This window comes from Haloarcula amylolytica JCM 13557, from assembly GCF_000336615.1.
Classification (GTDB): domain Archaea; phylum Halobacteriota; class Halobacteria; order Halobacteriales; family Haloarculaceae; genus Haloarcula; species Haloarcula amylolytica.
Map to the genome: position 1 here is coordinate 557,539 of NZ_AOLW01000015.1, position 88,006 is coordinate 645,544.

The following is an 88,006-nucleotide window of genomic DNA, read 5'->3' on the forward strand; positions in this document are numbered from 1 at the left end:
ACGCCAGAGAGATAAACCAGGACGTACGGGAGTTGGGTGCGCTCCTGGGCGAAGTGCTGGAAGCACAAACCTCGACCGAGGCGTTCGAAACGGTGGAAACCATTCGAACGTCGTGTATCGACTACCGGCGCGGTGACGCCGAGACGCGGGACGAAGTCCACCGGGCACTGAACCGACTGAACCCGGAGACCCAGGATATCGTCGCACGCGCGTTTACGACCTATTTCGAACTTATCAATCTCGCCGAGGAGCGCGAACGGGTCCGCGAAATCCGAGAGGGGAGCCAGGAGGGTGTACTGGCCGACAGCGTCGAGGAAGCCGTCCGGGACCTGGCCGAACGCGGCGCGGACCCGGAGGAGTTCGAGCAGGTGCTCGAAGACGTTCTCATCCAGCCGACGTTCACGGCCCACCCCACCGAAGCCCGCCGGAAGACGGTGAAGGCGAAGCTCCGGTCGGTTGCCCGTGACATCGAACGACTCGACGAGCGGCGACTCACCGAACGCGAACAGAAGCGTATCGAGCGGAACCTCGACGCCGAAGTGACGAGTCTCTGGCAGACCCCGCAGGTCCGGGACCGCCGCCCGGAGGTTACCGACGAGGCGCTGAACGTCCAGTGGTACCTCGAAAACGTCCTGTTCGACGTTATCGACGAGGTGTACGACGAACTCGAACACACCCTCGAAGACGTGTACGACGAGGACATCGACATCGACACCCTCTACGAGTTCCGCTCGTGGGCCGGGTCCGACCGCGACGGCAATCCGTTCGTCACCACCGAGGTGACCGAGGAGACGCTGGAGCGCCAGCGCGACACCGTGCTGCCGCTGTACCGCAACAAGCTCAAGGAACTCTCCGGCGTGCTGAGCCAGGACGCCTCGAACATCGCGACCGACGCGCTGTTCAACGAGCGACTGGACCGTCACAAGTCCAGGCTCCCCGGCATCGCCACGGAGGCCGAGGAACGGTATCCGGACGAGCCCTACCGCCAGAAGCTCCGGCTGATGCGCGAATCCGTCATCCGGGTCAGCGACGTTCGCCAGGGCGGCTACGAGAACGACGAGGAACTGCTGACCGACCTCCGCGTCATCGCCGACAGCCTCCGTGAAAACGACGCCGAGGTCATCGCCGAGGCCCACGTCGACCCGCTGATCCGCAAGGTCGAGACGTTCGGTTTCAACCTCGCCAGCCTCGACCTGCGCGACCACCGGAAGATGCACACCGATGCCATCGCCGAATCCGTCGAGCGCGAGGGCATCGACTACGCCGGCATGGACGAGGACGAGCGTGTCGAGTTCCTGACCGAGGCTATCCTCCAGGACAACCCCGTCATCGACATGGAAGACACCGAGGGGCTCTCGGAGGACGCCACCCGCGTCCTCGACCGCTTCCGCGCGGCCGCCGACTGGCAAAACGAGTTCGGTATCGACGCCATCGACACCTACGCTATTTCGTGGTGTGAAGAACCAAGTCACGCGCTAGAAGTGCTGTTCCTCGCCGACCAGGTCGACATCGTCGACCTGCCCGGCTACTGCGGGTTCGACGTGGTTCCGCTGCTGGAATCGGAGTACGCCCTTTCCGGAGCCCGCCGCATCATGGGCACGCTGTTCGAGAACGAGGCCTACTCTCAGGCCCTTGAGGCCCGGGACAACATCCAGGAGATCATGCTGGGGTACTCCGACTCGAACAAGGAGAACGGCTTCCTCGCCGCCAACTGGTCGCTGTACAACAACCAGAAGCGGCTGGCGGACATCACCGACGACTACGACGTGGAGATGCGCCTGTTCCACGGCCGCGGCGGCTCCATCTCCCGCGGCGGCGGCCCGATGAACGACGCCATGTTGGCCCTGCCAAACGAGACGGTGACCGGCCAGATAAAGTTCACCGAGCAGGGCGAGGCCATCGCCGAGAAGTACGCCAACCACGACATCGCCGAGCGCAATCTCGAACAGATGCTCAACGCCCAGATCCGGGCGCGGAAAAACGCAATCGAGGAACCCGTCGAGGAGATCCCCGACGAGTGGGAGGAGGCGATGGAGACGGCGTCCGACGCCGCCCGCAACGAGTATCAGGACCTGCTCGAAACGGACGGATTCGTCGAGTTCTTCGAGCAGGCGACGCCGATCACTGTTATCGAGAACCTCAACATGGGCTCGCGACCGGCCTCCCGAAGCGAGGACCGCAGCGTCGAGGACCTCCGGGCCATCCCGTGGGTGTTCTCCTGGACGCAGGCCCGCTGTATCATCCCCGGCTGGTACTCCATCTCGACCGGGCTGGACGCCTACCTCGAAAACGGCGGCGACATGGAAACGCTACAGGAGATGTACGAGAACTGGCCGTTCTTCCGGACGAAGCTCGACAATGCGTCGCTGGCGCTCGCCCGTACTGACCTCGAAATCGCCGAGGAGTACGCCGACCTGGCCGACCCCGAACTCCGCGAGCGCATCTACCCGCGTATCGTCGAGGAGTACGAAGACACCGTGGAGAAGGTGCTCGAAATCACCGGGCAGGACGGCCTGCTCTCGCGTGAGTGGCTGCAGGAGAACCTCGAGCGCCGGAACCCGTACGTCGACCCGCTGAACCTGTTGCAGGTCCGCCTGCTCAAGCAGTCCCACCGGACCGACACCGAGCGCCGGACCCTGCGGCTGACCGTCCAAGGTATCGCGGCCGGGATGAAAAACACCGGGTGAGGCACTGAGCGACACCGGGTGCGGCATCGTGCGAACGACTTACTACAAAAGTAGTACCCATCGAAGGATTTAGGCGTCTTCCCCCGGAGTAGCCGGTATGGCACTCGAAACTGTTCTTCTTGCAGTTGGACCAAACGACGCCGACCGAATCGACGAACTCGCCGACGCCGTGCTCGATATCGCGAGCCCGGCCGGCGCGACGGTCATCGTCGCACACGTATTCACTGACGACCAGTACGACGGTGTTGTCGACAGACTCGAATTCGAGTCGACCGGCGAAGCCGACCCCGACGAGGTCGCCGACCGCCACACAACCGTCCGGGAACTCGTCTCGCGGTTCGACGACGCCGGGCTGTCGACACAGGTACGCGGTGCCGTGGGCAACCACGGCGAGCAGATCGTCAGCCTCGCCGAGGCCACGCAGTCGGACCTCGTCGTCGTCGGCGGCCGCAAGCGCTCGCCGACCGGGAAGGCCGTCTTCGGCTCCACCGCACAGGAAGTCATGCTGAACGCGCCGTGTCCGGTCACGTTCGTCCGCGGCGAGGACTAAGACCGCAGAAAACGAGTTTTTTCAGTTACTCCACCAGCGCGGCTTCGAGGAGTTCGAGCGGATGTCGGATCTCGTAGCCGCTGCCGTGTTCCATCTGCATCGCGCAGGTCGGACACTCGGTCATGCCGGTTTCGCCCTCAGCGTGGTCCATGTGCTCGAACATCTCCTCGCCGATCTCCATGGACTTCTCGTACTTCTCTTCCTTCCAGCCGTAGGTCCCCGAAATGCCGGAACAGGAGTCGCCCACGTCTTCGACTTCGACGCCGTCGAGGTCGCGGAACAGTTCGACGGCCTGGCGGTCGAGTCCCTGGTTGCGTGAGTGACACGGGGCGTGGTAGGCGAACTCCTCGGCGAGGTCGCCGTCAACGTCTGCCGCCTGCACTTCGCCCTTGAGGTCCTCGTGGATGCGGAGGTACTCGACGGCTTCGAAGGTGTTCTCCGCCACTTTGTCGATACCGTCGATGTCGAACAGCTCGGGGTACTCCTGTCGGAGCGCCATCGAACAGGAGGTACAGGAGGCGATTGCGTGGTACCCTTCGTCGACGAGTTCGGACATCGACGAGACGTTCGTCTCGGCGTGGCGGCGGGCGTCGTCGAGCATCCCGTTTGCGAACATCGGCGTCCCGGAACACTTCTGCTCGGGTGCGACGACCTCGTAGCCGAACTCCTCGAACACCCGGACCGTCGCCTTGCCGACTTCCGGCGTGTTGTAGTTGGAGTAACAGCCGTGGAAGTACGCAACTTTCTTATCGGCGTCCTCGGGGAGTCCGCGGCGCTTGCGGGCGGCTCTCGCGTTCTCCCGCGACTGGACCTGACCGCCGCGGTCGGCCCACCAGTCGCGGAAGGTCTGTTTTGCGAAGGCGGGGAAGTCACGCTCGCTGGTGATACCCATCGTCTTCTCCATGACCCAGCGGGCCGGCCCGAAGTTCATGGCGAAGTTCGCGAGTCGGGGGACCTTGCTCGCCAGGAACGCGGAGGTGCGGTAGTTCGCGAGGATGCGGTTGCGGATGTACTCGACGGAGAGCTTGTCCATCTGCTCGCTGACGTACTCCCCGCGGGCGGTGTTGTGCATCTGGCTGAGCGGGACGCCCGACGGGCAGGCGTTGTCACAGCGCATGCAGTTCGAGCAGTCCATCACCGAGTCGTCGATCTCGTGGTCGTCGTCGGACTGCTTGAGCCGCCACTGTTCGGGGCCCTGGAACTTCGGGCCGGGGAAGTCGTCGTCGACCTCGGCGACGGGGCAGTTCGTGTCACACGTCGAGCATTTGTAACAGGAGTCCGCGCCGGGTCGGAGGTCGAAGTCGTCGCTGTCGGGGAAGACGTCGACTGGTTCGAACTCCTCGCCTGTGTTCGGTGCTACCGGGTCAAACTCTGTCTCTGGTGGGGTTTCAGCGTCACTCATCGTGCCTCCTGTGCGGCGCGCTGGCCCGCCGCGTAGCCTGTGGCAATCGAGACGCCGCTGCCGGATTTCTCGGCGGCGAAGTCGTAGCCGCCCAGCACGGAGCCGGCAGCGCGCAGATTCTCGAACTCGCTGTCGTCGCTCGCATCGAGGGGTCGCAGGTCGTCGTCAGTCGCCACGCCGTAGCGGGCGAACTCGTGGTCGCCGAACAGTTCGCCGTCGAACCAGTCGTAGCGGTCCGCGGCGTGGGGGACGTGGCAGTCGAACACCGGCTCGTACACGCCCTCGCGGTCGGACTCGACGCCCTTGCCGACGAAGCCACCGGTCGCGAGAACGTACTGGTCGGCGCTGTTGGGTATCTTCGCGCCGTTCTTCTCGATGAATACCTTCTCGATGCGGTCTTCGCCCTCGAAGTCGACGACCGGATTCCCGGTTTCGATGCTCGCGCCGGCTTCGTCCAGCGCCGAGAACAGCGCGTCCTCCAGTCGGAGGCCGGGCAGCGACGGCGGCCCCATCGGCACCTCGAACACGTCGACGCCGAGGTGGTCGCTCAGCGAGTCACGGATAGCGCCGGGATTGTCGTCGCCGAGAATCGCCGGGAAGCCGACCCGCTGTTCGTCCTCCAGTAGCGGGTTCACGCGCTGGGCAAGCGCCTCGCGGGCTGGGACCATTCGCCCGCGGACTGCCACCTCGCTGTTGGTATCGAGCAGTTTGGCATAGCGCGTGACCTTCGCGTCCGCGCGCAGGTCGCCCGGGAACCGGATCGTCTCGCCGCGCACGTCAAACGGGACGCCCGTCGCGTCGAGATGGGCAGCGACGTGCGGGGCGTCGAAGTCGACCATCTCCTCGATGCCGACCAGCAGCGTGTCCCGGGTGTCACTGGCGAGGCCGGCGCTGGCCCCAGCCGGGTAGCGTGCGGTCGGTTTGATGCTGCCGCCGTGGGTCGGCAGGAGCGCGTTTGTGTCCGTGTGTTCGCCCTCGTAGGTCGGGACGGCGTCGTCGAACAGCGCCATCGCGTCCCGGACCGTCCCGACGCCTACTTTCCGGTACGGATGCTCCGCTGGCAACGACGGAATCGCCTCGTAGGGGTCGGTCAACGGGCCGTCGCCGTCGGGCGTGTAGCCGAGCACGTCGACAAGGCCCGACGCCTGCCGGAGCGTGCTCTGTTTGTAGGAGACCAGTCGCACGTCAGCTCCCTCGCGGGCGGCCGCCAGCGCGCTGGTCAGCCCGCCGAGGCCGCCGCCGATGACGAGTACCTCCGACTCAATAGCCATTTGTCCCTCCGTCGGCAGCGACATCAGCGCTGTCGACGCTGCCGCCTGTCTGTCCGCGGCCCGAATCGAACGCCGAGAAATCCACCGGGTCGCCGTCAGCCGGGTCCTGGTCGCGGTTCTGCGTGGTGGCGTGCAGCGCGTAGTTCAGTGCCGCCTGGGAGAGCTGTTCGCCCCAGAGGGCGTGTCGTTGTCCCTTCCAGCGCTCCTGTAGCAGCTCGTCCCAGGCCTCGCGGACGACCGGCTCATCGTACTCCGAGTGGAGTTCGCTCGCCATCCGGTGCGAGCAGAAGCCACCCTGACAGTTCCCCATCGACGCGCGGGTGCGGATGCGGACGGCGTTGAGGTCCGAGCCGGACCCCTCGATAGCGTCCTGAATCTCGGCGCGGGTGACGCCCTCGCACTCACAGACCGTCGGGTTCGGCCCGTCGGTTTTGAGTACCTCGTCGGCGCGGGAGCCGAGCCGTTCGACGCTCCGGCGGCCGATCGGCGAGCGAAGCCCGAACTCGTCCATGTAGTCCCGGAGCACCGAGAAGTCCTCGCTGCCGGGGAGCGGTTCGTCGGCGGTCCGGCAGTCGGCGTCGATGCCGAACTTCCCGCAGACGTGGTCGGCGATCTGCTCGCCCATCATCCGGTAGGTGGTGAACTTCCCGCCGACGATGCTGGTCATGCCGGGCAGGTCGTCGCGCTCGTCGTGGTCGAGCAGGAAGAAGTCCCGCGTGATGTCTGTCGGGTCGTCGCTGCCGACGTCCGGCGGTTCGTACAGCGGGCGAACGCCCCAGAACGAGCGGATGGTTCGCGCCTCGTCGAGCATCGGAATCAGCTCCGAGAGGGTGTCGATCATCATGTCGACTTCCCACTGCTCCTCGGGGTAGTCCTCGGGGTCCTCGACTTCCTCGTCGGTCGTCCCCAGAATCGCGGTCGTCTCGTGGGGCACGACGATGTCGGCGTCGCCCTTGGGCCGACAGCGGTTGATGACGGTGTCGACCTGGCGGATGTTCATGATGGTCATGACGCCCTTGGAGGGGCGGACTTCGATGTCGAGTCCGGCCATGTCGCCGATGCGACCGGCCCAGGCTCCGGTTGCGTTCACGACGTAATCGGCGCGGATCTGTTCGGTTCCGCCCTCCGTGCCGTGGACGCGTTTCCCGGGGCCGGAGTCGTGTTCGACTTCGATACCGACGACCTCCCCGCTCTCGACGAGGAGGTCAGTCACTTTGGAGTGTGTCTCGATGCGTGCGCCGTGTTCCTGTGCGCTCGCGGCGTTCGCGACGACGAGTCGGAACGGGTCGATGGCCCCGTCGGGGACGCTGATTGCCTTGTCGATGTCTTTCGCCAGGTGGGGTTCCATCGCCCGAGCCTCCTCGCCGGAGACGACTTCCGCGGGAATCCCGCACTCCTCACAGCCGCTCAGTTTCTTCTGGAAGTACTCTTCGGAGTCCTCCGGCCGCTTGACGAAGAGGCCGCCAGTCATTTCGACGCAGTGACTGGCGATATCCCGGAGAACGCGGTTCTCCTCGATACACTCGGTCGCACTGGCCTGGTCCGAAACGGCGTATCGCCCGCCGCTGTGGAGCAGCCCGTGCATCCGACCGGTGGTCCCGTGGGTCAGATTTCCCTGTTCTACCAGGGTCACGTCGAGCCCGCGCATCGCGAGGTCCCGCGCGATGCCCGCCCCAGTCGAGCCGCCACCGATGACGGCGATGTGTGGTGTCGGTCCCATCTATCTTTCCGTGGGTTTGGAGCGCATACACTTCACTTTACCGTTGCTGGTGCTTGGGCAGTAAATTTTCTATGTAATCATGAGGAATCCCGGTGACACCCACTGTTAATCGGAAACGCACACCACATTATTTTTCACTGATTGGTCAGGGCAGTGGTTGAACATATTCTCTCAAATTCGAGAGATAACTCCACATTTTCAATTACTGACGTACTACAGACGACGTTGCAGGATAGAAACCGCGCTCACGGATTAATTATCACTCCTACCGTTTCGACAGTAACTATTATATATTTTGATAGTGGACTATTCCCGAGAACGTGTTGGCCGTTCGGCCAACGGGATCGACAATGAGTAAATGGAACCCACTTGATTCAGAAGACGGCCCGCCTGACGGGGAACGCACCGACGGCGGCGTCACAGAGGGGCGGGATGGAAACGAGTCGGAGACTGAACCGCCGTCAGCAGAAGCCCTCCAGAAGGACACAGAGACCGAAAACGACCCTGAACGGGCGGAGCTGGAAGCACGATGTGAGCAACTGGCGGCGGAACTCGAACAGGAGCGGGCGGAACGTGAAGCGCTCGAAACCGCTGTCGCCCGTCTCACTTCTGTTGCCAGGGCGAACGCCGACGGCGACCTCACTGCGAAACCGGGGCAGCCACCAGCTGAGGCAGCTGAGCCGCTGTACGACGCATACAGTGAACTGCTCCGGGAATGGACCGACACTGTCGACCGGATGGCGTCGTTCAGCGAGCAGGTGACTGCCGCAACGGAACAGGTCGACACCCGTCTCGGGTCGGTCAAGTCCGCCAGCCGGGACGTGAGTGGCGCTGTCGGAGAGATTTCGACCGGGTCGGACGAGCAACGCGACGAGATACAGTCGATCTCCGACGAGATGCGGAACCTCTCGGCGACGATCGAGGAGATAGCGAGCGCCGCAAACGAGGTCGCGGACACGTCCAGCGAAGCCAGCGTTCGAGGCGAATCCGCACTGGAGTCGGCGTCCTCGGCGATGACGACGCTCGACCGGTTGACCGACAACGCCGAAGCGACCGTCGACAAGGTCGAGCGACTGAACGACCTGCTGTCGGACATCGAGGAGATTGTGGGTTTCATCACGGACGTCGCGGACCAGACCAACATGCTGGCGCTGAACGCCAACATCGAAGCGGCCCGAGCAGGCGAATCCGGCGACGGGTTCGCCGTCGTCGCAGAGGAGGTCAAATCGCTCGCGACCGAGACGAAGGAGGCGACCGACGAGATCGCAGCCTCCATTCAGGAGGTCCACGAACAGGCCGACACGACGGTTTCGGAGATGTACGATACGCGGGAGAGTGTCGAAGACACCCGCTCGTCAGTCGCCAGCGCGCTCGACGAACTGGATTCCGTCGTCTCGATGGTCGAAGAGGTCGATTCGAGCGTCCAGGAGATCGACGATGCGACGGATACGCAGGCTGATTCCACGCAGGAAGTGGTGTCGATGGTCGACGACGTCGAGGACATCAGCGCCCGGACAGCCGAAGAGGCGGCTATCGCCGCCGACGCCGCAGCGGACCAGACGACGGAACTCGCGGAGGTCTCGACGCGGGTGTCGACGCTCACCGAGCGGGCCGAATCACTGGACGCGTCGCTGGATTCCTTCGAACTTGCGACCGGTTCGGCGGCAGCGAACACGGACGGAACCGTCGTCGAGTTCTGGCACGCGATGGGCGGCGAGAAAGCGCTACTGCTTGAAGAGCTCGTCCGCGAGTTCGAATCACAGACCGAGGGTATTAGTCTCACACTGCGGTCGAAAGGGAGCTACCGCGGGACCCTCGACGCAACGCTGAACGCCGCCGAAAACGGCGATCCGCCCGCGATCGCACAGATCTTCGAGATCGGCACTACGCGTGCGCGCGACAGTGGACACTTTACGCCAGTCGAGGATCTCCTCCCCGCAACCCACATCGACTCGCTGCTCGACCCGGTGACGAACTACTACCGCTTCGACGGGACGCTCCACTCGCTCCCGTTCAACGCGTCGAACCCGGTGATGGCGTACAACCGCGACGCGTTCAGGGCGGCGGGGCTCGATCCCGATTCGCCGCCGGAAACCCTCGCTGACGTGCGAAGCGCGGCCGAGCAGCTCGTCGACGGGAAAGGCGTGGATACAGGTATCACGTTCGCGAACTACTCGTGGTTCGTCGAACAGTGGTTTGCCGAGGCTGACCAGCTCCTCGTGGACCAGAACAACGGTCGGTCCGGGTCGCCAACGGAGAGCCATCTCGACGGGGAGTTCGCCCACGACTTATTCGAGTGGTGGAAAGGCCTCGAAGCGGACGGACTGTACCACGACCCCGGCATCGAAGCCAGAGGAGCCGCTCGGACCCACTTCGCCGAGGGGAACGCTGCGATGCTGATCGGCTCGACATCGTCGCTGAACAGCATCGAAAGCAGCGCTGACTTCGACGTCGGAACCGGCCGGTTCCCCGTCCTCGACGACCGGACCGGCGTACTCGTCGGCGGCGCGTCCCTCTGGGTCGGTGATGCGGTTTCCGAGGCCGTGCACGACGCTGTCGGCGAGTTCCTCACATGGCTCACCGAACCGGCCCAGCAGCGACGGTGGCACCAGGAAACCGGGTACTTCCCAGTGCACGCCGATGCGATCCCACAGCTCCGGTCGGCGGACTGGTTCGAACAGAACCCACACTACAGAACGGCGTTCGACCAGCTCGTCGACACACGCGACACCACGGCGACACGGGGCGCACAGATCGGTCCGTTCGATACGGTACGAACGATCATCGAAGACGCGGTCGACAGTATGGACGGGCCCGACTCGGTCCCGTCCGCGCTCGACCGACTCGACACACAGGTCACGAAACAGCTTGAGCGGTACGATTCCGACCGGTAGCGCCGTCCCGTCCTTTCTTTACTAGCCAAACATCACCATTAGTAATCTTTATAATGGTTCACTATGTTGTTTACTGGCAAGGTGGTAGCTTTCATAAATAAGCTACCTCCACCACGGAGAACACAACAATGGCAGACACATACGTTGGCGCGATCGACCAGGGAACGACTGGCACTCGCTTCATGGTGTTCGACCATAGCGGCCAGGTCGTTGCGAACGCCTACGAGAAGCACGAACAGATCTATCCGGAGCCCGGCTGGGTCGAACACGACCCCGTCGAAATCTGGGAAAACACGCAGGAAGTCGTGACCAAGGGGCTTGCGGATGCAGGTGTCGGTGCCGAACAGCTGGAGGCACTCGGCATCACGAACCAGCGTGAGACGACGATCGTCTGGGACAAAGAGACCGGCAAGCCGGTCCACAACGCGCTGGTCTGGCAGGACCGCCGAACCACCGACCGCGTCGAGGAGATCCAAGAGGAAGACAAGGTCGAGTGGATCCGGGGTAAGACCGGGCTGGAATGTGACGCCTACTTCTCGGCAACCAAGACCGAGTGGATCCTCGACAACGCGGAGCCGCTCAAGATGCAGAGCTCGCGCGGCGCTGACCTCCGCGAGCGAGCCGAAGACGGTGAACTCCTGATGGGGACCATCGACGCGTGGCTCATCTACAAGCTCACCGGCAACCACATCACGGACGTCTCGAACGCATCGCGGACGATGCTGTACAACATCCACGACATGGAGTGGGACGAGGAACTCCTCGAAGAGTTCGGCGTTCCGAAGTCCATGGTTCCGGAAGTCCGCCCGTCCTCCGACGAGAGCCTGTACGGACACACCGACGCGGACGGCTTCCTCGGAGAGGAAGTCCCCGTCGCGGGTGCGCTGGGCGACCAGCAGGCCGCGCTGTTCGGCCAGACCTGCTTCGACAAGGGTGATGCGAAGAACACCTACGGTACCGGCGCGTTCTATCTGATGAACACTGGTTCCGAGGCAGTCGCCTCGGACAACGGCCTGCTGACGACGATTGGCTTCCAGATGTCCGGTGAGCCCGTCCAGTACGCGCTGGAGGGCTCCATCTTCATCGCCGGCGCAGCTATCGAATGGCTCGAAGACGTCGACCTCATCAACAACGCCGCCCAGACGGCGGAACTGGCCCGCTCGGTCGAATCGACCGACGGTGTCTACATGGTGCCGGCCTTCACGGGGCTCGGCGCTCCGCACTGGGACGGCCGCGCCCGCGGGACGATTGTCGGTATGACTCGCGGAACGCGAAAGGAACACATCGTGCGTGCGACTCTGGAATCCATCGCGTACCAGACCCGCGACCTCGCGGAAGCGATGGAGGAAGACTCCGGTGTCGAGATGACGACGCTGCGAGTCGACGGCGGCGCAGTCAAGAACAACTTCCTCTGTCAGCTCCAGTCGGACATCATCCAGACGGATATCGCCCGCCCGCAGGTCGACGAGACCACCGCGCTGGGGTCGGCCTATGCGGCCGGCCTCGCCGTCGGGTACTGGGACACCGTCGACGAACTCCGCGACAACTGGCAGGTCGACAAGGAGTTCTCGCCGGAGATGGACGCCGAGAAGGCAGACAAAATGTACGATCGCTGGGACGACGCCGTCGACCGTGCCCGCGACTGGGCTCAGGAGGAATAACAGATGGCAATCGCATTCGGACTCACGGCGGTCGATATGCTCGTCCTCGCCATCGCGGCGTTCGCAGGCGGGGCATTCGGGGCCTCAATCGGTGCACTCCCGGCGTTCTGTTTCACCGGCTTCATGGTGCTTATCGGAGAAGCCGGCAACGTTGTCTCCGAGTCGTTCATCGGCGGTTCGCCTGACGTCATCGCGGGTGGCGCCGGTGGGTACGGAGCCGGCATCGTCGGCCCACTGGCCTTCGGTCCCGTGTTCGGGCCACACGTCGCCTTCGCCGGCGGTGTGGCAGCAGCCGCTTACGCCGCGAAGTACGACGGAATGTACGAGCCGGACGACGGTGACTACCACCCGGCGAAGGACATCGCCTACGCCCTCGGTACCCGACCGGACGTCCTCGCCGTCGGTGGTGTGTTCGGTATTCTGGGGATGGCAATCCGGCAGACGTCCGGTGGACTCGGGATTCCGATCGACCCGCCTGCAGCAGGCGTCATCCTGACCGCTGTGATCGCCCGTCTGGTCTTTGGCTACCCGGTTATCGGCCGTGCCCGCGGAAGTGGCCTGCTCGATATGTCGCCGTTCGAGAGCGGAAAGATGCGGTCGAGCAACGGTGAAGAAGTCGCAACGGACGGCGGAACCATGGCTGCCGAGCGACCGGCTGTCGAGCCGTGGCTGCCACACCAGTACAAGTGGACACACGTCGCAATGCTCGGGCTCATCACCGGCATCCTCGGTGCGTACATCTTCGCGAAGACCGGGAGTCTCTTCCTCCCGTTCGGTATCTCAGCAGCGAGTCTGCTGTTCCTGAACCTCGGCGTGGAGAAATTCCCGGTCACACACCACATGACGCTCCCAGCAACGTTCGTCGCTAGTATGGCGATGACGGATGGAGCGAGCGTCCTAGTCGCGCTCGGGCTGGGCGCATTCTTCGGTATCCTGGGTGCGCTGTTCGGTGAAGTCTACCAGCGCATCTTCTACGCGCACTCAGATACGCACTTTGACCCGCCAGCCGCCTCGATCATCACGACGACCCTCATCCTGGGCATTCTGGCACTGGCTGGAGTGTTCACGACGTCCGCAGCGATCCCCCTGCCGTAAGAACTCATACGGCTTTTTATTTACAGGTCCAATCGAATATACACACGATCTAATTTCCAAGCATGGACATCGAAGCGAGAATCAAGCGTCGACAACGCCGGAACGGTGAGCCACGGCTCATTCAGGATTACGAGTCGATCTCACCGGTCGTCCACATAGAGGAGCCGGCTGACCGCGGTCCGGTTCTCGAGCGCCTACTCGACCATCTCGATCCGGTGTTCGATGGGCAGCTTCCGCCGAACGCGTACGTGTACGGCCCCCGTGGTTCAGGGAAGTCCGCAGTTATCACGGCGCTTTTCGCCAATTTAGAACAGCTCCCGACGGAACAACAGGCGATCATTCACACGACGACCCGCGCACAGCCACCGACCTCGCCGTCGTTCGTCTACGTGAACGCCCGAGAGACCGCAAGCGAGTTCGCGTTCTACCATGCAGTGCTGGACTCGCTCGTGGACGAATCGGTGCCGGAACACGGGATCGGAACGGAGACGCTCAAATCCCGACTCCACGAACTGGTACGAGAGCAACGCACGGGCATCGTCATTGCAGTCGACCACATCAGCGAGCCGGAAAGCATCCAGGCACCGGCCCTCGTTGACCTGTTTGCTGGCTTACCGAGCAACGTCAGTTGGCTCGCTATCGGTCGCGACGACCCGTCGACAACGGAACTGACGCGGTACACCGCTGAGTCGATCAGTATCGACCGCTATCAGCGGCAGATGCTCGTCGACGTGTTGATGACCAGAACCTCGAACGGGCTGGCTCAGCAGGGACTCGATCACGGTCTGGCGAGGCATATCGCCGATTGGGCGGACGGAAACGCCCACGATGCCCTTGCCGCACTGTTTATCGCTGCGGAGTTGGCCGAGGAACGGGGCCAGGACCGCATCACACAGGCCAACGTCGACGCGGCCATCGCGGAGGTGCCCGATCCCTGTGTTTCGTTGGGGGTCGTCCTCTCCCTGCCGACGAATCGGCAGGCCGTCCTCAGAGAACTCATCGACCTGGAGGAGAGCGAACGCTCCTCGGTAACGGCGACGACGGAGGCGATTGCGTCGGCACAATCAGTCGATCTCTCGGCCGGGACCGTCAAGCGGTTTCTCTACGAGATGGCCGAGTCCGGTGTCGTCGACCGGGTCGAGGCGACAACCACCAACGGCCAGGGCCGCCCGCCGAGCCGTGTCGAACCGCGGTTCCCGCCGACGGCCTTCCGGCGACTGTACGATTTACAGCAGTAGGCCAGCGGTCCGCGGTCAGGTCGACGTTTTTCAAACGCGCTGTGACGGGTCACCTGTGCCGCCAGTCAGCGCGGACGCCAGTGCGCCACGGACTACGACGTCGTCACCGAACTGCGTCAACTGGATATCCGGAATGTTCGACATCACCATGTCGTCGAGCCGGTCCCGGATCGGGTCTAGCACCTGTTCGGGGTTGTTGAGCGCAACGGCCCCGCCGACGTAGACGACGAGGGGCGCGTACGCGTGGACGATGTTCGCGACGCCGATCGCGTTCCAGTGACAGATCTGGTCGAGAACGTGGGACGCGAACTCGTCTTCGCCGGCATATTCGAAGATATCCGCCGCGGAAAACTCCTCAGTCTCGATCGGGAGCGCCGTCTCGACGGGGTCCTCTCGGTGCAGTTGCGTGGCATACCGCGGGATGTTCTCGCCCGAGCAGTACGCTTCCCAGTGGCCGTCGTGCCCACAGCCACATGTCATGAATCCGTGCGGGTCGATGGTCAGATGGCCGACTTCCCCGGCGTTGCCGTCCCAGCCTGAGAGGATGTTCCCGTCGACAGCGACCCCGGCACCGACCCCGGAGGAGATAGTGAGGTACACCATGTCGTCGGGGCTCCGGTCCGAGTAGAACCGCTCGCCGATGACGCCGGCGTTGGCGTCGTTGTGCAGCGACACCCGCTCGCTGCCGATGAGATTCTCGACCGGCCCGGTCAGCGGAATCCGGTCGATGGTGTCGGGGAGATTCGCGGGGTTTTCGACGACGCCTTCGGCCAGGTCCATCGGACCGAAGGACCCGATACCGGCGGCAACCACGTCTGTGGGGGCGATATCGGCGGCGTCACAGGCCTGCCGGATCGCGTCGAGGACCGCCTCCGTGACCGCGATACCTGCCGGTCCACGCGGTGTCTCAGTTTTGTGTGACGAGACTATCGAACCCGTCTCGTCACCGATAACAGCCCGAATATGTGTCGCTCCGAGGTCGACCCCTGCGTAAGCGCCCATGCTGGTCGAAGGGTTGCCCCACCGATACTTAACTACACAGATTCTACTGCGGTCAGTAGTCTCGCTCCCTGCCCGAGATGTCCTCTCGGCCAACGGCCTCCTCGTAGACGACGCCGCGCTCGGAGTCTAGCGTGACGGTCGATCCGTCGGAGACAGCATCGGGCAAGTCCGCGTTCGAGATCATCGGAATCGAAAGCTCGCGGGCGACGATGGCCGCGTAGCTCGTGACGCCCTCGTGGGCGTCGATGATGCCCCCGATGCGGCTGGTGTCACCAATGAACTCGCCGTCGAACCCTTCGGGCACTGCCAGAATAGCCCCGTCGGGGACGTTCGAGAGGTCGCCCGGCGACTCTTGGGGCGGTGCTGTCGAAATCCGGTGGACGGGGCCGGTCACCAGGCCGTCGACGATGGACCGACCGCTGGCGACCGTTTCGGCCGCGACGTGGACTTTCAGCATATTCGCCGTGTTCATCCCCTCCAGTTCGGTCATCATCCCGGACAGGACGACGACCGTGTCACCGCTGTCCGCGGCTTCGGTGTCGAGGGCTGCCTGAACTGCCGTCTGGATGACGGCGTCGGCCCCTTCGGTGGTGTACTCGGTCGTTACGGGTGTGATACCCCACGAGAGCGCGAGCTTCCGGCGGACGCGCTCGCTCGGCGTCGACGCGACGATGGGGATCGAGGGCCGGTACTTCGCCGATTTCAGGGCGGTGTAGCCGGACTCGGACGCGGCGACAATCGCCGACGCCCCGATGTCGCGAGCGAGGAACCGACCGGAGCGCGCGAGCGCGTCTGTCCGGGTGTCACCGGCGTTTGGCACGCGCTGTTCCCGGGACTCGGCGTACTCCTCGCTGCTCTCGACATCGCGGATGATCCGGTCCATCGTCTCGACGACGCGGGCCGGGTGGTCACCGATTGCCGTCTCGCCCGAGAGCATCACTGCATCGGTGCCGTCAAGCACTGCGTTTGCCACGTCTGAGGCCTCCGCGCGGGTCGGCCGCCGGGAGTGGACCATCGAGTCGAGCATCTCGGTGGCCGTGATGACCGGGACCCCGGCCTCGTGACACCGACGGATGATGCGCTTTTGAATGATCGGCACGTCTTCGAGCGGGCACTCGACGCCGAGGTCGCCGCGGGCGACCATCACACCGTAGGCCTCGTCGATGATCGAATCGAGATTCTCGACGGCCCCGGCCCGTTCGATCTTGGCGATGATCGGGATGTCGACGCCGCGCTCTTCGAGCGCCTGGCTGATCTCGTAGATGTCCTCGCCGTCACGGACGAACGACGCGGCCACGAAATCCGGCTCCTTCTCGGCAGCCACGTCGAGTTCTCGCTCGTCGTTTGCCGTAATCGTCGGCAGGTCGAGTTCGACGCCGGGAACGTTGACACCCTTGCGGGCGGCCAGTTCACCGCCGTTCTCGACGGTCGCAAACACCGTGTCGTCCTCGACACGTTCGACAGTCGTCTCGATGCGTCCGTCGTCAAGCAACACCCGGTCTCCCGGCTCGACTGCGGTAATCGACTGCGAGAGGCCGACCTCCTCGGGCGTCGCGTCGTCGCCGACGACGTACCGGATGGTGGACCCCTCAGTGAGCTGAATCGGCGCGTCGATCTCCGCAGTCCGGACCTCCGGCCCCGGCATATCGAGCATGGCCGCGACCGGCTCCTCGACCGCCTCGTCTACCTCGCGGATGCGATCGATCATTTCCCGGCGGTGTTCCGGCGAGCCGTGGCTCGCGTTCAGTCTGGCAACAGACATCCCGGCCTTCGCAAGTGACGCGATGTCGTCGACCGAGTCCGACGCGGGACCGAGGGTACAGACGATCTTTGCGCTACGCATTGTGACCTCCGTCTCCGGGGAGCCACAGTTTACAGCGTTCATAGTTAATCATACCCTGCCGTTCCCCGCGAAGGGATAAGAACCTTGCTGGACGGCGTAACTACCGCGAAATCGCTTCCGTGTCGCCGCTGAGAACCGAACGGATTTCCTCGGGCGACACGACGGCAATATCACCTGGAATCGTCCGTTTGAGTGCGGCTGTCGCGGCACCCCAGGCGAGCCCGTCTGCAACGGTGCCATCGGAGAGATACTGCGAGAGGAAACCGCCGACGAAGGAGTCGCCGGTCCCGACCGGATGTGCGTCGGTCGACTCGAACGTCGGTTGCTCCGTTACAGTCCCGTCGGCAAGCGCGAGCGCCCCGTCGCTGCCACGGGTGATTACTGTTGCTTCGAACCCGTATTCGGCGGCGAGGTCCCGGGCAATCGTTTCCGCGTCACCGCTCCGGTCTAACACGACGTTCGCGTCGCGTTCGGCGACCACAAGCACGTCGACAGACGGGAATAGCTCGGTCAGGACTGCGCGGGCTTCCGCCGGCGTCCAGAGCTTCGAGCGGTAGTTCAGGTCGAGGCTCGTGGTCGTGCCCGCGTCCTGTGCGAGCGAGAGGAGGTCAGCAGTGGTCGATTCGAGCGTCTCCGAGAGCGCCGGTGTGATACCCGAAGTGTGGAATCCCGCGGCGTCCGCGATGGTCTCCGTCGGAAGCTCCCCCGGTGTGGCGGTCGTGACACTGGCGCTCTGGCGATCGTAGATAACATCGTTGCCCCGCGGTGGACTACCCTGCTCCAGATAGTAGGTTCCCTGTCGGGCGCTGTCCGAGTCGTCCCAGGCGACATCGACCGATACGCCATGGTGTTTGAGTTCTCCCGTGACTCGGCGACCGACCGGTGAGTCGGGGAGCTTTGAGGCCCACAATACATCGAGCCCAAGCCGTTGAGCAGCGACCGCGACGTTTGACTCCGCACCAGCCGCCCTGACGGTGTACTGGTCTGCGGTCTCCAGTCGCTCGTCGTCAGGTGGCGACAACCGCAACATCGTCTCACCGAACGTAACTAACTCCGTCATATCCGACGTTGCTCACTGGCTGGGTATAAATCCCGGAGAACCCGTCGTCTAACGGACCTGTTAATTACACCTTACTGGGGTGGAGGGCGTTAGCTCGTATTTTTCGTCATGGGTTATGGACAGTATAAGTTTTCTCCAAAAGTTTATGTGCTATACTAATTTAGACACGCCAGTATGGATTCAGGGAGAGATGGTGGTGGGCCGTCCGTCTTTAGGCGGAACCTACTCCGTTCGATTGGTGCGGCCGGACTGGCCGGACTTGCAGGCTGTGGTGGCAGCGAGGGAGTGACAGATGGGGACGGGACGCCGACCCCAACGCCAGTTGGAAACTTTCCGGTGTCCGGGGATTCGGTGACGTTCGGTTTCAACGTCGCTTCCTCCGGGGCGTACTCAACGGCCGGCAAGCAGGAGCTCCGAGGTTTCAAACTCGCGGTCAAGCACATTAACAACGGTGGTGGGTGGGTAACGAGCGAGCAGTACGAGTCACCGCTGGACGGTGACGGACTTCTCGATAAGGATGTCGAATTCGCTGTCGAAGACACGGGTGGCAGTTCAGATACCGCCCGGAGCAACGCACAGCGGCTTGTTGATAGTGAGGAGGTGATTATGCTTGCTGGCGGAACGTCCAGCAATTCCGGCCTGGCCAATCAGGAGGTTGCCGCGCAGAACCAGGTCGTGTATATGGCGACGATGGCCAACGCGAACTCGCTGACGGGTATCGACTGCAACCGGTACTCCTTCCGCGAGATGTACAACAACCACATGGCGGCCAAAGCGCTGGCTCCGGCCCTCAGTAACGAGTTCGGAGACGACGTCAATTACGTCAAGATCTCCCAGGACAATGAGTGGGGACAGACGCTCCGGGATGAGATGGATACAGCCCTCGGAAATCTCGGCTGGGCACCTGTTTGGGACACAACTGCACAGGTCGGGACGACCGACTACTCTCAGTACGCAGAAGACATCGAGTCGGTCGATTTCGACGTGATCGTGCTCGGACTGGGGGGCCTCGACGCAGTAAACGCACTCAGAGCGTTCCGGGAGGAGTTCCCGGAGTCGAATATCGTCCTTCCGATAGCCTCGAAAGATATTGCCCGGACCGCAGGCGATGCGATAGAGGGTGTTATCGGGACGGTCGCCTGGAGCCCGGCAATCAACTCGCCGCTGTCTGATACCTTCCGAGAATCGTTCCGTGAGGAGTACGGCAGTTCGACGGGGACCTCGAAATCAGCGTCCCCATCAGGAGCAGCCCACATCGCGTATACGCAAACGCTGCAATACGCCAGTGCAGCCGAGCGGGCGGGAACGTTCAATCCGATCGATGTCATCGGAGCGCTCGAAGGACACGAGTACGACGCCGGTCTCGGACCGCAGACGCTCCGAGCCTGTGATCACCAGGCGATGCGCCGGGTGCCAGTCGTGAAAGGAAAGCCAGAGGTTCAGCAGTCCTACGGCACCTACTACGGCCTGATTGGGGAACCAGCGGATGTACAGTACGCATGCGACAGCGGTCCAGCGGCTAACTGCTCGCTTGGAGGGAACTAGCTATGAGTTCAGGAGACACACAGATACCAGACAGTTCAGAAAACGATTCGAACGCCTCCGGTGGGATTCTTGCAACAGTCGTCCCGGATTTCATCCGGCGAAACTTCGCACTCAAATTCGGTATCGTCCTCTTCGTTATGGCGCTGTCGGTTGGGCTCATCGGCCTTGCCGCGACAGAGCAAGTCAAGGACTACACGGAACAACAGGTTCTGAGCGACTACGAAAACGCCGCCGCACAGGAAGCTGACATCCTGTCACAGTGGGTTGACCGGAATAGGTTGTCAACACAGTTTGTCTCCTCTGACGACGTTTGGGCCAGTAGTGAGACAGACGATATCAATATCGAACTCAACAATCGGAAAGCCGCCTTGTCCGCAGATGCTGCCGACATCCATCTGGTCGAACGGAATGCCGGCCAATCCCAGGTTGTCGCCAGCACATCTAACTCACAGGTGCTAACTAACTCGGCGCTCGAATCGACGAGCAGGGCCTGGCTTACCGGTGCGAACTTCGAAACGGCAAGCGATGTCACCGTCTCCGACGTGTACCAGACGAACTCCGGCCCGGTCGTCGGCTTCGCCAGTCCTGTCGATGCCTCACAGAACCGGTATATCCTCATCGAGTACTCGCTCGACGAGATCGCGAACTCGCTTCAGGGGAACAACAGGGCCGAAGGCGGGTTCACGCAGGTCGTCAACGGATCGGCGGTCGTCATGATCGACGAACCCAGAGACGGGAGCCGCGGCCTCGGCGAAAACATGCTGCAGTCGTATAGCTCGAACAGCCCTGCCACGGAACCGATCGACGCGGCAGATGACCTCCGCTCGTCGGAGCAACAGTCCGGTGTCACCGCCGACATGCCGGCGACTGACGTACTCAACGAGCGCTACACTGTCGGCTATGCACCGATTCAGGGCACTGACTGGGTCGTTCTCGTACACGCACCCAACTCCGCGGTCTTTGGCTTCGTCCAGAACGTCCAGCAGTACGGGCTCATCGGCACGGCACTGATGGTGTTGCTCATCGCGGGTGTCGGTGCGATACTCGGGTACAACACGGCAACGTCCATCGACCGCCTGACCCGAAAGACGGATCAGATGCGACAGGGGAACCTCGACGTCGAGATCGCCACCAGTCGTATCGACAATATCGGCCGCCTGTACAGCGGGTTCGCTGATATGCGCGACGCGCTCAAACAACAGATCAACGAGGCCGAGCGCGCACAGAAAGAGGCGGAGGTATCCCGCGCCGAAGCCCTTGAAGTCAACAAATACCTCCAGAAGAAGGCCGAAGAATTCTCCGACGTGATGGAGGAAACGGCCGCTGGAAACCTCACCGAGCGGATGGCGACCGACGGCGAGAACGAGTCGATGGACCGGATCGCCAGCGAGTTCAACGGCATGGTCGACGAACTCGAAAAGACGATCGGTCAGCTCAACAGCTTCGCCGACGAAGTCGCGGAATCCGGAGATGTCGTTCTGTCGAGTGCCGAGTCCGTCCGTGACGCGTCCGAGCAGGTGGCCGAATCCACACAGAAAATCTCCGACGACGCCTACGACCAGAAGGACCGCCTCGCGACCATCTCAGAGGACCTCGATACCCTCGTGGACACGCTCGAAGAACTGGAAGCGGACAATCCGGACATCGACCTTGGTGACTCGCTCGAGCGGTTCCGGACGGTGGCGACGACGCTACAGTCGGCAGCCGAGACAAGTGACCAGATGATGGCCGAAACCCAGACCGTGGCCGGCGCAGCCGAAGAGCAGGCTGCAGAACTCAACGAAGTGTCCTCGCGTGCCGAGCAGCTCAAACGCTATGCGAAGCCACTCGGTGACATCCTGAACCGCTTCGAGACCGAAGCCGAACACGAGTTCGTCTTCTCTGGCGGTCCGTCACAGAGTCTGGGCGAAGAGGAAGAAGAGTAATCCGGTTCACCGAAACCGATTTTCGCGCTGGCGGCGTACTCTTTTCAATGAGCGACGACGCAGGAGAAATCTCTCAAGCGGAACTCGCCGAGTACTGTCGGACCCAGGCTGCGATTCTTGCCGGCCATCTGGACCAGCGCAGTTCGGAGCTCACCGACTTACTCGAAGAAATCGAACAGGACACCGCCGACGCTCGTGCGACATTGTCTGAGAGCCCCGAACGTCCGGACACCGATGCGGAAGCCGCTGTCGAAAACATCGAGGCCAAGCAGGAGCGAGCGCAGGCGAAACAGGAAGAAATCGACGAATACCGGACGCTCGCAGAAGGCTATACGGATCTTGCCGAACAACTCGCCGAAGGCTCCGGTGACCTTGAGACCGTGCTGGAGTTCGAAATCGATACCGACGCCCCGACATATTTCGACGCCGAGACAACGATTCTGGGAGTGGCGACTGGAGAAGACAAGCAGTAGTCTATTTTACAGGACGCTCTGCACCACAGACAGGCTGCTCTACAGCGCCGGGGCTGGTGGCAACTGCGGTTCGGCAACGGCCCAGCGCTGGTACAACATTCGACATCACTGAGGTGGGGCAACAACTACCCCCACCGCGTTCACCGTGCTAAACCGTTTTAGCGCCAGCGGTCAATCAGTCGACACTGCTGACTCCATCTTAGCGGATTTAGCTGTCGCAGCCTCGGGGCTTCCTTGTCCGAGTTCCACAGCAGCCAGTACAAGAAAGCCACCGATGAATATCGTGTTTTTCAGAATGTACGCCGCGAACGCGTCAAACAGCCACGGAACTGTCCCTAGTAGAAACGGTTCCTGGAAGTACGCGGATCGGGCAATCACGAGCGTCGCGAGGGTGACAAACTGGTGGCCAAGGAACAGGAAAAATATGGCCCGAATTTTCCGGAGGAGGAACAACAGCCCGATCGTCAGCTCATACACTCCAATGAACACCATCACTGCGGTCAGAGAGATCCCCAGTTCCGGAAGACCAAGGATAGTGACCACCGCATGGACCTCACCACGGACTGGTGTCGATAGCCCGCTAAACAGTGCCTGGACCTTCAGAAACCCATAATATGAAAAAACGAAGGCATACGTGAGGAGTGCTATGCGTGTCCCGTACGGCACTAGTATGCCCTCGACGACGCGGTCAATCACTTCATTATACTTCTGTACCATGAACCGAAGTGGTGACAGTCCACTACCGGTTTGACTTTGTACCTCACCCATACTCCGTTTCCCATCCAAGTCCCCACCATATATAATTCTATGCTGACATTTGGAGGGAAAGTGCCACAGAACGAACCAAATTCATCAGTAGCTTCTGAAATGCGGTGGCCGAGAGATAAAGAGAGTTCCCGCTATTCAGAAGTAGTAGTTGTTGGATCGGCTGATTCCATGCGAGACTGAGTAGGTTGAACCACCTCTACGTCCGACGAGACGAACCAAATTGACGACCGTCGCTCCGGCGCTTCGAACACGGACGACGAGCAATAGGATTACCCTTGACTGTGGAACCAGTGGCGAGCTGCCGCTGTCTCCTCAAAGAGATCGCGGTTGATCGAGTCGTCAGCCATATCGACGACTTCTCAACGGATATCTGTGAGACGACGCTCTCGGCCATAACCAGCGAGGTGTTCGAGACCACACGGTACATGCCCGCTAAATTCACGTCGTTTCGACCACCAACTCCCATTCGATATAGCAGTATATAGTTTATGCGTCCGTAACAGACCGTGTGATGGTGGGTCCGAGGACAGTAGATGGACTACAGACAGTAATCTCAGCCACTTAGCTCCACAGACTTCCGACGCGCACTGGTGAGGAAACGAGATCACGAATTGAACGTGCGCTCGACGAGGTACTTGACCAGATAGAACCCGCCAATCAGCGTGACAGCCATGACCACTAACACAATCGCAATCATGAACAGGAGAACGAGTGCGTCGTTAGCCATTGAACCCACCCGCCTGAGTGGCTGGATATCGTCGAGAACGCATATCGCTAACTTCAGCCTGGACACGCTAATGTAGGAGGCTTTCGGTTCAGCATTCCCTGCTGCTCGTGGTCTACGGTGGGAGTTGATGGATAGAGAAGCGCTCGGTGTGAGGCGTGTAAGGGGAAGGACGGATTAGGTGAGTATCCGGTTGGCAGCATCCGACGTGTAGGACTGCGCCACACATCGGCACGGTGCCGGGAGTCGAGTATGGTATTCGCGGTTGGGAGCGCTACCCCCAAACACGACCAGCCACCGGGAGCAATCGTCGGAACGACACGGTTTTATTCTGAGTGCTTACTTGAAACGCGAAGAATCACTCGATAGGTTCGCAAACGCCCTCTATGAGCTAGTGTCGGTCAAAACGGGGCTAAACCATCGTCGTCATCTCAAAGCTGGAGAGACAGAGCTCTTCGTCCGTAGTACCCGACGACAGTGGCCTCGGCGTTGTATATCGAGGATCAGACAGCAAGGACCACGAGAGCGGGTACTGTATCAAGCAATGCAGGTCTTGGCGTGTGGCGTATACGCAGCCTGGGTCAGAATTCAGGATAGCGCTGTTGCCAGTACACAATCTGATGGCTGCGACGGCTCCGCGGCGAGAATCTGACTGAAAATGACGATTACGTCGAGGCGTGGGCGAGTGGTCCGTTCGGTAGCGTTCTACTGCGCGTGTATCAAAGCGACACGCCCCATTCGATGGAGGGCCGCGGTATGCAGCGTCGGTATGTCGAGGGGCCGAGTATGCAGGAGGGTCTGTACCACCAGGAGTTCCGACAGGCTGTCAGTTACATCCATTGGGCCCTGACGAGTAACCCGGCCCGACCTGAGTAGTCCCGGACCCATCTACCGTGACCGTTTACCGGACCGAACCACGGGTCATATTGATTAGCAACAGGAGATGCGTCCGCACGTCTGTATCCCGTTGGGACGGTAGACGAATCAAATGGAAGCGGCCAATCTGGGCCTGTTTTATATTTGTGAGTTTAAGCTTACCTTCTGCCAAAGTGTGGGATAGTTGTTAATTATGCCCCATATTCCGGCGAAATAGGGTGTCATGTACCCAAATAAAGGCTTTTATCCCGAAGTATGGGACTACATTGAAGTCCCCGGCGTCCGAGGGTGAAATATGTCCAGTGGCAGTGAGCGAACGACGGTTCGGACGTATATTCCGGCCTACCAGAAAGAACAGTGGCAGGCCCACGCCGAGGAACTGGATATGAGTCAAAGCGAGTTCGTCCGGACGATGGTACAGGCAGGCCGAAGTGGCTTTGAGCCAGCAGCATCCGAAACAACCGAGTCGGACGCCGCTGAGAGCGAGAGCGAGGAGCCCCGTTCTCCGGACGCTACCCCCGGGGGTAACGGGCTGAAAGACCGGGTCCAGAATATTCTTGCTGACGGGGACTACTACGAGTGGGACGACCTCGTCGCCGAACTGACAGACGGTATTGAGGAGCGTCTCGAAGAGGCACTGCAGGAACTGCAGTCCAACAACAAAGTGCAGTACAGTGGGCGACACGGGGGGTACGTTCGAGACGAATGAGCACGGAGACAACCACGCCGGACGCCGAGTCGGACCCGGTCGGGTATTTCCTCGATGACATCACGTACCACGGAAAGAGCGACCGGACCCGTGCCTCCTACGAGCGCGTCCTTCGAGACTTCGAGTCCTATCTGGCGGACGGCCACCAGTCCATTCCCGTCCAGGAGGCCTCCCACAGGGACTGCATGGCATATGTCCACAGCCTCCGTGGTACCGTCGAGGAAAGCACAGTCGCGACGTATGCCTCCTATCTACACCGGTTTTTCGCGTACATGACGCAGGTGGGCGTCTTCGAATCGAACCCGATGACGCTGGTCATGGAAGAGATGGACGAGTCCATCAACACCGATCCGACCCGCCGGGAGATAGACCTCCAGTCGATGCGGACGTTCGTCGATAGCGTCTCGCATCCGCTGGAGCGGGCTGTCGTGGTGACGTTGCTGAAGACCGGGATGCGGGCCGGCGAGTTGTGTAACCTCGATATTCGTGATCTCAACCTCGAAACCCCTGGCCCCAGACCGGAGATTCCGGTCCGAGCGGGGCTTGACGGGCGTCCGGACTCGTTGTTCGTCGCGGCAGACCCGACTCTTGGCGAGGCCAGCAACGGGGAAGAGCGGACAGCGTCCAACAAGCGGAAACGGGAGACGACGATCCCTGTCGACGCCGAGCTGGCATCAGTGCTGCGACACTGGCTCGCGATTCGGCCGGACACGCAGTCCCCAGCAGCGCCGCTGTTTGTGTCTACGAGCGACAGCTGGGGGGAGCGGCTCACGCCGAATATGGTACACCACATCGTCGAATCCCACGCCCGCGAGTTCGGTTGGTACTCGGACGGTGGGGGAGCCGAAGAGAACGTTACGCCGCACTACTTCCGGCACTTCTTCACGACGCATCTCCGGGACCGGACCGGTGATCGCGGCGTCGTCAAATATCTCAGAGGCGACGTGGCACAGGACGTCATCGATACCTACACCCACGAATGGGGAACTCGGGTCAGGGATGTGTACGAGGCCGAAATTTACTCGCTACTGTGAGTTTATTGTTGGATATTCAATACTGTTGCCGCACTCCGGGTGGTGGCTGCTGAACTAATAAATCATATGGCGCTATATAGAACTGGGCGAATTCTGCTTCTCAGCTGTATTGTCTCAATGGACGATTTCGATAGCCGCATACGAGACAGGAGGTACGGCCGGATTACACTGCGGGGCCTCCCAGCAGGTAGCTCGACCGAGCAGCGCTCTGGCACGCGCTTGTCGGGGACTCCCGACCGGACTACAAGAGATCACACCGGCTCGAAATGGAACGTCCTACCGGAGCGCAGACGCCGGGGTCACGCACGTCTCAGACGGAGACTCTACCGGATGCAGGGCCACTGATAGAGCTACTCGGGGTCCAGAAGTTTCGACTCGGCAGTTCGGAGATGTTCGAGGAGCGTGGTCTTCGAGATGTCCATCTGGGCGGCGAGCTCGCGGACCGAGATTCCACGCGGCCACTGATAGTAGCCGGCCTCGCGGGCCGCTTCGAACGCGCGCCGCTGGGCCGGCGTTAGCGAATCAGTTCGCAGCCCGCCGACTGAGCGTTCGGAGTCGCTGTCCGGCGTGACGATGGACTCGACCGACACGTCAGCGTCGGCGTCGGCTTCAACGGCATCGAGTGCGGACTGGATCTCGGGCCGCTCTCCGGTGAAACTCACTTGCCACCGTTCGCGCCCGTCTTCGATACGAACGGGCGCGCTGTGGACGAACCCGTGTTCGAGCAGCGTTGGGCAGACTAACTCGTCCGGATCGTACTCCAGCAGGAACTGTCTGACGACGGTCCCCGGCGCGTCGCGCTTGTGGCCGATGCGCGCCTGAAGCTCTTGTATCTCTCCGGCGTAGGGCGACGCACGGACCGCATCGAGGCAGTTTTCGACGTCTGACTTCGTGGCCCCATACGCCGTAAACACGCCGTTGACCGATGCTGTCGGCGACTGTACGGTCTGTTGCACCGTGTGTGCCAGAATGCCGCCATCGGTGCGGTCGGTCGCTTCGATAGCCCAGCAGTTCGGATGCCACAGGTCGAGTGTTAGCCGTGCTCCGGCGCTATCGGTTTGGCTCATGGGATGTGCTGAAATATTTGGTTGGTGGCCCTAAGAGAGTAATCATTGTCTGGTGTGTCCGACACCGGCGGTTGCAGTGTGCGATTCGACGCGGTCCATCAGTGCTGATGCCGACACGACCAGGGCCAGGTACAGTATCGCCACCAGCACGAAGAGTTCCGTGTACTGGTACGTTTCGTTAGCGATTGTACTCGTCCTGCCGTACAGTTCCTGCACAGTGATGAAACTCGCCAGCGAGGAGTACTTGATGAGGTACACGAGTTCGTTCGTCCAGCTGGGAAGCGCGAGTCGGAGGCCCTGTGGAACGACGACGTACCGTATCCCTTCGAGCTTCGAGAGCCCGATGGCGCGTGCGGCAGTCAGCTGTCCGCCGTCGACGGACTCCAGTGACGCGCGCAGATACTCGGACTGGTAGGCGGCGCTGTTCAGCGTGAAACTGATGACGGCCACCCAGAACGCCTGTGCCGGGACGAACCCGACACCGACTCCCGGCACGCCTCTGAGAACCTGCGTCAGTGAGGTCGCGAAGTAGAGGACGAACAACTGGGCGAGCAGCGGCGTCCCGCGGATGAGTTCCGTGTACGACAGGGCGAGCCAGCGGGCCCACCGCCCCCCGTACACGCGGACGACGCTGAGCGGGAGCGCTAGCGTGAACCCGAGACAGACACTGAAGACCGTCAGGAGAACGGTCGTCCAGATGCCGTGTGCCAGCGCCGGCAGGTACGCCGTCGCGTCGGCGGCAAACCGGAGCGTGTCAGCGAGCCATACGAGCGGTGCTCCAGCGACACCGAGTGGCGCGGCGAGCGAGGCGACAGTGTCCGCTGTCGTCAGAAACGGGGCCGCCGGAACGAACGGCGTGCCGCGGTCAAGCCCGAGTACCCCTGCGAGCACGAAATCGGTCGTCCAGCGAGCCAGAACCCAGACCCAGAACAGTGCCAGGCCCACTGTGAGCGGGCGGACGGTGAAGACCGTCCCGACACGGTCACGGAGCCCCGGATTCGGCGACGTTGTCGATTCGGCCGTGCTCATGCCGTCTCCTCGTGTGCGTGCAATCTGCTCAGGAACTGTTCGGTTCGCTCCGCTGTGGGGTTCTGGAACAGTTGCTCCGGCGGGCCGTGTTCGACGATTTCACCGTCGTCGAGGAACACGATGTCCGACGCGGCCGACCGGGCGAAATCCATCTCGTGACTGACCACGAGCATCGTGATGCCCTCCGCTGCGAGGTCGCGCATCACCTCGACGACCTCACCGACGAGTTCGGGATCGAGCGCACTGGTCGGCTCGTCGAACAGCAACAGTTCCGGGTCCATCGCGAGTGCGCGCGCGATACCGACGCGCTGTTTCTGGCCGCCGGAGAGTTCAGCGGGGTAGGAGTCGGCCTGCTCTAGCAATCCGACCTGTTCGAGATGGGTCCGGCCGGCTTCCTCGGCGTCAGCAGCGTCCATGCCGAGTACTTTCTTCGGGCCGAGCGTGACGTTTTCGAGCGCCGTCAGATGCGCAAAGAGGTTGAAGTCCTGGAACACCATGCCGACCTGCTTTCGCAGCTCGTTGACGTCAGTGTCGGTCCCGGTCACGTCCTGTCCATCGAGGGCGATTCGGCCGCTGTTGATCTCCGTCAGTCGGTTCACACACCGGAGCAGCGTGGACTTGCCCGAGCCACTGGGGCCGATGAGGACCGTCACGTCGCCCTGCTCCATCTCGAGGCCAACGCCTTCCAGTACTTCTTCGCTCCCGTAGGACTTGTGCAGGTCGTCGATTGAGAGTAGTGGCTGTGTCATGTCGTTCCCTCCGGTACCGCGTAGTAGTCGCTGAGTCTGTCGAGTGACCGATTCGTCGCGAACGTCAGCACGAAGTAGACGAGGCTGACGGCGAGGAATATTTCGAGTGCTGCCGTCGATTGTCCGCCTTCGTAGAGGTTCTGTCCCGTCGTCAGCAGTTCACCGATTCCGATGACGATGGCGATGCTTGTGTCCTTGAGGACGATAGTGAACTCGTTCTGGAATCCAGGCACGCTCCGGCGGAGTGCTTGCGGGACGACGACGTGCCGAATCGCTTCGAACCGGGACATCGCGACGGCGCGTGCCGCTTCAAGCTGTCCGTCGTCGACGCTCTGGAGCGCACCGCGGAAGATCTGTGACTGGTAGGCGGCGCTCCGGAGACCGAGCGCGATGGTCGCCGTGACGAACGCGCTACTGGAGATAGAGAGGCCGAAGTACAGGATCATAATGATGACCAGCAGCGGGGTGCCACGGAGGACGACCCCGACCTGTTCGACCAACCGCCGGGCCCTGTCCGAGCCGTACACCTCTATCGCACCGGCCGGGAACCCGACGACGAATCCCAGGAGAATACTGGAGACGGTGAGCGCGATGGTGACAGCTGTCCCGCCGAGCAACAGGCCCCAGTTGTTGGCGACGAACAGCCAGTCAGCGGTCTGGAGTAGGATTGCTGCCATGGCCTCACTTCTGTCCGAACCACTTCTCGGTCAGGTCCCGGTACGTCCCGTCGTCCTCGACAGTGGTCAGCCCGCTGTTGAGCGCACCCGCGAGTTCGTCGTTGCCGGACTGAATCCCGAAGCCGAACTGCTCGCCGGTCTCGTGGACGAACGCGGATTCGATGGGGCGGTCTGCGATGAAGGAGTTCGCGACGGGGACGTCGATGATGATGACGTCGACGTTTTCGTTCAGCAGGTCCTCGACGGCGAGCACGTAGTTCCCGTACGCGTTGTAGCTCGACTCTTGAATCGTCCCCGCTTCGATGAGCTGGTCCTTGATGACGGATTCACCCGTTGTCCCCTTCTGTGCCCCGACTGACGCCCCGGAAAGGTCGTCCAGTGACGACGGCGAAAACGACCCGCTCTCCCGGACGACGATGGCCTGATTCGAACTGTAGTACGGGTCGGAGAAGTCGATCGCTTCGTCGCGGTCGTCGTTGATCGTCATGCCCGCCGCGACGACGTCGACGTTCCCGTTGTTCAGCGCCGGAATGAGTGACTTGAACTCCAGTTCCTCCCACCCGCTCAGTTCGTACTCCGACGCCGCGATAACGGCTTCCAGCAACTCGACGTCGAAGCCGACGAGTTCGCCGTCCTGTTTCATCTCAAACGGCGGGAAGCCCGGCGCTGTTCCCGCGGTAAGCGTCTGTGAGTCCCCGCTGCCCGATTGACAGCCAGCGACCGACAGGGTCGCGACAGTGCCACCGATTGCCTGCAGATACCTCCGTCTGTCTACGCGTGCCTCTCGTGGCATAGTCCCACAGTCGAATCAATCATATTTTAACATTTCGGTTACCGCAGAAGTCGCGAGGGTCAGGCCGACGCGACAGGGTCTGCAACCTCGGTAAACACCGAATCGAGGATGTCGAGACAGAGTTCCAGTTCGCGCTCGGTGACGTCGAGTGGCGGGAGGAGTCGGAGGGATTTCTGGCCACAGCCGAGCGTGAGAAGGCCGTGCTGGAGCGCGGTTTCCATCACGGCGTCGCGGCGGTCGGCCGTATCGAACTCCAGAGCGATCATCAGGCCGAGACCGCGAACGTCCTCGACCAGCTGATGGTCCGCCGAAACCTCGCGGAGCCGATCCATGAAGTACGTCCCCTTCTCGGCGGCGTTGTCCAGCAGGTCGTGATCCTCGATAGCGGCGAGTGTCAGTGCGCCGCGCATCGAGCCGAGGATGTCGCCGGCCCCCCACGTCGAGGAGAGCCGCGACGTTTCGGACGGGAAGATGTCCGAGCGGGAGATGGTCGCGCCGACCCGGAGCGCTTTCGCGCTCGTGATGACGTCCGGCTCGATGTCGTAGTGGTCGACAGCCCACATCTCGCCCGTGCGGCCGGCTCCCGACTGGATTTCGTCGGCGATGATCGGGATGTCGTGTTCCCGGCAGAGGTCGTCGACGGCCGAGAGGAACTCGGGGCTCGGGACGCGATAGCCGCCTTCGCCCTGTATCGGCTCCAAGATGAGGAATGCGACTTCCTCGGGCGGGATGTGGCCGGTGTCTGCGTCGAGTTTCGAACGGAGGCGCTCGACTCCGGCCTCGGAGTACTCCACGTCGTGAATCCCGCTGAGTTCGGGGAACTTCCGGCGGTAGACGGACTTCGAACGGTTCAGCGAGAGCGCTCCCAGGGTCCGACCGTGGAACGCGCCGTCGAAGGTAATGCCGTACTTCGGCGTCTCGCAGTTGTCGTAGCAGATCTTCATCGCGTTCTCGACGGCCTCTGCGCCGGAGTTCGAGAGGAAGACGGTGTCGAAGTCGTAGTGGCTGGTAATGTCGGTCAGCCTATCCATCAGGTGGGCGGGACCCGGCAGCGACGTTTCGTCGGGCGAGCCGCCGGTGCTGACGTAGAAGTCCTGGCCGGCTATTTTCAGCGGGTCGACCATGTCGAACTCGTCGGCCCGGTCGAGCACTTTCGGGTTGTTGTAGCCGAGCGGTGACGCGGCGACGTGGCAGGTGAAATCGAGCAGGACGTTGCCGTCCGCATCGGTACAGAACGGACCGATTGCGTCTTCAGTGATGTCCCAGACGAAATCGTACACGTACGTGCTCGGCGCGGCGGTTTCGTGGTGGTACTCGACCCACTCGCTGCTCTGTGGGCCGGGAAGGCTATCGACACGCGGCTCCGCAGTATTGCGGTCCATGTTATCACAATCGCCATCATTGGTAATAAATCACTGTGTTCCGGCCCCGCGTGCCGGCCACACAACTGGGTGCGTGCCGCGGTTCGAAGCTATAGTAACAATTGAAACGATGTACACACTGATCGCACTGCCGTCATGCGATCAGGTGTGCCTTGATTTTCAATGGCTACGATACGCTACAGGATCCGCTTGCCGAACGCGCTGGCGGCGAGTTCGGCCGCTCGTTCGCCCGTCGTGTTGCGCTGGTCGAGGATAGGGTTGACCTCGACGACGTCGAGCGAGCGCAGCACCGATTCGGCGGCGTCGCGGTCGGCGACCCGTTCCATCGCCGTATGTGCCTCCCGGTAGGTGACGCCGCCCGGGACTGGCGTCCCGACCCCCGGCGCGTCGTCCGGGTCGAGCCAGTCGAGGTCGAGGCTGACGTGGATGTCGTCGACGCCGTCGGTCGCGATGTCGAGCGCCTCGTCGGTGACCGGTCCGATACCGCGCCTGTCGATATCTTCCATGGTAAAGACGGAGATGTCGCTCTCACGGAGGACCGCTCGTTCGTCAGCGTCGAGGCTCCGCGCTCCGACGATGGCGGTGTTCTCCTCGGCGACGTTCGGGGCGGTCGCCCACGGCATCTCTGCGAAGTCGCCGTAGCCATGGGCGGCCGCAAGCGGCATACCGTGGACGTTCCCGCTAGGCGACGTAGTCGGGGTGTTGTAATCGCCGTGGGCGTCGAACCAGATGACGCCAAGTTCGTCCGTCTGGGCCGCGCCACGCATCGTGCCCATCGCGATAGAGTGGTCGCCGCCTAACACCAGCGGCACGCTCCCGTCGGCTATTTCCGTCGCCACCCGGTCGGCGAGGGTGTCGGTCATTTCGGCGATCGCATCGAGGTACTTCGCGCCGTCGTCGGTGGTCGCCGACTGCGACTGTAGCGTCGGCAGTGCGAGGTCCCCAGCGTCAGTGTATTCGACGCCGGCCGTATCGAGGGCGGTACTGAGGCCGCCGTAGCGAATCGCCGACGGCCCCATGTCGACGCCACGCCGGTCGGCGCCGAGCGCGAAGGGGACACCGAGCACCGCGACAGGTGACACGGAACGACTGTGGTCTCGCGAGTGGGTAGACTGAAGCGACATCCGTTGCTACGGCCATAGCCCGCGGGCGTTCATAGCCTCACCGATTCGTGAGAGCGCGACGATGTAGGCAGCCGTTCGCCATGTGACGTCACGGTCCTCGACTTCGGTCCGGAGAGCCTCCCAGGCATCGAGCATCTCGGCTTCGAGTTCTTCGTTGACCTCCTCGCGGGACCAGCTCCGGCGATTGATGTGCTGGAGCCATTCGAAATAGCTCACAGTGACGCCACCGGCGTTGGCGAGGATGTCCGGGATGACTGGGATGTCGCGCTCTTTGAACACAGCGTCGGCTGCTGTCGTTGTCGGGCCGTTCGCCCCTTCGACGACGATGCTCGCCTGCACGTCTGCAGCGTTTTCCTTGGTCAGGACGTTCCCGACCGCCGCGGGAATGAGGACGTCAACGTCGAGTTCCAGCAGCTCGGCGTTAGATATCTGCCGTGGTGCGTCAACATCACCTAACTGACCGTGTTCGTCGCCGTCAGCCGAAATCGATTCGATATCGAGACCGGATTCGTCGTAGATGCCGCCGTCGACGTCGCTGACAGCGACGACGGATGCGCCCCAGGAGTCGAGGAGGCGTGCGGCGTTCGCGCCGACAGCACCGAAGCCCTGTACGGCGACAGTGGCACCCTCGACGGTTCCGTCGTAGTAGTCGAGCGCTTCGCGGGCGACGATGGCGACGCTCCGGCCGGGTGCTTCCTCGCGGCCGTGTGTCCCGCCGACCGCTGTCGGTTTGCCGGTCACGATGCCGGGGACCGTCTCGCCCTCCTGCATCGAGTACGCGTCCATGAACCAGGCGACGGTCTGTTCGTCGGTCCCCATATCGGGTGCGGGGATGTCTTTCGTCGGCCCGACAACTTCGCGGAGCTCCTCGGCGAACCGACGGGTCAGCTGCTCGGTCTCCTGTGCGTCGAGCGTCGACGGGTCGACGACGATGCCGCCCTTCGCGCCGCCGAAGGGGAGGTCCATCACCGCACACTTCCACGTCATCAACATCGCCAGCGCCGTACACTCCTCGGCGGAGACGCTCGGATGGTATCGCATGCCGCCTTTGTACGGCCCTCTGACCTCGAAGTGCTGGACGCGATAGCCGTTGAACACCTCGACGCTCCCGTCGGTTCGGCGGATCGGGACAGACACCTCGACGGTTTTCGATGGGTGACGGAGCTGCTCAAGCAGCCCCTCGGAGAGATCGAGGTGTTCGGCCGCCCGCTCCAGTTGGCGGCGGGCTGTCGCGATCGGCGATTCATCGTCGTCTGGCGCTTGTTCTGATGGCTCCTTCTGTGTGCTCATGATTGGTTGGTGGATTCGGCTCTTGGTTCCGGTGCGTACGCCCGTTCGCTTACGGGACCAATGGGGCGAGTACGCTGCGTCGTTCAGGACGCTGCTTCCGTCCTGACTGTCAACATCCGACGGCTGGAGTGAGACAGTGTATCGGCACCAATACCGGTATTGTTAATAAATATTTGGGACTGTCTGCGGGACAAATAGTTTGAACATAGCAAAACCAAGTAGACATCTTGGTTCGTCGCTTATAGAGTATTATGGGCCAGATTAGTGGCGTATTTGCGGAATATTCCATAAATATGGATTTGATATGCCCAATATGAGCAAGACCACATTGGTCAGATGAAGCTGCGCCAGATAGCATAAATATCGATGCAGACGTGCTGTACCATGGCCTGGTACTGAACAGAGAATTATCGCGTATTTGACTATTTCAAAAATAGACTTGGCACGGCAGTGTCGGAGCACTGTACTGGGAGAGACCACCCACGACAGGTATAACTCTCGCGGCGACCCGCCGGAAACAGCCTGTAGGCATGGCTATCGGGCCTGATACGCTACCTCGACCTCTTACTAACGATGGTACGACTGTTATTGTGACACATTTGCCGGGTGAGTCGCTCCGTTCGACGGTCACAGTAGCACAGCCGAGATTTGAGCTATCCAAATGTCGAAGTCCGGACGCCGTCGTCGTTTCGTGGTCGTCGCCGACACATGGAGACGAGTGTACGACGCCGTTGTTACGTGCCCCGGTCAAACGAGGTCATTTCGAGATTGACTTCGATGAGGTTCGCGGCCTCCATCACCATCTCTGGGATTTCGGTGTCGAAACGGGTCCCTTTCAGACGGCTGGTCGGTGCAGTCACACTGACCGCGCCGACGACGGTCCCGTCGTTGTCCAGAATCGGCGCACCGACCGCCCGAAGGCCCCGAATCTCTTCCTCGTCGTTCGTCGCGTACCCTCGCTCCCGGATGGTCTCTAGCTCGTCGCAGAGCGTCTCTCGGTCCGTAATCGTGTGCTGTGTCTGTCGGGAGAGCCCTTCACGGTCGATTATTTCCTCGACGCGTTCGGACGGGAGACACGAGAGGATCGCCTTCCCCGAAGCACTGTCGTGGAGGTGCTGTGGGGCCTCCCGCAACTGGAGGTGATAGTCCATCCCGACGGCGTGTTCCCCTCGCCGCTCGTAGATGGCGACTTCGCGCCCGTCGTTTTCGACGACCAGATGGACGTACTCGCCGGACCTGTCCGCCAGTTTGTCCACTTCCTCCTGTCCAGCGGTGTAGAGTTCCGTCTCGTTGCGGACGTGTTCGCCCATCGTGACGAACCGAAAACCGAGCTGGTACGTGTCGTTGTCCTTCGTGAGGAAGCCACAGTCGGTCAGCGTCGCGAGATACGTGTGGAGCGTTCCCTGGGAGAGCTCGATTCGCTCGTTCAGTTCCTGCAACGTCGCGCTGTTTGACTCCTGAACAGCTTCGATGATCTCGCAGGCGTTCTCCACGGACTGTATCCGCCGGCCCGTGTTTTGTGTGTCGGCGTCGTCGGTCATTACCCCAGTAGAGTTGCCGTCATTATTTAAAAACCCGGATGTGAGCGATGAGCGACCGGAACACCCGCTTGGACGCTACCGACCGACAGGAAGTAATGCCACGCACAGTATGACCGTCCGACTCATTGCGGACAGAATCGGTAACAGCCGAGCTGTGAGTGTGTCTGTGCTGTGAGCCGTAGGGCGCTGTCTTATCGAGGCGTTCAGATTGACGGCCGATCTGCACCTACTATTGGTTTATAAATTCTTAAGCTATCAATTCCAATATCGTATATTGCACTTCTAGATTGAAAGTCCTGAATTCTCTCTAATATAGTCCGTTTTGCAATCCAGAAATGGCGAATATAGATATATAGTCACCTCTGATAGAATCTGCTGCTATTTTACAGTACCGTAACGCTGCTAGATCGAAACCGCACGATGGGTCCCGAAGACGGTGGTGCTAGCCGACAAGGCTATATAAATAGTCGTCCAGAACACGGGGGTGTTGTCCGGTAACTAAAACACTTATTGTTGTTACCGGCCGAGACACTAGTATGTCAACGACGCCTGCGCAGGACGGCACGCAGTGGTTCCTGCATACATGGCGAGACCACATTCTCGAGCCGATAGAGACGGCTCTCTCCGTGCTTGACGTGGAGCATACGGAACTCGCGGCCGAGCAAGGTGGTCTCGAAGACTTCCTCCAGCGCCTGCGTGCCGTCGACCCCGCCGACCAGCCCTCCTCCCCCGTCGGTGCGCGAGGTCGACAGTCCGCATCAGACCCCGTCGAAGCGCTACGGGACGCCTACGCCGACACGGTGCTGGCTGTCGACCACTACGAATCAGTGTACGACGAATCGCTGGTCGAGAACGTCGCTATCGAGTTCGGGCCGGACTACGCAGCGCTGTTTCACCCCGAGACGAACGTCGGGTTCTCGCCGCCGCTCAAACGCTCGCTGGTGGCAGCGACCGAGCAAGCAATCGACGAACGGACCTCGCTGGACCGCGCTGTCAAAATCGAACAGGAGTCGATGCGGAAGTATCGCGGCAGTCTGCAGGAGATCATCGAGACGCTCGACAGCACAGTCGTGCCCGAGTGGTATCGCGAGACGTTCCAGAGTGACGTTACTGCGCTTCTACAGGAACGCCAGGACCAGCTCCACTCAAGCGTCTACCGGTTCGAGACACACGAGTTCTGCACGTACATGTACGAAGAGCAACTCTGGACGTATCCGGTGTTGACCAGTCTCGCGCGGTTACAGGAATCTGTGGACAGCTGAACGGGCGGCTCTCTGGCAGACAGGTGTAGGCGTCACTGAAGCGCGGTGAACTGGACGCCAGCACACCCTCCCAACTTGGGGAGTACTGAGACGAGTACACAGTCGTTGTATTCTGCGGCAACCGTCACAAGAGGACACCATTCACTATCTCCGGGCGAACATATTCGCCCCGCTTCCTGCGAGATGAGAGTGCGGTTCCCTATATATACAGGTTGGTCTTCGAGTTGCAGCCGTGAGCTACCATGGAAACGCGTAGAACATTCGTGCGCGGTCTGGGTCTCGCGGCTGGAGTTGCGCTAGCTGGCTGTTCATCGGGCGGCGGCTCCGACAGTAGCGGGGACGGCGACTCAGGAAGCGGCGGTGACGGAGCAGACGGCGGCGAGACCGAGTCCAGCGACGGCGGGAGCGGGTCCGAATGGACCGAGACGAGCACCGTCGAAATGACGGACGAACTGGCATACGAGCCGAAGAAAATCCAGGTCGAGGCAGGCACGACGGTCACGTTCGAGAACGTCGGCAGCATCGGCCACACGGTGACGGCCTACGAGGACGAGATCCCCGACGGCGCGGACTACTTCGCGTCCGGCGGGTTCGACTCCCTGCAGGCCGCGAAAGACGGCTACAGCAACGGGCAGGAAGGCAACATCCCGAAAGGCGAGAGCTACGAGGTCACGCTGGAGACGACGGGGACCTACGAGTACTACTGCATCCCCCACGAGATGAACGGGATGGTCGGCACAATCAAGGTGGTCTGATATGAGCAAAAACGAAACCCCACGCGATCCGAACGAAGTCCTCGAAGAGTACGAAGAAACCCTCGACTCGGTACTGGCGGAGGTCGAGTCACCGGACGAAACGACTGAGGACAACGACCTCTCGCTGGGGCTGCCCGGCCTCTCGCTCGGTCGCCGAGACTTCATGAAGGCCGGCGTCGCCGCCGGTGCGATGGGCTCTGTCGCCGGCTGTTCGGCGCTGACCGGCGGTGGCGATGGCAGTGCCGGCAGCCAGTCGACACCCTCGGGCAGCGGCGCGAGCCACACGGTCGAACCCGGCGAACACGACGAGTACTACGGGTTCTGGTCCGGTGGCCACTCCGGCGAACTACGGGTCATCGGCATCCCGTCGATGCGCGAACTCACCCGCATTCCGGTGTTCAACACCGACTGTGCGTCGGGCTATGGTTTCACCGATGATACCAAGGAACTGCTCGAAGAGAGCGGCGGCTACTCCTGGGGTGACAACCACCACCCGAACCTCTCGGAGACAGACGGGGACTACGACGGCGAGTACCTGTACGTCAACGACAAGGCCAACGGCCGCATCGCTCGCGTGAACCTCACGTACTTCGAGACGGACGCCATCACGGACGTCCCGAACATGCAGGCCATCCACGGCTGTTGTGTCCTCTCGCCGGACACGAAGTACGTGCTGGGCAACGGCGAGTTCCGCGTGCCGCTGCCCAACGACGGGACCGACGCGAAGAACCCGGACAACTACACGTCGCTGTTCGTCGCCGTCGACCCCGAGTCGATGGAGACCCAGTGGCAGGTCAAGGTCGACGGCAACCTCGACATCGTCGACACCGGCAAAGAGGGTCGGTGGGCCATCTCCTCGGCGTACAACAGCGAGGAGGCCACCGACATTCAGGGCATGACGAAGGACGACCGGGACAACGTCAAGGCCTTCGACATCCCGGCCATCGAGCAGGCCGTCGAGAACGGCAACTACGAGGAGGTCAACGGCATCCCCGTCGTCGACGGGACGCAGGAGAGTTCGCTCAACCAGGGCGACCGCCCCATCGTGAAATACATCCCGACGCCGAAAAGCCCCCACTGTGTCGAGGTCGGGCCGAACGGCGACTACGCCTTCGTCGCGGGGAAGCTCTCGCCGACGGTGACGATGATCGACCTGAACGCGCTGGCCGATTCCTCCGACCCGGAGGATGTCGTCGCCGGGCGACCGCGCGTCGGGCTCGGCCCGCTGCACACGACCTTCGACGGCAACGGCCACGCCTACACGTCGCTGTTCATCGACTCACAGGCCGTCAAGTGGGACATCGAGGCGGCCGTCGAGGCCGAAGAAGGGTCCGAGGACCCCATCATCGAGAAGCAGGACGTCCACTACAACCCGGGCCACATCCAGGCGCTCGAGGCGATGACGACCGACCCCGACGGGGAGTGGCTGGTTAGCCTCAACAAACTCTCGAAGGACCGGTTCCTCCCGGTCGGCCCCATCATGCCCGACAACGACCAGCTCATCCACATCGGGCAGGGCGAGGAGGAGATGGAACTGGTCGCGGACCACCCGGCCTACCCCGAGCCACACGACTGCGTGTTCGCCCACAAGGACAAGATCGACGCCAAGAAGGTCTACGACAAGGACGACTACGAGGAGACCTACATCACGGAGGAGGACTCCGGCGTCGAGCGCACGGGCGACAACAGCGTCCACGTCAAGATGACGACCAAGCGCTCGGAGTTCGGCCTGCCGGACTTCACGGTCCAGGAGGGCGACGAGGTGAAACTCTCCACGACCAACATCGAGGGCGTGCAGGACATCATCCACGGCGTTGCCATCCCCGAGCACGACATCAACTACGCCGTGGCCCCACAGGACACCCGCGAGGTCACGTTCACAGCTGACGACCCCGGTGTGTACTGGATCTACTGCACGTACTTCTGTAGCGCCCTGCACCTGGAGATGCGCAGCCGGATGATCGTCGAACCGGCGGAGGGGTAGCGCCACAACCCATTTCGGAGGTGTTCAGCCATGCAACGACCCACCATCGACGACTTCCGTGAGATACGGCGGGGCCTCCCCGTGGGAGCGGCGCTGCTGTTCGTCGCGGCGCTCGCGTTCCCGATGTGGCAAATTAGCGTCGACGCGGTCCAGTACCCCAGCACGACGCTCCACGTCTCGCTGTACGCCTACCCCAGACTCGCCGGGGACTTTACCGAGATGGCAAGGTTAAACCACTACGTCGGGTTCTACTTCCCCGACCCGGTGCTGATCGAGCCGAACTTCCCCGTCGAGGAGAACGCCATCGACGTGCCCGAGTGGTCGCTGGGTCCGGTGGCGTTCATCGGCGTCTCGCTGCTGTCGGTGTTCGTCGCTATCGCCCCGACCACCGAGAAGCTCAAACGCGGTCTGAAGTACCAGTTCGCCGGCACGGTGTTCGTGTTTACCGCGATGCTGGTGCTCATCCAAGCCCGACTCTGGCAGGCCGGCCACACGCTCGATCCCGGTGCGCCGGTGATGGGCGTCGACGGCTTCACGCCGCCGCTGTGGGGCCAGTATCAGGTCGCCAACATCACGAGCGTCTCCCGGTTCGGCCTCGGCGCGTACATGGCCGCGGCTGCCGTTGGACTGCTCGCGGTTTCGTACTACTACCGCGACCAGGCGGCGACGTTCGGTGAGCTCCCGGTCCGAGTTCGCGACGGACTCACCGGGCTTCCCGACGCCGTCCGGGACCGCCTCGGCCGTGACGGCGACACCGACGACGAGGAGGACGCCCCGCACCGCCCGACGACCACCGCGGTCAAATCTGACCAATCAGAAACTCACTCATGAGCCCACTGTCCCACGATTTCGAGCGTGTGTTCGCCGTCGGTACCGCGGTCCTGCTCGTGCTGTCGGTCGTCGCTGTCGGGATGGCCAGCGCCGGCCCAACTGACAGCGCAGGCAGCGACGACCTCGCCTTCGACCCCGACGTGCCCGACACTGACTCGTTCACCGCCCCGTCGGCCGACGGCACCGCGACGGTCGACGGCGAGACCTACGACAGCGCGCAGGGGGCGGTTGACGCCGCAGACCCCGGCGACACCGTCACGCTCGACGGTCGCTTCGACGAGACTCTCGTCGTGACGACGCCGAACGTCACGCTCTCCGGGAGCGGTCCCGGGTCAGCGCTGCTGCACGGCGACGGCGAGGGCGACGTGCTCGCCGTCGAAGCACAGGGCGTCACCGTGACGGACCTCTGGGTCCGCAACAGCGGCTACAGCACCGCGACGAACGACGCCGCGATATTCGTCAACGGAAGCGACGTCACCGTCCGCGACAGCCGCGTCACCGACATGACCTTCGGTATCTGGCTCGACGGCGTCGACGACGCCGAGATCCGCAACAACACCATCGTCGGCCGCGAGGAGATTACGCAGCTGACCAAGCGCGGCAACGGCGTCCAGATCTGGAAGACCGAGGACAGCGTCATCCGGAACAACGACATCACCACCGTCCGGGACGGACTCTACTTCAACTGGGCGAAAGACGTCAACGCCAGCGGGAACACGATGTGGGACCTCCGCTATGGAGTCCACTACATGTACTCGGACGACTCGCACCTGCGGGACAACACCGCCTTCGACAACGACGTCGGGTACGCGCTGATGGTGTCGAAACACCTCGTCATCGCGGACAACGTGGCGGTGAACAACAGCGGGCAGTCCGGCCACGGCATCCTTGTCAAGAGCATCGACGACACGGACATCCGCGGCAACCACCTCGTCGACAACGAGAACGGGCTGTTCGTCTACAACTCCGTCAGCAATCGCATCGTCGGCAACCTCGTCGTCGGCAACGACATCGGTGTCCACATCGCCGCGGGGAGTACCGACGGCACCGTGACCGAGAACAGTTTCATCCGCAACAACAGACCGGTGCTGGCGGTCATGAGCGACCAGGTCCACTGGAACGAGAGCGTCGGGAACTACTGGTCCCGGGCGAACCCGACGGACGTTGACGACGACGGCGTCGGCGACACCCGCTACCAGCCGGCCGGGACCGTCCAGCAGGTCACCGCGAAAAAGCCCGCCGCGCGAGTGTTCGCCAGCAGCCCGGCCTTCGACGCCGTTCGGCTGGCCGAGTCGTCCGTCCCGGTCGTCCAGTCGCCCGGCGTCGTCGATGCCCGCCCGCTGACCGAACCACCCCACGAGAACTGGAGGAGCTACTATGAACGTGATTGATGTCGACGACGTATCGAAATCCTACGGCGACGTGCAGGCGCTTGACGGACTGAGTCTGTCTGTCGAACAGGGGGCCACCCTCGGCGTGTTCGGCACGAACGGGGCCGGCAAAACGACGCTGTTCAAACTGCTCGTCGGGTTGAACAAGCCCGACGCGGGCAGCGTCTCCGTCGCCGGCGCGGACCCGACCGACGGGACCACCGTTCGTGAACGAGTACGCTACCTGCCGGAGCACGCCGGTTTCCCGCCGAGCCTGACCGGCCGCGAGATACTCAGCTTCCACGCCCGGATGCGCTCGGTGCCCCGGGAAGACCGGGCCCACCACGTCGAGCGCATCCTGCACACAGTCGGACTCGCAGACGCCGCGGACCGCCGCGTCGGCGGCTACTCCAACGGGATGAACCGTCGGCTCGGCCTCGGCACCGCGCTCATCGGCGAGCCGGCCGTGCTGATACTCGACGAACCGACCGCGGGGCTCGACCCCGACGGCATCCGGGCGTTCCACGAGGTCGTGGAGTCCCTGGCGGCCGAGACGGACGTGACTATCGTCTTCTCCTCGCACGCGCTCGGGGAGATTCAGCGACTCTGCTCGGAGGCGGTCATCATCGCCGATGGACAGGTGGCGACTGCGGGACCGGTCGAGGAGCTTCGCCGCGCCGCCGCCGACGAGGTGACGGTGTCGCTGTCGCTCGCGTCCGAGGCGGTTGCGAGCGACGTGGCAGGCATGCTTCGCGACCACGAGGGCGCGTCGAGTGTCAGCCGCGCCGGCGTCGACCTGACTGTCACCGCCACCCCGACCGACGCGTACGACCTGCTAACCGCCGTCGGTGAGGGATACGACATCGACCGCTTCGAGGTCCGGGAACCCGGCCTCGAGGCTGCATTCCACGAGGCCGTCGGGGCGGAGGGCGGCGGGGACCCCGGCTCCGACAGGACAGCGGCGGCAGCGGCTGTCGACACAGCGACCGAGGACTCCGGAGGTGAGCCGGCATGAGCGAGGGCGACTCCTCGACAGATCCGACCCCGGACGGCGGCGTCGTTTCGGTCGACGCTCCGGCCACCCGGTTGCACGACGGCGGAACCGAGGGGAATACGGCCACGGACGCGACCGACGGATCGGCGCTTGCCCGACTCGCCGACAGCAGTCTGCTCACCATCGCGCGCCGGGAATACCGGCTGGCCGTCCGGAGCCGATGGGCGCTCGGCGTGGCGCTGCTGTTCGGCCTCTTTACCACCGCCGTCGTTCAGTTCGGCGCGAGTTCGGTCGGCCCGGGTCGCTTCGACGCGGTCATCGCGACCATCGCCGAACTCGGCGTCTACCTCGTCCCCCTGACGGCGCTGGCGGTCGGCTACGACGCCATCGTCGGGGCCGACGAGCGCGGGTCGCTCGAACTCATGCTCGCGCTCCCGGTGACGAAAGGCCGTGTCGTCGTCGGGACCGCCGTCGGCCGGGCGGCGGTGCTGTCCGGCGCGATGTTGCTCGGCTTCGTCCCCGGCGCGCTGCTGACCGTCCGCTACATCGGTCTCGCCAGCGTCGGCCAGTACGCGGCTGTCGCCCTCGCTGCGGTGCTGACCGCCTGTGCGATGCTGGGCGTGGCAGTGCTGGTCTCGACGGTCGCCCGGACGAAGACCCACGCGCTCGGTGCCGCACTCGCCATCTGGCTGTGGGTCGCGCTGTTGCACGACCTGGTCGCACTGGGGGCCGTCGCGGGATTCGACCTCGGGTCCGGCGCTATCGCCGCGGCAATACTCCTCAATCCCGTGGACTGCTTCCGCGTGCTCGCGCTCTCACAGGTGGACGTGGTCGCCGGCGGCTTCGGCAGCGTGCTGGCACAGGCCGGGCTGACCACGCCGATGGTCGCCGCGGCGCTCGCGGCGTGGATCGTCGTGCCCGTCAGTGTCGCTGCGAAACTCATCCAGCGACGCCGTCTCTGAAAACGGTTTTAGACCGACTGCAGCGCTGTTTCTTCCGGTTCCTCGAACAGACTGGCGACCTGTTTCGTCGTCTCGGTGCGCTCGTGGGCGTTTTCCAGAAGCACGGTCTCGCTGGGGAACAACTGCTCGCCGAGTTCGAGGCCGTGGTCGCGCGCGGTCGACCCCGTGACGGTGAGGTAGACGCCGAGGCCGGTCGCCGCGATGTCTTCCTCTTCTTCGCCGCCCTCCGTCGGATAGGTAAAGGAGACGCCGTCGAGCGCGCTCGTCCCGAGAACGGCTTCGACGAGGCGCTCGTAGCGCGGTGAGATGCAGAGTTCGCCCTCGTAGTTGGTGACGAAGGCCCGGTCGAGAGGGCCGTCCTGTGAGTCAATGACATCCGGCGTCGCCAGCAGGGTGTGATACACCGTATCGCCCAGCCCGGTCACGACCCGTACGTCCGTGTCCAGCGGGTCGATGCGGTCGTTGATCTCGTGGATGGCGGTCAGCGGTTCGTCCCGAAGCTGGACGACTTCTTCGAGAACGAGGTCGGCGCTGTCGAACCCGAGCGCGAACTCGTGGGTCCGGAGCGCCCGGAACGGCTCCTCGCGGCCGACCAGCTGGACGTCACCGTGTTCGGTCGGAACCGTGACGCTGTCGAAGACGATCCGTCGGGGCATCCCGTCGCGGTCGTCACGGAGCAGCGTGTATTCCGGCTCGTATGGCTCATCGAGCGAGGAGTAGTCGCTGATGCGATGGTACACGTCGGCGACCGCGTCCTGGTTACCCTTGGTGACGGCTTTCTCGTAGCGAAGCGTCGAGATGATATCGTCGGCCAGGTCGGTCGTCCCCGTTCGTCCGGCGAGTCGCTCCAGCACTGCTTCGAGGGGCCGGCCCTTGCGCGGAACGGCCACTCTCGTCGTCGTCATTATGCAGGCACAGACGGGGGATCGGTAAAACGAGTTCGGTTATTCGCCGCCGCCGATAACCGACGACAGCTGTTCGCGCCACTGTTTGAGCTCTTCGATCTCCGATTCGGTTTCGTCGATCCGGTCGGCGAGTTCGCCGTCGTCGATCTCCTCGCGGACAGCTTCGATATCGTCTTCGAGGGCGTCAAGCTGCCCTTCGACGCTCTCGACATCCCCGGAGAGGTCGTCGACCTGATCGGAGGCGGACGTGGCTGCATCCGTCGCCGACTGGACCTCGTCCTCGAAATCCTCCAGAGTCGCTTCGAAGGAATCGAGGCGCTCGCCGAACTCCTGAATCATGTCTTCGCCGGTGCCGTTCTCTTCGAGGAACTCCTCGAGAGCGTCGGTGTACGCACGGAGGTCCGCGACATCGCTCTGGATGCGCTGGATCCGGGCGTCGTTGACGCCGCCGGCGTCGCTGTCGTCCTCGGAGACGGCGTCGAGCGCGCGCTTGAGGAGCTTCACGTCTTCGGGGGAGACGTTCTGATCGCGGATTTCCTGTGCCATCGTCGCGACGACAGCACCGGATTGGACCTCGGAATCAGCCGGTGCGGCGTTGCTCTCTTCGGGGGCCTCGACGCTTGAGTCCGGGTTGTTCGGGTCCGAAAGATCCAGTGTCTCGATGTCCTCGTCGTCATCGTCTTCCAGACCGGGAACGCTGTCGGCGTCACCGGCGATAACGTCCCGAACAGCCTCGTCGCCCCCACCGACGAGGTCTTCCTCATCTTCGTCCAGAGGCGGGTTCACACTCTCGATTTCGGGTTCCGTCAGGAACTTCTCGACGTCGTCGGTTCCCGTCGCACGGATACCGTAGACGGTCGTGTAGTCGGCTTCGGGTTCAAGTTCCTTCTCGAAAGCGATCCGGTTTTCGTTGATATCCCAGTACTCGCTGCCGTACTCGGGGTGGAAGCCCAGATCCTCGACTGCTACGTCTTCCGGAACGGTGTCGACTAGCCTGACCGTCACCGGAACAGACCGTCGCGAAGTGAGATTGAACGCTATCGCGGGTACGGGGAACTCGTCCGCCTCGAACCGCTTGGTCACTGTCACGCCATCTGCGGCGACAGTGACTTCGTCGTAGGCTTGCGAATTGCTCATGGTCTGTATGGTCTCAGCAATAGTATTAAAGGTACGTACCTGACCAACATTTACACCTTTTTTCTATACGATACTGGTTAATATAATATAGAGACGTAACCTCAGTAACACGAACAGGACGTGAGCCAGCAAAGACGGACAGACCGTCCGTGCGACACTGGCAGACCGTTGTCAGTCGAGATCGTACCGGTCGCCGATTTCAACGATTGAAAGCGTCGAGGGATGCGCGAAGCTGTTGGCGTGGTTGTGCAGGACGGTCGGCTCCGTCGTCATCCCCTTCCACATGTCCCAGTGGGTCGGGACGAGGGTGTCCAGTTGGAGTTCGTTCGCGGCTTCGATAATCATGTTCTCGTCGTTGTACCACTGCGTTCGCGTGGGTTCGCCGGTCTCCTTGTCGTCTATCATCCCGACGGTCCCGAACGCGAGGACGCCGACGTCGATGTCGTAGCGCTCGCCGACGGTTTCGAACTCGCCGGGGCGGGCGTCGCCGCCGTGGAAGAACGTGCCGGATTCGTGTTCGAATACGTACGACACCGGATGGTCGGCGTCGGGGTCGTTTGCCGGTTCGACGTGGACCGTCAGGTCGCCGATTTCGAGCGTATCGCCCTCCGTGACTTCGTGCAGTTGGTCGTCGGTGACGCTGTAGTTCTCCAGCCACGCTTCCTCCCGGATGACTTCGTGACCGCTGTCGGTCGTGTAGTAGTCCGCGCCCGTCCCAGCGAGAATCGGGGCCTGTGACGGCCCGTGAACGTGGTCGGTGTGTTCGTGGGTGCCCAGAACCGCGTCGCACTCGGTGATGTCCTCGGGGTTGAACGGCACCGGGACCATCCGCACGGTCCGCGGGGGGTCGCCCGTGCCGAGATACGGGTCGATGAAGACGGTCGTTCCGCCGCTCGATTTCACGATGAAGCCGTTACAGCCCAGATACCAGATCGCCAGCCCGTCAGGCGTCGCCGACTCCACCGCACGCGGGAGCCAGTCGTCCCAATCAGATTCGACTGTCATGTGCAGAGATGCCACGCCCGGTCGCTAAGATGTTTCGAAGACGCCGGGTCGTCTCCCGCTGTCTGAGAACGGAACCCTCGGTTTATTTCCCAGTTGGGAGAAATACGACCTGTATGTACGATCACATCCTCCTCGCCTCGGATGGGACAGAAGCCTCGACCAACGCCGAATCCCACGCGATTGCCCTCGCAGCGGAACACGGCGCGGCCCTCCACGCGCTGTATGTCGTCGACGAAGACGTGTACACTGCCTACAGCGGCGACGAGTACGTCGACGAGTCGGAGGGGCCGGAACACGGCCTCGAAGAGACGGGCCAGGAGACGCTGGCCCGGATAGAGGCCGATGCAGAGGCATCCGGCGTCGACGTGACGACGACTCTGAAACACGGACGGCCGGCCGAATCCATCATCGAAACCGCCGACGAAGCGGACGTCGACCTGCTCGTCCTCGGGACGAAGCGGCGGCCGGCGGAGTACCGGAGTCTCCTCGGCAGCATCACCGACAAGGTGCTTCGGCTGACCGAGCGACCGGCGGTCGTGGTGAAAACCGAAGTCGAGGAGTGACAGCACAGCCCGGCCAGCGGGGCCGTGTCACTGACTGGCGATAGCTGTCGGTGGAACAGTGCGGCTGACGGATGGTAGCTGTCGGCGGCATCTGCGTTCCTGACCGGTAGCTTCGGAGTCTGCGAAAAACGCGACCGCGAGAAGTACCGCTGTTCAGTCCTCGCAGCAACCGCCGGCTTTCTGGCCGAAGTCGACGGCCAGTTCCTCGGAGACGATCTCGTTGAGTTCCTGCAGGCGCAGTTCGAGTTCGTTCTGGGCCTCCAGATAGTCGCTCATCACCGGGATGTCGTGGAGTTCCTCCTGCTTTTGCTGGACCTTCCGGAGGTCCTCCTGCGAGGCGTTCCCGGTCTGGCGGGCGAGCATGAACTCCTCGCGGATCTGCTCGAACTCCTTGATGGCCGCCTGCGCCTCGTCGTGGTTTTCGACGGCGTCTTTCGTCTCCTTGAATCGCTGGTACACCGGCAACTCGGCGATTGCCTCGCCGAACTCTGTAGCGAGCGCCTCGACGTGGTCACCGTCGATATCAGCGGCGGTATCGGTCTCGATGCTCATCACCGATTGGTATGGACTCGGGCGGTATAGGCCTGCCGAAACCGGGTTGTTTCAGGCGGGATAGCTGCCCAGTGCTGGTACGACAGGCTGCGTCTGTTACCCCGTGAGACTCTGTTCCAGTCGTGAATTCCCGTCGCTCCTCGGTGTCAATATGACGGCACTCAGTTATCAGCGGTTGTAATCGGCCAGAAATCATTTACCCAGGTCATTGCTGTTTACGGTAATGGCTAAACAAGCTACAGCGAGGGAACTGCTGCCGGAATCTGTGGACAACAGCGGAGAATTCTGGCTCCACGCGTTCGAGTCGCTTGTCGAAGATCTACCAGAAGCGGCGTTCGTGGTCGACGCGGACGGCGATATCACACACTGGAACGACACGGTCGAAGGTATGCTCGGGCTCCCGGCGAGCAAGGCGGTCGGGATGAACGCCTACGACGTGTTTGGCACGGAAGGCCAAGACGAGACGCTCGCCCAGGAGGTCATCAGAACCGGGGAGCCAGTCCGCGAAAACGAGTTCCGCTCGGCCGAACGGCCAGACGGGACGATGGCACACGCGCGGGCAGTGGCAATCCCGCTCATGGGTCCCGGCGGGGACGCTATCGGTGCGCTAGAGCTACTGATCGATTTCAGCGATATCGTCGAACAGCGCGAAGCGCTCCAGAACCTCCAGTCGCAGATGGCGACGGACGTCGAGTCGGCGGTCGGCGAAATCAGCGACTCCGCCGCGGCCGTTACCGAGCAGTCCGACGAGATCAAAGACATGGCCGGCGAGCAGTCCGACAACCTCGACGAGGTCCAGTCCGAGGTCTCCGGGTTCAGCGCGACCGTCGAGGAAATCGCCTCCAGCGCCGAGGAAGTGAGCAGTCAGAGCGGCGAGGCCAGGGAGCTCGCCGAGGAGTCCGTCGAGACTGCCGAGGAAACCATCGAACGCGTCGAGGACGCGACTGAGTCCGCCGAACAGGTCGCGTCGGACTCGACGGAGCTTCGGGGTCACATCGAGGAGATCGACGAGTTCGTCGAGGTCATCAACGACATCGCGGACCAGACGAACATGCTGGCGCTGAACGCCAACATCGAGGCCGCGCGGAGCAACAGCGACAGCGACGGGTTCGCGGTCGTCGCCGACGAGATCAAGGAACTGGCCGACGAGTCCAAACAGCACGCCGACGAGGTCGAGCGCATCGTCGGCGAGGTCCGCGAGATGGCCGACAACACCGCCGAAAACGTCGAAGAAACGACCGATGCGGTTCAGCAAGCCCTCACCGATCTGGAGACGGTGCTAGACAACCAGCAGGCCATCCTCGACGCGACCTCGGAGACGGAACAGGGTATCAGCGAGGTCGCGGAGGCGACGGACGACCAGGCCGCAAGCGCCGAAGAAATCGCCAGCATGATCGACGAGATCGCCCAGCGTGCCGCCGAGGTCTCCGAGTCCATCGACGAACTGGCTGACGCCAACGGGACGCAACACCAGATGGCTCGTGACTTAGAGGAGAACGTCGAGCGGGTCGAGCGACAGCTCGCCGAGATTATGGAGTAACTGTCGCTCGCCGAAACACGGGGGTTATGGCGCTCGAACCGATACAGGATTGCAATGAGTCAAGAGCGGACTGACGGCGACCTCCGGAACACCGGACTGTCGCTCAAACACGACCGCGAGTGGGATTACGAGCTCGACCGAATCGTCGAAGCCGTCGAGGAGCGAGACGCCGAGAAGGTGGGACTGCAGTTCCCCGAGGGGCTGAAACGCCGCGGCCCGGCCGTCGCCGACGACCTCCGCGAGAACCTCCCCGACGATGTGACGGTACTGCTCTCGGGACAGCCGTGTTACGGGGCCTGCGACCTCGACACGTACATGATGCGCCGGACGGACGTGTTCGTCCACTTCGGCCACTCGCCGATGAAGGAATCGGACAAGATCATCTACGTGCCGCTGTTCTCCAACGTCGATGTCTTCCCCATCATGGAGCAGGCCCGCGAGGAACAGCTCGCGGACCCCGAAGAGGACCCCGACGTGGGGCTGGTGACGACGGCCCAGCACATGAACAAGTTCGACGAGATGCGCGAGTGGCTGGAAGAGCGTGGCTACACCGTCCACACGCGCCGGGGCGACGAGCGGCTCACCCACGAGGGACAGGTGCTCGGCTGTAACTACGCCAGCGCCGACGTCGACGCCGACCAGATGCTGTACGTCGGCGGCGGGAAGTTCCACCCGCTCGGGCTGGCGATGGAACACCCCGAGAAACACGTCGTTATCGCCGATCCCGTCAACAACGTCGTCACCGTCGCCGACACTGAGAAGTTCATGAAGCAGCGCTACGGCGCGGTCCACCGCGCGATGGACGCCGAGTCCTGGGGCGTCATCTTCTGTACCAAAATCGGCCAGGGCCGTTGGGACAAGGCCCAGGAGATCGTCGACAACAACGAGAACGCCTACCTCATCACGATGGACGAGGTGACGCCGGACCGGCTGACGAACTTCGGGATGGACGCCTACGTCAACACCGGTTGTCCCCGTATCACCACCGACGACGGCCCGCAGTTCAAGAAGCCGATGCTCACGCCCGGCGAATACGAAATCGCCATCGGCGAGAAGCCACTCGACTCGCTGGAGTTCGACACCTTCAAAGGTACCTGGTAACCGCTGTTCTCACCTCTGAGAACAAGAGACATACTGTCTTGTAGTTCGAGCGCCGAAAGGAGCTATGGCTTCTACAGAGGATGCCGTTATTTATCAGGATGTTTTTGACGCGAGTCCGGACCCGATTATGGTCCACGATGTCGACACCGGGACCGTGGTCCGGGCTAATGAGGCCGCGGGCGCGTTGCTTGGGTGTGCGCCGGAGGACATCGTCGGGATGCATGTCGGCGAGTTCAGCCCCTCGGGGTTCTCCACGGCGGACGCAAACGACCTGATAGCCGAGGCAGCCCCTCGGGGTTCTCCACGGCGGACGCAAACGACCTGATAGCCGAGGCAGCCACGTCGGGGTCGGCGCAGGTCGAGTGGGCGACCGAGGGTCCCGACGGCGCGGATCAGCTGGTCGAGGTAACGCTCGAGCGAGCCACTCTCGGCGACGAGACTCGCGTTGTAGCGTTCATCCACGATGTGACCACCATCCGTGAGCAGGAGCGAAAGCACACAGAACAAAGCGAACAGCTCCAGACGCTGATGGAGAATCTCCCTGTCGTCGTGTTCACGCTCGACCCGGACGGCGTGTTCACCTACTCGGCCGGGAAGGGCCTGGAAGGACTCGAAGTGGAACCCGGCGACTTCGAAGGGACGTCGGTGTTCGAGGCCTACGGCGAGTACCCAAACATCATCGCCGCCGTCGAACAGGCGCTGGACGGCGAGGAGGTCCGGGTGACCCAGGATATCGACGACCTCGTCTTCGAGACGTGGTATCGACCGGTGTTCGACGATGCCGGGCAGGTCAAACAGGTCGTCAGTGTCGCCCGAGACATCACTGACCTCAAGCGCCGCGAGGAGCGCATCGAGGCGCTCAGCGACGCGACCAACGAACTGCTGTACAGCCGCACGGAGACTGCGGCCGCAGACACAGTCGTCCAGATCGCACAGCGTATTATCGACCAACCACTTACCGCAATCTGGTCCTACGACAGCGGCGACGACACGCTCTATCCCATCGGTGCGACGGCGATGGCGACCGAGTTCGCCGGCGTGGAAACGCCGGCAGACCTTCCGCCGATGGGTCCAGGCAGCGACGAACACCGTATTTTCCACGCCGGCGAACCCACCGTGATAGAGGACTATCAGGAGCTGTCGAACCCTTCAGCACCGGCGATGCCGATGCGGACGCTCCTGTGCCTCCCGCTCGACGACTGGGGAATGCTGTGTATCGGGTCCGACACCGTGTCGTCGTTCGACAACGACGAGCGGTTCCTGCTGGAGATTCTCACGAGTACGGCGGCTGCCGCGCTGGAGCGACTCGAACGCGAGACGCGGCTCAAATCGAAACAGGCCGAACTGGAGCGCTCGAACGAGGCGCTCCAGCAGTTCGCCTACATCGCGTCCCACGACCTGCAGGAACCGCTCCGGATGGTGTCGAGCTACGTCGACCTGCTGAACAGCGAGTACGGCGACGACCTCGACGAGGAGGCCGCCGAGTACATGGCCTTCGCCGTCGACGGTGCCCACCGGATGCAGGAGATGGTCGACGCCCTGCTCCGGTACTCCCGCGTCGAGACGAAGGCGGGCGACTTCGAGGAGACGGACCCGGAAGCGGTTCTCGACCGCACGCTGGACGCCTTGCAGATGCGAATAGAGGAGGTGGACGCTACCATCACGGCAGAGTCACTGCCACGCGTCGACGCCGACTCGAACCAGGTCGGCCAAGTGTTCCAGAATCTGCTGGAAAACGCCATCGAGTACGCGACGGAGGCCGGCATCGAACCCCATATCGAGGTCAGCGCCGAAGAAGACGACGGCATGGTGACGTTCACCGTCTCGGACAACGGGCCGGGGATTCCGGCGGCGGACCGCGAGGAGGTGTTCGACATCTTCCACCGCGCCGGTGCCCACGACACGGAGGGCACCGGCATCGGGCTGGCCGTCTGCCAGCGAATTGTCCTGCGCCACGACGGCCGCATCTGGGTCGAACCGTCCGACGACGGCGCGACATTCAAATTTACGCTGCCCGCGGTGACGGGGGTGAGCGGCGATGACTGACTCCAGCGAGGGGCGGCCGGTGGAGATTCTGCTGGCGGAGGACAACCCCGGCGATGTCAAACTGACCGAGAAAGCCCTGGAGAAGGGGAAGGTGCTGAACAACCTTCACGTCGTCAACGACGGCGTCGAGGCGCTTGCGTTCCTCCGGCAGGAAGGTGAGTACGGCGACGCACCGCGGCCGGACCTGCTGTTGCTCGATCTCAATATGCCCCGCAAAGGAGGGCAGGAAGTCCTCGAAGAGATGAAAGGCGACGAGTCGCTCCGGCGGATTCCGGTCGTCGTGCTGACCAGTTCCGAGGCGGAAGAGGACATCATCGAATCGTACGATCTCCACGCGAACGCCTACCTGACGAAACCGGTCGACTTCGACGGCTTCGTCGACATCGTGAGCAGTATCGAGGATTTCTTCCTCACGGTCGTCAAGCGGCCGCCGAAATAACGATGGCTGAGACGGTGCATCTCGACGTGCTCCTCGTCGAGGATAACCCGGGCGATGCCCGCCTCGTCGAGCATCACCTGAACTCGCCGGCGGTGGCGCACTTCGTCGACGACGTGACGATTTCCCACGTCGAATCGCTGGCACCGGTCGCAGAGCGTGAGGAAGCGGCCTACGACGTGGTACTGCTTGACCTCGGACTCCCCGAGTCGACAGGGCTCGCGACGCTCGACCGGGCAACCGAGATCGTAGAGGGAGTGCCGATCATCGTCCTCACCGGGATGCAGGACCGGGAGATGGCTATCGAAGCGATCAACCGGGGCGCACAGGACTACCTGCCGAAAGAGGACCTGGACGGCGACCGACTCGTGAGAGCGCTCCGGTACGCAGTCGTCAGGAGCCGCCAGCAGCGTGCCATTCAGCGCCAGACCGACCAGATGGATTTCTTCAACAGCATCCTGCAACACGACATCCTCAACGGGATGAACGTCATTCGGGCGCGCGGGGAACTCCTCGAAGACACGCTCGACAGCGAGGAACGCGAGTACGCGTCGACCATCGTCCAGTGGAGCGACGACCTCATCGAACTCACCGAGAAGGTCCGGTCAGTGCTGGAGACGGTCACCGAAGAGGGCGGACGGGACCACGGACACCGGGAGCTACAGGCCGTCCTCGACGATGCAGCGGACCGCGCCCGGTCAGTCAGCGACGACTGTACCGTCACAATCGAGCCACAGGCGGTCACTGTCGTCGCCGACGAGTTGCTCGATGACGTGTTCGGGAACCTCTTTCTCAACGCGGTCGAACACGGCGGCGACGACGTAACTATCGACGTGACGACGACGGTCGAGGAGGGGGTCGTGACTGTCCGTTTAGCAGACGACGGAGACGGGATTCCGAGCAGTGATGCCCGCCGCATCTTCGAGCGTGGCGAGAAAGGGTCTGAGTCCGGCGGCACTGGCTTCGGCCTCTACTTCGTGGACACGATGGTCCGGAGCTACGGCGGCGATGTCTGGGTCGAGGACAGCGACAGCGGCGGTGCAGCGTTTTACGTTGAACTCCCGCACGCGACTCTGTAGGGGTGGCTGCTTGTCACACCGTCATCGCTCGGGTGCATTTCAGCTCCTGAGAAACGGGTCCGAATCTTCAACTCCCGGGAGACCGAGTCACCTGCTATGGATGATCCGCTGGACTGTCCCGAGGGTAGCGACTCGGAGGAGCGAGATCGCTATCTGGCAGCTATGCAGGACCTCACTGCAGCGATGGCGGCCAGCGGGACCTCGTTTCGGGAGCGTGTCGAGCCAGTCTTGGACGTCGGTCGAGAACACCTGGGGTTTCCGAACGGGCATATCGCGGTCGTCTCCGGCGACGAACACACAATCGTCGCCAGTAGCGGCCTGTCTTCGACGATTACGCCGGGGGCCGAGACACCGCTTTCGGAGACGTACTGCAGACACACCCTCGACGAATCCGGGATACACGTCGTCACCAACGCGAGCGAGTCAATGTCGACTGACCCCGCCTACGAGCGGTTCGGACTGGAGGCGTACGTCGGCACGACACTTCGAGCGGACGGGGCGGAGTACGGAACGCTGTGTTTCGTCAACGACAACGAGGCGATTTCTGAGTTCTCGGACTGGCAACAGACGCTGTTCGAGCATCTCACGCAGTGGGTCGAAGCGGAGATCGAACGCGAGCTAGCTGTCGACACACGCGAGCAGAGCCAGCAGCTGTTGGAAGCGACGTTCAACTCACCGGAGACGTTCATCGGTATCCTCGACGCTGACGGAAACCTCCTCAGGGCGAACGAAACAGCGCTCGGGTTCGTCGATGCTGATGACGAAGCCGTATTCGGGGAACCGTTCTGGGACACGCCCTGGTGGAACCACAATGAGGCAGTGGCGTACCGTTGCCAGGATGCTGTCGAGCGGGCGATGGACGGTGAGATGGTCAGGTTCGAGGCCGAGCATATCGGCGCAGACGGCCAGCGGATCTCGACCTCTGTCGTGGCCCGACCAGTAGCGGTCGACGGGACCGTGCAGAAAATAATCGTCGAGGGGACAGACATCACGGATCTCAAGCGCCGCGAAGAGCAGATGGAGTTTTTCAACAGCATCCTCAGACACGACATCCTCAACGGGATGACCGTCATCGAAGCGCGTGCGGAAACGCTTGCAGACGCACTCGGCGGGACACAGGCGACGTACGCCGAAACGATTCTGGACTGGAGTCGGGATATCGTCGACCTCACACAGAAGGTCCGGAGCGTGCTGAGCACGATGTCTGACGACGGCCTGACCGAAGCAGAGACAATCGCACTGGGGCCGGTCGTCGAAGGGGCCACGAGAAAAGCGGCCTCGATGGACGAGGACTGCACGCTCAAAACAGACATCCCTGACGGCATCGAGGTCGTGGCTGACGACCTCCTCGACGATGTTGTCGGGAACATCTTGACGAACGCCGTCGAGCACGGCGGTCCAGGCACTACAATCGAGGTGACGACGGAACGCGTCGACTCGATGGTCCACCTTCGCATCGCGGACGACGGCCCCGGGATACCGCCCGAAGAGCGCGAGGCGATCTTCGAGAAAGGGGAGCGTGGAACCGAGTCGACGGGGACTGGGTTCGGACTCTACTTCGTGTCGGTGATGGTCGACAGCTACGGCGGCGACATCTGGGTGGAAGAAAGCGACCTCGGCGGCAGCGAATTCGTCGTCGCACTCCCGTCCGAATAACTACTGAGCATTTCCAAACGTTTTTGAATGAATCGGGCGTATCTCCAGTAATGCCGACAAAGAGTGCGCTCGCCCAGCAACTCGCCGTTGTCGCCGGGTTCGACAACCCACGGGCCAGTCTCGAACAGTACCGGACACCGCCGGACCTGGCGGCGCATCTGGTCCATACTGCGGACCTCCAGGACGATATCCAGGGACAGACGGTCGTCGACCTCGGCTGTGGCACCGGGATGCTGGCGCTGGGTGCAGCGCTGCGGTCGCCGGCGCGGGTGGTCGGGCTAGATATCGACCCCGCACCACTGTCGACGGCGCGCGAAAACGAGCGGAAGGTCGGGTCGACGACGCCGGTGTCGTGGGTTCGAGCGGATGCCACGACAGCCCCGCTGTGTCCGCCCACTGAGGAAACCACCGTCGTGATGAACCCGCCCTTCGGCGCGCAGTCGGACAACGAACACGCCGACCGTCGGTTCCTCGAAACCGCCGCGTCCATCACGGGCGTCTCCTACTCGATTCACAACGAGGGGAGCCAGTCGTTCGTCGAGTCCTTCGCCGCCGACAACGGCGGCGAGGTGACCCACGCCTTCGAGACGGAGTTCGATCTGCCGCGACAGTTCGAGTTCCACGAATCGGACCGGCAGGCGATCACCGCGGAAGTGTACCGCATCGACTGGACCTAGTTCCGCGCCGCTTGCTGGCGGCGCTCCGCGATTTTGACGCGAGTGCCGTCGGTCCGTGCGTACAGCCGCGACCGGTTCCGCTCGAAGGTCAGCCCGCCGATCCGCGTCCGCGTCATGTTCGCCGGGAGCGGTGCCTGCCCGACCGTTTCGTTCCCCCGCGTTACGCTCACGTCGAACCCGTTCTGCCGGGCAGCCACTGTCACGTTCCGTCCGTCCAGTATCACGTCCGCCGTCGACGGCTCTGAGGTGTAGGCCGTCCGGGGCTGGCCGCCCTCGCGCCTGAGTTGGACCCGATAGACACTGTCGTTGCCGAGCACTGACCAGTCCGTCCGGTTCGCGTAGACCGATTCGCGCCAGGTCGCCCCGCCGACTGTGACCCGCTCCTCGCCGTTGACCGCGAGCCGGCCCGGCTGGACGGCGGCGATCCAGACCTCCCGCTCCGCGCTGGCGACGATGACGCCGCTCGCGTTGACGCTCGCCCCCTCTCGCTGCGTTGGGACCCAGATGCTCTCGAAGTACGCGTTGGGCACGTTCTCGTCGTAGGTCACCACGTAGTCTCTGATCTCGATGCCGTCTTCGGGGAGCTGGTCCTCCTGCAGGTCGACGACGTTCGTGGGGACGGCAGCGAGACTCAGTGCGCCGAGGACGACGAGCAGGACCATCACTGCGAGTGACGCCGGCCGGCGGTCAAACGACGGGCGAAAACTCCGGTCAGAACCGACGGTCGCCGCTGCGACGACGAGCGCCAGAACGAACACCAGCGCCGTCCCGGCCCAGCGGAACAGCCGAAACCGGCCGCCACCGAGCGGTATGTACACCGCCCACAGTCCCTGCGCGACGGCGAACACGAGCGTCGCAAAGAACACCCGCAGCGTGTCAGGGCGTTCGTTCCGGTTCCACAGGAGCGCGAGGGCCACGACGACGCCAGCCAGAATGCCGATGGCGTGGCCCTGGATGGCGATGTTGGACCACCACGGCGTCACGAACCGGGTCTGACCCGAGGCCGTCGACACGGGGTAGCGAAGCGCCGAATACAGGAGGTCGAGCACGCGGTTTCCGAGAAACGCACCGAGAAACAGCGTCGGCCGCGCCACGAGCGCGAATCCGGCGATGGCAAACACCACGCCGGAAAAGCCCACAATCGGCCCGATGGCGAACACCGCGGAGAACACGCCGACGACGAACATGGCGACGGGAACAGCCAGAATCCGGGCGAGTGGGTTCGTCCGCAGCGACGTGAAGGTCTGGACGCCCCGCTTGCGAGGGTAGTGTCCCCAGACGTACTCCGCGACCGTCCCGTACACCAGCGTGCCCATGAGGTTCCCCGTAATATGCCCCTGGCTGCCGTGGGTGAACGCCCCGGTGAGCATCCCGAACGGGTAGAAGTACGACCACGTCCGGAACGGAGTAACGAGCGGGTTCCGCGGGTGCCACCACGCGCCCTGCAGGAACAGGTACACCGCCGCGACGCCGGCCATCGTCAGCAGCGTCCCCCACGGGACCCCAAGGAGGAACCGTGTCCGTATGCTGTCGCCAGGTCGCGCATCCGAGAAGCGGCGGACGGCAACGAGGACAGCGAGCACCACGGTGAGAACGACCGCTTCCTGCCACGGGAGCCACGCGGGGATGGCCGGCGTCGGCAGCGACTGCATCATCTGTCCGCTATTCGGGTACGGGACGGCTTATGGATGGCGGCAGATGTCACTCACCAACAGTGACGAACGGGGAGCGGACCGGACTCAGGCAGCCGTCCCAGACAGATACGTCGCCTCAGAACAGGGACATGCCAACGCTGTAGGGCCAGGACGTGCCGGCCACCGCAAGCAGCGACAGCGCGCCGCCGGCGAGAGCAACGTTCTTGAGGAACTGCGTCATCTCGTCCTGTACCTGGTCGTCCGGAACCGCCCAGAAGTTGTGCATCATGACGGCGGAGGCGACGAGGAACGTCGCCAGCGCCCCGGCCGCGATAACGGGGTACGCCCCGAGGACGACGAGGACACCGCTGACGAGGAGCAATCCGCCGCTTCCGTAAACCGAGGCCGCGGGTGCTGGGAGCCCCTTCGCCTCGGCGTAGGGGGTCATCTGCCCGGCGTTCTGGAAGTGATTCAGGCCTGTGAAGGCGAGGACGCCACCGAACAGGAGGCGACCAAGCAGGAACAGTTCGCCCGCCCCGGCGGACTCGAACGCCATCAGGCGCTCACCTCCGGCGCAGGGGTGGTTTCGCTACGAGACTGTCGAACCGCGATTGGTAGTTTCATTACGTTACTTGGTTCGTATGCGAACCTATTTGTACGTTCCCGGACAAGGGAGATACCAGGTAGCACCGATGTCATCTGAAGTATTCACCGCCGCGGACGAGGAGGAAGAGAGCGGGCCGTGTGCCGTCATCGAGTCGCTGGAACAGATCGGATCGCGCTGGCGGCTGGTCGTCCTCCACGAACTCCAGAACGGCGAACAGCGGTTCAACGAACTCAAACGCGCCACCGATGCCAGCTCCCGCACCCTCTCGCGGGTCCTCGACGACCTGCAGGAGATGGACTTCGTCGACCGACGGCTCGAAGAGGACGCGCCCGTCGCGACGTACTACCAGCTCACGCCCAAGGGCGAATCCCTCTGTCCAGTGTTCGACGAAATCGAGGACTGGGCCGAGGAGTGGCTGGCCGGTTGCCAGAGCTGATCCGACAACGCAGACTTTTCTATCCCCCGGCCCCATCGCTTTACCAATGGGAGTACGGCCACCAGCCGATAACAGCGACGAGCCAGACGTCATCGAGTTCGGTATCGCGGCACTCGACGCCCGCCTGTCGGACGTGGACATCGAGTATCCCGCGACGGCGAGGGAGGTCCGGGACGCCGCCGGCCACATCGCGGTCCCGTTCGACGCGTCGGGCCACTCGATGACCGTCGCCGAGGCGCTCGAGGAGACGACTGCCACGGAGTTCGACAACGAGCAGGAGCTACTCAACGACCTCCATCCGATATTCGAACGGAAACGGGAAGCAACCAGAAACAGTATTCTCTCCCAGCTCCGCGCGCTGGTCCCGTTCTAAATTACTCGTCGGGTTGGTGCGGCGATACCGCCGGCTCTGTCTCTATATCGCTGTCTTCGGTGCCTTCCGCGTCGCCCTTCTTGCTGTGCTCTGCGCCGCCGACCTGCTGGTCGTCGAACACGCCCGCCGGCCGATTGCGGCTCTCGTGTGTGAGTTGGACGGCGATGTCCTCTAACCGGCGCGTCTGCTCGCGGTTCACTGCCACGAGCATATCCGATAAGACGCCGAACATGAGGAGCTGAATCCCCAGCAGAATGGCGAACGAGCCGACAACGGCGATCACCTCGTGTGAGATACTGTTGACAACCCAGTCGTAGGCCACGTACGCGCCGAGCAGGAACCCGACCACAGTGCTCCCGAGCCCGACGCTCCCGAAGTAAAACAGCGGATTGTTCGTCTTCGCCATCTGGTACAGCGTCAGTATAATCGTTGCGCCATCCCGAAACGGCCGGAGGTTCGTGTCGGACTCGTCTGGTCGGGGCTGATAGGTGATTGGCACCACCGCCGTCGAGATGTTGTGTTTGACACACTCGACGGCCATCTCCGTCTCGATACCGAAGCCCGACGCCGTCAGCGAACTCCGCTGGAACGACTGTCGCGTGAACGCTCGATACCCCGAGAGGATATCGGTGAGGTCCCGTCCGTGAATCGTTTCGAAGGAACTGTTGATGATGCGGTTACCGATCTGGTTCAGTTTCGTCATCGCGCCGGGTTGCATATCCGCAAACCGGTTTCCGATGACGTGTGCGGCCTGACCCGACAACAGCGGTTCGAGTAGCCTGTCCGCCTCGTCGGGCCGATAGGTCGCGTCGCCATCGGCCATCAGCACGTACGGCTGTTCGATGTGGCGCGTCACCGCCTCCCTGACAGCCTGTCCCTTCCCCGAGCCGGACTGTTCGACGACTCGTGCGCCGGCCGATTCGGCGCGGTCCTGTGTCCCGTCAGTCGAGCCGCCGTCGATGACCAGAACGTTGTCGAAGCCCTGCTCGCGGAACCCGGACACGACCGACTCGATAGTCTCGGCCTCGTTGAATGTCGGCAACAGTATACAGACGTCGTCTCGGTCGGCCATTGATTCAACGTCATCCACGCGAAGGCAAATAAATGCGGGTCTGGCCGCGTGCGGATTCTGTTTTAAGTTCCCGCGATCATCGGCGAGCAAGCGGCGACAGTCGGAAGCAACTGATAACAGCCGTGTCAGTCGTCGCGCTGCTCGCTCATGTGCTCCCAGACCTCCGCGCAGCCACAGCCGTCTTCGATGTCTGCCAGGTGATCGTCTTCTTCGGTCTGGGATGTCGCAGTCATGTTACTCACTCTGCGAGTAACTACTCGCCCCCACCCACTAATAGATTTGGGCACCGGGCGACGCGTTTTACATCCCCTGCCACACATGAGCGTGTATGAGCGACCCTGCGGACGTGTTCGACCTGGTCGGGCTGACCGAATACGAGGCGACGGCGCTGGAACAGTTGCTCTCGCTCGGCCGAACGACGGCCCCGAATCTCGCTGAAGCGAGCGGCATCCCGAAGGCCCGCGTCTACGGCGTGCTGGAAGCGCTGTCCGACCGCGGCTTCATCAAGGTGATTCCCGGTCGCCCCAAGGAATACCAGCCGAAATCGCCCGGCGAAATCCTCGACCGGGCCGTCGAGAACCACAGACAGTCATACGAATCGTTCGCCGCCGATATCGATTCCTGCCGCGACGCGTTCCTCGCCGAGTACGAACCGCGGTTCGACCGCGCCAGCGAGGACATCTCGCCGACGGCCGAACTGTTCCACGTCGTCGACGTGGGCGAACCGAGCGAACGCGAGACCAGACGGCTATACGACGACGCCGCCGAGACGCTTCGGGTTATCACCAATAGCTTCGCCTACCTCGACAACGTCGAGCGCGCACTGGCCGAGACACTCGACCGTGGGGTCGAAGTCAGCGTTCTCTTCCTGCATCCCGACGAACTCCCACCGGAGAAGGCAGCTATCCAGGCTGACATCGTCGAGCGGCTGACGGTGGAGTTCCCCGCTGTCGACCTGCGGTTCAGCACGGAGAAGCTCCCCTGGCGCGGCACGCTCGTCGACCCGAGCATGGACTACGACAGCGGCGAGGCGATTCTGCTGGTCGAGGAGCCGGACGTTCCCAACCACATGCGCCAAGCCGCGATTACGGACAACGGGTCGTTCGTCGCCGGGATGAAGCGCTACTTCGATCTGATCTGGGAGTACGAGAGTACCCAGCGGCCGAACTGAGACTACTCCACGATGGCGCCGTAGAGTGCCCCGTACTGCTTTGCAACAGCCGTGATAGTGTACTTCTCTTCGACCAGGTCACGCCCTGCCTGGGCCAGCGACTCGCGGCGTGATTCGTCCGTCAACAACATCTCCAGACAGTCCGTGAGACCGTCGACGTCGTCGACCGCATGATACAGCGCCGCGTCGTCATACAGTTCTCTGAACGTGTCGATATCCGAAAGCACCGTTGCGGTTTCCGCGGCCAGTGCCTCGGCGACGGCCGAACAAAACCCCTCCCAGCGGGACGGCATCGCGAAGGCGTCGACAGCCTTCGCCATGGCGTAGACGGCTCGGCGCTCGACCAGACCAGCGAAGGAGACCTGTGATCGGATACCGAGTGTCTCGGCAAGCGATTCCAGACGTGCTCGTTCGGGCCCATCGCCACAGATAACGAGTTCGACCGGCCGGTCGGCCTGTTCGTTCAGTTCGGCGACGGCCCGAATCAGCGTGTCCTGGGCCTTCTGGTCGTAAAGCATGGCTGCGTTACCGACGAGGAATGCGTCGTCCGCCGGGGCGACGCCGTCCGGCAGCGCCAGCGCGGTCTCATCGATGCGATCTAGATGGACGCCGTTCGGGATTCGGTGGACCTTTCGTTCGGGCAGTATCGCCCGCTCCCAGCGAGTGAACGATTGATAGACGCTCTCGGAGATACAGACGACACCTCTGGCAAGCGGATTGGTGATGCCGTTGGCTATCCGACCCTTCCGGGTGAACCCATCTCGAGTATTCCCCTCACGGGAGACAGCCGGTACGCCGACCCGTCGCGCAATGACCTTCGCGAAGGCGGCAGAGTGGTTGTGATGGGCCTGGATGAGATCGTACTCTGAGAGGATACGTGCGGCGCGATGGTACGTTGCCGAATCGATGCCAAGTGCCGTATCTGGCGCATCGAGTGACCGAACGTCCAGTAGCTCTTCGCCGGCAAACTGCCCTGAGTCGAACCACGTCAGGATGTCGACGGTGTGGTCGGTGTGTCGTGTCACCGCCGTCGCGATCTCGGCTGGGATGCTCCCTTCACCGACCGCATTCACCACGAAACAGATATCCAATGAAGCCACGGTGGTTGCCCTTCGCTGAGCCCAGGCAAAACGGTTGTGACCTCAAGCATAACCCAAGTCTTCGAGACTTTCCATCACCGAGTCTGAAACATCGATGTCATCGGTTTCCTCCAAATAATCGAGGTTGTCGACCGCTTCATCCATCCGGTCGCGGGGTGCTTCGAGAGTGCTCGTCCCGGATTCGACGAACTCCTCGTTGAAGTCCTCGTACCCGTAGTAGTTCTCGGCTGTGGCAATGCCGTACAGCTCCCGGTCGTACGTCGAGAATTCGTCGGCTCGGCCGGCCGCTTCCAGCTTCCGTTCGCGCCACATATTCAGACCGAGATACTCTGTCAACTGCGGTTCGTACGCTACTGGTGACCGGAGGTCTCGCCCGCGGCCCTCGTACTCGTCGTCCCCGATACCGGCCATCCCCAGTATCGTCCGGTGGACATCGATGAGGCTGACAACCTCATCACGCGTCTCCCCACCATCCATCCCCCATATCGACAGCGGGACGTGGGTCAGTTCTGGGTAGAGGCCCAACCCGTGGCCCCAGATTCCCTTCTCCCCGAGGTTTTCCCCGTGGTCGGCCAGCGTGATCACGTAGTCGAATTCGTCGCTGAGTTCCGCGAATATTGCCTCGTATTTCTCAGAGAGATACCGCACAGAGTCGTCGTAGGCCTGCCGGATGGTCTCAGCATAGGTCTCGTCAACTGGCTCCGCTTGAACGGACTCGGCGAATCCGGGCATCTCCTCGAACTCTACCGTGCGGTACTCTTCAGGCGGTCTGTACGGCCCGTGAGCCTCCATTAGGTTGATGAAGAGGAACGCGTCGTCTGCGAAGTCTGTCCCACGGACGTGTGAAAGCGCCTCCTGTGCACCGGAGTCGGACACCGTGTGGGTTCGGTATTTGATTTCCAACCCGTGCTTAAGGCTTGGAACCGTATCACATTCACTGGAGAGACACGCCCACAGCGCCTTTAGGTAGCGCTGTGGGCCTTCGTCGCGGTGTTCTCGGATGAACGCATTCCACTCAAAGATGTCGTCGACCGCGTTGGCGTGTTTGGAGTTCCAGGAGCCGTCGTAGCTGTCGAATCCTCGGTCCCAGCCGAACTGACGGGAAATTTGGACGTTTGCGCTGAAAGCGTGCGTCTCCAGCCCCTCGGCCTGAAGTCGACAGGCCAGTGGAGGGTGTGGCGAGGTGAACTGGTGGGAGTTGGCGTTCGTACCTGTCTCGCTTGGGTAGAGCCCAGTGAACAGCGAGGCGTGTGACGGGACGGTGTAGTGACTCGGCGCGTAGGCGTATTTAAACCTGGTCCCCGGAAGCCACTGGAAGTGTCTATCGAAAGCGTCCTTCCGGAGCGTGTCCAGTACGACGAGGGCAACGCTGGTCATGCTCAACGGAAGTCACGTCACCGGTATAAATCTCACTACGACGAACTACATGTAGCCGAGATCTTCAAGCTGGGATGTCACCGCATCGTTGCCCTCTATAGAAAAAGATTCGCCACTTGAGCTGCTGTGGTCGCGATGGCGCAGTTCCGTCTCGATTGCTCCTCGCACATCGAGAACGCTATCGATCTCGTCGACAAGACGCGGCGAAGTGCCCGCAACCATGGCTTCGTGGGTGTGGACGCCGTCCTGGAGGCCATGGTCGCTCACAAGGAGGAGTTCATCATTTTCGCGGAGATCGCCGACTACCTCACCGACAAACTCGTCGAGTTCACCGTAGGCCTGCATCTGGAGCTGCGGGTGGTCGTAGGAGACGTGGCCGATAAGGTCAAGTCCGCTTGTGTACGCGAAGACGAGTTCTTTTTTACCACCACGGAGCGCTCTTCGCGCCCGGGCAAGGCGAACCATCGACATCTCCAAGCACTGCTCGTAGAACGCAGCCGGGTCGGCCGAGGTGTGACCACCAGGGGCGTTCCCGTTGCGTTCGAACAGGTCTCCGAGATTCCGTCGGAGGCTGTGCTCTCGGTCCTCGTTTTCGGGATCAACGACGTAGTTCGGGATGCCGATGGTCGCCGCATCGCACCCGTCAAACACCGTCGATATCCCATTTTTTTGGTAGTAGGTTGCCGGAACCCGGAATGCGTCTTCGCCGGTATTGTTGAGCAGCCACGCGCCGATTCTGGTCTGGATTCCGTCGGGGAGTAGGTAGCTCGCAGCCGCGCTCCCGTACCGTAGCAGGGGGTTCTCCCAGGCCACGCCATCATCGAGTTTGAGTCCGTGTTCATCGGGAGCGAGCCCGGTGATAATCGTCGGCCACAGTTCGTGGGTACTTGGCTCCCCCTCAATGCTATTTATTGTCTCGATGGACAGGTGGCTGTCAAGGGAGAGGTTTGGATGGTCCGTAGGGTCTACTAACTCTGGGTCCAGCGCGTCGATACCGAGGACGACCAGCACCATGATTGTCTCAAATCGGCTACGTGTCTATTTAACACTTATCTACTTTGGCTACTCGGCGTAGCCCAGCGCCTCCAGACGGTCTTGGACAGTCCCGTCATCGACCGTCTCAGGTTGAGACGAATCGAATTCGACCCACGGGACAGCCGTCAGCGGTCTGATTCCTACCTTGCAGGGGTGTTCGTACATCGTGGCGTCAGCGAGGCGGCCGAACACCTCGCCATGGTCGGCGGTGACGACGACAGTGTGACCGTCAGCGACCCACGACTCGATGGCCGGAAGTAACGTCCGCCAGATGCTCTGTACCGAGGCACGATAGGCACTATAGGCCCGTTCAACGTCGATCTTTCCGCGGGCCATCGCCACCTGCATTCCAGCTATCTCCTCGTCACCGTCCGTCCACGGACCGAGGTCGGGGTATGCGAGCTCCCATTTTTCGTCGATTCGCGCGACGTATGGCCAGTGGGGCTGCTGGAGGTGTGCGATAACGGGTGGCGAGTCCCCCTTGACGTGCTCGGTGACTCTATCAAGGACTGGTTCGGGAAGCACGGTCTGGCGGCGCTCGTCCCAGTGGCTCTGCCAGAAATGTTCTATTGAGTCGGCCCCGAACTCGAACTTCTGATACTGCGGATTTGCAGTCAGGACTGTCTTCCCGGCGAACAGGCCCCGGTCTGCGGCAGCAGCGAGCCAGTCTGGAGTGCAACTGGCCGGTGTAGTCACTTCATCGACGGGCCAGTCGACAGCGTCCCGACAGGTGTCGAGCCGACAGGCATCGAGAACAAGCAGCACGTCCCAGTTGCCCTCCGCAATTCGCTGGTGCTGGTCAGCGCCGGCCATCGACGTGGCCCGCTGGAGCAGCCACTTCCTGAGCCGGTATGAGAGCTGCTCGCTGGCGCTGGTGTCAGCTGTCGGGCTCTCGGACATGCGTTCGGATATCTCGCCATCTATGATAAATCATCCGTCTCCATCCGGAACCGGAATATAAATTACCGGAGGACAAATCATCAGAAACCACACTGTATGTCGACGCCGAATATCGTCTGGATTACTCTCGACAGCCTCCGGTCAGATCACACGACTATCGGGGGCTACGAGCGCGATACGACCCCAGAGATGGCCGACCTAGCCGCCTCGGGTCACGGGTTCGAGACGTGCATCGCCCACGGTAAATCGACGCTGCCCTCCAGCGGTGCGATCTTAACGGGCTATGCCCCGACCCACACGAATATCGGCATCAAGGGGAATGCGGTTCCAGACGGTATTACGACGGTTGCGGAGCGGTTCCGCAACGCCGGCTACCGGACGGCCTGCCTGTCCCGCAACTCGTATGTTAGCTCTGCGACCAATCTTGACCGCGGCTTCGATCGGTTTCAGTGGCTCGCATCATCAACGATTCACCGGGCCGGTGCAAAGACCCTCGCCTCGTACCTCTGGAACATCCGGAGCCACTCAGCCGGGCTGACGACAGACACGGCGAAACACGCGTCGCCACTGCTGATGAACGGCGTCGCGAAGCGATGGCTGGGCGACTTCGAATCCGAGTCTGAGCCGTTCTTTTTCTATCTTCATTACAACGAACCCCACCGGCCCTACTACCCGCCGGGAAAATACCTCGATACATTCACCGACGATCTAGAGATGTCCGGGCGCGAGGCCGCCGAACGTGCGCTCGAGATCCACTACAGCCTCGATGAAATCGTCGCAAACGGCTGCGACCTGACCGATCAAGAGTGGGCCGCGCTGCGTGCGATGTATGACGCGGAGATCGCATACACAGACGAGATGGTTGGGCGGCTCGTCTCTCATTTGCGCTCGCTCGATCTCGGCGACACTGTCGTCGTGGTGACCGGGGACCACGGCGAACTGTTCGGCGAATGGGGATTGCTCTCGCACAGCTACGTCCTGAACGATGCCGTTACCCGCGTCCCGCTCATCATTAACGGACTCGACGAGTCGCTAACCGTTGACGATCGCGACATCATCCAGCACAGCGACGTGATGCGGACGCTGCTCGAAGTCGCCGGCGTGGACGGGTCGGATACTATCGGAGTCGACCTCCGTGAGGAGGACCGTGAATTCGCCGTCTCTCAGCGGGGCCCGAACACGTACGAGGAACTGCTCACACACAACCCTGACTTCGACTACTCGGCGTTCCACACCGGAACGCTGAACGCGCTCCGGACAGAGGAGTGGCGCTATCAGGAGAGTGGAGAGGGTGCGGAACTGTTCGATCTAGCCGATCAAGAGACAGACGTTCGCGAGGCGTACCCTGAGGTTGCCGAGTCGCTACAGTCCGACCTGACCGATTGGGTTGAGGCGAACGGCCAGCCGGTGTCTGAGGGCCAGCAGGAAGAGTTCTCCGGCACGGTCCAGCGCCAGCTCCGAGACCTGGGCTACATGGAATGAGGCTCGGTAAGACCGCCCTCTCACATTTCGTCTCGCAGGTGGTCGTTTCGCTGGCCGGGTTCGCGGCGACGTGGCTCATTGCCGTCGTGCTCGGTGCGGACGGGCTGGGCCGGTACTCAGTCATCGTCTCGCTAGGCTTCTTTTGGCTCGTTGTACCCGGCAACGCCGTCGCTAATGCGATGAAGAAGCGAATCAGCGAGGGCGACAATCCTGCGGAATTCATCGGCGGTGGCATCCTGCTCAACGTGGCTGTAGCTGGCGTGCTCGGCGTCTTAGTCATGGCTGCCGGAGAGCTCCTTGGGGGCATCGTCTCCCGCAACCGCGAGCTGATGCGGGTCCTCATTGATTACGACGTGGAGATCGTGATCATGCTGGTCGCGACAGTGGCATACCGGACGACACAGGGAAGCTTACAGGGACAGAAACGAGTCGCCACGACGGGTTGGCTCAAGGCCGGCGAGCGCGTGATGCGGACTGTTCTACAGGTCGGGGCACTTCTGGCGGCGATGGGCGTGGCCGGCATCGCGTTGGGCCACGCCCTGTCGCTGGCCGTCGCTGCCGGGGCTGCTTTCCTGTTGAGCGAGCGGCGGCCGGCGCTGCCTACCGCCGACCAGCTCCGGAGCCTCATTGATTACGCCAGATATGCGTGGATGGGAGCGCTCCGGAGCCGGGTATTCGGCTGGCTCGACACCATCTTCCTCTCGTTTTTCGTTAGTGCTTCGCTCATCGGTATCTACGAGGCGGCGTGGGGCATCGCATCGATGCTTGCCATCGCGAGTTCTTCGATCAGCCAGACGCTTTTTCCCGAGGTCAGCGACCTGAGCACGACAGAGAGCTACGACCGTATCGTCCACTACCTCGACGAGGCGCTAGCCTTCAGCGGTATCCTCGTCATTCCGGGACTCGTCGGCGCGGCCGTCATCGGCGAGCGGGTCCTCCGGTTCTATCGTCCGGAGTTCGAACAAGGCGCAACGGTGTTGCTCATCCTCATCGCGGCGTATCTTGCCGACGCGTTCGCCTCTCAGTTCACAAACGTCATCAACGGGGTCGACAGGCCCGACGCAGCATTTCGTGTCAACATGGTTTTCATCGTCTCTAACGCGATCCTGAATGCAGTTCTCATCTGGCAACTCAGCTGGACAGGTGCTGCCATCGCCACCGCGCTGTCGTCGGTGATTCGGGCGCTGGTCGGTTACTGGGTGCTCGGGAACATCGTCGGATCCATCCGGATTCCGTACCGGACACTCGGTACCCAGGTCGCCGCTGCTACGTTGATGGCTGCTGCTGTCTCCCCCATCGCTATGCTGATGCCTCCGGGTCGGCTGGGCACGCTGCTGCTCGCCGGCTTCGGCGGACTCGTCTACGCTGTCGTCCTCGTAGCCATCTCGTCGCGGGTCCGCGCGAAGGTCCGATTGCTTATGCCAGAAACGACATTATAGCAATCCTTAATTGTACCACTGGCGGACCCAGTATCATGAACAACGTCCTCCTCGTCACTATCGATTCGCTACGAGCGGACCATGTGGGGTATCACGGGTACGAGCGAGATACCACGCCAAATATTGACGCCTATGCTGAAGCGAGCAGCACGTTCCTGAACGCCTTCTCTCACGTCGGCGGCACCCGCTTTTCATTTCCCGGCATCCTCTCAGGTGTGACGCCGATGATGTACGGCGGTCACGAACGGATTTCCGAGGAACAGACACTCATCTCGGAGGTATTCAACGACGCCGGCTACCGCACCGGCGGATTTCACTCGAACCTCTACGTCTCCGGGCAGTTCGGCTACGACCGGGGCTGGGACGAGTTCTACGACTCAGCACCCGACGAGTCGACGACCTCGAAGCTCCGGAAGTGGGCCAAGACGAACCTCGACGGCACACTGCTCTCCCTCCTGAGACGTGGCTACGACTTCCTCGAGTCTTCACAGGGTATCAACGTCGGGTCCTATCACGTCCCGGCGGATGAAATTACTGACCGGGCGATTCAGTTCATCGAGGACAGCGACGATGAGACGCCGACGTTCGTCTGGGCGCACTACATGGATGTCCATCATCCGTTCCTGCCACCCGAGGAGTACCAGCGTGAGTTCCGGGACGAGCCGGTGTCCGACAACGACTCGATTCAGCTTCGTCGAAAGTACATCGAGGAGCCCGAGGAAGTGACACCGGAAGAGCACCAGACGTTCATCGATCTCTACGATGCTGAGATACGGTTTAACGACGCTGAGGTCGGCCGTCTCATGGACGCCGTCAAGTCGACGTGGGGAGACGACTACGTGATGGCGTTGACTGCGGACCACGGCGACCACTTCCTCGAGCACGGTTACTTCGGCGGAGCCCGTCTCCTTGACGTGAAAAACCACGTCCCACTCTTGATTAACGGCTGGGACGATACGGGAAGCTACGACGAGCTAGTCGGGCTGACTGACCTGCCCTGCACGCTCGTCGACACCGCTGGGCTCGAGGTCCCGAACAACTGGTTCGGACAGAGCCTCCGGGGACTCGCTTTCGACGGGGAGTGGGACCGCAGCGAGATTCTGGGCGGCTACCGCGATAGCGACGGCTACGAGCACATCCGCGTTCGAGAACCCGAGTGGAAGCTCATTGCCCACGAGGACGACGAAGACGACGAGCTGTACGACCTGACGACAGATCCTGAAGAGCAGGAAAACGTCATTGAGGACCATCCGTCTCAGGAGCGGCGGCTTCACAAACGACTCGATGACCACCGGCAGCTCGTTCGGGCGACCGAAGCGGACGACGTCGAGCGCCCGGACATGGATGAAGACGTCAAGGAACGGCTCCGACGGCTGGGTTACGACGAGTAGCCGGCAACGGAACGAAGAATACCGCGGTATCGCTCGCAGGCCGCGTCGAAACTATACTCGCGTTCGATCAGGGTGCGTCCGTTCTCGCTGATTGCTGCCAGATCATCTCTGTCGAGAATCTTCTCGATACCCGACGCCAGTGCTGTGGGCTCGCGTGAGTCGATGGTGAAGCCGGTGTCTCCGTCCCTGACGACGTCCGGGACACCCGAGACTGGGGTGGCATATACCGGCGTTCCGCAAGCCAGCGCTTCCAGGATGGTTGTCGGGAGCCCCTCGGTCGGCTGGGAAGGCAGGATCAGGAGTTCGAGGTCGTTCAGAGCGCGAGGGACCTTATCATGGTCAACCCAGCCGGTCAGTTCCACCCGGCCGACCTCAATCTCCCCAGCGAGGTCCTGTTCCAGCCACTCACGGAGGTCACCGTCGCCGATGAACCGGAACGTCACGTCATCAGGTAGTTCCGCGGCGACAGAAGCGAGTTCCCGGATGCCCTTCTCTTCGTCGAGCCGTCCGAGGAACCCAACGACACGGTCGCGGTCGGCGTAGGACTGCTGGACGCGAAATTCGTCCGTCCGGACGTAGCGCGCCCCCGTCGGATACACGGTCGGGGATTCCGGATGCAGGTCCAGTTGGCGGGCCATCTCGGGCGTGTAGGTGATGACCCCGTGAGCCGCGGCGAAGCCGGCTCGTTCGAGTGCACGGACGGCACCGGCGAGCCCGGCAGCCACCGGGTCCGGCAACTGCTGTTCCCAGTTCAGCCGGAGCGTCAGCGGCACGTCGCCGCGGGGTTCGACGAGAACCGTTTTACCGAGCAACCGAGCCGCGATAATGGGAAGCAGGTACGACGTTGCGCCGAAAAACAGGACCACGTCTTCGTCACGGTCAGCAATAACGCGACACATCCGGAGTTGGTTCAGCAGGAACCGGCCGGCGGCGGTGACGACGGAGTCGCCCGCGCCTTTTCGCGTGAGCTCGACAAGTTCGTGCCGGTCGCGAATCTCGGAATCAGCCGGCAGGTCAGCCGTCACGAGCGCGACTGATGTGATCGCAGAGAGGATATCCAGTAGGCTCCGGGTCGCGTTCTCGCCGGCCGCAGCAAGCGGATGCGTGACGACACAGACGCTCGGGAGGTCTGTTCCCTGGGTTTCCGTCTCGTGCTCTCGATGACGTGTTTGTTCCGTCATCTGTTACCCCCAGACCGTCATTCCGTACAAGTAGCCAAAGCCAACGAATGCGGTGAGGGCAAACAGGAAGACGAGCTGTAAGACGCCGGCTACAGAGGGAGAGTGGATGAGGCTACCAATCCTTTCGGGGGCAAACCGAAACAGGAGGTCACCGAGGAAATCGGACTCCTCGCTGGTCGATTCCGGTACAAACACCTCCATGCCGCGTTTTGAGTAGCCTTGCCAGAACGCGCGGTCTAACAGCCACCCAGGATCAGTTCGGTAGTCGAATATCTTGTGGGCGACGAGCGCGTCCGGGGTGTAGTACACACCTTCGTCGTATTTAGTTCGCAAGCGCGCACAGAGTTCCGTCTCGCCGCCCTGAAGGTTCTTCTCGCCCTGGCGGCCGCCGATGTCGTCGTCGAAGCCGCCCAGTTCGAGGAACACGTCCCGGTCGAAGGAGATGTTCGAGCCGAAGGTGTTGCGGACGACGCCGGGTTCGTCGGGGTCGCCGTTCGGGCCAAAGCCACGGTGGGTGACGCCGATGAGCCAGTAGAACTCCTCGGGGAGAAAGCTCGGTTTGCCGGCGACCCACGCCGGCGTCATTCGGCCGCCGACCGCGAGGGCGTCGTGTCGTTCGTAGGCATCGACTAGCGCCGCGACCCACTCTTCATCGGCGATTGCGTCGTCGTCGATGAACGCGACTACGTCACCGGTGGCGACTTCGGCCCCGTTGTTCCGGCTCTCTAGCAGTCCAACGTTCTCGTCGTTGCAGTGAGTCAGGACGTCGTCCCGCTCGCCAAAGTCGGATTCGTACTGTTCGTACACTTCGCGGTTCCCATCCGAGACCAGTACGAGTTCCACGTCGCCGTAGGTCTGGGCTAAGACGCTCTCGGCCGCCGTTCGGCAGTCGTCGTACCGCTCCATCGTGTGCGTACAGAGCACGACCGAGACTCGCATGGTCGGTGGTGTGCCACCGGTGCTGTTAGGCGTTTCCATCCTGCGCTCGCACAGAGGTCAAAAGGCTTATGCGCGCCTTGGCAGTTTTTCCGTGCAATGAGTCAATCACGGGGCTATCTTGACGACAACCCCGAACTCGAGTCCGCCCTGGAGTGGGCCGAGCGCTGGTACCACGTTCCGGTCCTCCTGGTACTGCTCGGGTTCATGCTGTGGAATCGTGTCCGGAGTTGGCAGAACTTTATCGTTGATGGCGAGGTGCTGTTCAGCGGGAACGACGCCTGGTACCACTACCGCTCGACGCAGTACGTGGTCGAACATTGGCCCTCGACAATGCCGTTCGACCCCTGGACCGCGTTCCCGTACGGGACCAGTAACGGGCAGTTCGGGACGCTGCTCGATCAAATCGTCGCGACAGTTGCCCTGATTATCGGTCTGGGTTCACCCAGCGACCAGACCGTTGCGATGACACTTCTGTTTACCCCCGCCGTACTCGGGACGCTCGTTGCGATTCCGACGTACCTCATCGGACGCCGACTCGGCGGCCGCCTCGGTGGTGTAACTGCAGTTACTGTGATGGCATTCTCGACGGGGTGGCTCCTGCGACGGAGCCTCGTCGGTTTCTCCGACCACCACGTCGCTGAAGCGCTCTTTCAGGTACTCGGTGTCCTCGGGGTCATGGTGGCTGTCAGCATCGCCGCGCGGGACAAGCCGATCTACGAGCAGTTCCTTGAGCGAGATATCGATGCATTGCGGGACACCATCAGTTGGTCCATGCTGGCCGGTGTGGCGATTGCGCTGTATCTCTGGGTTTGGCCGCCGGGTGTACTCCTTCTCGGGATACTCGGTGTCTTCTTCCTGCTCCGACTGTGTCTGGAGTACATCCACGACAGCAGCCCGGAACACACGGCCATCGCGGGCGCAATTACGATGACGACTACCGCTGTAGTGAGTGCGTCTCGAATCACCGTCCTAGAAATCACGGCAACCGCTCAATCGTTGCTACAGCCGGGTCTGGCACTGGCCGTTGGCCTCGGCTGCGTGTTCATGGCATGGCTGGCCCGATTCATGGAGCAGCGCGAGTACGGCCGGTACGTGTACCCTGCGACCGTGTTTGGAATCCTCGCGTTCGGGGCTGTTCTAATGGCAGTGGTGACCCCCGATCTGTGGAACTTCTTCACAAACAACGTCATGCGGGTCGTTGGACTCACAACCAGTGAAACCGCCAGCACCGTCGGCGAAGCAAACCCACTGCCGGGCGCTGGCGTCCTATTTGACGCACACGGGTTCGCTGTCATCGTTGCGGCGATCGGTGGCCTGTTTTTGCTCGGAAAGCAGTTCCTCTCCGACGACGCACCTGCGGAAGAGCTACTCGTCGTGGTCTGGGCGCTGTTCATTCTGTTTGCCTCGTTCACCCAACAGCGGTTCGCGTACTATATTGTCGCGCCGATTGCAGTGCTGTCGGGGATGGTCGTCGGTCGATTCATCGTCTGGTTTGACTTCAGTGCCGACGACGGAATCGAATACTATCAGGTCTTGACGATTCTCACGGTACTGCTCGTCATCGTCGTCCCGCTGTTCGCCTTCGGTACGACGTCGCCGGTCGAGGCTGGCAAGACCGGTCCCGGTCCGAGTATCCAGAGCTGGGACGAGAGCCTGCAGTGGATGGAAGGGAACACGCCTGCGGAGGGCGCGTACGGCTCCGGTGGTGACGCGACACTCGATTACTACGGTACCTATGAGAAACAGGAGGACTTCGATTATCAGGAAGGTCAGTACGGCGTCCTGTCGTGGTGGGACTACGGGCACTGGATTACCACCAGAGCAGAGCGCGTTCCGAACGCGAACCCGTTCCAGCAAGGAACTGAGACCGTCGCTCCGTTCCTGGTTGCACAGAACGAAACGCGGGCAAACGATATCCTCGACAGCACAGACGAGGATGACGCGAAGACGCGGTACGTGGCCGTTGACTGGCGGATGGCCGAGACCAACGGGAACGACCCCTACCGCGGGAAGTTCTTCGCGCCAGCGACGTACGCTGATGGCGTAGATCCGAGCGACTACTACAGCCGGATGGTACTTCAGTCGGAGGCCCGTGCCAGACAGATAACGTTCCAGCAGCAGGCCTACTACGAGACGATGACCGCTCGACTGTACCGGTTCCACGGGAGTGCTGCGGAGCCGAAGCCGGTTGTCGTCGACTGGGAGAACAAGGAAACACGGGGGACACAGTACCGTGGTGCACCGAGCAACGGCCCAGTAATCAAGCAGTTCGAGAGCATGGAGCAGGCGCGCCAGTACGTCGAGGAAGACCCAACCTCACAGATCGGTGGGTTCGGCGACAACCCATCTGAACGGGTTTCAGCGATGGAGCATTACCGACTGGTCGGATCCAGTGAGACTGAGGCGTTCCCGAACAATCCGCGATACCAGCACTCCGCCTGGACGAAGATATTCGAGCGCGTCCCCGGTGCGACGGTCGAAGGGACTGGACCGGCGAACACGACAGTCAAGGCCGCCGTGGAGATGCGTAACCCGGCCACGAACAAGACGTTCATCTACAGCCAGCGCACCCAGACAGATCAAAACGGGAACTTCGAGATGACCGTTCCCTACTCGACTACCGGATACGACGACTGGGGGACCGACGAGGGCTACACGAACGTGAGCGTCCGTGCCGAAACTCAGTACCAGTTCACAGCAATCGGGACCAACGACGGGAACCGGACCGGCTTTACCGGTACGACTGAGGTCACTGAAGGACAGGTCATCGGTGAGGACGACTCCGCCGCAACCGTCGAACTGGAGCCGATAACGATTCAGCAGGGCGACGAGACCAGCGGTGAATCGCGCACCCCGATGACCGAGGACGCGGCTGAAGCGGGCGCATAACGGAGTCACAGCGGTCTGTCACTGTCCGACCGCCTGTTCGATCCACTTGAGACTGTTTACAGGATTCCGTCGACGGACTGCGTTCTAGCAGTGGTCCATGCTCGCGAAAAAATCGACAGCAGCGGTACCGTGCTCACTCGGCTAGCGGATTGAACGTGCCGTTGATGTCCCACTCGTGGAGACAGTGTGGGTCGCCGGACTGCTTGGTGTCGTCGTCGGTGACGATGCGCCAACTGTGTCGCTCGGGGTCCCACTCATCGACCCGCCCACAGCGCTCGCACTCGCGTTCGCGTGGGGTGACGATTTCAGCCATATCTGGTGCAAGCGCGTGGGTCGTTATCAGGCTGCCGGTCCCTGACCGGTCCGGCCGAAGCGATTCGCAACCGACGCCGTGGGTGTGCTGTACCGACACTGACTCCCGGGTAGTGCAAACGATACGACGCTCAAAAGTCCGGGAGGTCGTCCGCGCCGACCTCCTCAGCTTCCCAATCGATGTACTCGTCGGCCAGCACCTCACAGACGACCTGTCCGAACTCGGTCAATCCGGCGTTGATACCTGAGACAGTGCCCCAGGAGTCGATGTCCGGATGGAGTTCCCGCTCGCGCCAGTCTTCGGGCAGGCCAGGGGCGTGATAGCCCACACGGCCCGCAAACGAGTCCCAGAAGAAATCGAACTCCTCGATGAGTCCCAGGTCGGTGACGATTTCCCACTGGTCGGCATCGAGCGACGCGTCCGCAGCCCACTCTTCGAAAGCGTCCGCCCACGCGCCGTCGTCGAGGGCCTCGGCGAGTTCCTCGCGCCGGTATTCGTCGCCCTGTACTTCGGCGTCGTCGTACTCGTCGGCAGCGACGCCGGTGGACAGTTCCGGCCGTTCCGGCGTCTCGACATCCAGTGTCATAGTCGTGGTTGGCAGCGGAGCGGAATAAAGGTCGTACTGTTGGCTGTCTCTCTGACGGTCGTCGTCACTCCGAGGTGGCAATATCCGTCGCGTGAGTACAGCAGACAGTATCAGCGGTTCGCTTCCCCGTCGAGGGCGCGCTGTCGCAGTCGTTCCCCGCGGTCAGTCTCGGCCGTCACGTCGGGAACGGGAACCGGGTTCCTGTCCTCGTCGACCGCGACGTACACCGAGTACGACTCCGCTGTCGACTCAGTCTCGCCGGTTCTGAGGTTCTCTCGGGCGACTCGAAGTCGAACTTTGACACTCGTTTCGCCAGTGTCGTAGACGAACGCTTCAATGAGAGCCGTGTCACCGACAGGTATCGGCCGTTTGAAGTTCACTTGGTCCATCCGCGCGGTGACGCAGGTCTCGCCGGCAAAGCGCATCGCCGACATCGCCCCGAGTTCGTCCATCCACTTCAGTACGTTCCCTCCGTGAGTCGAACCCAGGTGGTTCGAGTGGTTGGGCTGAACCATCCAGCGGTTCTCGATATAGGTTTCCAGTACCGTCGGCATGGCGCGAGGTTGGCCAGCACCTGGGTTGAGTCTGTCGGACGGGCGTCGAAAACGTGACTATGCCGAAACGTACTGCGCTTCCCACTCCTTCCGGGCGTCGAGTTCGCGCTGGCCGCGCTTGGTCAGCGTGTAAAAGTTCGTTCGGCGGTCGCGTTCGCCCTTCTCGATGAGCGCCTTTTCGACGAGCGTGTCAAGGTTCGGATACAGTCGGCCGTGGTTGACTTCGCTCTCGTAGTAGTTTTCGAGTTCTTCCTTGATCGCTAACCCGTGGGGCTCGTCAAGGCCTGCAATGACGTACAGCAGGTCCCGCTGGAATCCAGTCAGGTCATACATCGTATATCCGATACAGTTTGACCCTGTACATATCAGTCTTTTGAATCGGCAAATCTATTGCGTATTTACAAACGCCGCCACCGTCCAGTAGTTACCACGGCATCTGTGGCTGTATTAACACGAGAGTCGGTAATAGCTTCGCCGCGTAACGGGAACATACAATGCCGCAGACATGATTTCGGCCGCCGTTTCTCGGCAGTCACCCGGACCCGACAAGGGTAAAGGAAACGAATGTGTAACGCGGGTGATGACCGAACACGCGGAGTCGGCGGCAGACGAGTTCCCGGAACCGTCAGGTTCGGGACGCGTCGATGTCGTCGGAACCGCTCACGTTTCCGAGCACAGCGTCACGGAAGTGGAATCAGCGATCGAAGAATCCGAGCCCGATATCGTCGCCGTGGAACTCGACGAGGGCCGGTATCGCCAGATCAAGGGCGAAACGCCTGACGACCTCGATGCGAGCGACCTCCTGCGCGGGAACACCGTCTTTCAGTTCCTCGCGTACTGGATGCTGTCGTACATCCAGACCAGACTGGGCGACCGGTTCGACATCGAGCCGGGTGCGGACATGAAGGCGGGTATCGACACCGCCGAACGGCTCGGTCTGGGCGTCGCACTCGTCGACCGGGACATTCAGACGACCGTCCAGCGGTTCTGGGCGCGGCTGACAGCCGTCGAGAAACTCAAACTCGTCGGCAGCCTCGCAGCCGAGATGGGGCCGCCGTTGACCGTCGGGCTGACCATCGGTGCCGTCTTCGGCGGGCTGTTTGCAGTCGTCGCCGGGGCCTTCGGTGGCCCGTTCATCGTCCCGAGCGGGGCTCTTTCGGTTTTGCCGGGCAGCCTCGGAAGCACTGCTGAGGGGCTGCTCGATACGCTGTTGCTCATCTGTGTCGTCGCGGCCGGTATCGGGATTCCCATCGCTGCGCTGTTGGTCCAGTTCCGCGGTGAGGCCGACGTCGAGGAGTTCGACATGGAGACACTGACTGATACAGACGTGGTCAGCGCGATGATGGAGGAGTTCCGTCAGTTCTCCCCCGGCGGCGCGGAGGCGCTCATCGACGAACGCGACGCGTTCATCGCCCATCGACTCATCGCCCTCCGTGAGGCCGGCTATCACGTCCTCGCCGTTGTCGGGGCCGGCCACCGCGAGGGGATTCAGGGCTATCTCGACAACCCGGAGACGCTCCCACCGATGGAATCGCTCACCGGAACCGAAGGCGGTCGTCGCTTTTCACTGTACAAGCTCGTCGGCTACGGCTTCGGCGTCGTCTTCCTCGTCTTCTTCGGCCTGCTCATCCTCGGTGGCGCGAGCCAGGCGGTGCTGCTAAAGCTGTTCGTCGCGCTGGTCGCCGTCAACGCCGTACTGGCCGGCGGGCTGGCGAAGGTGGCCGGCGCTCACTGGTCGAGCGCGGCTGCCGCCGGCGCGTTCGGCTGGCTGACGAGCCTGTTTCCGCTGCTTGCCGCCGGCTGGTTCGCGGGCTACGTCGAACTGCGGTACATCTCCGTCAACATCAGCGATATCGCGACGCTCAACGAGATACTCAACGACCAGGAGTCGCCGGTCATGGACCTCGTCAGCCGGATGCGCGGCGTGCCGCTGTTCCGGCTGATCCTCGTCGTCGCGCTGACGAACGTCGGCAGCGCAATCGCCTCATACGTCGTCTTCCCAGTGTTGATCCCGTACATCTCGTCGGACATCGGCGGGATGCAGGGCGTCTCGCGCCTGCTCTGGCAGGGCGTCCGCGAAGGGACGCAGATACTCGTGGGGGTCCTCTGATGGCGGGTCGCCGACAGCGAACCGCTGGAGGCCGGACCGTCGGCGGCCTCAGCTTCAGCCAGCGCGAACTCCGGGACCTCCTCGTCGCCTGGCTCGCGCTCGGACTGGCGTTTACGTTCTTCCTCGAACGGGAGTTCCGCCGCATCGTCTTCGGCCAGTTCGGCGGGCTCTCGGGAGCCGAAATCGCCAGCACGTTCGCCGTCAGCCTGTTGACCGTCGGCGTCGGCTTCCTGCTGCACGAACTGGCCCACAAGGTCGTCGCCGTCCGCTTCGGTCAGATCGCCGCGTTCAAGGCCGATTACCGGATGCTCGGGTTCGCAGTCCTGGGCGGCCTCGTCGGCTTCCTGTTCGCCGCGCCGGGCGCAGTCGTTCATCGTGGCCGCCTCACGGCGAAGCAACACGGCCTCATCGCCGTCGCGGGACCGGTGACGAACCTCGCGCTCGCCGTCGTGTTCCTCGTGCCGTTCGTCGCGGCGCTGCTGTTGAGTACGAGCGGCTTCCTCTGGGAGGTCGCGCGAATGGGCCTGCAGATCAACCTCCTGCTGGCCGGCTTCAATATGCTGCCCTTTGGCCCGCTCGACGGCCGAACGGTTCGAGAGTGGAGTACGCCGGTGTTTCTCGCCGTGGCAGTTCCGTCGATTCTGCTCGGAGTCGGCGCGCTGTTCGTTCTCTGAGCGGGCGCAACGCTCCGCCGGAACGACGCTCTTTTGCCCGCGCCACGCCCGCTCTCGGGTATGACCGACGGTGAACCCGAGACCGAGGACACAGGCGACGAAGATGCGGAGGGACTGACCTACGCGGAAACCGGCGTGGACATCGACGCCAGCGAGGCGGCCACGAAGGCGCTCATCGGCGCGGCCGGCGAGTTCGAGGGTGACTACGCGGGGCTGGTCGACATCGGCGACCAGTACCTCGCGCTCGCGACGGACGGGGTCGGCACCAAGCTCCTCGTCGCCGAGGCCGTCGACGACTACTCGACTATCGGCATCGACTGCATCGCGATGAACGCTAACGACCTCATCGCGACCGGCGTCGAGCCGGTGGCGTTCGTCGACTACCTCGCAGTCGAGACGCCGGACGAGGAGACGAGCGAGGACATCGGCGCGGGGCTCCGGACGGGGGCCGAGCGGGCCGGCGTGGCGCTCGTAGGCGGCGAAACTGCCGTGATGCCGGACGTCATCAAGGGGCTGGACATCGCCGGCACCTGCGCCGGACTGGCACCGAAAGACGCCGTCTTCCCCGGCGAGGCCGAGCCCGGCGACGCCATCGTCGGCTGGCCGTCCTCCGGGATTCACTCCAACGGGCTCACGCTCGCACGCGAGGCGGTCACACAGGACCACGAGTACACCGACCCGTTCCCGCCAAACCCGGACCGGACTATCGCCGAGGAACTGTTGACGCCGACGCGGATTTACAGTGAGGTACTGGAGCCGCTTCGTGCCAGCGAGACCCATGCGGCCGCACACGTCACCGGCGGCGGCTGGACCAACCTCACGCGGATGGGAGGCTACCGGTACGAGATCACGGATCCCTTCGAGGCCCAGCCCGTCTTCGAGTTCGTTCAGGCGGAAGGCGAGGTAACCGACGAAGAGATGCACCGGACGTTCAACATGGGTACTGGGTTCGTCGCTGCGGTCCCCGAGGCTGACGCCGACGAGATCGTCGCCGACAGCGAGGACGCTCGCGTGATTGGCGAAGTGGCTGATGGAGACGAGGCGGTCGCGATTCGCGGGCTCGAACTCACCGACTGAGTGGTTTGAAGATCTGACGGAACCCGGTCAGGCGGACAAGATGTCTTTGCCGGCGGTCTCCTCCGCAATCCGTATCTGGAGCGCCTGCCGGATGTGATATCTGGCCGCTTCGCTTTCGGCGTTCTCGAGGGCCTTTTCGAGTTCGGCATACAGTGGGTCGCTGGGATTAGGCATGTCGCTACGTCTCTCATTGGTGAGAATAGACATATATCCCTGACACTGTTTTCGGTATTAAGCCCCTCCTACGGGTAGTACGCGGCCACTATCGCAGTTCGCGCTTCTGAGAATTAGAGTTAGCTGACCGTACGCGCGATGTCCGCTTCGGTTATGACACCGATAGTTTCCCCGCCTTCGACGACCATCACAGCGGCATTGTGGTTCAGGTAAGCATCGACTTCGTCGATGGGAGCGTCGGGTTCGACGGTCGCGATAGATTCGTTCATCACCTCGGCGACGGGAAGTTCGCCGACGTTCTCTTCGGGGCGCTGGCGGATATCGGAGTTGCCGATGAGGCCCTGTGGTGCCCCGTCCCGGATGACAGGGACCTGTGAGTACCCCTTCTCGTCCATCAGCTCCTTGGCCTGGTGGACGGAATCGTCGGGCGCGACGCCAACGACGGGAGAGTTCATCAGGTCGCGGGCCTTGATGATGCCGCCCTCGGCCTCTTCCAGTGCAGTCACGATCCGGCGGAGTGTCGACAGCCGTGGGTCCACGTCACCGCCTTCGATACGAGCGATAAGGGGCTGAGAGACGTCAGCCCGCTCTGCCAGTTCGCTCTGGGTCAGCCCGAGTTCGTTGCGGCGCTCCCGCAGGTCCTGTGGCGTCGGTAAGTCCATATCCGCTAATTACCAGAGGTAATATAAAAAGCCCACGGCTGCTGCGGCGGGCGAATCAACTGAAGCGCCGATTACGCCTCGGCTTCGGCTTCGTCCTCGTCGGCTTCGGTCTCGAAGACCTCGACGACTTTCAGCGGCACGTCCCGGAGTGCGCCACCGATCTCGCTCTTGGCGATCCGCTGGGCGTGTTCGGGGGATTCGGCGTTGAACACGTCCATCTCAAGGACCAGTCCGACGAGCGCCGTGTCGGCCGCGATAAACGCCGAGTCGAACGGTTCGCCACAGGCCGGGCAGCCGGTCGCGCCGACCTCGACCTCGACGTAGTCCATCTCGGCCTCGTTGAGCCGCTTCCCCGCTTCACTCACTGCGACACCGATAGCGTCGTCGATGTCGTCTACGTCACGAACCAGCCAGGCTGCTTCCATCGCCACGAGGTAGTTCATACACTAGCTCTCGTGGCCCGACTATTCGATAGTTTTGATTCGCTTCTGTTGCGCACGTCACCGTTACTATCTCTATAACTTATGCGAACCAACCACCTGACTCACGCCCCTATTATGTCTGTGAGCGGAATCGTTCGGGTAGTAGTCTATTCTCTCAGGTATCTCAGCAAACCGCAAGACTGCGAGGGATTGTTTTGCCACAAAAGATAATCTAAAACAGAGTTTCGGCAACAAGACTTATATACCAGACTCACTCTGGAACGACCGAGGAAGATGGTAGCTCGACTGTACACCGCAACGCTGTTCGCACTGTATCAACTCACCCTGCTGCTGGGCATCATGCTGCTGCCGGTGGCGATGCTCACGGAGCAGTTCGGTCTCCGACTGCCGATGGACCGGGCCGTGTCGGGACTCAACGAGGCCTACGACCAGGCGAGCGCGTAAGACGGGGCAGCCGACTGATACCTGACAGCGGTGGTCACGGTCAGGCTCACCAGGAAAAGAGGTTTTATCAGCGCCCGACTAGTACCGCACAGTAATGCGAGATATGACTCCGGGGCCGGAGCTTTCTGGACCCCAGGCTGCTGACGAGTTCCAGAGCGACCCGTACGCGCCCGAAGTCGGCGAGCTCCCCGAACAGTCCGCACAGGATTCGGAGAAGGTGAACAAGACCGGAACGACCACTATCGGCATCAGCACGTCCGAGGGCGTCGTCATCGCGACTGATATGCGCGCCTCGCTCGGTGGTCGCTTCGTCTCGAACAAGAACGTCCAGAAGGTCGAGCAGATTCACCCCACAGCGGCGCTGACCCTCGTCGGCAGCGTCGGCGGCGCACAGTCGTTCATCCGGACGCTTCGTGCCGAGGTCAACCTCTACGAAGCGCGGCGCGGCGAGGACATCAGCATGAAGGCCCTCTCGACGCTGGCCGGCAACTTCGCCCGCGGTGGCCCCTTCTTCGCCATCAACCCTATCCTCGGCGGCGTCGACGACGACGGCCACCACGTCTACTCCATCGACCCGGCCGGCGGCGTCATGAAAGACGACTACACTGTCACTGGCTCCGGGCTCACCGTCGCGTACGGGACCCTCGAAGACCGCTACGAGGAAGACATGACAAACGAGGAGGCAAAAGAGGTCGCGGCCGCCTCGATCAACGCCGCCGCCGAGCGTGACACCGGCTCCGGTAACGGCATCTACCTCGCCGATGTCACCGCCGAGGGCGTCGACATCAACGGCTACGACTTCGACGAACTGCTGTAACCCGGCACATCGCGGCCCCTTTTGACCTGTTTGTATCCAACATCAGCCATCGTTCTCGTCCAACCGGCCACACGGCGACCCTGAACTGACGTGCGAACGAGAGAATTATACGGTCGGCTTCCGCATCGCCGGTATGGAACTGTTCGGGACCGCGGGCATCCGCGGTGATGTCGTATCGAAGGTGACGCCGGACCTTGCACTGCGAGTTGGACAGGCTACTGGGCAGGACGGCGAGACGTTCGTACTGGGGTACGACGGTCGCGTGACCTCGCCAGCGCTCGCTGATGCGATGGCCGCGGGACTGCAAAGCGCCGGCGCGCGAGTCGTCAGAATCGGCCGCGTGCCGACGCCGGCACTGGCGTACGCATCGCAGGGCCGCCACGGCGTGATGATTACCGCGAGCCACAACCCGCCGACGGACAACGGCATCAAGGTGTTCGCCGACGGCACCGAGTACGGCGACACCGACGAGACACGCATCGAAGGGCGAATCGAGGACGGTTCGACGCCGACGGCCTGGCGCGACTGGGGCGACACAGAATCGGTCGACTACCTCGACGAGTACCGAGGCGCTGTCGCCGACTACGCCGAGTCGCTCGGCGGCGACCCGTCGGGGCTGACGGTGGCGGTCGACTGCGGGAACGGCATGGCCAGCGTGGCGACGCCGCAGGTCCTCCGGGAACTGGGTGCCGACGTGCTGGCGACGGAGGCGAACGTGGACGGGACCTTCCCCGGCCGCGAGAGCAAGCCGACGCCGGAGACGCTGTCCGACTTCCGCGAGTTCGTTGCCGAGACGGACGCCGACTTCGGGTTCGGCCACGACGGTGACGCCGACCGCATCGTCGTGGTCGATGCCGACGGCGACGTCATCCACGAGGACACGATACTCGCGATGCTCGCCGAACACTACACGCGTGCCGCGGCCGTCTCGGACCCCGTCGTCGTGACGACGCCCAACGCCTCCGGTCGTATCGACGAACGAGTCGAAGCCGCCGGCGGCCGCGTCGAGCGCATCCACCTCGGTTCACTCCACGTCGGCATCGCCGACGTTCGTGCGGACGCGACCGAGGAGACCGAGGTCGTCTTCGCCGCCGAACCCTGGAAGCACATCCACACCGCCTTCGGCGGCTGGATAGACGGCGTGGCGAGCGCAGCCGTGCTGACACGCCTGTTCGCCGAGGAGAGCGTCGCCGACAGGCGGGCCGTCATCTCCGAACGGCCCTACGAGAAGGTGAGCGTCGAGTGTCCCGACGACGCCAAAGCCGAGACGATGGCCCGACTCGAATCCAGCCTGCCGGATGCGTTCCCCGAGGCTGATGTCTCGACCGAGTACGGCGTCCGACTCTCCTTCGACGACGGGTCGTGGACGCTTGTTCGACCAAGCGGCACTGAGCCGTACGTCCGGGTGTACGCGGAGAGCGACGACATCGACGCGCTGGTCGCGGAAACCACACAGGCGGTCCGTGACGCTGTTGGCGCTGTCAGTGCAGCCGACGCCTGAACCCGAAGCAGGCACGCCCGCCCGCTTCCGAGACCGATAGAATTTCTACACGGCCCTTCGACGCCCAGTGCATGGAGGACCTCCTCGACGCAGCGAGAGACGCCATCGACGAGGCGTACGCACCGTACTCCGAGTACACCGTCGGTGCGGCGCTCGAAACGAGCGACGGCAGCGTCTACACCGGCTGTAACATCGAGAACGCCAACTACAGCAACAGCTTGCACGCCGAAGAAGTAGCCATCGGCGCGGCTGTCAGCGACGGCCACCGGTCATTCGAGCGCGTCGCCGTCACCTCGGGCAAGCGCGACGGCGTCACTCCCTGTGGGATGTGCCGCCAGACGTTCAGCGAGTTCTGCGACGAGTCGTTCGAAATCATCACCGACGGCGACGAGCCGACAGTGTACGAACTCGGGGAGCTCCTGCCAACGACAATCACCAGCGACCATCTCGACAAATGACAAGCGACAGTGAAGACCCGAACGACGACGTACAGTACCATCTGGAAGTGAGCGAGGCCGACGTGGCCGACAGCGTCCTGCTGCCGGGGAACCCCGAGCGCGTGGAAAAGGTCGTCGACTACTGGGACGACCACGATATCGTGGCCGAACACCGCGAGTACCGCACGGCGACGGGCACTCACGACGGCACGCCCATCTCTGTGACCTCGACGGGTATCGGCGGCCCGTCGGCCGCAATCGCGCTCGAAGAACTGGCCCGCGTCGGCGCTGACTCCTTTATCCGGGTCGGCTCCTGTGGCGCAATTCAAGAGGAAGCCAGCATCGGCGATCTCGTCATCACGACCGGCGCAGTGCGGCAGGAGGGGACCAGCAAGGAGTACGTCCGCGAGGACTACCCCGCCAGCGCCGACCACCGGATCGTTTCGGCGCTCGTCGCCGCCGCCGAGGAACTCGGTTACGACTACCACCTCGGCGTCACCTGCTCGACAGACAGTTTCTACGCCGGCCAGTCGCGCCCCGGATTCAAGGACTTCGAGGCCAGCGGCAGCGACGAACGCATCGAAGCACTCCAAGAGGCCGGCGTCCTCAATTTCGAGATGGAGGCCGCGACGATTCTCACGCTCGCGAACCTGTACGGCCTGCGGGCCGGCGCTGTCTGTACGGTGTACGCCAACCGCGTCACCGGCGAGTTCCGAACCGAAGGCGAGCGCAAAGCGGCGAAATGCGCTAGCCTCGCTGTCTCGTATCTGGCCGAGATGGACGCCGCTGTCGAGGAAGCCGACGCCGACGGGTGGCACGCCGGCCTGTCCATTGACCGCTAGTCCGATTCCGGACCACTGCTAGTCGCGAGGGGATGCGGTACAGTTGCAGTCGCGATTGCGGTAGTGATTGCAGTGCGGTAGAAACAGCATACCGCGCGCCATCGGCGCGCGGTTTCACTTCTCGCGACCAGCGGGAGCGAGACGGTCGTTTTTAGCGTAGATTTTTGCGAACCCGCTCCCCGCAGCGGCGCGAAGCGCCGCGAGGAGAGGGGGTGACGTAAAAAGGTACTACATGTCAGGCCAGGCCTTGGCGGCCCGACCGACGCCAGTAACGTCCTTGATCCAGCGGGCAGCAATCGCCTTCTTCAGCAGTTTCGCGGGCAGCCCGCCGAAGGTTTCGATGGGCATGTTCACCACGTCGTGGGCGACGGCTTTCTCCCCGACCGACACGACGGTCCCCTTGTCCTTGTGGGTCCAGGTCTTGAGTGGCTGGCCACGGACGGCGCGCGCCAGGTTCTCACCAGCGACTTCGGCGGCTTGCCAGGCGGCCTGGGCGGTCGGCGGCGCGGGCTGGTCGCCGGGCTGGTCGATGAGTGCCGAGTCACCGATCGCAAAGACGTGCTCGTCGTCGGTCTGGAAGTTCCCTTCCGCGTGGACGCGATGGTTGCGCTCGTCCTTCTCCAGTTCGACCTCGTGCATGCAGTCCCGGCCGGTGATGCCGCCGGTCCAGACCAGCACGTCGTAGTCCAGTTCGTCCTCGTCGCCGATGTAGACGGTCTCCTCNTGCATGCAGTCCCGGCCGGTGATGCCGCCGGTCCAGACCAGCACGTCGTAGTCCAGTTCGTCCTCGTCGCCGATGTAGACGGTCTCCTCGTCGACCTCGCCGATGAACTCGCCGCATTTGATGTTCACGTCGGCGGCTTCCAGGCGCTTGCGCAGGGCACCCTGGAGTTCGGGGTCGCTGTTGGGCAGGACCTGGTCGAGGCCTTCGACGAGGTGGATGTCGATTGGCGCGTTGTGTTCGTCGCGGAACTCGGCGACTTCGCCGGCGGTCTGGATGCCCGAGAGGCCAGCGCCGCCGATGACGACCTGCGCAGGGTCGTTCGTGGAGGCTTCGCGAGCGGCCTGCTGGATGTTGTCGTGGATTTCGAGGGCGTCGTCGAGGCTCTTGAGCGTCAGCGCATGCTCTTCGAGGCCGTCGATGCCGAAGAAGGCCGTCTGCGAGCCCAGCCCCACGAGCAGGTAATCGTACTCGACGGTGTCAGAATCGGCGAGGGCCACTTCCTGGGCGTCGGTGTCGATACCGACGACCTCGTCCTGGACGAACGCCGTCGAGGGCTGCTTGATTTCGTGGACGGGAATAGCGATGTTCTCCTGGACGCTCGGGTCCCGAATGCAGCGGTGGGACTCGTGCAAGACCAG

The 88,006-nt window shown here is 62.6% G+C and carries 80 protein-coding genes (1 of these 80 cut by a window edge); 42 read left to right on the top strand and 38 right to left on the bottom strand.

All coding sequences use genetic code 11. The annotated features are described in order from the left end of the window. Together ppc and C442_RS08780 are read left to right on the top strand one after the other, a co-directional pair. Nucleotides 1–2,687: the 3' portion of a phosphoenolpyruvate carboxylase gene (gene ppc, locus C442_RS08775; RefSeq protein WP_008309610.1), read on the top strand. Its footprint begins 10 nt before the window's first position; only the last 2,687 of its 2,697 coding nucleotides appear in the window; its start codon lies beyond the left edge, outside the window; its stop codon occupies nucleotides 2,685–2,687. A gap of 97 nt (nucleotides 2,688–2,784) precedes the next feature. Then, nucleotides 2,785–3,237 carry a universal stress protein gene (locus C442_RS08780; protein ID WP_008309612.1) on the top strand — a complete coding sequence of 151 codons (453 nt, stop codon included), beginning with the start codon at nucleotides 2,785–2,787 and terminating at the stop codon, nucleotides 3,235–3,237. 25 nt (nucleotides 3,238–3,262) lie between these two features. Here C442_RS08780 and C442_RS08785 read toward each other — a convergent pair whose 3' ends face one another. From C442_RS08785 to glpA, 3 genes are read right to left on the bottom strand one after another with little or no spacing between them, the layout of a single operon-like run. Continuing rightward, nucleotides 3,263–4,639 (bottom strand): anaerobic glycerol-3-phosphate dehydrogenase subunit C, encoded by a 1,377-nt coding sequence (locus C442_RS08785; RefSeq protein WP_008309613.1) that lies wholly within the window; start codon nucleotides 4,637–4,639, stop codon nucleotides 3,263–3,265. Continuing rightward, nucleotides 4,636–5,910 (bottom strand): glycerol-3-phosphate dehydrogenase subunit GlpB, encoded by a 1,275-nt coding sequence (gene glpB, locus C442_RS08790; RefSeq protein ID WP_049942901.1) that lies wholly within the window; start codon nucleotides 5,908–5,910, stop codon nucleotides 4,636–4,638. The genes C442_RS08785 and glpB overlap by 4 nt, the downstream gene beginning before the upstream one ends. After that, nucleotides 5,900–7,630, bottom strand: coding sequence for an anaerobic glycerol-3-phosphate dehydrogenase subunit GlpA (gene glpA / locus C442_RS08795; RefSeq protein ID WP_008309616.1), 1,731 nt, complete (start codon nucleotides 7,628–7,630; stop codon nucleotides 5,900–5,902). The genes glpB and glpA overlap by 11 nt, the downstream gene beginning before the upstream one ends. Nucleotides 7,631–7,980: 350 nt before the next feature. Between glpA and C442_RS08800 the strand changes: the two genes are divergently transcribed. The 4 genes from C442_RS08800 to C442_RS08815 all read left to right on the top strand — a co-directional run bounded on the left by C442_RS08800 (nucleotide 7,981) and on the right by C442_RS08815 (nucleotide 14,518). Then, nucleotides 7,981–10,524 (top strand): extracellular solute-binding protein, encoded by a 2,544-nt coding sequence (locus C442_RS08800; protein WP_008309618.1) that lies wholly within the window; start codon nucleotides 7,981–7,983, stop codon nucleotides 10,522–10,524. A gap of 128 nt (nucleotides 10,525–10,652) precedes the next feature. Next, nucleotides 10,653–12,185, top strand: a complete 1,533-nt coding sequence (glpK, locus tag C442_RS08805; protein WP_008309620.1) for a glycerol kinase GlpK — start codon at nucleotides 10,653–10,655, stop codon at nucleotides 12,183–12,185. Between the two features lie 3 nt (nucleotides 12,186–12,188). After that, nucleotides 12,189–13,280, top strand: coding sequence for a hypothetical protein (locus tag C442_RS08810; protein ID WP_008309622.1), 1,092 nt, complete (start codon nucleotides 12,189–12,191; stop codon nucleotides 13,278–13,280). 62 nt (nucleotides 13,281–13,342) lie between these two features. After that, nucleotides 13,343–14,518 carry a Cdc6/Cdc18 family protein gene (locus C442_RS08815; protein ID WP_008309624.1) on the top strand — a complete coding sequence of 392 codons (1,176 nt, stop codon included), beginning with the start codon at nucleotides 13,343–13,345 and terminating at the stop codon, nucleotides 14,516–14,518. A gap of 30 nt (nucleotides 14,519–14,548) precedes the next feature. Here the strand turns inward: C442_RS08815 and C442_RS08820 are convergent, their stop codons facing one another. The 3 genes from C442_RS08820 to kdgK1 all read right to left on the bottom strand — a co-directional run bounded on the left by C442_RS08820 (nucleotide 14,549) and on the right by kdgK1 (nucleotide 18,423). Further along, a complete protein-coding gene (locus C442_RS08820; protein ID WP_008309626.1) occupies nucleotides 14,549–15,520 on the bottom strand; it encodes an ROK family protein in 972 nt (323 codons plus the stop codon). A gap of 52 nt (nucleotides 15,521–15,572) precedes the next feature. Next, a complete protein-coding gene (gene pyk, locus C442_RS08825) occupies nucleotides 15,573–17,363 on the bottom strand; it encodes a pyruvate kinase (protein ID WP_008309628.1) in 1,791 nt (596 codons plus the stop codon). A 100-nt stretch (nucleotides 17,364–17,463) separates the two neighbouring features. Beyond that, nucleotides 17,464–18,423, bottom strand: coding sequence for a bifunctional 2-dehydro-3-deoxygluconokinase/2-dehydro-3-deoxygalactonokinase (gene kdgK1 / locus C442_RS08830; protein ID WP_008309630.1), 960 nt, complete (start codon nucleotides 18,421–18,423; stop codon nucleotides 17,464–17,466). A gap of 336 nt (nucleotides 18,424–18,759) precedes the next feature. Here kdgK1 and C442_RS08835 point away from each other — a divergent pair, with 336 nt between their 5' ends. The 3 genes from C442_RS08835 to C442_RS08845 are packed head-to-tail and all read left to right on the top strand — an operon-like array spanning nucleotide 18,760 to nucleotide 22,366. Continuing rightward, nucleotides 18,760–19,968 (top strand): ABC transporter substrate-binding protein, encoded by a 1,209-nt coding sequence (locus tag C442_RS08835; RefSeq protein WP_008309632.1) that lies wholly within the window; start codon nucleotides 18,760–18,762, stop codon nucleotides 19,966–19,968. Between the two features lie 2 nt (nucleotides 19,969–19,970). Then, nucleotides 19,971–21,893 carry a HAMP domain-containing protein gene (locus C442_RS08840; protein WP_008309633.1) on the top strand — a complete coding sequence of 641 codons (1,923 nt, stop codon included), beginning with the start codon at nucleotides 19,971–19,973 and terminating at the stop codon, nucleotides 21,891–21,893. A 47-nt stretch (nucleotides 21,894–21,940) separates the two neighbouring features. Continuing rightward, nucleotides 21,941–22,366: a hypothetical protein gene (locus C442_RS08845; protein WP_008309635.1), complete on the top strand. Its 426-nt coding sequence runs from the start codon at nucleotides 21,941–21,943 to the stop codon at nucleotides 22,364–22,366. A gap of 171 nt (nucleotides 22,367–22,537) precedes the next feature. Here C442_RS08845 and C442_RS08850 read toward each other — a convergent pair whose 3' ends face one another. Beyond that, complete coding sequence (locus tag C442_RS08850) at nucleotides 22,538–23,134, bottom strand: hypothetical protein (RefSeq protein ID WP_049942902.1); 597 nt, start codon at nucleotides 23,132–23,134, stop codon at nucleotides 22,538–22,540. A 604-nt stretch (nucleotides 23,135–23,738) separates the two neighbouring features. Next, nucleotides 23,739–23,861 carry a hypothetical protein gene (locus tag C442_RS22880; protein ID WP_004962120.1) on the bottom strand — a complete coding sequence of 41 codons (123 nt, stop codon included), beginning with the start codon at nucleotides 23,859–23,861 and terminating at the stop codon, nucleotides 23,739–23,741. 1,168 nt (nucleotides 23,862–25,029) lie between these two features. Here C442_RS22880 and C442_RS08855 point away from each other — a divergent pair. Both C442_RS08855 and C442_RS08860 read left to right on the top strand, forming a co-directional pair. Next, on the top strand, nucleotides 25,030–25,443 hold the full coding sequence (locus tag C442_RS08855; RefSeq protein ID WP_008309641.1) for a DUF5805 domain-containing protein: 414 nt from the start codon (nucleotides 25,030–25,032) through the stop codon (nucleotides 25,441–25,443). Further along, nucleotides 25,440–26,477, top strand: coding sequence for a tyrosine-type recombinase/integrase (locus C442_RS08860; RefSeq protein ID WP_008309642.1), 1,038 nt, complete (start codon nucleotides 25,440–25,442; stop codon nucleotides 26,475–26,477). The genes C442_RS08855 and C442_RS08860 overlap by 4 nt, the downstream gene beginning before the upstream one ends. Before the next feature lie 350 nt (nucleotides 26,478–26,827). On the opposite strand, the gene C442_RS08865 is transcribed toward C442_RS08860, so the two are convergent. From C442_RS08865 to C442_RS08905, 9 genes are all read right to left on the bottom strand, one after another. Then, nucleotides 26,828–27,544: a helix-turn-helix domain-containing protein gene (locus tag C442_RS08865; RefSeq protein ID WP_008309643.1), complete on the bottom strand. Its 717-nt coding sequence runs from the start codon at nucleotides 27,542–27,544 to the stop codon at nucleotides 26,828–26,830. Nucleotides 27,545–27,586: 42 nt separating this feature from the next. After that, nucleotides 27,587–28,573 (bottom strand): amino acid ABC transporter permease, encoded by a 987-nt coding sequence (locus C442_RS08870; protein ID WP_008309644.1) that lies wholly within the window; start codon nucleotides 28,571–28,573, stop codon nucleotides 27,587–27,589. Next, entirely contained in the window at nucleotides 28,570–29,322 is a 753-nt protein-coding gene (locus C442_RS08875) for an amino acid ABC transporter ATP-binding protein (RefSeq protein WP_008309645.1), read from the bottom strand. Before C442_RS08875 ends, C442_RS08870 begins: the two co-directional genes overlap by 4 nt. Further along, nucleotides 29,319–29,999 (bottom strand): amino acid ABC transporter permease, encoded by a 681-nt coding sequence (locus tag C442_RS08880; protein WP_008309646.1) that lies wholly within the window; start codon nucleotides 29,997–29,999, stop codon nucleotides 29,319–29,321. Before C442_RS08880 ends, C442_RS08875 begins: the two co-directional genes overlap by 4 nt. A gap of 4 nt (nucleotides 30,000–30,003) precedes the next feature. Next, nucleotides 30,004–30,792: a basic amino acid ABC transporter substrate-binding protein gene (locus C442_RS08885; protein ID WP_008309647.1), complete on the bottom strand. Its 789-nt coding sequence runs from the start codon at nucleotides 30,790–30,792 to the stop codon at nucleotides 30,004–30,006. Between the two features lie 59 nt (nucleotides 30,793–30,851). Next, complete coding sequence (locus tag C442_RS08890; protein ID WP_008309648.1) at nucleotides 30,852–32,174, bottom strand: class-III pyridoxal-phosphate-dependent aminotransferase; 1,323 nt, start codon at nucleotides 32,172–32,174, stop codon at nucleotides 30,852–30,854. 176 nt (nucleotides 32,175–32,350) lie between these two features. Next, on the bottom strand, nucleotides 32,351–33,298 hold the full coding sequence (rocF, locus tag C442_RS08895) for an arginase (protein ID WP_049942903.1): 948 nt from the start codon (nucleotides 33,296–33,298) through the stop codon (nucleotides 32,351–32,353). Nucleotides 33,299–33,304: 6 nt separating this feature from the next. Then, the gene (gdhB, locus tag C442_RS08900) at nucleotides 33,305–34,588 is read right to left on the bottom strand and encodes a glutamate dehydrogenase GdhB (RefSeq protein ID WP_008309650.1); all 1,284 of its coding nucleotides are present in this window, start codon (nucleotides 34,586–34,588) and stop codon (nucleotides 33,305–33,307) included. Between the two features lie 734 nt (nucleotides 34,589–35,322). Next, entirely contained in the window at nucleotides 35,323–36,129 is an 807-nt protein-coding gene (locus C442_RS08905) for an IclR family transcriptional regulator (protein WP_008309652.1), read from the bottom strand. A 536-nt stretch (nucleotides 36,130–36,665) separates the two neighbouring features. On the opposite strand from C442_RS08905, the gene C442_RS08910 reads away from it, so the two are divergent. The 7 genes from C442_RS08910 (at nucleotide 36,666) to C442_RS08940 (ending at nucleotide 44,287) form a co-directional block, all read left to right on the top strand. Continuing rightward, complete coding sequence (locus tag C442_RS08910) at nucleotides 36,666–37,391, top strand: DUF7260 family protein (protein WP_008309654.1); 726 nt, start codon at nucleotides 36,666–36,668, stop codon at nucleotides 37,389–37,391. A 242-nt stretch (nucleotides 37,392–37,633) separates the two neighbouring features. After that, the gene (locus C442_RS08915) at nucleotides 37,634–38,146 is read left to right on the top strand and encodes a plastocyanin/azurin family copper-binding protein (protein ID WP_008309655.1); all 513 of its coding nucleotides are present in this window, start codon (nucleotides 37,634–37,636) and stop codon (nucleotides 38,144–38,146) included. A 1-nt stretch (nucleotide 38,147) separates the two neighbouring features. Continuing rightward, a complete protein-coding gene (nosZ, locus tag C442_RS08920; protein WP_008309657.1) occupies nucleotides 38,148–40,130 on the top strand; it encodes a TAT-dependent nitrous-oxide reductase in 1,983 nt (660 codons plus the stop codon). 30 nt (nucleotides 40,131–40,160) lie between these two features. Next, entirely contained in the window at nucleotides 40,161–40,961 is an 801-nt protein-coding gene (locus C442_RS08925; protein ID WP_008309659.1) for a hypothetical protein, read from the top strand. Next, a complete protein-coding gene (locus tag C442_RS08930; protein WP_008309660.1) occupies nucleotides 40,958–42,352 on the top strand; it encodes a right-handed parallel beta-helix repeat-containing protein in 1,395 nt (464 codons plus the stop codon). Before C442_RS08925 ends, C442_RS08930 begins: the two co-directional genes overlap by 4 nt. Next, a complete protein-coding gene (locus C442_RS08935; protein WP_008309662.1) occupies nucleotides 42,339–43,346 on the top strand; it encodes an ABC transporter ATP-binding protein in 1,008 nt (335 codons plus the stop codon). The genes C442_RS08930 and C442_RS08935 overlap by 14 nt, the downstream gene beginning before the upstream one ends. Further along, nucleotides 43,343–44,287 (top strand): ABC transporter permease, encoded by a 945-nt coding sequence (locus tag C442_RS08940; protein ID WP_008309664.1) that lies wholly within the window; start codon nucleotides 43,343–43,345, stop codon nucleotides 44,285–44,287. Before C442_RS08935 ends, C442_RS08940 begins: the two co-directional genes overlap by 4 nt. A gap of 8 nt (nucleotides 44,288–44,295) precedes the next feature. On the opposite strand, the gene C442_RS08945 is transcribed toward C442_RS08940, so the two are convergent. From C442_RS08945 to C442_RS08955, 3 genes are all read right to left on the bottom strand, one after another. Continuing rightward, nucleotides 44,296–45,192: a hypothetical protein gene (locus tag C442_RS08945; protein ID WP_008309666.1), complete on the bottom strand. Its 897-nt coding sequence runs from the start codon at nucleotides 45,190–45,192 to the stop codon at nucleotides 44,296–44,298. Nucleotides 45,193–45,231: 39 nt separating this feature from the next. Next, the gene (locus tag C442_RS08950; RefSeq protein WP_008309668.1) at nucleotides 45,232–46,329 is read right to left on the bottom strand and encodes a hypothetical protein; all 1,098 of its coding nucleotides are present in this window, start codon (nucleotides 46,327–46,329) and stop codon (nucleotides 45,232–45,234) included. A gap of 171 nt (nucleotides 46,330–46,500) precedes the next feature. Beyond that, nucleotides 46,501–47,334 (bottom strand): MBL fold metallo-hydrolase, encoded by an 834-nt coding sequence (locus tag C442_RS08955; RefSeq protein ID WP_008309670.1) that lies wholly within the window; start codon nucleotides 47,332–47,334, stop codon nucleotides 46,501–46,503. A 113-nt stretch (nucleotides 47,335–47,447) separates the two neighbouring features. Here C442_RS08955 and C442_RS08960 point away from each other — a divergent pair, with 113 nt between their 5' ends. After that, nucleotides 47,448–47,897, top strand: a complete 450-nt coding sequence (locus C442_RS08960; protein WP_008309672.1) for a universal stress protein — start codon at nucleotides 47,448–47,450, stop codon at nucleotides 47,895–47,897. A gap of 153 nt (nucleotides 47,898–48,050) precedes the next feature. Here the strand turns inward: C442_RS08960 and C442_RS08965 are convergent, their stop codons facing one another. Beyond that, on the bottom strand, nucleotides 48,051–48,449 hold the full coding sequence (locus tag C442_RS08965; RefSeq protein WP_008309674.1) for a YlbF family regulator: 399 nt from the start codon (nucleotides 48,447–48,449) through the stop codon (nucleotides 48,051–48,053). Nucleotides 48,450–48,714: 265 nt separating this feature from the next. On the opposite strand from C442_RS08965, the gene C442_RS08970 reads away from it, so the two are divergent. The 8 genes from C442_RS08970 (at nucleotide 48,715) to C442_RS09000 (ending at nucleotide 56,984) form a co-directional block, all read left to right on the top strand. Continuing rightward, nucleotides 48,715–49,989, top strand: coding sequence for a methyl-accepting chemotaxis protein (locus tag C442_RS08970; protein ID WP_008309676.1), 1,275 nt, complete (start codon nucleotides 48,715–48,717; stop codon nucleotides 49,987–49,989). 54 nt (nucleotides 49,990–50,043) lie between these two features. Beyond that, nucleotides 50,044–51,090 carry a diphthamide biosynthesis enzyme Dph2 gene (gene dph2 / locus C442_RS08975; protein ID WP_008309677.1) on the top strand — a complete coding sequence of 349 codons (1,047 nt, stop codon included), beginning with the start codon at nucleotides 50,044–50,046 and terminating at the stop codon, nucleotides 51,088–51,090. A 64-nt stretch (nucleotides 51,091–51,154) separates the two neighbouring features. Next, entirely contained in the window at nucleotides 51,155–51,415 is a 261-nt protein-coding gene (locus tag C442_RS22615; RefSeq protein WP_239642286.1) for a PAS domain-containing protein, read from the top strand. A gap of 140 nt (nucleotides 51,416–51,555) precedes the next feature. Continuing rightward, nucleotides 51,556–53,136: a sensor histidine kinase gene (locus tag C442_RS08980; protein WP_239642287.1), complete on the top strand. Its 1,581-nt coding sequence runs from the start codon at nucleotides 51,556–51,558 to the stop codon at nucleotides 53,134–53,136. Next, a complete protein-coding gene (locus C442_RS08985; protein ID WP_008309678.1) occupies nucleotides 53,129–53,575 on the top strand; it encodes a response regulator in 447 nt (148 codons plus the stop codon). Before C442_RS08980 ends, C442_RS08985 begins: the two co-directional genes overlap by 8 nt. 2 nt (nucleotides 53,576–53,577) lie before the next feature. Further along, nucleotides 53,578–54,651 (top strand): hybrid sensor histidine kinase/response regulator, encoded by a 1,074-nt coding sequence (locus tag C442_RS08990; RefSeq protein ID WP_008309679.1) that lies wholly within the window; start codon nucleotides 53,578–53,580, stop codon nucleotides 54,649–54,651. A 96-nt stretch (nucleotides 54,652–54,747) separates the two neighbouring features. Then, nucleotides 54,748–56,307, top strand: coding sequence for a sensor histidine kinase (locus tag C442_RS08995; protein WP_008309680.1), 1,560 nt, complete (start codon nucleotides 54,748–54,750; stop codon nucleotides 56,305–56,307). 50 nt (nucleotides 56,308–56,357) lie between these two features. Continuing rightward, nucleotides 56,358–56,984 carry an METTL5 family protein gene (locus C442_RS09000; RefSeq protein WP_008309681.1) on the top strand — a complete coding sequence of 209 codons (627 nt, stop codon included), beginning with the start codon at nucleotides 56,358–56,360 and terminating at the stop codon, nucleotides 56,982–56,984. Here the strand turns inward: C442_RS09000 and C442_RS09005 are convergent. Next, on the bottom strand, nucleotides 56,981–58,639 hold the full coding sequence (locus tag C442_RS09005) for a rhomboid family intramembrane serine protease (RefSeq protein WP_049942905.1): 1,659 nt from the start codon (nucleotides 58,637–58,639) through the stop codon (nucleotides 56,981–56,983). The two genes, C442_RS09000 and C442_RS09005, sit on opposite strands and share 4 nt — an antisense overlap. A 115-nt stretch (nucleotides 58,640–58,754) precedes the next feature. Next, a complete protein-coding gene (locus tag C442_RS09010) occupies nucleotides 58,755–59,174 on the bottom strand; it encodes a DoxX family membrane protein (RefSeq protein WP_008309686.1) in 420 nt (139 codons plus the stop codon). 136 nt (nucleotides 59,175–59,310) lie between these two features. On the opposite strand from C442_RS09010, the gene C442_RS09015 reads away from it, so the two are divergent. Further along, nucleotides 59,311–59,661, top strand: a complete 351-nt coding sequence (locus tag C442_RS09015) for a winged helix-turn-helix transcriptional regulator (protein WP_008309689.1) — start codon at nucleotides 59,311–59,313, stop codon at nucleotides 59,659–59,661. A gap of 46 nt (nucleotides 59,662–59,707) precedes the next feature. Continuing rightward, a complete protein-coding gene (locus C442_RS09020) occupies nucleotides 59,708–60,034 on the top strand; it encodes a hypothetical protein (RefSeq protein ID WP_008309691.1) in 327 nt (108 codons plus the stop codon). A gap of 1 nt (nucleotide 60,035) precedes the next feature. Here the strand turns inward: C442_RS09020 and aglJ are convergent, their stop codons facing one another. Next, entirely contained in the window at nucleotides 60,036–61,106 is a 1,071-nt protein-coding gene (aglJ, locus tag C442_RS09025; protein WP_008309692.1) for an S-layer glycoprotein N-glycosyltransferase AglJ, read from the bottom strand. 328 nt (nucleotides 61,107–61,434) lie between these two features. Here aglJ and C442_RS09030 point away from each other — a divergent pair, with 328 nt between their 5' ends. Beyond that, nucleotides 61,435–62,277: a TrmB family transcriptional regulator gene (locus tag C442_RS09030; RefSeq protein ID WP_008309696.1), complete on the top strand. Its 843-nt coding sequence runs from the start codon at nucleotides 61,435–61,437 to the stop codon at nucleotides 62,275–62,277. Between the two features lie 2 nt (nucleotides 62,278–62,279). Here the strand turns inward: C442_RS09030 and C442_RS09035 are convergent, their stop codons facing one another. The 4 genes from C442_RS09035 to C442_RS09050 are packed head-to-tail and all read right to left on the bottom strand — an operon-like array spanning nucleotide 62,280 to nucleotide 66,689. Next, nucleotides 62,280–63,377 (bottom strand): glycosyltransferase family 4 protein, encoded by a 1,098-nt coding sequence (locus tag C442_RS09035; protein WP_239642288.1) that lies wholly within the window; start codon nucleotides 63,375–63,377, stop codon nucleotides 62,280–62,282. Nucleotides 63,378–63,419: 42 nt separating this feature from the next. Continuing rightward, nucleotides 63,420–64,754: a sulfatase-like hydrolase/transferase gene (locus tag C442_RS09040; protein ID WP_008309699.1), complete on the bottom strand. Its 1,335-nt coding sequence runs from the start codon at nucleotides 64,752–64,754 to the stop codon at nucleotides 63,420–63,422. A 45-nt stretch (nucleotides 64,755–64,799) separates the two neighbouring features. Further along, entirely contained in the window at nucleotides 64,800–65,768 is a 969-nt protein-coding gene (locus C442_RS09045) for an alkaline phosphatase family protein (protein ID WP_008309701.1), read from the bottom strand. A gap of 48 nt (nucleotides 65,769–65,816) precedes the next feature. Then, nucleotides 65,817–66,689 (bottom strand): hypothetical protein, encoded by an 873-nt coding sequence (locus tag C442_RS09050; RefSeq protein WP_008309703.1) that lies wholly within the window; start codon nucleotides 66,687–66,689, stop codon nucleotides 65,817–65,819. 96 nt (nucleotides 66,690–66,785) lie between these two features. Here C442_RS09050 and C442_RS09055 point away from each other — a divergent pair, with 96 nt between their 5' ends. Genes C442_RS09055 through C442_RS09065 form a run of 3 tightly spaced genes read left to right on the top strand, consistent with a single transcriptional unit; the run spans nucleotide 66,786 to nucleotide 71,001 of the window. Next, a complete protein-coding gene (locus C442_RS09055; RefSeq protein WP_008309705.1) occupies nucleotides 66,786–68,171 on the top strand; it encodes a sulfatase in 1,386 nt (461 codons plus the stop codon). Continuing rightward, on the top strand, nucleotides 68,168–69,610 hold the full coding sequence (locus C442_RS09060; protein ID WP_008309707.1) for an oligosaccharide flippase family protein: 1,443 nt from the start codon (nucleotides 68,168–68,170) through the stop codon (nucleotides 69,608–69,610). Before C442_RS09055 ends, C442_RS09060 begins: the two co-directional genes overlap by 4 nt. Nucleotides 69,611–69,645: 35 nt before the next feature. Beyond that, complete coding sequence (locus C442_RS09065) at nucleotides 69,646–71,001, top strand: sulfatase (protein WP_008309709.1); 1,356 nt, start codon at nucleotides 69,646–69,648, stop codon at nucleotides 70,999–71,001. On the opposite strand, the gene C442_RS09070 is transcribed toward C442_RS09065, so the two are convergent. Both C442_RS09070 and aglG read right to left on the bottom strand, forming a co-directional pair. Next, nucleotides 70,989–72,182 (bottom strand): glycosyltransferase family 4 protein, encoded by a 1,194-nt coding sequence (locus C442_RS09070; protein WP_008309710.1) that lies wholly within the window; start codon nucleotides 72,180–72,182, stop codon nucleotides 70,989–70,991. The two genes, C442_RS09065 and C442_RS09070, sit on opposite strands and share 13 nt — an antisense overlap. A gap of 3 nt (nucleotides 72,183–72,185) precedes the next feature. Then, complete coding sequence (gene aglG / locus C442_RS09075) at nucleotides 72,186–73,121, bottom strand: glucosyl-dolichyl phosphate glucuronosyltransferase (RefSeq protein WP_008309711.1); 936 nt, start codon at nucleotides 73,119–73,121, stop codon at nucleotides 72,186–72,188. 96 nt (nucleotides 73,122–73,217) lie between these two features. Between aglG and C442_RS09080 the strand changes: the two genes are divergently transcribed. Beyond that, nucleotides 73,218–76,010, top strand: a complete 2,793-nt coding sequence (locus C442_RS09080; protein WP_008309712.1) for an oligosaccharyl transferase, archaeosortase A system-associated — start codon at nucleotides 73,218–73,220, stop codon at nucleotides 76,008–76,010. A gap of 133 nt (nucleotides 76,011–76,143) precedes the next feature. Here the strand turns inward: C442_RS09080 and C442_RS09085 are convergent, their stop codons facing one another. The 4 genes from C442_RS09085 to C442_RS09100 form a co-directional block, all read right to left on the bottom strand. Further along, nucleotides 76,144–76,323 carry an HEWD family protein gene (locus C442_RS09085; RefSeq protein ID WP_008309713.1) on the bottom strand — a complete coding sequence of 60 codons (180 nt, stop codon included), beginning with the start codon at nucleotides 76,321–76,323 and terminating at the stop codon, nucleotides 76,144–76,146. 130 nt (nucleotides 76,324–76,453) lie between these two features. Then, nucleotides 76,454–76,909, bottom strand: coding sequence for a hypothetical protein (locus tag C442_RS09090; protein WP_008309714.1), 456 nt, complete (start codon nucleotides 76,907–76,909; stop codon nucleotides 76,454–76,456). 110 nt (nucleotides 76,910–77,019) lie between these two features. After that, the gene (locus tag C442_RS09095) at nucleotides 77,020–77,463 is read right to left on the bottom strand and encodes an acyl-CoA thioesterase (RefSeq protein WP_008309716.1); all 444 of its coding nucleotides are present in this window, start codon (nucleotides 77,461–77,463) and stop codon (nucleotides 77,020–77,022) included. 57 nt (nucleotides 77,464–77,520) lie between these two features. Next, on the bottom strand, nucleotides 77,521–77,796 hold the full coding sequence (locus C442_RS09100) for a PadR family transcriptional regulator (RefSeq protein ID WP_004515723.1): 276 nt from the start codon (nucleotides 77,794–77,796) through the stop codon (nucleotides 77,521–77,523). Between the two features lie 247 nt (nucleotides 77,797–78,043). Here C442_RS09100 and C442_RS09105 point away from each other — a divergent pair, with 247 nt between their 5' ends. From C442_RS09105 to purM, 3 genes are read left to right on the top strand one after another with little or no spacing between them, the layout of a single operon-like run. Continuing rightward, nucleotides 78,044–79,573, top strand: coding sequence for a TraB/GumN family protein (locus C442_RS09105; RefSeq protein ID WP_008309723.1), 1,530 nt, complete (start codon nucleotides 78,044–78,046; stop codon nucleotides 79,571–79,573). Continuing rightward, nucleotides 79,573–80,247 carry a site-2 protease family protein gene (locus C442_RS09110; protein ID WP_008309725.1) on the top strand — a complete coding sequence of 225 codons (675 nt, stop codon included), beginning with the start codon at nucleotides 79,573–79,575 and terminating at the stop codon, nucleotides 80,245–80,247. Before C442_RS09105 ends, C442_RS09110 begins: the two co-directional genes overlap by 1 nt. Nucleotides 80,248–80,307: 60 nt before the next feature. Beyond that, nucleotides 80,308–81,324, top strand: a complete 1,017-nt coding sequence (purM, locus tag C442_RS09115; protein WP_008309728.1) for a phosphoribosylformylglycinamidine cyclo-ligase — start codon at nucleotides 80,308–80,310, stop codon at nucleotides 81,322–81,324. Between the two features lie 27 nt (nucleotides 81,325–81,351). Here the strand turns inward: purM and C442_RS09120 are convergent, their stop codons facing one another. The 3 genes from C442_RS09120 to C442_RS09130 all read right to left on the bottom strand — a co-directional run bounded on the left by C442_RS09120 (nucleotide 81,352) and on the right by C442_RS09130 (nucleotide 82,603). Then, nucleotides 81,352–81,531 (bottom strand): hypothetical protein, encoded by a 180-nt coding sequence (locus C442_RS09120; RefSeq protein ID WP_008309729.1) that lies wholly within the window; start codon nucleotides 81,529–81,531, stop codon nucleotides 81,352–81,354. An 86-nt stretch (nucleotides 81,532–81,617) separates the two neighbouring features. Next, entirely contained in the window at nucleotides 81,618–82,160 is a 543-nt protein-coding gene (locus C442_RS09125; RefSeq protein ID WP_008309731.1) for a CBS domain-containing protein, read from the bottom strand. A gap of 71 nt (nucleotides 82,161–82,231) precedes the next feature. Beyond that, entirely contained in the window at nucleotides 82,232–82,603 is a 372-nt protein-coding gene (locus tag C442_RS09130) for a DUF555 domain-containing protein (protein WP_004515717.1), read from the bottom strand. A 273-nt stretch (nucleotides 82,604–82,876) separates the two neighbouring features. Here C442_RS09130 and C442_RS22100 point away from each other — a divergent pair, with 273 nt between their 5' ends. The 5 genes from C442_RS22100 (at nucleotide 82,877) to C442_RS09150 (ending at nucleotide 86,644) form a co-directional block, all read left to right on the top strand. Further along, a complete protein-coding gene (locus C442_RS22100; RefSeq protein WP_004593118.1) occupies nucleotides 82,877–83,047 on the top strand; it encodes a hypothetical protein in 171 nt (56 codons plus the stop codon). A 103-nt stretch (nucleotides 83,048–83,150) separates the two neighbouring features. Then, nucleotides 83,151–83,864: an archaeal proteasome endopeptidase complex subunit beta gene (gene psmB / locus C442_RS09135; protein WP_008309732.1), complete on the top strand. Its 714-nt coding sequence runs from the start codon at nucleotides 83,151–83,153 to the stop codon at nucleotides 83,862–83,864. Nucleotides 83,865–83,997: 133 nt separating this feature from the next. Next, entirely contained in the window at nucleotides 83,998–85,365 is a 1,368-nt protein-coding gene (locus C442_RS09140) for a phosphopentomutase/phosphoglucosamine mutase (RefSeq protein ID WP_008309734.1), read from the top strand. 71 nt (nucleotides 85,366–85,436) lie between these two features. Then, on the top strand, nucleotides 85,437–85,823 hold the full coding sequence (cdd, locus tag C442_RS09145; protein WP_004962275.1) for a cytidine deaminase: 387 nt from the start codon (nucleotides 85,437–85,439) through the stop codon (nucleotides 85,821–85,823). After that, nucleotides 85,820–86,644, top strand: a complete 825-nt coding sequence (locus tag C442_RS09150; protein ID WP_008309739.1) for a nucleoside phosphorylase — start codon at nucleotides 85,820–85,822, stop codon at nucleotides 86,642–86,644. The genes cdd and C442_RS09150 overlap by 4 nt, the downstream gene beginning before the upstream one ends. A gap of 228 nt (nucleotides 86,645–86,872) precedes the next feature. On the opposite strand, the gene C442_RS09155 is transcribed toward C442_RS09150, so the two are convergent. Then, nucleotides 86,873–88,006, bottom strand: a 1,134-nt coding sequence (locus tag C442_RS09155) for an NAD(P)/FAD-dependent oxidoreductase (protein WP_049942915.1), incomplete at its 5' end; no start/stop codon positions are given.

Bases quoted from the DNA above. Each gene is read 5' to 3' on its own strand.
- C442_RS09070 (WP_008309710.1), bottom strand. From the start codon at position 72,182: ATGACGGAACAAACACGTCATCGAGAGCACGAGACGGAAACCCAGGGA.
- C442_RS08965 (WP_008309674.1), bottom strand. From the start codon at position 48,449: ATGAGCATCGAGACCGATACCGCCGCTGATATCGACGGTGACCACGTC.
- C442_RS09105 (WP_008309723.1), top strand. From the start codon at position 78,044: ATGACCGAACACGCGGAGTCGGCGGCAGACGAGTTCCCGGAACCGTCA.
- C442_RS09125 (WP_008309731.1), bottom strand. From the start codon at position 82,160: ATGGACTTACCGACGCCACAGGACCTGCGGGAGCGCCGCAACGAACTC.
- C442_RS08930 (WP_008309660.1), top strand. From the start codon at position 40,958: ATGAGCCCACTGTCCCACGATTTCGAGCGTGTGTTCGCCGTCGGTACC.
- C442_RS08785 (WP_008309613.1), bottom strand. From the start codon at position 4,639: ATGAGTGACGCTGAAACCCCACCAGAGACAGAGTTTGACCCGGTAGCA.
- C442_RS09005 (WP_049942905.1), bottom strand. From the start codon at position 58,639: ATGATGCAGTCGCTGCCGACGCCGGCCATCCCCGCGTGGCTCCCGTGG.
- C442_RS08815 (WP_008309624.1), top strand. From the start codon at position 13,343: ATGGACATCGAAGCGAGAATCAAGCGTCGACAACGCCGGAACGGTGAG.
- C442_RS09015 (WP_008309689.1), top strand. From the start codon at position 59,311: ATGTCATCTGAAGTATTCACCGCCGCGGACGAGGAGGAAGAGAGCGGG.
- C442_RS08860 (WP_008309642.1), top strand. From the start codon at position 25,440: ATGAGCACGGAGACAACCACGCCGGACGCCGAGTCGGACCCGGTCGGG.
- C442_RS08940 (WP_008309664.1), top strand. From the start codon at position 43,343: ATGAGCGAGGGCGACTCCTCGACAGATCCGACCCCGGACGGCGGCGTC.
- C442_RS08820 (WP_008309626.1), bottom strand. From the start codon at position 15,520: ATGGGCGCTTACGCAGGGGTCGACCTCGGAGCGACACATATTCGGGCT.
- C442_RS09150 (WP_008309739.1), top strand. From the start codon at position 85,820: ATGACAAGCGACAGTGAAGACCCGAACGACGACGTACAGTACCATCTG.
- C442_RS08905 (WP_008309652.1), bottom strand. From the start codon at position 36,129: ATGACCGACGACGCCGACACACAAAACACGGGCCGGCGGATACAGTCC.
- C442_RS08855 (WP_008309641.1), top strand. From the start codon at position 25,030: ATGTCCAGTGGCAGTGAGCGAACGACGGTTCGGACGTATATTCCGGCC.
- C442_RS09065 (WP_008309709.1), top strand. From the start codon at position 69,646: ATGAACAACGTCCTCCTCGTCACTATCGATTCGCTACGAGCGGACCAT.
- C442_RS08955 (WP_008309670.1), bottom strand. From the start codon at position 47,334: ATGACAGTCGAATCTGATTGGGACGACTGGCTCCCGCGTGCGGTGGAG.
- C442_RS22100 (WP_004593118.1), top strand. From the start codon at position 82,877: ATGGTAGCTCGACTGTACACCGCAACGCTGTTCGCACTGTATCAACTC.
- C442_RS08870 (WP_008309644.1), bottom strand. From the start codon at position 28,573: ATGAGCACGGCCGAATCGACAACGTCGCCGAATCCGGGGCTCCGTGAC.
- psmB (WP_008309732.1), top strand. From the start codon at position 83,151: ATGACTCCGGGGCCGGAGCTTTCTGGACCCCAGGCTGCTGACGAGTTC.
- C442_RS08840 (WP_008309633.1), top strand. From the start codon at position 19,971: ATGAGTTCAGGAGACACACAGATACCAGACAGTTCAGAAAACGATTCG.
- C442_RS09020 (WP_008309691.1), top strand. From the start codon at position 59,708: ATGGGAGTACGGCCACCAGCCGATAACAGCGACGAGCCAGACGTCATC.
- C442_RS08960 (WP_008309672.1), top strand. From the start codon at position 47,448: ATGTACGATCACATCCTCCTCGCCTCGGATGGGACAGAAGCCTCGACC.
- glpK (WP_008309620.1), top strand. From the start codon at position 10,653: ATGGCAGACACATACGTTGGCGCGATCGACCAGGGAACGACTGGCACT.
- C442_RS08915 (WP_008309655.1), top strand. From the start codon at position 37,634: ATGGAAACGCGTAGAACATTCGTGCGCGGTCTGGGTCTCGCGGCTGGA.
- glpA (WP_008309616.1), bottom strand. From the start codon at position 7,630: ATGGGACCGACACCACACATCGCCGTCATCGGTGGCGGCTCGACTGGG.
- C442_RS08945 (WP_008309666.1), bottom strand. From the start codon at position 45,192: ATGACGACGACGAGAGTGGCCGTTCCGCGCAAGGGCCGGCCCCTCGAA.
- C442_RS09110 (WP_008309725.1), top strand. From the start codon at position 79,573: ATGGCGGGTCGCCGACAGCGAACCGCTGGAGGCCGGACCGTCGGCGGC.
- C442_RS09130 (WP_004515717.1), bottom strand. From the start codon at position 82,603: ATGAACTACCTCGTGGCGATGGAAGCAGCCTGGCTGGTTCGTGACGTA.
- C442_RS09120 (WP_008309729.1), bottom strand. From the start codon at position 81,531: ATGTCTATTCTCACCAATGAGAGACGTAGCGACATGCCTAATCCCAGC.
- C442_RS22880 (WP_004962120.1), bottom strand. From the start codon at position 23,861: ATGGCTAACGACGCACTCGTTCTCCTGTTCATGATTGCGATTGTGTTA.
- C442_RS08925 (WP_008309659.1), top strand. From the start codon at position 40,161: ATGCAACGACCCACCATCGACGACTTCCGTGAGATACGGCGGGGCCTC.
- C442_RS08985 (WP_008309678.1), top strand. From the start codon at position 53,129: ATGACTGACTCCAGCGAGGGGCGGCCGGTGGAGATTCTGCTGGCGGAG.
- C442_RS08890 (WP_008309648.1), bottom strand. From the start codon at position 32,174: ATGGACCGCAATACTGCGGAGCCGCGTGTCGATAGCCTTCCCGGCCCA.
- C442_RS22615 (WP_239642286.1), top strand. From the start codon at position 51,155: ATGGCTTCTACAGAGGATGCCGTTATTTATCAGGATGTTTTTGACGCG.
- C442_RS09085 (WP_008309713.1), bottom strand. From the start codon at position 76,323: ATGGCTGAAATCGTCACCCCACGCGAACGCGAGTGCGAGCGCTGTGGG.
- purM (WP_008309728.1), top strand. From the start codon at position 80,308: ATGACCGACGGTGAACCCGAGACCGAGGACACAGGCGACGAAGATGCG.
- nosZ (WP_008309657.1), top strand. From the start codon at position 38,148: ATGAGCAAAAACGAAACCCCACGCGATCCGAACGAAGTCCTCGAAGAG.
- glpB (WP_049942901.1), bottom strand. From the start codon at position 5,910: ATGGCTATTGAGTCGGAGGTACTCGTCATCGGCGGCGGCCTCGGCGGG.
- C442_RS08875 (WP_008309645.1), bottom strand. From the start codon at position 29,322: ATGACACAGCCACTACTCTCAATCGACGACCTGCACAAGTCCTACGGG.
- C442_RS09140 (WP_008309734.1), top strand. From the start codon at position 83,998: ATGGAACTGTTCGGGACCGCGGGCATCCGCGGTGATGTCGTATCGAAG.
- C442_RS08850 (WP_049942902.1), bottom strand. From the start codon at position 23,134: ATGGGTGAGGTACAAAGTCAAACCGGTAGTGGACTGTCACCACTTCGG.
- C442_RS08880 (WP_008309646.1), bottom strand. From the start codon at position 29,999: ATGGCAGCAATCCTACTCCAGACCGCTGACTGGCTGTTCGTCGCCAAC.
- aglG (WP_008309711.1), bottom strand. From the start codon at position 73,121: ATGCGAGTCTCGGTCGTGCTCTGTACGCACACGATGGAGCGGTACGAC.
- C442_RS08995 (WP_008309680.1), top strand. From the start codon at position 54,748: ATGGATGATCCGCTGGACTGTCCCGAGGGTAGCGACTCGGAGGAGCGA.
- C442_RS09080 (WP_008309712.1), top strand. From the start codon at position 73,218: ATGAGTCAATCACGGGGCTATCTTGACGACAACCCCGAACTCGAGTCC.
- C442_RS09040 (WP_008309699.1), bottom strand. From the start codon at position 64,754: ATGACCAGCGTTGCCCTCGTCGTACTGGACACGCTCCGGAAGGACGCT.
- C442_RS08990 (WP_008309679.1), top strand. From the start codon at position 53,578: ATGGCTGAGACGGTGCATCTCGACGTGCTCCTCGTCGAGGATAACCCG.
- C442_RS09055 (WP_008309705.1), top strand. From the start codon at position 66,786: ATGTCGACGCCGAATATCGTCTGGATTACTCTCGACAGCCTCCGGTCA.
- C442_RS09030 (WP_008309696.1), top strand. From the start codon at position 61,435: ATGAGCGACCCTGCGGACGTGTTCGACCTGGTCGGGCTGACCGAATAC.
- C442_RS09010 (WP_008309686.1), bottom strand. From the start codon at position 59,174: ATGGCGTTCGAGTCCGCCGGGGCGGGCGAACTGTTCCTGCTTGGTCGC.
- C442_RS08935 (WP_008309662.1), top strand. From the start codon at position 42,339: ATGAACGTGATTGATGTCGACGACGTATCGAAATCCTACGGCGACGTG.
- cdd (WP_004962275.1), top strand. From the start codon at position 85,437: ATGGAGGACCTCCTCGACGCAGCGAGAGACGCCATCGACGAGGCGTAC.
- C442_RS08865 (WP_008309643.1), bottom strand. From the start codon at position 27,544: ATGAGCCAAACCGATAGCGCCGGAGCACGGCTAACACTCGACCTGTGG.
- pyk (WP_008309628.1), bottom strand. From the start codon at position 17,363: ATGCGTAGCGCAAAGATCGTCTGTACCCTCGGTCCCGCGTCGGACTCG.
- C442_RS08810 (WP_008309622.1), top strand. From the start codon at position 12,189: ATGGCAATCGCATTCGGACTCACGGCGGTCGATATGCTCGTCCTCGCC.
- rocF (WP_049942903.1), bottom strand. From the start codon at position 33,298: ATGTCGCTTCAGTCTACCCACTCGCGAGACCACAGTCGTTCCGTGTCA.
- C442_RS09090 (WP_008309714.1), bottom strand. From the start codon at position 76,909: ATGACACTGGATGTCGAGACGCCGGAACGGCCGGAACTGTCCACCGGC.
- C442_RS08800 (WP_008309618.1), top strand. From the start codon at position 7,981: ATGAGTAAATGGAACCCACTTGATTCAGAAGACGGCCCGCCTGACGGG.
- C442_RS08845 (WP_008309635.1), top strand. From the start codon at position 21,941: ATGAGCGACGACGCAGGAGAAATCTCTCAAGCGGAACTCGCCGAGTAC.
- dph2 (WP_008309677.1), top strand. From the start codon at position 50,044: ATGAGTCAAGAGCGGACTGACGGCGACCTCCGGAACACCGGACTGTCG.
- C442_RS09000 (WP_008309681.1), top strand. From the start codon at position 56,358: ATGCCGACAAAGAGTGCGCTCGCCCAGCAACTCGCCGTTGTCGCCGGG.
- C442_RS09050 (WP_008309703.1), bottom strand. From the start codon at position 66,689: ATGTCCGAGAGCCCGACAGCTGACACCAGCGCCAGCGAGCAGCTCTCA.
- C442_RS08910 (WP_008309654.1), top strand. From the start codon at position 36,666: ATGTCAACGACGCCTGCGCAGGACGGCACGCAGTGGTTCCTGCATACA.
- C442_RS09100 (WP_004515723.1), bottom strand. From the start codon at position 77,796: ATGTATGACCTGACTGGATTCCAGCGGGACCTGCTGTACGTCATTGCA.
- aglJ (WP_008309692.1), bottom strand. From the start codon at position 61,106: ATGGCCGACCGAGACGACGTCTGTATACTGTTGCCGACATTCAACGAG.
- C442_RS08885 (WP_008309647.1), bottom strand. From the start codon at position 30,792: ATGCCACGAGAGGCACGCGTAGACAGACGGAGGTATCTGCAGGCAATC.
- C442_RS09060 (WP_008309707.1), top strand. From the start codon at position 68,168: ATGAGGCTCGGTAAGACCGCCCTCTCACATTTCGTCTCGCAGGTGGTC.
- C442_RS08780 (WP_008309612.1), top strand. From the start codon at position 2,785: ATGGCACTCGAAACTGTTCTTCTTGCAGTTGGACCAAACGACGCCGAC.
- C442_RS09095 (WP_008309716.1), bottom strand. From the start codon at position 77,463: ATGCCGACGGTACTGGAAACCTATATCGAGAACCGCTGGATGGTTCAG.
- gdhB (WP_008309650.1), bottom strand. From the start codon at position 34,588: ATGAGCACACAGAAGGAGCCATCAGAACAAGCGCCAGACGACGATGAA.
- C442_RS09045 (WP_008309701.1), bottom strand. From the start codon at position 65,768: ATGGTGCTGGTCGTCCTCGGTATCGACGCGCTGGACCCAGAGTTAGTA.
- C442_RS08950 (WP_008309668.1), bottom strand. From the start codon at position 46,329: ATGAGCAATTCGCAAGCCTACGACGAAGTCACTGTCGCCGCAGATGGC.
- kdgK1 (WP_008309630.1), bottom strand. From the start codon at position 18,423: ATGACGGAGTTAGTTACGTTCGGTGAGACGATGTTGCGGTTGTCGCCA.